Source organism: Serratia sp. HNCC26DJ244 (genome assembly GCF_057180565.1).
In genome coordinates, this window is the sequence record NZ_JBXUGO010000007.1 from 1 (window position 1) to 115,343 (window position 115,343).

The window sequence follows — 115,343 nt, forward strand, 5'->3', positions numbered from 1 at the left end:
TTGTCTGTCTCGCCTAAACTCGCCATCCTTGGCGAGTTTGCCTATGCGCCGTAGCTGCGTTCAGCGCCTTCCATGGCGTCAACCACTGTGCACTCCTCCGCACGGAGGCGTCTGTTAATTTTGTGGGAGTTTGTCTGGCAGGAACTGGTTTAACACTACTGGCCCTGGGCCTAACGGGTGGGCCTTAGGGAGGAGGTGAACAACTGCAGCAATTTAAAGGATGACGGAACTTGGGCCAACGGTGTTGGCCCGTGGTGGTTATTGGCGGTTGAGTTTTAGCATGGCTTCTAGTACTGCACCGGCGATGGCGCGTGCTTTATCGGAGACGGTGGTGTAATCCGCTTCGATACCTCGGGGGTCGATATCACCGATTTTACTGCCTGCCTGGGTTGCTAAGCCTTGCTGCAGTAGTCCCCTGACCATACCGCTAATCGGGGCGATGACGGGTGCTTCGCCACAGTGAGCGATAATCGCTCCCTCTTGTACCAGGTCACCTAAGGCTACATGGCACTGCATTAGTCCGTCAGCGGGGGCGCGGATTACCCGGCGGAGAGTATGACCACCAATATCACCGGGGATACCGGTATTGGGGTGAGCATAACCTTGATAAATCACCCGGCCGAGGTTGTGTCCGCGGTTAGTCTCAATGACTGCATCACAATCATGACCAGCATTAAATCCTGGGCCGAGGGCGATGGTAATCGGGGCCATATTGCGCTGGGTCCCCAGATTCTGCTTGGCCAGAATGGCATCCACCAGAAAACGTGGGTTGAGCTGTTTCAGACTGTGGGCCTCTTCATCCACCAGCAGCGCGATTTCACCTTGGTTGATGAAATCAAAGGCCTCATTGACATCTTTTGCCACCCGAGCGGTGACACCTTCTACGCAGGTTGAACCATCAAACATCGCCTGAGCAAAGGCGACGCTGCGGCGGATAGCTGTGGGCTGGGCGACATCCAACATCACGATTTGAAAACCAGCATGATAAAGCCGCAGGGCGACGCCGGTGGCGATATCACCAGCACCACGGATCACCACCAGCTTTTGCCGGCTTAATCTGATGTCGTCTTTCATCAGTCCGCCCGCTGCCTGATGACGTACTTGCAGCAGTTCGGCTAGAACACTGATGGCAATTTCTTCCGGGGTTTCCGCACCGATGTTGTAACCGATAGGTGCATGTAACCGGGCGAGTTCATCTTCACTGGTGCCTTGCTGTTTAAGCAACTGTGTGAAGGTCTGTACTTTACGGCGGCTGGCTAATAGCCCCAGATAGCGTACGGGGTGCTTGATCAGCACGTTCAAGGCTTCACAATCCTGATTGTTGGTGGCGATAATCACAAAGTTATCGGCGGTGATATTCATTTTGTTGATGGCATCAGGAAATGTTTCGCCATGAACCAATGTCGAGCCCGGTGGGAACAGGGCGGGCTCTAGGCTAGCGGGATAGATATCAGCGACATGAATATCAAATCCTAACGGCTTGGCGGCGTTGGCGATAGCGCGGTTAACGTGCCCAGCACCGATCAACACCAGCCGTGGACGCAAGCCATGTACATCAATATAAACCGACATCGCCCCCCCACAATCAGAACCCACCGCATCTTGCCCGGTACGCGCCATGCGACCATGGAAAACTCTGGCTTTGCGTTCTGTAATGGCTTCAATCGCTTGCTCAATCACCAAGCGCTCAATCATACCGCCACCAATAGTACCTACCGTGCGACCATCCGCCATCACCAGCATTTGTGCCGAGTGGCGCGGTGTAGAGCCCCGGCTTTCAATAATCTGGGCTAGTGCAAAGGGTCGGTTTTCTTCTTCAAGTTGCGCCGCGGTGGCGAAGATATTCATGCTGACCTCATCAATAACCTAGAAAGTAGAATTACGTTGTAAATAGTGGGTGATCGCCGGGGTTTCCTGCACTGCACCAAACCAGATGGCACTGAGGGTTGGCGCATTTTGCAATAACGCCTGCCAAGCGAGAGCGGGTTGATTATCATAATGATAAAACTGATTAATCAGCCAGATGCGTCGCGCTTGAGGCGGAGTGCCTTTGAACATGCCTTCTGGATGAGCGATCAACCTGCCGAACACTTGCAGATCCAGCCGTTCACCCGCGCCCACCCCGGTGAGGGCAGAGAAGATCTCCCAACGTTGGATCTGCTGCGGATTAGCGGGTTGGTCGATCACTTGCCCTCCGGTTAATGCAATCACACAATCACTACTAGCAGGAATGCAAGGTTCATGCCTTGCCGGGGCTTTCAGCGGTAAACCTTTCGAGCCATCGGCTTCCACCAAAATAACGTCAAACAGGTCACGCTGTTTGATCTCATCAAGCCATTCGGTAGTTGGCCCGCTAACCTTGTTATCTTGCGGCTGATATTGACAGAACCAGGCCGTGATAGCCGGCTCTCGGCTTATGGTGGGGGGCGCGCCTAATAACAGATGATGATAGTTTTCCGCAGCAGGACGATACATTTTGGTGGTGGTAGTCAACAGGACACGTTTGCCTTGTTGATAGAATGCGCGTGCCAGCCAATACAAGGAACTGGTTTTCCCCCCGGCACCAATCAGGCTTATCAACAGAGGTTCACCGTTATCGAGGCGATGATACTCCTCGGCAAATAGCGCCTTTAGATCTGGTGGCATAAGTCTCCTTTTGGCAGCGATAAAAAATAATACGCAGTAATAAAAGCTAATATGCCGTGTTTTATTTTCAATTGGCGATTTAATAATAATTATTTGTTGATGCAGTCGAGATTTTGAAAATTATTTATATTTTATCGATTGCGCTCACAAAATAGTATCGAGTTTATCTGAACAGGGCAATGAATAGGGCGCTATTTTAAACGTCAGCCAATTTGGCATGATGCGCAACAGTGAGTTAATCAGCATCATGCCAACCTGTATTACCAGGTAGCGTTGCAAGGGTGTATCAAAGTGATAGGCGAGAATGTTTTTTTGATAATTGAGGTTATCCGGTGACATTTTCAGGTTAATGGTCTGTTATCACTGATTTTCATTCTTATTTGCATCTGTGAGGCTCCTCACAAATAAAAATAACAATTAGAACTGCCTCACGAATTTAATCTAACACAAAAGTTATCAGAAAATTTGGCCTGATTGTTGCTGCATGAATGCCTAACCAAGGTCAAAAACTGCCATTCGGTTTTAACCAACTCTCATTATTCAGGCATTTCGTCACAAGGAGATTAAGTTATGGGAGATATAATGCGTCCCGTTCCGTTCCAGGCGCTGTTAACTCGTATTTTTGATGAGTACCACGAGAACCGTTCTATCTTTGGCATACCTGAGCAGCAGTTCTATCGCAAACGTGACAATCGTAAGATCAAAGTCTTCAGCGAAAGTTGTGAAACCCCCTTAGGTCCAGCCGCTGGGCCTCATACGCAATTGGCGCAGAACATCATCGTCGCCTGGCTGACCGGTGGGCGGTTTATCGAGTTAAAAACGGTACAAATCCTCGACCGCCTAGAGATTGAAAAGCCTTGTATTGATGCAGAAGATGAATGCTTTAATACCGAGTGGTCTACCGAATTTACCTTGCTTAAAGCCTATGATGAATATTTGAAAGCCTGGTTTGTCTTGCATTTGTTGGAAGAGATGTTTGATCCTCGCTCTCCAGGTGAAAGCAAATCCTTTATCTTCAATATGAGCGTAGGCTACAACCTGGAAGGGATTAAACAAGCTCCGATGCAGGACTTTATTCATAATATGATGGATTCAGCCCAACATCCGAAGTTTGCCGAGTATGAAAAGATCCTCAGCAAATGGGTGGCTAATGATGAGTTTATTAATCGCTTTGCTTTAACCTCTCAACGTAGCGCATTAAATCAGTTACCTGGCCATATCCCCGCTCGCATGGTCCATGGTGTCACACTGTCTACCATGCATGGTTGCCCGCCGAATGAAATTGAAGCCATTTGTCGCTATATGCTGGAAGAGAAACACCTCAATACCTTTGTAAAATTAAACCCAACATTGCTGGGTTACTCACGAGTCCGCTCCATTTTAGATACCTGCGGTTTTGATTATGTCGGGTTAAAAGAGGAATCTTTCGAGCACGATCTTAAACTGGAACAAGCACTGGCCATGTTGCACCGCTTGGCGGATCTCGGTAAACAGCACCAGCTGGGCTTCGGGGTCAAATTGACCAACACTTTGGGAACGATTAACCATAAAGGGGCACTACCGGGCGAAGAGATGTATATGTCTGGTCGTGCGCTATTTCCGCTTTCTATCAATGTGGCTGCAGTGCTCTCCCGTGAGTTTAACGGCGAATTGCCGATCTCCTATTCTGGCGGGGCCAGCAAGTTTAATATCCGCGATATTTTTGAAACCGGTATTCGACCCATCACCATGGCGACCGATCTGCTGAAGCCTGGCGGTTATTTGCGCCAGGTAGAGTGCATGAAAGAGCTGGATGAGTCCGAATGCTGGAATATGGCACGGATTGATGTGAACAAGCTGAATGCATTGGCAGACAAAGCGGTCAGCATGGAGTACACGCAAAAACACTGGAAGTCTAATGACAGCATTGATGCTGGCGGTCCATTGCCGATGATCGATTGCTATGTAGCGCCTTGCGTTACTGCCTGTGCGATCAAACAGGATATTCCAGAATATATTCGTTTGATGGGTGAACAGCGTTATGCCGATGCCTTGGGGGTTATCTACCAACGCAATGCGTTACCTGCTATCACCGGGCATATTTGTGATCACCAGTGCCAATATAACTGTACCCGCCTTGACTATGACAGTGCGTTAAATATTCGTGATCTGAAAAAGGTCGCCTTGGAAAAAGGGTGGGATGAGTATAAACGCCGTTGGCATAAACCTGCTGGCGTGGGCAGCAAACGTCCCGTCGCGGTGTTAGGGGCGGGCCCGGCAGGTCTGTCGGCCGGTTACTTCCTGGCGCGTGCCGGTTATCAGGTGACCTTGTTTGAGCGGGAGGCCAATGCCGGTGGTGTGGTGAAAAATATCATTCCACAGTTCCGTATTCCGGCTGAGCTGATTGAGCAAGATATCGATTTTGTTGCTGCACACGGGGTGAAGTTTGTTTATGGCTGTGACCCTGATTTGACGGTAGACAAGCTGCAACAGCAAGGTTTTGAGTATGTCTTTGTCGGTATCGGTACAGATAAAAACAGTGGCGTACAGTTGGCGGGTGATAACCGCAATGTACATAAATCATTGCCATTCCTGCGCAGTTTCAATCAAGGGCAGTTGTCCAACCTCGGCAAGCATGTTGCGGTAGTGGGGGCCGGTAACACCGCCATGGATTGTGCACGTGCTGCACTGAAAGTACCGGGCGTGGAAAAGGTCACGGTGCTTTATCGTCGTACGTTGAATGAAATGCCAGCCTATCGTGAAGAGTATCTGGAAGCGGTAGAAGATGGTGTGCAATTTATGTTCCTCACCAACCCAGAACGTTTTGATGCCGATGGGAAGTTGACGGCCAGAGTGATGATCCTCGGCAAGCCCGATGAGAAGGGGCGTTGCCGCCCGGTTGCCACCGATAAAACCGTCACCTTGCATGTTGATACCCTGATCACCGCCATTGGTGAACAAGCTGATGGCGAAGTGCTGCGCAAGCTGGGAATACCGCTGGATGCCGAGGGCTACCCACAGGTCAATATCGCCACGGGTGAAACCACTCGGTCAGATGTGTTCCTGATTGGTGATGTTCAGAGTGGCCCGTCATCCATTGTTGCGGCAATAGGTACCGCACGTAAGGCCACCGACGTGGTACTGGCTCGGGAGAATATTAAATCTCACCATGCCGACAAATATTGGTCGAATGTTGATCCTGCCGAGGTGTATCGCCGTAAAGGGGTTATTTCGGTCACGATGGTAGATAAGAGTGAGCGTGACGCTTTTGTGGCCCAGGAAGCAGAACGTTGTCTGGAATGTAATTATATTTGTAGCAAATGTGTCGATGTTTGCCCTAACCGTGCCAACGTGTCGATTGCCATTCCTGGTTTCCACGACCGCTTCCAAACACTGCATCTGGATTCTTATTGTAACGAATGCGGTAACTGTGCCCAGTTCTGTCCATGGCAGGGTAAGCCATACAAAGACAAGGTTACCGTGTTCAATTTGCCACAGGACTTTGCCAACAGCAGTAACCCGGGTTTCTTGGTGGAAGGCTCGCAGGTCAGTGTGCGTCAGGACGGTAATGTCTACCAACTGAAAATTAACAGCCACGGTCAGCTTGAACAAGCCCCCGCAGAGCTGGATGAAATGTGCCGTATTATCACCCATGTGCACAATCACCATCATTATCTGCTTGGTAAGGTGGAGGTCTAACTATGTTGATTTTAACCAATGCAACCGCAGTGCAACTTGATCCACCACTGGTTCAAGAAGGTGTTGATATCGCCATTGAAGGCGCGTTGATCAAAGAAGTGGGCGTGAGCTTGGCAGCCAAATATCCGCAGGCTGAAACGCGCAATATGCAGGGCAAATGGGTCATGCCGGGGATTGTCTGTGCCCATAACCATTTTTACTCTGGATTATCACGCGGCATCATGGCCAACATTGCACCGTGCCCAGATTTTATTTCTACCTTGAAAAACCTGTGGTGGCGCCTTGATCGGGCGCTGGATGAGGAATCGGTGTATTACAGTGGGTTAATCTGCTCACTGGAAGCGATCAAAAGTGGTTGTACGGCGGTTATCGATCACCACGCATCGCCTAATTTTATTGCAGGCTCACTGAAAACCCTGCGCAGTGGCTTTATTAAAGCTGGGTTGCGCGGTATGACTTGCTATGAGACTACCGACCGCAACGGCGGTAATCATGAGTTGCTGGCAGGGGTTGAGGAAAACGTTGCCTTTGCCAACCTGATCGATGCTGCCAAAGCGGCAGGTAAAGAGCCCTATCTGGTTGAGGCGCATATCGGTGCCCATGCGCCGTTCACGGTCTCGGATGCGGGTCTGGAGATGTTGAAGGGAGCAATACAAAGTACTGGTCGCGGGTTACATATTCATGCCGCTGAAGACCGGTACGATGTTTCTCACAGCCACGATAAATATGGCAAAGACTTGATGGCACGCCTGGCGGAATACGGGCTGATTGGGTCGAAAACCTTAGTGGCTCACGGGCTCTATTTGTCTGCTGCTGATATTGAGCTGATCAACCAGCATGATGCTTTCCTGGTGCATAACGCTCGCTCCAATATGAACAACCATGTTGGCTATAATCATCAACTGGCACAGTACCGTAACCTGGTGCTCGGTACGGATGGTATCGGGGCGGATATGTTTGAGGAGCTCAAGTTTGCGTTCTTCAAGCATCGTGATGCCGGTGGGTCATTGTGGCCAGACAGCTTTGCACGTTTCCTGTCAAACGGTAACCAACTGTTAGCCCGTAACTTTGGGGCGCAATTTGGTCGTTTGGCGGCAGGCTATAAAGCGGACCTGACGATTTGTGATTACTCATCACCCACACCATTGGTGGCACAGAACGTCCCAGGGCATCTGGCCTTTGGTATGGGTGCCAGCAGTGTTAACAGTGTGATGGTGGAAGGGCGCATGGTTTACCAAAACGGCGAGTTCCCATTTGATGTGGAACCTATCTATGCTGAGGCACGCAAGGCGGCGGCACAGTTGTGGAAACGTATGGATGCCTTGAAATAAGCCGGTTGCCGCTCGGTGAACAGCCGAGCGGCTAACCCTATAATGAGGGTGAAAAATGATTGAACAATTCTATCGTCCAGAATCGGTGCAGCAGGCTCAGGCGTTGAAGCATCAGTTTCTTGCAGACGCTATTTACTTTGCCGGGGGTAGTAAAATTAATGCCACGCCAACCAAAGCGCGGCAAAAAATCGCCATTGCACTGACACATCTGGGCCTTGACCAAGTGGATTGGCAACAGGGTGAATTGCATATTGGTGCTACCACCACCTTACAACGTTTATTCGATCATACCTTGACGCCACCGGCCCTACGCGAGGCGCTGGGTTTCGTCTATTCCCGCCATATTCGTAATCAGGCAACCCTAGGTGGCGAAATTGCTTCAGCCCCTAAAGATTCTGTACTGCTGCCAGTGTTGCTGGCGTTGAGCGCCAAAGTAGAGCTGGGTAGCGGTAAAACCTGTTCGTTGGAAGAGTATCTGGCCAGTGATAAACAGGCGTTATTGTTGGCGGTGGTGCTACCTGACCCTTATCGCCAATGTGCAACATGCAAAGTTGCCCGTTCAGCCGCTGGGTTGCCGGTGGTGACCGCAGCGGTTTCTCGCGATACACAATCTAAAGTGCGTATTGCGCTTAGTGGTGTGGTGGCACAACCGACTCGCTTACGTGATGCAGAGCAAGCAGGTTTACAAGGTCAGGCGCTGGAAAAGCGGGTGGCCGATATGGTGACGCCTCAAGCGGATGTTTGCGGCAGTGTTGCCTATAAGCGTTATATCGCCGGTGTGGTGGTGGCGGATCTGCTTGCTGAGTGCCAGTCATCAGGGGAGAAACAATAATGAATATTTGTTTTACGCTTAATGACCGCCAGCGGGAAATAGCGTGTCAACCTGGGGATAATGTACAGCAGTTACTGTTTAAACTGGGTATGCATTCAGTACGTAACAGTGATGATGGTTTCGGTTTTGCCGGGTCGGATGCCATTGTGTTTAATGGCGTGGTGGTTAATGCCTCATTGCTGATTGCCGCCCAACTGGAAGGTGCGGTTGTCACCACGGCGGAAGCCTTGGGCAGTTGGAACCAGCTTAGCCTGGTACAGCAGGCGATGGTGGATGTCGGCGTGGTCCAGTCTGGCTATAACGACCCGGCCGCCGCGTTGATCCTCACTGATCTATTAACGCGTATTACCACACCGACTCGCGATGAGATTGATGATGCATTATCGGGTTTATTCAGCCGCGATGCCGGTTATCAGCAATTTTATCAGGTGGTGGCACTGGCGGTAGCACGCCGTAATGATCCTGATTTTCAGGCCCCTTCAGCGCCAGAGTTTCGTACTGATTTGAATGTGGTTGGCAAACTTTGTCCGAAAGTTGATGCGGCAAAAATGGTGCAAGCCAAACCCTGTTATGTTGAAGACCGCGTTGCCCATGATGCCTGTATTATCAAAACATTACGTAGCCCGCACCCCCATGCACTGATCACTGATCTGGATGTCAGTGCTGCGGAAGCATTACCTGGGGTAGTGCATGTCATCACCCATCTTAACTGCCCAGATATCTATTACACCCCAGGCGGTCAGAGTGCCCCGGAACCTTCACCCCTTGACCGGCGGATGTTCGGCAGGAAACTGCGCCACGTGGGTGACCGTGTTGCTGCCGTGGTCGCAGAAAGTGAAGAGATTGCTTTAGCTGCTCTTGATTTAATCAAGGTTGAATACCAAGTCTTGCCTGCAGTGATGTCCATTGACGAGGCGATGGCACCCGGTGCGCCGCTGGTTCACGACGAACCCATTGTTTATGTCAACGGTGCTCCCGCAGATTTGGCTGAACAAAATCAGCATAGTGCGCAACGGGGTGATGAACATCTGATTATCAACTTCCCTATCGGTGCCAAACCGCATAGTAATATCGCGGCAGCAGTACATGGGCAGATTGGTAATGTGACGCAAGGGTTTGCCCAAGCGGATGTGGTGCTGGAACGCACCTATGAATCCCGGCAGGTACAGCAGTGCCCAACGGAAAAACACGTCTGTTACACCTATATGGATGGCGATCGATTGGTTATCCATGCATCTACTCAGGTGCCATGGCACTTGCGCCGTCAGGTCGCGCGTATCGTTGGTCTCAAGCAGCATAAAGTGCATGTTATCAAGGAGCGTGTCGGCGGTGGTTTCGGTTCAAAACAGGATATCCTGTTGGAAGAGGTGTGTGCCTGGGCGACCTGTGTCACCGGGCGTGCGGTCTATTTCCAATATACCCGTGAAGAAGAATTTATCAGCAATACCTCGCGCCATGTGGCTAAGGTCAAGATTAAAGTCGGTGCCACCAAAGAGGGTCGCTTAACGGCGATTGACATGAACTTCCTGGCGAATACCGGCCCTTATGGCAACCATGCTTTGACGGTGCCCAGTAATGGCCCGGCATTATCATTGCCGCTCTATCCTTGTGAGAATGTCAATTTCCAGGTGACCACCTACTACAGCAACATCTGCCCGACAGGGGCTTATCAAGGCTATGGTGCACCTAAAGGGACCTTTGCCTTGACGATGATTCTGGCTGAATTGGCAGAGAAACTGGGGCGTGATCCACTGGAGATTATTGAGCTTAACCGCGTGGTGGAAGGGCAAGAGTTGAAGATCCTCGGGGCGATTGGTGAAGGCAAAATGCCGACATCGGTACCCACCGCCGCCAGTTGTGCCCTTGAGCCTATTTTGCGCAAAGGGAAAGAGTTGATCCATTGGCATGCGCCAAAGGCAAAAAATGGCGATTGGCAAGTGGGTCGTGGTGTCGCCATTATCATGCAGAAGTCAGGTATTCCGGATATTGATCAGGCTAACTGCATGATCAAACTGGAATCAGATGGTACGTTTATCGTGCATTCTGGTGGTGCGGATATTGGTACCGGCCTGGATACGGTGGTGGGGAAACTGACGGCTGAAGTCCTGCGTTGTCCGTTTGCCGATGTGCATGTGATCTCCGGTGATACGGACCATGCTTTGTTCGATAAAGGGGCCTATGCCTCTTCCGGCACCTGTTTCTCCGGTAATGCGGCGAAAAGTGCGGCAGAGAACCTGAGGAAAAAGATCCTGTTCCATGGGGCGCAGATGTTGGGCGAACCAGAAGCCGATGTGGAATTGGTGATACCTGGGGTGGTGCGCGGCAAACGCGGTGAAGTGACATTTGCACAGATTGCCCATAAGGCTGAGACCGGCACTGGTTTTGGTACCCTGGTGGCGACAGCCAGTTATATTTCTGCTGACTTTGCTTTCCCTTATGGTGCCAACTTTGTCGAAGTGGCCGTCAACGTGCGTACCGGTGAAATCCGCTTGGATAAGTTTTATGCCTTGCTGGATTGTGGTACCCCGGTTAACCCAGAGCTGGCATTGGGCCAAATCTATGGTGCTTCTATGCGAGCCATTGGTCACAGTATGACGGAAGAGATTGTTTATGATCGCCATGGTTCACCGATAACCCGTGATTTACAGAGTTATGGTGCACCGAAAATAGGTGATATCCCGCTCGACTTCCAAGCCTTCCTGGTGCCCAGTGATGATCAGGTTGGGCCTTATGGTGCTAAATCGATTTCTGAAATTAGTGTCAATGGCGCTGCACCGGCGATTGCCATGGCGATCCATGATGCCTGTGGTGTCTGGTTACGTGAATGGCATTTTACCGCAGAAAAAGTACTACAGGGGCTGAATAAACTGTCAGCGTAATTAAATACCGCTGTCTTAATGAGGGAATGGCCGATTAATGGTCATTCCCTGAAATACCCGAATTATTGAGGATGGCAGCTAAATCCCAATAATGACCTGGCTACAAAGGTCAAGGCTATAAAGGGTTCAATATATTAGCTGAACATAATCGCTGATCTGTTATTGTCGCCATAAAGAATTATGAGTCAATTGTCAGTGTTTGAGTAATCCGTGGGAGTAATATGGCGAAGTGCAGAATGTGAAATAAATAACGCATATTTATTGAATCAGATGATCAAATTTACGTAAGGGAGTAAAGGGATGTCTGATATAACCAATGAAAAAAGTGATCTAATTTATTCACTGGAAGATAAACCACCATTTAATCAATCGATGATAAGTGCCATTGTTCATCTATTGGCCATTTTTGTACCCATGGTGACGCCGGCGTTAATTGTCGGTACGGCACTGTCATTACCCGCGGATATGACAGCTTATCTGGTTTCTATGGCGATGATTGCCTCAGGTATTGGTACCTGGCTACAAGTGAATCGCTATGGTCCTATTGGTTCGGGATTATTGTCAATCCAGTCAGTCAACTTTTCTTTTGTAACGGTGATGATTTCTCTGGGCAGTACCATGAAAGCAGATGGTCTGCATGTAGAAGCGATGATTTCCACCTTGTTAGGCATCTCGTTTGTTGGCGCATTTCTGGTGGCCGGTTCCTCGTTTATTTTGCCTTATCTTAAACGCGTGATTACTCCCACCGTCAGCGGTGTGGTGGTACTGATGATCGGTCTTAGCCTGATTAAAATGGGCATCATCGATTTCGGTGGTGGTTTTGCGGCTAAAAGTAGTGGTACTTATGGTAATTATAAAAATATCGGCATCGGCCTTTTGGTCTTAATGGTGGTGATTGGGTTTAATTGTTCACGGCATGCTTTGCTGCGGATGAGTGGTATTGCCATTGGCATCATCGTCGGTTACGTGGCAGCTCTGTTTTTGGGTATGGTGAAGTTTCCAGAGATGGAAAACCTACCGCTTATTACAGCACCTGTTCCGTTTAAATACGGTTTTTCTTTTGATCTTCATGCTTTTTTAGTTGCCAGTACGATCTATCTACTCAGTGTATTAGAAGCCGTAGGAAGTATCACTGCGACGGCGATGGTTTCTAATCGACCTGTCGCCGGTGAGGAATATACTTCGCGCCTGAGTGGTGGGGTATTGGCGGACGGTTTGGTCTCGGTGATTGCGACTATGTTGGGTTCATTGCCGCTAACGACATTTGCGCAAAATAATGGGGTGATTCAAATGACCGGCGTTGCCTCCCGCCATGTCGGTAAATTTATTGCGGTCATTCTGGTTGTGTTGGGGTTATTCCCGGTGGTAGGGCGATTTTTTACCACCATTCCATCACCTGTCCTTGGGGGTGCAATGACGCTGATGTTTTCGATGATTGCTATCGCCGGGATCCGCATCATTATTTCTAACGGTTTAGACCGCCGGGAAACCATTATTGTCGCCACCTCGTTGGGATTAGGTCTGGGGGTTTCTTACGATCCTGAAGTATTCCGCGTATTACCTGCTTCGATTTATGTTCTGGTGGAAAACCCGATTTGTGCTGGTGGGTTGACGGCGATCATTCTCAATCTGCTGATACCACTGAATGAGATTAAAAACCGTAGTGTGGAAATATCTTCATTAGAAACTGTCCCTGAAGGGGAAAATAATAATTAGTTTCATATAAAGTAAGGGATTGGAAAATGGAAAGTGAACAATCAATCAAGGCTGTACGGGGTAGTTTTCTGGATATTAGTCGCACGGTGGAATATCCAGAAGAAATAGAAGGACATCTGCGGTTTATCAAGGATGGTTTATTATTGATCCAGAATGGACGTGTGGCATGGTTTGGCACCTGGGAAGAAGGGCACCACCAAATTCCAGACAGCGTTCGGGTGCGTGATTATAGCGGTAAAATGATCGTGCCAGGCTTTATCGATACCCATATTCATTATCCGCAGTGTGAAATGGTCGGCGCTTATGGTGAGCAACTGCTGGATTGGCTGAATAAGCACACCTTCCCAGCAGAAAAGCGTTATAACGACATTGAATACTCGCGTGAAATGTCGACGTTTTTCATTAAACAGTTGCTGCGCAATGGCACCACCACCGCATTGGTTTTTGGTACGGTTCACCCTGAATCCGTTGAAGCGCTATTTGAGGCCGCCCATCACATCAATATGCGTATCATTGCCGGTAAGGTGATGATGGACCGCAATGCGCCAGATTATCTATTGGATACCCCAGAGAGCAGTTATAGCCAAACCAAAACCTTGATTGAGCGTTGGCATAAAAAGGACCGTTTGCTGTACGCCATTACACCGCGTTTTGCCCCCACCTCGTCACCAGAGCAACTTGAAATGGTGCAACGGTTACGTGAGGAATATCCAGACACCTATCTGCATACTCACTTATCGGAAAATAAAGACGAAATTGCCTGGGTAAAAGAGTTATTCCCAGAGCGCAAAAATTATCTTGATGTCTATCACCACTATGGTCTGACCGGCAGAAAAAGCGTGTTTGCGCACTGTATCCATTTGGAGGAGTCAGAGTGGGATTGCTTGCATGATACCCATTCATCTATTGCATTCTGCCCGACCTCCAACCTGTATCTGGGGAGTGGCTTGTTCAAACTCTCTCAAGCCTGGCGGAAAAAGGTCAAAGTGGGGATGGGGACCGACATTGGTGCTGGAACCACGTTCAATATGCTGCAGACCTTGAACGAAGCCTACAAAATCATGCAACTGCAGAGTTACCGTTTGTCCGCTTATGAAGCATTCTATCTGGCGACATTGGGGGGGGCTGATGCCCTGGGGCTGGCAGACACTATTGGTAATTTCAATGTCGGCAAAGAGGCAGATTTTGTGGTCCTTGAGCCGACGGCGACACCCTTGCAACAATTGCGTTACGACAATTCGAAAACATTGATGGATAAGCTATTTGTCATGATGACACTCGGGGATGATCGCTCAATATATCGCACTTATGTGGATGGCCGACTGGTATACGAGCGCACTTAAACACATGACTGGAATTGACCCGGATTGGTTTACCCCATTTATTGGTCAAGGCAAGAATACGATAAAGAGCACTGACAGGGGTAAGCCTCAATGGACCTTCAGAGGGCATAAATATGTCACAGATAGAGACAGAGCAAACAAAGAAACCCACCAGTTTAATAGATAACTATTTTAAAATTACCGCGCGGGGGAGTACGGTCCGGCAGGAAGTATTAGCCGGGTTGACCACTTTTCTGGCAATGGTGTACTCAGTGATTGTGGTACCAGGCATGTTGGGCCAGGCTGGTTTTCCACCTACGGCGGTGTTTGTGGCGACCTGCCTGGTTGCGGGTGTCGGTTCGCTGGTGATGGGGGTGTGGGCGAACCTGCCCATGGCGATTGGTTGCGCCATCTCATTAACGGCTTTTACTGCCTTCAGTCTGGTACTTAATCAGCAGATCAGCATCCCGGTGGCGCTAGGGGCGATATTTTTAATGGGCTTTTTCTTCACTGCTATTTCGGTAACCGGTATCCGTTCATGGATATTACGTAACTTACCGATAGGTATCGCCCACGGTACCGGGATTGGCATCGGGCTGTTTTTACTGCTGATCGCCGCCAATAGTGTGGGCATGGTGGTCAAGAACCCAATGGCAGGGTTACCTGTGGCGTTAGGTTCCTTTGTTTCCTTCCCGGTCATTATGTCACTGGTGGGGCTTGCATTGATTTTTGGACTGGAAAAGCAGCGTGTTCCTGGTGGGATTTTGTTGGTGATCATTGGTATTTCGCTGGTCGGTTTGGTTTTTGATCCCAACGTAAAATATCAAGGGTTGTTCGCACTACCCAGCCTGTCAGGGCCGGATGGTAAATCACTTATTTTCAGTCTGGATATTAAAGGTGCGCTGAATCCGCTGGTGTTGCCCAGTGTACTGGCACTGGTAATGACGGCGGTATTTGATGCGACGGGGACTATCCGGGCAGTTGCAGGGCAGGCCAATCTATTGGATGAAGATGGGCAGATTATCAATGGGGGCCGTGCATTAACCACCGACTCCATGAGCAGTATGTTTTCTGCGTTGGTGGGGGCTTCTCCGGCGGCAGTGTATATTGAATCGGCAGCGGGAACCGCAGCCGGGGGAAAAACCGGGGTGACGGCCGCAGTAGTAGGGGTGCTTTTCCTGCTGATGTTGTTCTTGTCACCGCTGTCTTATCTGGTACCGGTTTACGCTACCGCACCAGCCCTGATGTATGTCGGGCTGTTGATGTTAAGTAACGTCGCCAAGCTAGACTTTGATGACTCGGTGGGGGCCATGTCAGGCCTGGTCTGTGCGGTGTTTATTGTGCTGACCTGTAATATTGTTACCGGCATCATGCTGGGCTTCAGCACCCTGGTGATTGGCCGTATCTTCGCTAATGAATGGCGCAAACTGAATATCGGTACGGTTCTGATTGCGGTAGCGTTAGTGGCCTTCTATGCGGGGGGCTGGGCGATTTAATCGGCGAATGTTTAATTGGCGAGTGTTTAATCGGCAAGTGTTGTGTTGCCCCCTCACAATCAGGTGAGGGGGATTGCCCCATCAGCGTGGGGTTTCTTCATCCAACTGTTGCGCTTTTTGTACGGCTTTGATGATGCTGGTATAGCCAGTGCAACGGCATAAATTACCCGCCAGTCCGCGACGAATTTCCTGCTCGGTGAGCGGTTGTCCGCGAAAACGCTCCACCATCGAGGTACTGGTCATTACAAACCCGGGGGTACAGAAGCCACATTGTACCGCGCCGGTATCCACATAGGCTTGCTGTACCGCAGAGAGGCTGTTGCCTTTGACTTCCCCTTCAGCAGTGCGAATGGACTTGCCATCGGCCCAAAGCGCCAGATAGATGCAGGTATCGGTGGCTATATCATCGATCAGCACCGTACAGGCACCGCATTCCCCGACGCTGCACCCCTGTTTGACACTATTGAGCCCCTGTTGGCGTAGTAACTCCATCAGTGACATGCGTGGGTCAATATTAAACTGATAGGCACGACCATTAATGGTGCAATTGATCATCATAAGAGTTCTCCTCCCGCACGTTGAGCGGCCTGGGCTAGAACACGCTCAGCCAGGGTACGAATAATTTGCATACGGAATTCTTTGGCAGCACGCCATGAAGAACGGGGCTGCACATCACGTATCACTGCTTCACCTACCGCAGCCAGGGTTTGCCGGTTAAACGGTTGGCCCAGGGCGGTACGCTCGGCATGAGGGGCGCGGATAGGCGTCGGTGCGGCAACACCAAACGCCAGTTTGACCTCACTGAAACGGCCATTTTCAATTTTGCAGGCGGCAGCACAACCGATGGTGGCGATATCCATGGCGTCACGCATGGCGTATTTGTAATAGCTGGCTCCCACATTCTGATAGTGCTGAGCTTTGAATAGAAAGGCGACCGCCACTTCCCCTTGCACCAGCGCCACTTTGCCGGGGCCGGTGTGAAAGCCAAGCATCGGGGTTCGGCGTAGGCCATTAACAGTAGCGATTTCCAATTCTGCTTCCATCACCACGCAAGGTGAGGCGGAGTCTGCACTGGTGGCACCATTGCAGATATTCCCCCCCAGTGTGGCTCGGTTGCGCACTTGTGGCCCTGCAATGGTCGTGGCGGCTTCAGCCAATACCGGAACATGGCGTTGAACCAACGGCGAGTCGATGATCTGGCTGAAGGTGGTGCCGCTGCCAATGCGTAACGTGCCGTCAGGCAGTAGGGTGATGCCGTTTAACTCAGCCAGGTCATGGATATCCACCAGATGACGATACTTACCATTCATATGATGGAGCTGGATCAACACGTCGGTACCGCCAGCAATTAATCGGGCTTGCGGGTTGGTAGCCAAGTGGCGCACGGCATCGTCGATACTGGTCGCCTGATAATAATCTGCGATGTCATACATTGTTGTTCTCCTGTGGCTCGAGCAGACCCGCTTGCACGAAATGCCGATAGAGTGCTTTGGGTGTCAGGGGCAAGTCATCAATTTTCACGCCGGTTGCCATCCAGATGGCATTACGAATGGCCGGCGCCGGGGAGATCAACGGCGGTTCACCCAGAGCTTTGTGCCCATAGGCGGATTGCGGTTCATAGGTTTCAATAAATTCGCAGTCCAGGTCCGGCAGGTCGAGAATCGTTGGGAACTTGTAATCCAGTAGGTTGTTATTGCGCACGATGCCGGTTTTTTCGTCCACGATCATCTCTTCGAACAGGGTCCAACCGATCCCCATTCCCATGCCGCCATGCACTTGGCCTTCCGCTAACTGCGGGTTGAGGATCTGACCGGAGTCATGCAGGTTGATAATCTTGTTGATAGTGACTTTGCATAATGGAATATCCACGGTGAGGTCAACAAAGGTACAACCAAAAGCCGGGGGATTACTGCGGGTCTTGCACGAGACCTCGGCGATTAACTGCCCACCGACCTCCTGGTCGTAATGCGCACTCATGGAAACGTCTTGTACTGAGAACAAGACCTTTTCGGGCATCTCGCTAAACACCACATTGCCGTCAATAATATCGAGCGCCCATTCTGGCTGGCTGCTCATATAGGCGGCATGTTTCAGGATCTTGGCACGCAGTTCTGTGGCCGCCTGGCGAACGGCCGGGGCGGTGACATAACTTTGCCTTGAAGCAAAGGCACCGGGGTCGAAGGCGGTGATGTCAGTATCTTGCGTTGAGTTAACATGCAGGGTCGAGAAGGGGACGCCAATGGTTTCAGCCGCCATTTGGGCGAAAACGGTATCTGAACCCTGGCCGATTTCTGTGGCACCAACGTGCAGAATGATGGTGCCATCCTGGTTCATTAATAGGCGGGCACTGGCGATCTCCACCCCTACCGGATAAGTATTTGATGAATAGCTCAAACAGGCGACTCCCACGCCACGGCGGATCGGGCCAGTTTGATTCAGGCAGGCACTACGCCGGGCATCCCATTCAAACAGTTCCTTACCCCGTAACAGGCACTCAAGAATACCGGCACTCTTAATCTCTTTATGATTAAGTGGGTTGGTGTCCCCTTGGCGGGCGACATTTTTGATTCGCAGCTCGAGGGGGTCGATGCCCAGTTTGGCGGCTGCCTCATCAATCATGCATTCCAGCGCAAAAGTGACTTGCGGTGCGCCGTAGCCGCGCATGGCACCAGCGTTGGGCAGATTGGAATAGAAGGTGGTGGCTTTATAGCCCAAGGCAAGACGTGGGTAGAGATAGGCAATTTTATTCACCCCGGCGGAGGCAATGGAGTGCCCATGGGAGGCATAGCCACCGGTGTTAGAGAGCACGTCCAGGCTATAGGCTTGCAGTACACCGTGCTGATCGACCGCCATCTTGCCGCTGATATCAAAGGAATGGCGCGTGCGTGATGCCAGAAAACACTCCTCACGGTTCAGCTCCACTTTAACGGGGATGCCACCGAGTTTCCAGGTGAGAAATGCCGCCATCGGCTCTTCCAGGACATCCTGCTTATTACCAAAACCCCCACCGATATAGGGTTTGATCACCCGGATAGCGGACCAGGGCAGCCCCAGTGCCTGGCCGACCACACGGCGCACAATATGGGGGATCTGGGTACTGGAGACGATCACGATACGATCCATCTGGTCCATATAGGCGTATGAGGTTACCCCTTCCAAATGGCAGTGCTGCACGACATGGGTGTAGTAGTTACCGGTGACCAAAATGTCAGCGGCGGCGAAGGCGGCTTCAGGATCCCCCCCTTGCAGTGCATGTTGTTTCAGCAGGTTACTTTCCCCCCCATGCAGTAGCGGGGCATCCGCGGCTAACGCGGCTGCGGCAGTGGTCATCACCGGCAGTTCCTGATATTCAACCTCCACCAGCATAGCGGCCTTTTCAGCCGTCAATGGGTCACAGGCCACCACGATGGCCACCCCATCACCATGGTGGCGCACATGGTTAGTTAATAGCTGTTTATCGGCGACATCATGTTTATTGGCATCCAACGACCAGGCATGGCCAGCGGTTGGGAAGTGATAGGACGGGATATCTTGATAAGTGAAAATGGCTTCCACACCAGGGAGTTGCAAGGCTTTTTCGGTGTCGATGCGGGTGACCAGGCCATGGGCGATGGGGCTACGGACATACTTGGCATAGCGCATACCAGGCATAGTTAAATCATCGGTGTAGCGAGCTCGACCAGTGACTTTTGCCTCGGCATCTACACGCTTATGCGATGTTCCTAAAGACATCTTAGCCTCCTTGATGAGGGCAATGAGTTGTGATCAGAGAATACAGCAAGGAACAGGCCAAAAAGTGTCGATTAGCCAGCAGGAAGGGGATTTTGTTGATTGAGTTTGAACAATATTATCGACGATCAATTTATAGCTAAAATGATTCGATTTGTTTGATAAAACGCAGTGTGTTTTGAACAGCGTTTACGCTGGACCGCAGAGTGACGCCCTGTTTGAGCCGATTTTCTGTCAATACGCTACATGAAAATAGGTATAATTTATAAAATTCAATATATTGTATTTACAGTGACAAATTTCGGTCGCCCTACGTTTTCCATCTTATAAACTTATTGCGCTTGCGACCGAATCAGGGGCCAAAGGCGTGGCCCCTGATAACCCGCGCCTTTGCCAAATCAGTCGGTCGCTGCGCGACTCCCTTCACTACATCACTTCGCATCACGGCCGGCTGCTACAGACGTCCTTGTCTGTCTCGCCTAAAAACGCCATCCTTGGCGTTTTTGCCTATGCTTCGTGACTTCGTTCAGCGCCTTCAATGGCGTTAACCACGGCACTCTCTTCAATACTCATGCCATCTGCTGATTTTTAGTCATAGTTTGGAGGAAATGAAATTAATAGTAAGGAGCGGATTTGAACACTGCTTGCAGCGGCCTCAATAGGGGGAGCCTCATGGAAGAGGTGAGTAACCACAGCCAACACCCAAGAAATTTGAAGTATGAGAGGTATGTATCGTATGTTGCCCATTTATCAAAATGTCACTGAAATCACTTGGGTGGTTGATTAAAAAGACGAGTTATTATCATATTAATAACGGGAATTATCAGTTTGATAATGAGGTGATAGCACGTTGGCGGCAGATGCCGCCAGTGCTTGTCAGACGCTGTTGCTTGAAGCGGGGCAGATAGATAGCTATTGCTATTTAAGCCGCCAAGGTATGTTCCCTGAAGGCCACAAGCAACTCAGTGATAAACGTCAGCCGTTTCAACCGGTCGGAGAGATCAAGTGTAAACTTGAGCTTGGTGGGTCCATCCAGGCGGTAAACCGGTGGTTTGCTTTGCAGCAAGCCAATCAAATACCCGGGATCAACCTGATTCTTGTCACCAAATTCAATAAAACCACCACGCTCGTTACCTTCAATGCGCTTGATACCCAACTTGAGTGCCTGTTGCCGCATGGCGGCACTTTGTAGCAGGTTACGAGCCGCATCCGGTAGCAAGCCAAAGCGGTCAATTAACTCGACTTTTAACTCTTCCAGTTCCCCTTCATTTTTAGCGCTGGCGATGCGTTTATAAAAGGATAAGCGGGTATTGACGTCTGGAATAAAGTCATCCGGTAGCAGAGTTGGCATGCGCAGTTCAACTTCGGTTTGCTGACTGGTGAGATCTTCCAGTGACGGTTCGCGGCCATTTTTCAACGCATCAACCGCACTTTCCAACAGTTCCATATACAGTGAGAAACCGACAGTGGTCATCTGGCCGCTTTGTTCCTCCCCCAGCAACTCCCCAGCACCACGGATCTCCAGATCGTGAGTCGCCAGGGCAAAACCGGCGCCCAAATCCTCTAACGAGGCAATGGCTTCCAAGCGCTTATGTGCGTCGGTACTCATCACTTTCGGATTAGGTGTTAACAGGTAAGCATAAGCTTGATGGTGGGAGCGGCCAACACGGCCACGTAACTGATGCAGTTGCGCTAAGCCGAAGCGATCTGCCCGCTCAATGACAATGGTATTGGCGCTGGGAATATCAATCCCGGTTTCAATAATGGTGGTACACACCAAGACATTGAAGCGTTGGTGATGGAAATCGTTCATCACCCGTTCCAGATCACGTTCACGCATCTGGCCGTGGCCGATGGCGATACGTGCTTCGGGCACCAGTTCTGCCAAGCGCTGGGCTGCTTTATCGATACTGTCCACGTCGTTATGTAGGTAATAAACCTGACCACCACGCAGTACCTCACGAAGGATTGCTTCACGGACCACCAGACTGTCGTACTCACGAACAAAGGTCTTCACTGCTAAACGGCGGGCCGGTGGGGTGGCGATGATCGAAAGATCACGCATGCCACTCATGGCCATATTCAGGGTACGTGGAATCGGCGTGGCGGTGAGGGTCAGGATATCAACATCAGCCCGCATGGCTTTGATGCGCTCTTTATGGCGCACGCCAAAACGGTGTTCTTCATCGACAATCAGCAGCCCCAGATCTTTCCAGCGCAGATCACTCTGTAACAGCTTATGGGTACCGATAATGATATCCACTTTACCTTCTACGGCTTCTTGCAGGGTATGTTGCTGCTCTTTAGCACTGCGGAAGCGTGACATCATCTCAATACGGATTGGCCAGTTAGCGAAGCGATCACGGAAGTTATCGAAGTGCTGTTGTGCCAACAACGTGGTGGGGACCAGCACCGCCACCTGTTTGCCATTTTCTACCGCCAGAAAAGCGGCACGCATCGCCACTTCTGTTTTGCCAAAACCAACGTCACCGCAGACCAGACGGTCCATTGCCAGTGGTTGGCACATGTCGCTCAGCACGGCGTTGATGGCCTGCTCTTGGTCCGGTGTCGTCTCAAACGGGAAGGTTTGGCAGAACAGTTGATATTGCTCGCGATCATGTTTGAACGCAAAGCCGGATTTAGCCGCCCGCTGGGAATAAATATCGAGCAGCTCTGCCGCAACATCGCGCACCCGCTCCGCCGCTTTTTGCCGAGCACGGGACCAAACATCACTCCCCAGTTTGTGTAATGGGGCGTTATCATCAGCTCCCCCGGCGTAGCGGTTAATCAGATGCAGGGAAGAGACCGGGACATAGAGCTTATCCTCACCGGAATAAGCGAGGATCAGGTATTCCGCCTTGATGCCGCCGGCTTCCAGTGTGGTCATCCCCACATAGCGCCCAACGCCATGCTCAAGGTGGACTACCGGCTGCCCCGGGTGTAGTTCCGCCAGGTTACGGATCAGGATATCGGTGTTGATGGTACGGCGGTTATCTCGCCGACGGTTGCTGACACGTTCACCAAGCAGGTCACTTTCACAGATCATGGCTCGGTTACGTAACGTATCAATAAAACCACGCTCGGCCGCCCCCACCATCAGGTAGCTGCCGGTGGCGTTGAGCTCATCAAGGCGTTGGATCACTGGCGGATTGAGTTTGATGCGGCCCAGCAATTCTTGCAGGGTTTCACGGCGGCCTTCACTTTCAACCGAAAACACCGTACTGCCGGTAAAATGCTCAATAAAGCGGCGCAGATTATCCAGCGGTGATTTATGCTGGGCTTGAACGGCCAGATCGGGTAAGGGTTGATAACCCAAGTTACAGCACCCGGCTTTGTCAGGTAACTCTTCAGGTTTCAGAGCAATCCGTGGCCAGGCTTTTAGCTCACCAAACAGCGCATCAACTCGTAGCCACAATGTTTCTGGGGGGAGCAGGGGGCGCATTGGGTCAATTCGCCGGCCTTCATAGCGCTGATTAACATCTTGCCAGAAGCGCTCTGCGGCACTTTCCAGATCGCCAGTATTCACCACCAGTGTATTGGCTGGCAGGTAGCTGAACAGAGAAACCAGGGGTTGGCTGAAGAACAGCGGTTGCCAATATTCAATGCCCGCCGGCCAAGTGCCTTTACTGACTTGTTGATAAATATGTTCGGCATCGCGGCGGACTTCAAACTGTTCGCGCCACTGGCTACGGAAGAGCTCAATGGCATTTTTATCCGTCGGGAATTCGTGTGCGGGCAGCAGATTGATCGACTCGACTTCACTCAGCGTCCGTTGACTATCTACGTCAAAGGTGCGCAGGCTGTCGATTTCATCATCAAAAAAGTCGATGCGAAAAGGGGCATCGCTCCCCATGGGGAACAAGTCCAGCAGGGCGCCGCGAGTGGCGAATTCACCATGCTCCATCACCTGATCGACACAACGATAGCCCGCCTGCTCTAATTGGGTACGCAGCAGGTCCCTTGACAGGCGCTGGCCTTTCTTCATCACCAGGGCGTGTCCGCGCAAAAACTCATGCGGGCAAACACGCTGCATCAAGGTGTTGACGGGCAGAATAATAATGCCGCTCTCCATAGTAGGCAGATGGTATAGCCTGGAAAGACGGGAAGAGATGATCTCCTGGTGAGGTGAGAAACTGTCGTAGGGCAAGGTTTCCCAGTCGGAGAGGGTGGTCACCATCTGGTCGGTAAACTGCTGGATTTCATCACGTAGCCGCAGCGCGTTTTGCATATCTGGGGCAATGAGCAGCACCGGGCCGGAATGGCGCTCAGTGATTTCAGCACATTCAACGGCACAGGCTGAGCCGGTAAGCTGCCCAAGTTGACGCAAATCACCCGCACGAACAGGGAGTGGGTAACGGGCAGAGGATAAAGCAGAACGGCGACTATTGTCAGAAGTACTCATGCAGTTATCTTTACTTAATCAATGAAATGTCCCTGTTGTCATAAAGGCTGAGGGAAAGCGTTTCTCCCATTAAGTGCTTTTGACCTGAGGCAACGTGGATAAACTTGAATATATACTAGCCCAGAGCGCTATAAACTGACACCGCTAAAAGTAAACGCAAGAAGTTAGCTGGTAGTTATTTCACCAATCCAATTCGCTGTGTGTAATACCACTTTACTCTAAGCGTCAGGTCGGTGGGAGTGACGCGGAACGCCGACACGCCGTAAACCCGTCCTTGGGGGCTCGTATCGCGCGTCCATGCGCTCAACGGTCGGCTAACCTGCATCACTCGCACCTGTAGCAGCCACTATTTGTCTGGAATGAAAAAGAAATTGTCTGGAATGAAAAAGAGAGCCTAGGTGTGCCAGCCACAAAAATTGGCTCAAAGCGAGGGTGCTTGCGAGAATAAAACCGTGCAGGTGGTTCCATAAAGCGGGTAGAGCCTTTATTATCCTTGATTACTTTGCTTAAGCTACCGCAATAAAACGGATTTCATGTATCAACCTGTCGCGTTATTTATCGGCCTGCGCTATATGCGAGGGCGTGCCTCAGACCGCTTTGGGCGGTTTGTCTCCTGGCTATCCACCATCGGCATTACCCTGGGGGTGATGGCGCTGGTCACTGTGCTTTCGGTGATGAATGGCTTCGAAAGAGACCTCGAAAACAACATTCTAGGCTTGATGCCGCAAGCGCTGGTTACCAGCAAACAGGGCTTTATTAATCCTGAACAGTTTCCCGCCTCCTCATTACAAAGCTTGCAAGGGGTGAAACGTGTCACTCCGTTGACCACCGGTGATGTGGTGTTGCAAAGCGCGCGCAGTGTGGCGGTTGGGGTGCTGTTGGGGGTTAATCCTGATGAGGCTGATCCACTGGCCCCTTATCTAGTGACTGCTAAACAGCAGCAACTTCAGCCGGGTGAATACAACACTATTCTTGGTGAGCAGCTTGCTGAACAACTGGGGGTGAAACCGGGTGATCAACTGCGCTTGATGGTACCCAGCGCCAGCCAGTTCACCCCGATGGGGCGCATCCCAAGCCAACGCTTGTTTACGGTGATCGGCACCTTCCACGCCAATAGTGAGGTAGATGGTTACCAATTGCTGGTCAATCAGCAGGATGCTTCACGCCTGATGCGTTACCCAGCAGGCAGCGTCACGGGTTGGCGGCTGTTTCTTGAGCAACCGCTGAAGGTGGATACCCTGAGCCAACAAACGTTGCCAGAAGGTGGCGTATGGAAAGACTGGCGCGACCGTAAAGGTGAGTTGTTTCAGGCCGTCAGGATGGAAAAGAATATGATGGGGTTGCTGCTTAGCCTGATAGTGGCAGTGGCGGCCTTTAATATTATTACTTCCCTAGGGCTGCTGGTGATGGAAAAGCAGGGGGAAGTGGCTATTTTACAAACCCAAGGCCTGACACGACGCCAGATTATGGCGGTGTTTATGGTACAAGGTGCCAGTGCCGGCATTATCGGTTCACTGCTGGGTACCTTATTAGGGGTGTTGCTGGCCAGCAACTTGAATAACCTGCTGCCGATTCTGGGGGCGCTGATCGATGGTGCCTCGTTGCCAGTGCTGGTTGACCCGCTACAAGTGACCTTGATTGCCCTGGTGGCAATGACGATTTCGCTGTTATCTACGCTTTACCCTTCATGGCGCGCTGCCGCCGTACAACCTGCGGAGGCTTTACGTTATGAATAATCAACTTTTGTTGCAGTGCGACAACCTGTGTAAAACCTATCAGGAAGGCAACTTGCACACCTCGGTACTGCGCGATGTCAGCTTTGCCATGCAACCCGGTGAGATGATGGCGATTGTCGGCAGTTCCGGCTCAGGTAAAAGTACCTTATTACACCTGCTGGGTGGGTTGGATTCTCCCACTTCTGGCGAGGTGATTTATAAAGGGCAGAGCTTGAATACCCTTTCTTCTGCTGCCAAGGCTGAGCTACGTAATCGTCAACTCGGGTTTATTTATCAATTTCACCACTTACTGCCTGATTTCACCGCACTGGAAAATGCGGCAATGCCATTGCTGATTGGCGGCACCAAGCCCGCATTGGCTGAGGAAAAAGCCTTGGCAATGCTGGCAGCGGTGGGGTTGGAAAAGCGCAGTAAACATCGCCCCTCTGAACTTTCCGGTGGTGAGCGCCAGCGCGTGGCCATTGCCCGTGCTTTGGTGAATAGCCCGTCACTGGTACTAGCAGATGAACCTACTGGTAACCTGGATAAGCGCACCGCCGATAGTATTTTCGATCTGTTGGGTGAATTGAATGTGCGTCAGGGGACAGCATTTCTGGTGGTGACTCATGACCTGCAATTGGCAAAACGCTTGAGTCGTCAGTTGGAAATGGTGGATGGTCAGTTACAGGCTGAATCTGCCTTGATGGGGGCCAAGTAATGCGTGCATTGCCACTTTCATTGTTAATGGCACTGCGCTTTAGTGGTGGCCGGCGGCGTGGCGGTATGGTTTCGCTGATTTCGGTGATTTCCACTATCGGGATTGCGCTGGGGGTGGCGGTATTGATCGTTGGCCTGAGTGCCATGAACGGTTTTGAGCGTGAACTGCAGGACCGTATTCTGGCGGTGGTGCCCCATGGTGAGATCGAAGCGGTGGAGCAGCCGTTTGCCGATTGGCCCGAGGCGTTGCAGCGTATAGAACAAGTACCGGGTATTTTAGCCGCCGCGCCCTATATCAATTTCACTGGGTTGATGGAAAACGGTGCACAACTGCGTGCAGTGCAGGTCAAAGGGGTCGATCCTGCACATGAAAGCCGACTCAGTGCGCTACCCAACTTTGTACAAGGTGATGCTTGGGCTAATTTCAAAAGTGGGGAGCAGCAGGTGATCTTGGGTAAAGGGGTGGCCGAAGCCTTGGGCGTATCGGTGGGCTCCTCTGTCACGGTGATGATCCCAAACAGTGATCCGCAGATGAAACTGTTGCAGCCTAAGCGTATTCGCCTACAGGTTAGCGGTATTTTACAACTGAGCGGTCAACTTGATCACAGCTTGGCGATGGTTCCTTTGGCGGATGCCCAGCAATATCTCGATATGGGTGACAGCGTTACCGGCATTGCTATCAAGGTCAATGATGTGTTTGCGGCGAATAAGCTGGTGCGAGATGCCGGTGGCGTGACCAATAGTTACGTCTATATTAAAAGCTGGATTGGTACCTATGGCTATATGTACCGTGATATTCAAATGGTCCGTACCATCATGTATCTGGCGATGGTTCTGGTGATTGGTGTGGCCTGCTTTAACATTGTTTCCACCTTGGTGATGGCAGTAAAAGATAAAAGTAGCGATATTGCGGTGCTGCGTACCCTGGGAGCCAAAGACGGTTTTATCCGTGCCATCTTTATTTGGTATGGTCTGCTGGCTGGGTTGGTGGGTAGCCTAAGTGGCGTTGTGATTGGGGTGATTGCCTCATTGCAATTGACACCTATCATTAAAGGGTTAGAGAAGTTGCTCGGTCACTCGTTCCTGTCAGGCGATATCTACTTTATTGATTTTCTGCCCTCCGAACTGCATGGGTTAGATGTGGTCATTGTGTTGGCAACCGCGATTATCCTTAGCTTGCTGGCCAGTTGGTATCCCGCCAGACGTGCCAGTCGCATTGATCCTGCCCGCGTCTTGAGCGGCCAATAATAAAAACCTGGGGCTCGATGAAGGGCTCCATTTTTTTAGCTGGAGAGTGTGATGTACTATGGTTTCGATATGGGTGGCACCAAGATTGAACTGGGTGTATTCGATACTGATTTGCAGTGCATCTGGCAAAAACGGGTACCAACACCGCGTGAACACTATCAAGAACTGTTGGCGGTGTTACGTGATTTGACCGTTGAGGCCGATAATTTTTGTGGTTCAGCGGGTAAGGTGGGGATCGGTATTCCCGGGTTGCCAAATGAAGATGGCACGTTGTTTACCGCTAATGTCCCTGCAGCCATGGGGCAGCCATTACCTGGTGATCTGAGCCGCTTGATTGGTCGTGAGGTCAGGGTCGATAACGATGCCAACTGCTTTGCCTTGTCTGAAGCCTGGGACCCAGAGTTTCGCCGTTATCCGGTGGTACTGGGTATCATTCTGGGGACAGGTGTCGGTGGTGGTTTGATTGTTGATGGTAAAGTGCTGGCTGGGCGTAACCATATTGCCGGTGAATTTGGCCATTTCCGCTTACCGGTGGATGCGCTGGAGGTACTGGGGCGTGATATTCCTCGCGTTGCCTGTGGTTGTGGTCATGCGGGTTGCATTGAAAATTATCTGTCAGGCCGTGGATTTGAATGGATGTATGCGCATTTTTATCAGCAGCAACTGTCGGCACAACAAATTATTGCACATTATCACGCCGGTGAGCCGCAAGCGGTGGCGCATGTTGATCGATACCTAGAGGTGTTGGCTATTTGCCTGGGCAACTTGCTAACCTTTATTGATCCCCATTTAGTGGTGTTCGGTGGCGGTTTATCGAATTTTAGCGAGATTTATCAGGCATTACCTCAGCGCTTGCCGAACTATCTATTATCCGTCGCCAAATTGCCGCGCATCGAACAGGCACGTTATGGTGATGCGGGTGGCGTTAGAGGTGCGGCGTTGCTTAATCTGCGCGATGGCAATAGAGCCAGCCCCATTTAAGTTGCAGAGTCACACTCAGTGCGTTTTGAACAGCGCTGACCCGGGTATAATTTAAGGAGAGCTTATGCGTACTCATCATCAGCTGTTTCAGTTTCGTAAGAGAAAACACCTGCTACATCAACGTTTTCGTTCAAGAATTTTTCATCGCGATACCATGGCGACAGCTGAGCTGAAAAAGCCGTTTGTGGTGGTATTGACCGGGGCGGGTATCTCTGCCGAGTCCGGTATCCGTACTTTCCGGGCCGTTGATGGGTTATGGGAAGAGTACCGAGTAGAGGATGTGGCGACGCTTGATGGCTTTAAACGCGACCCTGCGTTGGTACAGGCATTTTATAATGCCCGGCGGCAACAACTTCAGCAGCCTGAAATTGCCCCTAATGCCGCACATCGGGTATTAGCCAGCCTGGAAGAGTGGCTGGGGGATAACTTTCTACTGGTGACACAGAATATCGATAATCTGCATGAGCGGGCCGGCAGCAAGCGGGTGGTGCATATGCACGGTGAACTATTGAAGGTGCGTTGCACCAGTTCTGGGCAGGTGTTTGAGTGGTCAGGAGATCTCAGTGTGGAAGAACGCTGTCACTGCTGTCAGTTCCCGGCACCGCTACGGCCACATGTGGTCTGGTTTGGGGAAATGCCACTGAAAATGGATGAAATCTACGCCGCATTAGCCAAAGCTGATTTCTTTGTGGCGATTGGTACTTCGGGTAATGTTTACCCGGCGGCGGGTTTTGTACATGAGGCGCGCCTTGGTGGGGCTTATACGATGGAGTTGAACCTGGAGCCCAGCCAGGTGGAAAGCCAGTTTGAAGAGAAACATTATGGCCCGGCCAGTGAAGTGGTGCCTTACTTTGTACACAAGTTTTTGATGGGGAAGATTGAGCGGGCAGACAAATTTTGATGGTTTTAAAATTTTGATGCTTTTAAACATTGATAGTTTTAAACATTGATGGTTTTCCTGCTCAGCGGTCAGGGAGAATATCGACTTCTTCGCCGCTTGATCACTGTCGGCAGACCAACCTTGGTGAATGCGCCAAAGTGGCTGTTCGACGGTGTGCTCTCGCTGAAAACACCTTTATCAGGTGCGCCGGTTTTGCGTGATGCAAAACCGGCGCATTGGATTAAGCTAATTTCCCCAGACTAATCTGATCTCAGCTAGCATTATCGGTGTGTGCTCCACCGTCAATAGCGACCACCGTGGCCAGCTGACGCGCCCATCGACGTGGCTTAAGAATGATAAGAAATAAGCAACACCCACTTAAAGTGAACGTTGCTTATGTGGTTTATATGCTGCTGGTTAAGTTGATATTAACCCATTATTATTGACGTTTGTGTCATATAATCATCAATAATTGATGAGTTGTAAGCTGCTGGCATCGCATACGAACTCATTACGTTGACCATAGATTCAATTTGGTCAGTGGATAAGGTGACGCCATCTTGGGTTTTTATTTGCTCTAGCGTGGCATTACCAGAATACCAGTTGCTAACAAGTATCTCATCGGTAGTACCAAGCACATTAATCAGCAGTGACTCTCCGCCATTGGATAAATCTTTGGTAAACCATAACTGGTTGGATGAAATATCCGTGAACAATAAGACATCGGTTCCGGTATCTGCATAAATATTATTATTGGATTCTTTAATGATGTCCTGACCATCCCCTTGATTGAAGACATAAGTGTCACCACCTAAGGCGCCTTGTAAAATGTCATTACCTTTTCCTCCGGCAAGAATGTTATTTCCATAGTTACCCTGTATGAAGTTATCTAAATCGTTACCGGTAATTTTTAAAGCATATGTTTCGGTAAGATTCATTATCATCATATTTTCGACATTATCCGGAATAAAATAGTCAATAGCCTTATTTGTATATAACTGTATTGTATCAAGCCCGGCATTTTTTTCTTCAAACACATAAAGCGTTGTTGCATGTATTTCATAAACATCGTTTCCATTACCACCATAAAGCATATCATCGCCTTTGGAGATGATTTTATCGTTGCCATTGCCACCGTAGAAGGTGCTACTGGCTGCATCATTGGAAAGATAATCTTCACCGTGAGTGCCGTAGACTACGTTGGTTTGTGTCAGGTAATCCTGAATAACAGTGGAGCTATTGCCTGTTGGCATGGTTTGTTGGGACATCATGCTCACTAACGCTTCAACCTGAGCAATAGACAGTGTAATTCCATCCGCGGTTTGAATTTGCTCCAGCTTGTTGTTACTGGAATACCAGCGATTAACCACTATCTGGTCACTGGTTCCAAGAACCCGTACCATCAGTGATTCATAGCCCCCGTAAGAATATTTACTAAACCAGAGTCTATCGGCATTGATATCAGTGAAACGTAAAATATCGATATCGGTGATGGGTACCGTATTGTTATCGTACTCCCAGATGGTGTCCTGACCATCGCCTAAATTAAATACATAGGTATCGCTGCCTTGATATCCCTGTAAGGTGTCTTTTCCTTTACCGCCAATTAAAAGATTATTGCCAACGTTGCCACTAATACCATTATCTAGCGCATTACCAGTGATTCCTGAGTGGATCATATAGGGGTAATTTAGACTGATGTTCTCGATATTATCCGGTGTAATAAACTGAATGGTATTTGTTGTATATATATCTACTCTATCGATTCCTCCCTGACTCTCTTCTATAATACGGTATTCATTTCCCCATATTTGATATTTATCATTTCCTGCGCCACCAATCAGGGTATCGTTACCGTTGTTGGATATTAATGTATCATTACTGGCACCACCGATAAGAATATTTGTTCCAGCACCACCGGATAGTGTGTCATCTCCATCATTACCATATAGTGTGTCATTACCTGCTCCACCGGTTAAGGTGTCATTGCCCGAACCACCATACAGTGTGGAGTTTGCTGTTCCGGTGCTGATTGAATTATTCTGCTCATTACCATAGAAAAGTTGGTCACCGGAAGGGGATCCGGTACCAGTTTGCGCCAGATAGTCATGAATAATCGTTGAGGTATTTCCTGAAGGCTTAGTCTGGCTAGCCATAATACCAACCAGAGCTTCTATCTGCGCAATGGACAGCACCACGCCATCCTGAGTTTTTATCTGTTCCAGTTTAGCATTATATGTGTACCAGCCATCAATATTAATCTCATCGGTTGTGCCTAATATTGAAACTCTTAGTCCCATATAGCTGGAGGTGCCTGACTTGGTAAACCATAACTGATTAGCTGAAATGTCGGTCAGCAGTAAAACATCGTTATCGGTTGAGGCCGTCTTGTCGTTATAGTATTCACTAATATAATCTTTACCATCGCCACTACTGAATATATAGGTATCACTTCCTTTATAACCCTGTAACAGGTCACTTCCTTTTCGACCTGTAAGGATGTTGTCACCATCGTTACCATACAAATGGTTATTTAAGCTGTTTCCCGTCAGGGTAGAGTTGTAGGTTGCAAGACTATCTAGTTGAAGCTGTTCGACATTATCCGAAAGAATATAGTTGGTAACGCCTTTGGTATAAACCATCATAACGTCGTTATAGCCACCATTCTCTTTTTCAATAACCTGAACATAATCATTGCCGTATATCTGATAATGGTCATCACCCATACCTCCGTATAGTGTGTCCTTACCGTAAGAGAGTAGGTTATCGCTGCCATCATCTCCATAGAGAATATTACTACCTTCGCCACCATGAATCCAGTCATTACCGGCACCGCCGTAAATAATGTCATTGCCGGCATTACCGTAAATCGTGTTATTCAGTTCATTGCCGTAAATAATGTCATTACCTTGAGTACCCTTAGCGTTTTCAATATTGGCGCCATAAGCAATACCAATACTGTTTTTTCCGTTATAGGCATTCATAGCTTCTTGTATTATGTTGGTTGAAATATAGACGGAACTACGAGTCCCGCCATTGAGATTCAGTTCAGCCCCGTTATTGAAAGCAGAAATATCAATAGTATCGTTACCGCCACCATCCCAAATGGTTTCAAAGAAACTTAGGCTATCAGGGGTATAGGTATAGGTTGTATCTCCAGCGTTGTAGCTGGTATTTGCACCATAAATATGCTGTAGAACCAGCATATCGTAGATACCATAAGTGTGGTTAAATGCTTGAGCGGTACGATTTCCTATTTCATCCAGAATATTCAGCCGTTCACCAGTACCATTAGCGTTTTCACCGTGATTATATGACATGACAGTATCAATTCTATTCATGTCTGAACGATAAGGATCGAAAACCCACTCACCATTTACTAATGAATGTGTATGGGCAAGCCCCATAATATGACCGAGTTCATGACCTGCTACAGTCCAATTAGAGGATATACTAGGAGATGGTCGATCCTTATACTGCAATTCTGCGTATTCAACACCATTATCGCTTACCGCTACACCTTCATAATTAGCCGAATAGGCAGGGGAGTAAACGTGGATATCTCCGGGGGTATTTATTGAGGCATCAATTTCTCTAAAATTAACATTAATAATATTGCTCATCTGCTGAAAAGCATATCTGGCATATTCTTGAGAGGTTTCTGAAATTATTCCGCCATAAAGTTCATATGTTGGTGCTCGATCCAGATGTACAAAGCTCCATGTATAGGTGTTTTCACCTTCTGAAGGAAGAAACTTTTGATTGTGAGCTAACAGAAAGTCGATATATTCATTGCCTGTTTTGCTGATTGGTGTTTTATAGATTGTCATATAACATCCTTATTGTGTTTTGTAGTGTAGTGGTCAACTAAAACTGACCACTGATTTAGAGTTTTCCCAGTATCGGTTTTCCGATTCGTTTGGGGGGTAACCCACCGTTATATTCATGCAGCCTTAGTGAAGTAGTCAACAAAAACTAGGCTTTTTTGAATAAATCAGATTTGGGGTAATCATCCCCATAGTTGTTTGTGCTGTCATCTATCATGGCGCGTGGCGTGGCTAAACAGGTTATTCAGAAGGCGTAGCAGGTACAGTATTGTACTGAGCCAACAGTCCTTTCACTTCCTGCTCGTTTTGAGGGGTTAGGCAAAAATATATTTTTTGCACCCTACCACCATTAAATGGTTTGAAAACGATGGCTTCACCATTTCCTTTGAAAAACATCAACCATGACATCAGTGGCGAAACCTTTTCGAAAACAACAGTACCTTCACTAAAGCGGAACTTTCTCCTTCCCTGCGAAAGCATTTCTGGCGTGACTTTAAGTTTCATCCAAAACATGACAATGCATACCCCAATGGTGGTACCAATAACACCACTAAGGGGTATACCACGACCGGTAAAGATAGCGAAGAGGAAAAAACCGCAAAAAACACCTACACCGGTCATCCATACGATTTTTTTACTCATTGAAAAAACACGTTCATTTGTCATTGTTTACCTTAATTCCATATCAAAGTTGACGGTTGCTCACTTTGGGCTCAATAAGCCAAGCGAAGAATACTTGAAGAATACTTGAAGAATACTTGAAGAATAGTTTCATTATCAAGGCAGGGATACAGAAAGACACCCTGTACAAAGGATTAGGGTGAGGTGTGAATTGTTTGTTATTTCAGCGGTATATCAAAAAAACAATGATAGCTGGCCTAACCGGTCGATGTCTATAACGTTCTGAAAGCACTTCAGGATGGTTAAGCCTTAACGTGAAAAGATGGCATGGTTAACTTCGCTAATCAATCCGTTGAAATATTGACCATTAATCATGTGGCAACAAAATCTCAGGGTGATAGTTGATGTAGGCCTAGCAACAATTTGCGGTTCATTCTTCCAAGCGTTTGTTGGCAACAGTAACCAATAGTTTGAAGGGCGCAGTTTTACGATAGGCGGGATAACCTTCCCCGTTGTTATTCAGATCGCACCAGCCTGCAATATGAATGGCCTAACCTATGATATTGATCATTACCTAACTTAATGATCTTGACTCAATCTGACTATTAATGACCTGTCTCAATATTTTATCCAGATCGGTTCCGCATAATGAAATAAGCAATGTTGAGGGTGGAACCATGGATAAATTACTTGATCGATTTTTTAGTTATGTCTCTTTTGATACGCAGGCTAAAGCGAATGTAAAAAATGTACCCAGTACCGATGGGCAGTTGAAATTGGCGCGGGCCTTGCAACAGGAGATGATTGCGCTCGGTTTTGAGCAGGTATCCCTTAGTGAGCATGGCTGTGTGATGGGAACATTGCCTTCTAATGTGGCCTGGTCGGTTCCGACCATCGGATTTATTTCTCATCTTGATACCGCCCCGGATTTTTCTGGCCGTAATGTGGCTCCGCAGATTGTGGAAAACTACCGTGGTGGTGATATTGCCCTGGGGATCGGCGATGAAGTGCTGTCGCCAGTGATGTTCCCAATCCTGCATCAAATGTTGGGGCAAACACTGATCACCACCGACGGTAAAACCTTGCTGGGTGCCGATGATAAAGCGGGCATTGCTGAGATCCTGACGGCCATGGTGCGCTTGACGCTGCGGAAAATTCCCCATGGTGATATTCGTATCGCCTTCACCCCGGATGAAGAAGTGGGTAAGGGAGCGCGTTTCTTCGATGTCGAGACGTTTAATGCCGAATGGGCGTATACCGTTGATGGCGGTGGAGTGGGCGAGTTGGAGTGTGAAAACTTCAATGCGGCATCGGTGACGGTGAAAATTGTTGGTAATAATGTCCACCCGGGAACCGCCAAAGGGGTGATGGTCAACGCGTTATCACTGGCAAGCCGCATTCATCAAGCCTTACCTGCGGATGAAGCACCAGAAAATACCGAAGGTTACCAAGGGTTCTACCATCTCTCTGCCATTAAGGGGAATGTAGAACGTGCCGAGATGCACTACCTGTTGCGTGATTTTGAGCGTGAAGGCTTTGAGGCACGCAAGCGCAAGATGATAGAGGTGGCGCAGCAGGTGGGGAGAGGGTTACCACGGGATTGTTATATTGAAGTGGCCATTGAGGACAGTTATTACAACATGCGTGAGCAGGTGGCTGAGCATCCTCATATTATTGCGTTGGCGCAACAGGCCATGCGTGATTGCGATATCGAGCCGGTGATAAAGCCGATTCGTGGTGGCACCGATGGAGCCCAATTGTCATTTAAAGGTTTACCTTGCCCGAACCTGTTTACTGGGGGGTATAACTTCCACGGCAAACATGAGTTTATCACGCTGGAAGGGATGGAGAAGGCGGTAGCGGTGATTATGCGTATCGCGGCGCTGACCGCCGACCGCGCCAAAAAATAGCCGCTGACAGATAGGGGGCAGTCATTGCCCCACTATCGGGTATGGGCCCATCAAGGCTCAGTCGTTAAAATACCAGTAACCACTGTTGATCAGCGCAGTCAGCAAGGAGAGGAAAGCCGGGTCGTTCAAGGCCTCTCCCAGCATGTCTGCATTAACCTCGAAGTGTTGGCAAAGTGCGTCGGCAGCTTGCAGATGCTCAGTAGTGATTAGCTCACCATTAACGAAACATTGCTCACCAATCCGCAGTACCCGCAGCCCCCCCAAGCGCTGCAAACATTCCCCTTGTTGCAGCAGGTCATAAATTTCCCCCGCCTGATAAGGGGGCTCTGGTGGTGCAATATCCAATTCATGGCGTGATTGAGAAATAAACTCCCCCAGCCAGCTTTGGAAATGTTCAGGTTGTTGAACCAGTTCCAATACCATTTGATGCAGTATCGCCGTTTCCTGTGGCAAAACTTCAGCCGGGTGCTCACGTAGTGCGATGTCCGGGTCGCTATAGCGTTGATGACCTAACTCTTGGGCCAAAACATAGTCTGCATAGCCATTGAGCAGTTCACGGCCATTGGGTGCCCGCAGCCCTACCGAGTAATTCAGGGAGTTTTCCAGTGAATAACCTTCATGGGGAAAGCCGGGTGGAATATAAAGGATATCCCCTGGCTCCATTTCGCTATCAATAATGGCGTCAAAGGGGGCAACCTGTAGCAAATCTGGGTGCGGGCAAAACTGTTTCATCAATACTTTTTCGCCAACACGCCAGCGGCGGCTGCCAGTACCTTGAATAATAAACACGTCATATTGGTCAAGGTGAGGGCCAACGCCGCCTCCCGGTACCGAAAAGGAGATCATCAGATCATCCATCCGCCAGTCTGGGAGTTTACGAAATGGCCGCATCAAGGCACTGGAAGGGGCATGCCAGTGATCAACGGCCTGCACCAGCAGCGACCAGTTATTCTCATCCAGATGGTCGTAGCTGACGAAGGGGCCATGAGCTACCTGCCAACGCCCTTCTTGGTGGCTGACCAAGCGGCTGTCCACTTCACTTTCCATCGCCAACCCGGCCAATTCATCGGGGGAGATCGGGTCGATAAAATTTTTAAAGCCGTGCTTGATAATAACGGGTCGTTTTTGCCAATAGCGTTGCAAAAAATCGTTCCAGTCCAAATCCAAGTGGTATTCCATAGTGTTATTCCAGGATAGAAGGGGGCCTAAAGCCGGCAGTTATTCAAGCTGCTGGGGCGTGCGACGGTATCAGAGAAGTTTACTCGAGTTACCGGCAGTCAGCCAATGGTGAGGCCACAATAGCTGAATTTAATCATAGTGGTGGCGCCATGCTGGCGGGCAAAAGTCACCTCCATGCAGGTATAGGCTAGATGACCAAGGTGGCGTATTCTGTTGCCATCGTTCAGGCTGGTTTTTATAGCGGTATCAATTTATGCGAATCAATCAATATGGTCAGCCGGTGGGTGATCCATTACCACAATGGCAAGCTTGTGCCAGACCAAACAATGTGGTGCTCAAGGGGCGGTTTTGCCACCTGGCACCGTTAGACTGCCAACGGGATTACTCTGCATTGTTTGCTGCCTATCAGCAGGCGCCAGATGGCTGTGACTGGACTTATTTATCAAGAGAGCGACCAGACACCCCTCAGCAGTTATTAGAACACTTGGAAAAACTGCAAGCTGACTCTTCACTGGTGAATTTAACGGTGTTTGATGTGGCAAGCCAACTGCCCGTAGGCACAGTGGCGTTTATGCGCATTGAAGAAAAAAGTGGCGTGCTGGAGATTGGCCATATCTGCTGGTCGCCATTGATGCAACAGCGCGCTATTGCTACCGAAGCGATTTACCTGATGTTGCGCCATACCTTCGATGTGTTGGGATATCGCCGCTGTGAATGGAAATGCGACAGTTTGAATGCCCCTTCAAAACGTGCAGCCCAGCGTTTTGGTTTCAACTATGAGGGGCGGTTCCTTAAGGCGATTGTTACCAAGGGCCGTAACCGGGATACCGACTGGTTTGCGTTAACGGATGACCGCTGGCCTGCAGTTCGCTCGGCCTTTGAACAGTGGCTGGATAGGCGCAATTTTGATGCCTCGGGCCAGCAGTTACAGCGGTTCCAGGAGTTTATGCCGCAGTTCTAGTCGGGCCAGATTTTCCGGTATCTAGTTTTCCTATCGCTAGTATAAATAGCGAAAAAGAGAACAGAGCGCTCAGGCTTGGATAATCCCCACAGAGTGAACCGCCTAGGGTGGCCGACCTGTGGGGGAACAGCATGCTCCGTTTCTGGTTGATTTTCTTCAGTGGTTATCAACCCGTCACTTGAGCATTGTTTGCAGAAACAGTTACTTCAACTCATCAACCATGGTAATAGCGCGGCCAATATAATTGGCTGGCGTCATGGCTTTCAGACGTGTTTTTTCCTCTTCCGGCAGGGCTAGGCTGTCGATAAAGGCCTGCATACCTGCTGCATCTACCCGTTTGCCACGGGTTAACTCTTTGAGCTTTTCATACGGCTTTTCGATGCCATAGCGGCGCATAACGGTTTGGATCGGCTCTGCTAACACTTCCCAGTTATGGTCCAGTTCATCCAGCAGGTGCGCCTGGTTGACTTCAAGTTTACTGATGCCTTTCAGCGAGGACTGATAAGCAATCAAGGCATAACCGATACCCACACCCAGGTTGCGCAGCACGGTGGAGTCGGTCAGGTCACGCTGCCAACGGGATACCGGCAATTTACTGGACAAGTGGCCCATAACCGCATTGGCCAAGCCAAGATTACCCTCGGAGTTTTCGAAGTCGATAGGGTTGACCTTATGGGGCATGGTGGAAGAACCAATCTCACCAGCAACGGTTTTTTGCTTGAAGTGATTCAGAGCAATATAACCCCAAATATCGCGGTCGAAGTCGATCAGAATCGTATTGAAACGGGCAACACAATCGAACAGCTCGGCGATATAGTCATGGGGTTCAATTTGTGTGGTATAGGGGTTCCAGTTAACGCCAAGTGAAGTGACAAACTCTTCACTGAAACGGTGCCAATCAACTTGCGGATAGGCCGCAATGTGGGCGTTGTAGTTACCCACAGCCCCATTGATTTTACCAAGGACTTCCACTTGCTCTAACTGGCGATATTGGCGTTCCATCCGGTAGGCCACATTCGCCAGTTCTTTCCCCACCGTAGAGGGTGTCGCGGGCTGACCGTGGGTACGTGACAGCAGCGGAATATCGCGGTACGCCTGTGCCAACTGCTTGATGGCATCAATGATTTTACGCCAATAGGGGAGCAACACCTCCTGACGTGCGGTTTGCAGCATCAGGGCATGTGACAGGTTGTTGATGTCTTCAGAGGTACAAGCAAAGTGGATAAACTCTGATACTGCATGCAGCGCAGGTACGGTGGCGACTTTCTCTTTCAGGAAGTATTCCACGGCTTTTACATCGTGGTTAGTGGTCCGCTCGATCGTCTTGATGCGCTGAGCATCTTCTTCACTGAATTCGGCAACGATTTTATCAAGGTAAGCGTTTGCGTCAGCGGCAAATGCAGGAACTTCGGCAATTTCAGCGCAAGCGGCCAGTTTTTGCAGCCAACGTACTTCAACTTGCACGCGGAATTTTAGTAAGCCGTACTCGCTGAAAATGGTGCGCAGTACGCTGACTTTTTCACCATAGCGTCCATCAACGGGGGAAATGGCGGTCAGTGAGGATAATTCCATCGGTAGCAACTCCTGGGAAGGTTAACAATGAGCAAGGATATCTTGTGCCTGCTTGAGCAGACGACTACGGGAAAACATTAATTGCAGGCGGCTACCGCCAACCTGTTGCCATAGCACAGCGGCACGAATACCGGCGAGCAGAATGGCACGAACTTTGGCTTGAACCTGCGTGTTCTGCAGGATAGCGGGTGAACCAGCAACCTGGATACGCGGCCCGAGTGGGGCGATAACGTCAACATAAATACCTGCCAGCGAACTAACGATGGTATCCGATCCCAGTTCAAAGTGCGCTAATTGCCGCTCTAGCTGACTTAACCGCTCGCCGAGGGTATTCATCGCTTCTTTGTTGGCGTTTAACTTGCGCTCCAGCACCATTAAGCTAAGCGTGTAGCGTGTCAACTCGGCACCCAGCCCTTTATTATTGGCATTGAGCACAGCGATTAAGGTTTCCAGGCCCATTTTCAAGTTACGCTCCTCACCACCAAATACCGCCAGTGTGGAGGGGGGATCCATCTGCAACAGGCTGTTGAGCGAGGTATGGAACGCTTCGTTGTCCATTTGCCCGTCATGTGCCAATTGCTGTACCAAACGGGCTGATTGACTGACCCCGGCCATCGCCAGTGTAATGTCGTAATAATTCTTCGCCACAACTACTCCTGTATCCGTTGTTCGATAATGCCACCGCCCAGGCAGATATCACCCAGATAAAAGACCGCCGACTGCCCTGGGGTGACGGCGGCAACGGGTTCATCGAAATGCACTTCAATACGGTCGGCATCAAGAGGGGTCACCAGACAAGGGACATCTTGCTGGCGGTAACGTGTTTTTACTGTGCATCGTAGCGGTTGCGTCAAGGGTAAACGATCAACCCAATGCAGTTGTTGTGCTACCAGGCCGGTGGACATCAGGCGTGGGTGCTCGTGCCCTTGGGCCACAATCAATATGTTGTTGGCGACGTCTTTGTCTACTACGTACCAAGGGTCTTCTGCACCATCCTTGATACCGCCAATCCCCAGCCCTTTACGTTGCCCCAGGGTGTGGTACATCAAGCCTTGGTGCTGCCCCAGGGTTTGCCCATCTACCGTGACAATGTCACCGGGTTGTGCGGGGAGATAGCGCGCCAGGAAATCACGGAATTTACGCTCACCGATAAAACAGATACCGGTTGAGTCTTTCTTCTTGGCGGTCACCAGCTCCAGTTGTTCTGCAATACGGCGCACTTGCGGCTTTTCCAGCTCACCAACCGGGAACAGGCTTTGCGCAATCTGCTCGTGACTCAGGGTATACAGGAAATAACTTTGGTCTTTGTTGCCATCAACACCGCGCAGCAGACGGCTTTTACCGTCAACATCCTGCCGACGGACATAGTGGCCGGTAGCAATATAATCTGCCCCCAGATCTTCTGCGGCAAACTCAAGGAATGCTTTAAATTTAATCTCTTTATTGCACAGGATATCGGGGTTGGGTGTGCGACCAGCCTGATACTCGGCAAGGAACAGTTCGAATACGTTATCCCAGTATTCTGCAGCGAAATTGACCGTATGCAATTCGATGCCCAGCTTGTCGCAAACCGCTTGTGCGTCGGCCAGATCGGTGGCGGCTGAGCAATACTCTTCGTTGTCGTCCTCTTCCCAGTTTTTCATAAACAGCCCAGCGACCTGATATCCCTGTTGCTGTAACAGATAAGCAGTAACGGATGAGTCGACGCCGCCGGACATCCCGACGATCACTTTTTTCTGGCTGTTGTCTGACATGGTGATCTCACGAACTGAGCAATAAAAATGAGCGCAGGATTTTACCACGTTGGGCGTCAGTGCGCACGGTCGTTATTTTAAGCCCTAGGAAGGAGCCTTACTGAGTGTGGCTTAAAAGGGCCAATTAAAGCTGGCAATAAGGGATAACGGATAACGCTCCGCTTGCTGATAACAGCGGATGCTTTCGCTTACCAGCGGCGAGCGCAGGTTATCGGCGCTAAAAATCTGCTCGGCGGTTAGCCACAGGCAGCGATCAATATCGTCGTCATGGGGGGTGGTTTCGCAGGGGGAATCTAGCTCAATCACAAAACAGAAACGCAAAAATGGCGTGCCATCTGGAGCTAGCCATTGGTGCATGCGTAGAAAAGTGTGTGGGGTGGCATGGATCCCGGTTTCTTCCCAGAGTTCACGCTCTGCAGCCTGAACCAGGGTTTCATCTGCTTCGAGATGACCGGCTGGCTGATTCCAGAGTGCTTTATTGTTAATGGTTTCTTCAACGATTAAAAATTTACCGGCGGCATGAACAACACAAGCGACTGTGACGTGTGGTTTAAACATAGATTATTTATCCTTGGTGGCTTGCAGCCTATTTTTATCGGTAAATTAATAGAATTACATCATGCATAAATGCCGCTATCACGCGTTATTTACCACAAATTTATTGTGGCTGAATCGGTTAACGCTGTGATTTTTAACTAACAATCTTTGAACTAATTAATGATAAGTGCATTATAGCAGCGTTGTTTTGAGATTGGCGCGGATTGAATATTCAAGTAGTATTGACACGTATCTTACAAAGCATTAACAAAAATTGCGTTTGAAGAAGGAGAGGTTGATGGAAAGCAAAGTTGTTGTTCCGGCAGATGGTAAAAAGATCACGGTCGACGCCCAAGGTAAATTGGTTGTTCCTAATAACCCGATCATCCCATTCATTGAAGGTGACGGTATCGGTGTAGATGTTACCCCAGCCATGATCCACGTGGTTGATGCCGCAGTTAAAAAGGCCTACCACGGTGAGCGGAAAATTTCCTGGATGGAGATCTACACCGGTGAAAAATCCACTCATGTGTACGGCAAAGATGTTTGGTTGCCAGATGAAACCCTGGATCTGATCCGTGAGTATCGTGTTGCCATCAAAGGGCCACTGACAACACCAGTGGGTGGCGGTATTCGCTCCCTGAACGTTGCTCTGCGCCAACAACTTGACCTTTACGTCTGTCTGCGCCCAGTACGTTACTATCAAGGCACGCCAAGCCCGGTAAAACAGCCTGAGCTGACGGATATGGTGATTTTCCGTGAAAATGCGGAAGACATTTATGCCGGTATTGAATGGAAAGCGGGCTCTGCCGAAGCCGATAAAGTGATTAAATTCCTGCGTGAAGAAATGGGCGTGAAGAAAATCCGTTTCCCTGAGCAATGTGGTATTGGTGTGAAGCCATGCTCAGAAGAAGGGACCAAGCGCTTGGTTCGCGCGGCGCTCGAATACGCCATTGACAATGATCGTGACTCGGTGACCTTGGTTCACAAAGGCAATATCATGAAGTTCACCGAAGGTGCCTTCAAAGATTGGGGTTACGAACTGGCTCGTGAAGAGTTCGGTGGCGAACTGATCGATGGTGGCCCATGGTTGAAGATCAAGAACCCGAAAACCGGTAAAGAGATTGTGGTCAAGGACGTTATCGCTGACGCCTTCCTGCAACAAATTCTGTTGCGCCCAGCAGAATACGACGTTATCGCTTGTATGAACCTCAATGGTGACTATATTTCTGATGCACTCGCTGCACAGGTTGGCGGTATCGGTATTGCACCGGGTGCCAACATTGGTGCTGAATGTGCATTGTTTGAAGCCACCCACGGTACTGCACCTAAGTACGCTGGTCAGGATAAAGTGAACCCAGGTTCAGTAATCCTTTCTGCTGAGATGATGCTGCGCCATATGGGCTGGTTCGAAGCGGCTGACCTAATCGTTAAGGGAATGGAAGGGGCGATTGCTGCCAAGACCGTGACCTATGACTTCGAACGCCTGATGGAAGGCGCTAAGCTGCTGAAATGCTCAGAGTTTGGCGACGCTATCGTTAAGCATATGTAAGATTGTTTCAACGCTAAATGATTACGGGAGCTTATGGCTCCCGTCTGTTTTTCACCCTTAAAAAATTCTTCTGCAAAACCCCTGCAAAACTCTTCTGCAAAACGGTATGAAAAAAGTACGGTTTAAATTGCGATTACCATCCATTCTTTACCTCGATCATCGTTATAACGGTCAGTTTGGTGCTGGGGTTTATGCCCGAATAAATCATTGTTATTCAATTTTTGCGCTCTATATAGACGCTCGTCCAGTGAGCGAATTTCGTGAAATCCGGGTGGAGTTCCTTTATCCCAAGTTAAGCCAGATAGATCCCTAATTTTTTTGAAACTACTGCTGATTGTGTTGGCTTTCACCATGGCGCCACGACGAGCCATAGCAGTATTGTTAGTGTAATGAACAAGGTGTTGGCTGACGATGTTATCTCGGCATTGCGTAATGACCTGCGCAAGGGTCATGCCAATTGCATTGCAGTGGATGGGTAACCATCCAAGCCGGTTACTACACTGAGCACGTCTATCCTGACGGCAGTAAAAACCGCCGAGCCAAATCAATCAGCTTTGCCCGTATGGATGAAGACGTGTTCCAGCAGCTGTACAAAGCCGCGCTAAACGTCCTTTGGAACTGGATATTGTTCCGCAAATTCCAGTCCATTGAAGAGGCTGAGAACATCGCTGCACAACTGCTGGAGTATGCATGATGGCAAATTTACGCAAAGAGGCCCAAGGGCGTGATTGCCAGATCCGTTTGCCAGGTGTGTGCAACTTCAATCCTGAAACCACCGTTCTTGCGCATTATCGAATGGCTGGCACCTGTGGTACCGGCATCAAACCCGATGATTCGCAAGCCGCGTGGTCATGTAACTGCTACCATGATGTGATTGATGGTCGCGTTAAATCTGAATATACACGTGAAGAATTGCGTTTGGCTCATGCTGAGGGGGTTCTGCGGACACAGGTGATTTTGAGGGGGGAGGGTAAGCTATGAGAGACATGTACGATGTTTTGTCCCGTTGGGGCGTTTGGGCCTGTGAGGATAGTAATCTTGATTACTCACCCATAGCAGCCGGGTTTAAAGGACTAATACCGCCGAAATCCAGCGGCAAAGAATCATGTTCTGATGATGATGGCCTGATGATTGATGGATGTATTGCAAGGCTGAAGAAGTACAAGCCGGAAGAGTATGACCTAGTTGTGTTGCACCATTTCTATGGTCTATCGTTACGCTACATAGCAGAAAGCGCAAGTGCTCTGATGGAACAGTCAGGAAGGAAATGCAGACAGCAGAAGGGTTTATTGGTGGGTGTTTGGCGATGTTTGATACAGGGCTGGATATTTAATAAGTGTATTAGCTCAAACCTGACCTGGCACTGTTACAGTATATAGCTATACTTAATCTGTCAGGCTGCTATTTGCCAGGATCTGACGTTACTAGCTATTTACTGCGCAATTATTGGTGAGCAGTAATTTTTATTTAACTCTAAAATTCAATTTTTTGAATGAGGAAAATAATTATTAAATCAGATTTCTATTGTTAACCCGAGCGTAACTCGGGTTTCTTGTGATTAAAAATCCAGTTGAATATCTTCAACTAAAGTTGATAATTCTTCTGAGGGAATACCTTGCTCAATGAAGTCAATCACTGTCTTATATTTTGGTGCTATGTTATATTGTTGCATTGTTGGTTTTTTAGGGTCTTTAAATTTAACAATGACATTATGATTGATCATATAAGACAAAATACTTATAGTAGCTAATTTCTTGCGAACCTCTTCTTGTTTTCGAGGGTAAAAGTTCCCTCTTTTATAAAATATTTTAAATGCTTTCAAAACATCCGTGCGAATCGACTCAAGAGAGTTTTGAGCTTCATGTTTTGTTTCTGAAATTAGATGTTTAATTAAACTTAAGTCGCAATCGTTTGAAAACATATTATCATGGAGTTTACATTTTATTCCTTCCCGTGGATCAATATTTTTAAACGACGATCGTTCAAAACGTGTATCTACGTTCATCATACATTCCCAAAAGTATTGATAATTGTTAAAATGACAATTTATTAGTTTTTTATTTCTAAAGTCGAATATGGCTTTGGCACTAGTGTTACCAAAAACATCTATAAGACATAGACCATCAATAACATTTTCTGAATCTGAGAAAAGCTTCTCTATTATTTCTGTTTTCGTTTCTGTATTAAATTGATAGTTAGGGTCAAGATTTATTATATCTAGCGTAAGTATAACTAAGGATGATATGAATAATTCAATACTTGAGAAGTTTTCTTTTTTGATGGCTTCAATATTCTCCAATAGAAAAAATAGTAAGTTGTCAGAAAATGATAATTTCTCTGAGACAGAGCGTGTGAAACTACTATCATACTTCAAATAGCCAGAGATGGTATCGATCTTCTTTTCATCAAGTGAAGTGATGTCTAATTTTTTAAAATAATTGACTATAAGTAAGGATTTAAAGTAAATATCAAAAACATCGTATCTAAAATTGAATTTATTCCCATGAAAATCTATTAAAGGGTGACCTTTGAAGTTTTCAATGATGAGGTCACTATTATTGACATTGATTTCTGATAAAACACTTTTAACATCATACACAGAAATTCCATTGGCTTTTTCAGATGCCATCCTCATAAAAAATAATATCTGTTTATCTACTGGAAATGTACCTAATTTGACAATCTCGCGCTCACATATAAGGGAGATTAAAATGTCAACGTTATGATTATTTGAAAGAAATTCACTCCTTTGTTCTATTTTACTTAATCCAGAGAATGTAGAGGATTTTACAATGCGAGCAATAATGTCCACTAAAAATGGGATGTAGTTTTTTGTATTTTCATTATTTTCATTATTTTGTATTGCAAATTTTTCGGCGATTTCTAGAGCTTTGGGTATTTTCCTTTGGTCACCATTTAACTTTTTAGTATAGAAATCCAAAACTAAATGTGAATTAAATGGGCTTATTTTAATCTCGGGAATGTTTAAGCTTCGTCGTACACCATTCCAGAAGTAGTCTCGGCAAGTAATTAAAATCTTGGTTTTGTTAAGCTCTGATGAGTACTCATCAAAAATAGATGTGATAAATTTTTCCACATCAAATTTATCACCCAATTTTGCAATTACTTCATCAATCCCGTCTAATGCAATTATTAAACTTCCATTATCGATAGAAAGCTTGAGCAATTCTCTATTAAACCTTGATGACTCTCCGTCATCAGAGTCCATCAATGCATTATAAAAATCATAAACGTCACATATTTTATTTTTAGAGCTAAATTTCCTTGATAATTCATTTATGATTTCTTTGGAATCAATAAATAAAACTCCGCTTTTATGGGTTTCATAAACAAAGTCAAGAAATTGTTTTGCGATAGTAGTCTTACCGATACCACCATGCCCACTAATAACAAAGAGAGGTTCATTTTCAGAGGTAAACCATTGTTTAACCCGTTCTAATGCAGAAACATTTTCCCCTTGTTCATTTTTGTAAAAACTGTCCACAAAATCAGACTGATCAAATTTCTCATATGGAAGGATGCAGTCCTTATATAAAAACTCATATCCAAATTCATCAATAAAATAAACATGCTGCGTTTTAAACACGCGTTTTATATTATCTTTTCTTTTGTCAATGTCTTTTATTTTCGGCTTTTCAATCAGAACGATTGCTTTATCATGATTAACCAGATGACCATTACTTTTTATGTCTGCTAATGTTTTTCCTTGATTTGCATTTTCGTGTATATATATGAATTCTTTAACACCAGACAACTCGTCAATAAGTCTATAGATTTCATATATAATATTTTCTTTCCATGACTTCGTTTTTACAGGAAAGCCCTCTGCTAAAGAGTAACTGGCATTCTTATCCATGTAAGATTGAATGGTTTTTTCAATGCTTTTATCTTTTAACTTTGGTTTTTCATTTTCTGCGTAAAAAGTATTATAATCAGCGCTCGATATAAATGTGGTAAGCTCACTTTTAATAATATCAATTTCTGAAGGTGATGCGGTTCGTACTTCATCTGATTTCTGGCCTTTGCGAATAAGCACGGAACCAGAATCTAATGTTCTAGTTTTTGTTTGCAATTCTCTTTTTAATTCTATTAGGTAAGCAGGTGGTGCAATTTCAAATATTATTAATTTATTGCCATTATCCTCGAGTTGTTCTATTGAAAAATGAAAATGATTCGGGGTTATTAAAGTTTCTAGACGCTGTAATAGATTTTTCTTAAATTCTATCAGATTTGAAAGTTGCTTTATATTGGCTGTATCAATATTGTATGATTTACCTTCGACCTCAGAATAGCCAAATATTAAGTGTCGATACTTTCCAGTATACCCCAAGTAACCGTTAAATAAAGAAACCAGATCTTTTAAAAGCTCACCCCATCTGACAGTCATTTCATCTTTTTCTGTCGTGTCGTTCCAGTACCATTCTTTCTTAAATTCTAAAATTGCGGACTCGCTTTGACCTAGCAACAACTGGAGATCTGTAATCATGACTATTCCTTCAGTATCAAATTAAAGATGTGTATGGAATTTAGCTAATCACTTGAAATCGAATACTCATGCTGTCAAGAGTATAGTTTGGTCGGCTCTCCACCTTGAGCTACCTAGTTGTCTTATCAGCGACAAGGCACTCGCGCCGCTCGCTACCCCTACAACCCCGGTTATCCCTATAGTTCTCAATACATCGATTGCATCTGGAAGCAACTGAATAATCGTGTATGCAATGCCAAGGGAGCCTGCTTCTGCTGGGTTGGGACCAAAATCTTAACTGACTTGTTCCCATCATTTGAAGGTCGTCAGCTTTAGTTATCAGCTTTGTCATTGACAGGATAGAATTACCAAGAACTTCAGCATCGATTGCATGCATTGAGAGTTCATTATCGTCAGCATCATAAAATACTTTGAACGAAGTGGTTTGTTCCATTGCAGTTCCTTGTCAAGAAAATCCGATTAAATACCTTTATAACAAAGAGATAGTAATTTTTTGGGTTTGGTGTTAATTCATGGTATATAAAATACATCCATTTCCCATAAAAATCATTAATGCGTACGCAAAAATTATTGTAATGTGATAAGAGTCGTTACTTAGTCAGCATCTTCTCGAGTTAAAGAGGCCTCACTTCAGTGGGGCTTTTTTGTATCCGCACCGCGCCGGTGCTTAAACCAAACCAAGAGCCTGTTCAGAAATGAGCCTTTGAGGATGCCAGTAGTGGTAGGCGTACCTTCTTGGGCTGGTTTCCTGGGCGACAAGGGTTCATTTCTGAAAGGAAATACGCATGAAACAAGTAACAGTGATCCCTAAATTCGATTTTAATCAGATGGTAATGACTGTTAATGGACCGGTTATTACAAACAGTCTGAAAGTTCGAATAGAAGCCCGCCGATGAGCGGTTTTTTTTATGTTCTAAATCGGCCTTGGTACACCCAAGGTATTTTTTATCTACCGCCCGGCGTTCGCTGAGCGAAGCGAACAACAGGAGGTAAACATGTCAGAGCCGATTAGTACCGGCGCGGCAACTACAGTAGTCACCAGTGTCACTTTTATCGGGTTGTTATCAGGCATGGATGCGGGAGCGGTTATTGGCGCATTTGCCGGTTCTGTTCTGTTTGTTGTCTCTGCGACGGATTACTCGCTGCCAATAAAGGCGCTGCTATCTGTGGTTTCAATGATAGTGGGCGTGCTCGGTTCGGACTTTGTTGCCTCGATTATTACCTCGGTCACGCCAGAGAATGTAACTGCGGCGCTAATTATTTTTACTCGTCATCAACTCTATTGCCCGTGGCTTATTGGCATTGCACTTGATGTTCTATAGCCGCGAAGGGTCAACATATAGGCCTTGATATCGATTGCCGCATACATGATTACCGTGGCGGATGGCTCGGTATCGAGGAGAAAAAATAACCTAAATTTGCGTTCTAACCGGGGAAGCCTGTATTGGCGCATTTAGCAAATACTGCTATCGTCAAAACGAATCGTTTGATGACAACAGGATGGTCAATGATGAAAATAAAGGCATATTTACCAAAAAAATGTTGGGTATTAGCGCGCCGATTTCTGGTGTCTGCTGTTGTAATGGTGTCGCTGCAGGGGGCTTTTGCGCAGACCCAAGCGGCGAGCAATGTTCAGGGGCAGGTGCCTAAACAGGATCAACAACCGGCGAATATGGGGCTGCGGCCAGCGGTCATGGGCCCTACCGCCGCAGTTTCAACTGGGGATCCACTGGTCACAGCAGTAGCGACACGTATCCTCCTGCAAGGGGGTAATGCTTTTGATGCGGGTGTCGCTGCATTGATCGCTGGTGGTGTGCTTGAGCAGGATCTCTACAGCCTAGGGGGCGAGGCTCTGGTGCTGGTGTACCCTGTTGCAGACGCAAAAGTGACTTCCATCGTCGGGCAGGGGTGGGCACCGAAAGCGGTGGACGTTGATTGGTATCTTTCTCGAGATAAAACGCTGCAAGGAGAAGGGCTTGACCCCGCCGTGGTTCCCGGTGCGTTGCATGCGGCGCTGACGGTATTGGAACGTTGGGGAACCATGAGTTTTGAGCAGGTATCGGCGCCCGCTATCGATTATGCGGAAAAAGGTTTCCCAATGCGCATAAGTACCGCACGTGCCATTGCCGCGCAGTCCAAACTGTTTGAACGTTGGCCAGGCAATAAAACTTATTGGTACAAAGCGGATGGCACCCCGTATAAAGTAGGTGAGACTATCACTCTGCCCGCAACGGCAAAGACCTTGCGGCGTATGGTGGAAGCAGAACGCACTGCCAAAGCGCAGGGGCGTGAAGCAGGTATTGTGGCAGCACGCGATCGCTTCTATAAAGGTGATATTGCCAAAGAGATGGTCGCTTTTCTGCGCCAGAACGATGCGCCATTTGATGAGAGTGATTTTGCCGAATTTTATGCCCGTATCGAAGAGCCCACCAGCACCACTTATCGCGGTTACACCATCTATAAGCAGGGTTTTGGCAGCCAAGGTCCGGTGCTTTTGCAAACCCTCAATATCCTTGAACAGTTTGATTTAAAAGCGATGGGGTATGGTAGTGCTGACTATCTGCACACGATCGTTGAAGCGTTGAAATTGGCCTATGCTGATCGCGATACCTATTACGCGGATCCTGCCTTTGTGAACGTTCCTGCAGAAGGATTATTATCCAAAGCCTATGCCAAGGAGCGGGCTGCACTGATTAATCCCAAACATGCTTCGACTCAATATGTCGCAGGTAATCCGCTTAAATTTGATAGCCGTGTCAAAGAGTGGCCGTATGCGGTTATCAATGTCCAGGATGTGAACCGCAAGGGGCAATCTGCGGCACTGCTGTCTGAACCGATCATGTTGGCTTCCTTGGGCCGTGATTCGGCAGGGATTTCAAAAGACACCACCCACATGGCGATCGTCGATAAAGACGGCAACCTGTTTGATGCTACACCCAGTGGTGCTTGGATACCTGGTGCGGTGATCCTTGGCGATACCGGGATTGCCATGAGCGTGCGCGGCGAACAGTTTTGGTTGGACAAGCAACACGCTAATCAGGTTCGTCCACATGCTCGGCCACGCTACACATTGACGCCCAGCCTTATCTTCAAAGATGGGAAACCCTTTATGGCGCTAGGTTCGCCGGGCGGCGATAACCAGGAGCAGACTATTCTCCAGGCGATGCTGAGTACCATAGATCGCTGGGAGGATTGGTACCCGAATCTGAACAAAGCCTTTGAGATGCCACGAGTGCAAACATCGCACCTGTACGGGTCATTCTGGCCACATGCTGCTGGGTTCAACAAGCTGGCAGTTGAGGCGACCGTGCCTGATGAGGTGTATAATGAGCTAAAAGCGCGCGGACATGATGTTAGCCGCTTGCGCACGTTTGGGATGTCAGGATGTGCAACCTCGGTGCTGATCGATCCCAATTCGGGTAACCGTTTTGCCGGGGCAGATCCACGCCGTGACTGTTATTCAATTGCTTACTAACCTGTGATACGGGTAGACGGGTGGGGTGGTCACACAGTTTTAGCCGATTCCATCAGTATTATACCCGTCACACTTCACAGGTCATTTTGAACCCGGGCAGTGCTCGAAATTCTCGCGCACTCGCTGTACGCCGCAGCTTTTGTGTGTTGTCTGGGTCCAAACTAGCTCTGCCAATAGTGCCTATTGGCAGAGGTTCTTAGCCGTTAATCCTTGCCGTTGTACGGCAAAAGTACCCTGCATCGTGCTGTCGGGGTTGAATGAGCAGCAGAGAAAAGCCTATCGCTTGGCTGATAACAAATTATCGCGATCATCCCCCCTGATGTTCACCCACCTTTATTTTTACCCCGTTGCGCAGTAGAGTAAAAATCCGATAAAAAATAAATAATTGGATATGGCTGTGACGTTATCGTTGTCCGCTTCTCATAAATCGACGCTGCTTGGTTTGCTGGCCATTGTGCTATGGAGCAGCGTGGTGGGGTTGATCCGCAGTGTCAGTGAGGGTTTGGGGCCTGTGGGGGGGGCGGCAATGATTTACAGTATTGGCACGCTATTCCTGCTGCTGTTGATGGGAATACCCAAGTTGAGTGAGTTCCCCCGTGTCTATCTGGTGGTTGGCAGTGTGTTGTTTGTGCTCTATGAAATCTGCCTATCACTCTCTTTGGGGTATGCCAGTAACCGAATGCAGGCGATTGAGTTAGGTATGATCAATTATCTGTGGCCCTGTTTTACGGTGTTAATGGCGATTGCGTTTAATGGTCAACGGGCCAAATGGTGGGTGCTGCCTGGTTTGCTGCTTTCATTAGTGGGCATTGGTTGGATCATGAGTGGTTCCGGTGGTTGGTCATTGGCGCAAATGTTGGATAACGTGCGTAGCAATCCATTAAGTTATGGTTTGTCGTTTAGCGGGGCGGTGATTTGGGCGGTCTATTGTAACGTCACCAAGAGGATTGCTCAGGGCAAAAATGGCGTGGTGTTATTTATTTCTTTGACCTCACTGGCACTCTGGGTGCTCTATCTTTTTACCGATGAAACAGCCATGCATTTTAGTTTACCGGTGACAGTGGCGTTATTGTGCGTGGGGATCGCCATGGGGGCCGGATATGCCGCATGGAATGTGGGGATCATGCATGGCAATATGACGCTGCTGGCGACCGCCTCTTATTTCACGCCGGTGCTGTCGGCGGTGTTTGCCGCTATCGTATTGAGCACATCCCTGACCCTGCATTTTTGGCAAGGTGTCATTATGGTCACGCTGGGGTCATTGATTTGCTGGCGAGCGACACGCGCGGATTAACACCTGCTGGAATAGGCCCATTTCTGGGCCTGATTACGTTTTTGTATGGCAGCCTAGGCTATTGAAATTTTACTCTTTAGCTGGGGCAGCTCAGCGACCTGCCTGTTGCTCACCCCATGCCAGCATCGTGTTGAGCAGTTGCCGTAACAGTTGCTGCAAAGGGGCGGCGCGAGTGGCATCAAAAGCAAATGGGTATTGCTCAGACATATAATTCACTTGTGCCAACTCCAACTGCACCGCATGGTGATGCTTATCTGGCTGACCATAAGCCCGTGTGATATACCCCCCTTTAAAGCGCCCGTTGAGTATATGGGTAAATTGTTGTTGCTGTTGGCAACAGTTGACCAATTGGTCACTGAGCGCCTGCGCACAACTTTCACCACTATTGGTGCCGAAATTAAGGTCAGGCAGTTTGCCGCTGAATAAACGGGGTATCACTGAAGCAATTGAGTGGGCATCAAACAACAGGGCATAGCCAAATTTAGCGGTTAAGCGTGCCAGTTCATGTTGTAACTGTAGATGATAGGGGTGCCAGAGTGCTTGCAAATAGCTCGCCCGCTCTTGGTCGTCAGGGGCGGCACCAGGGCGAAAACTTGGGCGGCCATCAAACAGCACATCAGGGAACAACCCGGTGGTGGCGGTGGTATAGAGCGGCTTATCATCTGCTGGGCGGTTAAGGTCGATCACCAAGCGGGAATAGTTGGCAATCAGAATGCTGGCGCCCATGGACCTGGTGAAATCGTATAACTGCGGTATATGCCAGTCAGTATCGGATAACGGCCGGGCATCATCACTTAGCCCTTGCTCTACCGCAGGGGTCAAGCGGGTTCCTGCGTGGGGGATGCTGATCAGCAGCGGCAGATCACCTGCCTGGAACTCAAAAGGGTCACGAAGGGTCATTGGCGGACTTCTCCTCGGAAGATGATAGTGCAAGGCAGTTGCCCGCCTAACCAGTAAGCTAGCTCAGCAGGGCGTGATAGGGGCCAATGAACAAAATCAGCCTTTTTACCGGTTTCCAGTGAGCCATGGCTCTCTCGCAGACCCAATGCCTGGGCAGCATGTAACGTAACGCCCGCCAGCGCCTCTTCTGGGGTGAGATGGAACAAAGTACAGGCCATATTGATCATTAAACGTAATGACAGGGCCGGTGATGTTCCTGGGTTTGCATCACTGGCAATAGCCATCGGTACACCGTGTTTACGGAATAACTCAACCGGTGGGCATTGAGTTTCACGCAATAGGTAATAGGCACCGGGTAACAGCACCGCCACGGTGCCGGCACGGCTCATGGCGATGGCATCCGCTTCCGTGGCATATTCAAGATGGTCGGCAGAAAGCGCCTGATAGCGCGCAGCCAAGCTACTGCCCGCTAGGGGGGAAAGCTGTTCGGCATGCAGTTTAACCGGTAGACCGGCCGCTTTTGCCGCGACAAAAACTCGCTCAACCTGCTCAGGGGAAAATGCCAGATGCTCACAAAAGGCATCTACCGCATCAGCCAACCCTGCCTCTGCCGATTGCGGGATAATGGTATCGCAAACCAGTTGGATGTAGTCATCGCTACGGCCACGGTATTCTGGCGGCAGGGCATGGGCGGCCAGACAAGTGGTTTTCACCTCAATAGCCAGCAACTCAGCTAACTGACGGGCGACGCGCAGCATTTTCAGTTCACTTTGTGGCGTTAACCCGTAGCCTGATTTGATTTCTACACAGGTTACGCCTTCTGCCAGTAACGGTTGCAGGCGGAATAGGGCCTGCTCCAGCAGTTGCGCTTCTGATGTATCGCGAGTGGCGTTGACTGTGGAAATGATACCACCGCCCTGAGCGGCTATCTCTGCATAGCTGACACCGTTCAACCGCTGTTCAAACTCACCGCTACGATCACCACCAAAGACCAAATGGGTATGGCAGTCAATCAACCCGGGGGTAATGATGCCGCCATCAAATGTCACGATATTTGATGCGGAGATCGCTGGCATTGAGGCTTGTTCACCTATCCAGACAATTTCGCCATTACGCACGGCGATAGCACCTTGGTGAATCGTGTGATATTTGCCATCACGCATGGTGACAATATCGGCACCTTGCCACAGGCTGTCGCAGTGGATCACTGACGTCATGGTATTTTTGCTCCTGCATACTTGTATAGACAATTAAAAAGTAACCTAGCGCATTCGGCTACTGGCGACAAGTGAAGGTGTGCGAATTTGTTACCAAGATGTGATTAAAGAGGAAAAAGCCGGGTGCAAGCAGCCACCCGTTGTAGCAATCAACTCTGGGTGCTAAAGCGCCCAAATAACTGGTAACGGCTGCCAGGATAGAGTAAACGCGCGGCGGTGACTGCCATTTTGCCTGACCAGGTGCGGCGGCGGATCAATAAGCCGGGTTCATTTTCCGCCAATTGCAGTAACTCCCGTTCGAGTTGCGTGGGGATCACCGCTTCAACAATATGCTCAACGGCGGTCAGGGGGGCAGATTGTGTTAGATAAGTATAGGGCGTGACCTGATCGAAATTTTGCTTGATATAGTCAGGGGCGGCCAGGGGATTGATACAGCGGTCTTCCAATTGCACCGGCACATTATCTTCATAATGCACAATTTGCGAATAGAACAATTGCTGTCCAGGCTGAAGGCCTAAGGCGGTGGCTTCTTCCTCACTGGCGGCGCGCGTGATTAACTGCATGATTTTGCTACTGTGCTGGTGGCCTCGGGCAACAATTTCATCGGCAATATTATGTACTTCCAACAAGGCGCTATGTGCTTTGGCCTCGGCAACAAAGGTACCGACACCTTGCATGCGGATCAGAAAACCTTCGCCGGTAAGCTCCCGCAATGCACGGTTGATGGTCATGCGACTTACGCCCAATTCGCATACCAGTTCGCTTTCGGAGGGAATACGTTGATGTGGCTGCCAGTGACCTGTACGGATCTGACTGACTATTGCCTGCTTGACGCGTTGATAAATAGGTGCAGGAGCATCGTTCATTGCTGCAGACAGCTGTAACAGGGTTTGTTGATCGGCCACGACGTTAACCTCGTCAAATAAAAAAATAATAACATCAGATTACAGTTGATGTTGCAGAATATATATGTATATACAAGTAAGTCTGTTTCACCAATTCAATGACATTGTTTCACATTTTTTTTACCTGCGCGCCTGTCGCGTGTACTGATTCGTAACCTCGACTTTGGAATACTGCTATGCCTGCTTATTTTGCTTCCCGTGCACTGCTTCCCTCTGGTTGGGCGCACAATGTACGGCTTGATGTTAACGCACAAGGTCAATTGACCCAAGTGATACCCAATGCTGATTCTGCTGGCGCTCATCATCTGCACGGTGCTGTGGTACCGGGTATGCCAAACTTGCATTCTCATGCTTTCCAGCGTGCGATGGCTGGGTTGGCGGAGGTTGCCGGTAAATCGCAAGACAGCTTCTGGACCTGGCGTGACCTGATGTATCGCCTGGTACAACGTGTCACCCCTGAGCAAATGGGGGTGATAGCGCGTCAACTGTATATTGAAATGCTCAAAGGTGGCTACACACAAGTGGCAGAGTTCCATTATCTTCATCACTCACCAGAAGGGAAACCTTATGCTGATGGGGGAGAAATGACCGGGCGCCTTAGCCTGGCGGCACAACAGGCTGGGATAGGGATGACGCTATTACCGGTACTTTACAGTTATGCCGGGTTTGGTGCCCAGCCTGCGCAAGCCGGGCAAAAACGCTTTATTCAGAATGTAGACAGTTATCTTCAACAGCAGCAAGTGGTTGCCCGGCAATTGGTCGACCAGCCGTTACAAAACCATGGGCTATGTTTCCATTCACTGCGAGCGGTGGAACTGCAACAGATGCAGCAGATCCTGGCTGCCAGTGCTCCATCGTTACCCGTACATATTCATATTGCCGAACAGCAAAAAGAAGTTAATGACTGCCTGGCCTGGAGTGGGCAACGTCCCGTGGCTTGGTTATTTGAACATTTGCCAGTGGATCAACGCTGGTGTCTGGTACACGCCACCCATCTGGACCGCGACGAGTTGCAACAGCTAGCGAACAGCAAAGCGGTGGCAGGTTTGTGCCTGACGACAGAGGCCAACCTGGGGGATGGTATCTTCCCTGGTGATAGCTACCTGCATCATCAGGGGCGCTGGGGTATTGGCTCAGACAGCCATGTCTCGCTCAGTGTGGTGGAGGAGTTACGTTGGTTCGAATATGGGCAGCGGTTGCGTGATCAGCGTCGTAACCGTTTGACGACGCCAGAACAGCCTTCCGTGGGTGATGTCCTTTATCAACAGGCCTTACAAGGGGGCGCGCAAGCCTGTGGTAGCAAGATTGGCAAGTTGGCAGCAGGTTACCGGGCAGACTGGCTGGTATTGGATGGGGATGATCCTTATCTGGCGGCAGCACCGGATGCGTCTATTCTGAACCGTTGGCTATTTGCTGGGGGTAGCCAGCAGATCCGTGACGTATATGTTGCTGGGAATCAGGTGATTGAGCAGTGGTGTCATGCATTACAACAGCAAAGTAGTGCTGAGTTTCTGCAAGTACTGAAAACCTTGCAGGAGGCTTAATGAATCTGCATCGCTTTTGTTTTGACCAACTCCCGGTTAGCCCATGGCGCAATGGGGGCGGTGAAACCCGTGAAATCACCAGCCAACCACCGGGTGAAACCTTATTTGATTGGCGAGTCAGTATCGCCACCATTGCACAGGATGGCCCTTTTTCGGCGTTCAACGGCATTGACCGCATCATTACCCTACTTGAGGGGGATGGGGTGCATTTGTACAGCGCAGGGCAGATTGATCACCGGTTACAGCATATCGGTGAGCCGTTTGCCTTTTCCGGGGATTGCCCATTGGAAGCTAAATTATTGGGGGGCAGCAGCCATGATTTTAATATCATGACGCGACGTGGTCAGGATTCGGCACAGGTACAGCCCATGGTAACGACTACGGTGCTGGCACCAGAGCATGCCGGAGTGCTCTATATATTGCGTGGTGAGTGGCAGTTGCCTGATGGTAGCCTGTTAACCCCCCGGCAGGGATGCTGGTGGTTGCCAGGAGAAGGCCCACAACAGTTGACAGTACAAAAGAACGGTAGCTTGGCATTGTGTGCAAAGATAATGGTGTGCAAAGATAATGGCGAGCTGAGATCATAGCGGGCAGAGATAGCGGTGATCAGGTGCCAGTAGGGCACTACCCCCTGTAGCCTGCATGACGACGGCGCAAATACCGGGTATTATTCGACGCACAGTGATAGCACAATAAGTAGGGTACAGTCATGGTGATTCCTGAGAAGTATGAACATGTAGAACGCTGGGCATTTGGTGATACTGAGCAACAGGCCGATGAACTGGCCAGATTGGTGCTTACCGGGGTAAAGACCGCCACCTGTTCCAACCTTGATGGTGAAGGTATCCCACGGCCCGGTGATATTTTTGTGGTGGTGGGGGGGAAGAATGAGCCGGTTTGTGCCATAGAACTGACCTCAGTCAATATCAGCAGTTTTGATCAGGTTGACGAAGCTCATGCTTTAGCCGAAGGGGAAGGGGACCGGACACTGGCTTATTGGCGTAACGAGCATCAACGCTTTTTTGCCGAGTACGATCTGTTCTCGCCAGATATGACGCTAATCTTGATGCACTTTAAAGTTATCGAAAAATTTTGAGTGCTCTCCCGTTGCCACTGATAAATAGAGCGGCAACGGGAACAAGAACCTTACTGATGAAAATCCAGAACGCCATCCCGTACCAGCTCCCGGGGTAAACTGTTTTTAATCCGGTTGCCTATGCGTTTCGCCAATCCCAGCGGTTGATGCTGATAGGTGAGAATACAATCGTTATTTTGTGGTGGCTGTGGCGGGTAGATATCGCGCCCTTGAAACCATTGCTGGGCTAATTCTGCATCAAGCTCAAATGCCTGCGGGTTATTGCTACCGGCTAAAGCAATGACGGCCTCATGCTGCCAACGCATTCCTTTAGAGAAGCGCTCGGCTAATTTTAGGCCGATGCGTGAAAAACGCACTTTGCCGATAAAGCTTTCCACTTCAGTAGGAAATAGCCAGACCTCGTTATCTCTCCCCCATAATCGGCTGGTTTCATCCCACACCAATCCACAAGCTTTGGCGGCTTGTATCACCGGAGCAGCATCTTTAGCCGCCAAGGGGGTGAAAGGGAATTTGCCAACTTTATAGTCGGGTTGGCTTAATGGCGCGATACTGTGGTTTTTACGTAGGCGAGCAACAAAAAAACCCTCACTGTCGTAAATCTGTGGGAAAACATGCAAAAAGCCTTCGGCGGTTAAGGCTTTTTCTGCCCCGGGGAATAAGCCCCCTAAAGGTTCAATACTGACCGCATCCCCATAGGTAGCCAATAGATGGTTGATGACTTGCTGGTTTTCTTGGGCATTCAAGGTGCAAGTGGAATAAACCATTACCCCGCCCGGGGCTAAGGCATGAAAGGCACTTTCTATCAATTCACGCTGAGTTTGGGCGATGCTGGCAACGCTTTCCGTTGACCAGTTGTTCATAGCATCGGGATCTTTGCGCACCACGCCTTCACCTGAGCAGGGGGCATCCAGCAAAATGGCATCAAAGCTTTCTGGCAATGCACGACCAAACACTCGGCCATCAAAATGCGTCAGTGCCACATTTTTGACACCACAACGGCTTACATTGGCATGTAATACTTTAACCCGGCTGGCAGAATATTCGTTGGCGACGATAATGCCCTGGTTCACCATTAATGCGGCGATTTGGGTGGTCTTGGAACCGGGGGCCGCGGCGATATCCAGTACCCGATGTGGCGGAGAACCATCAGCAAATAGGGCACTTACCGGTAACATGGAGCTGGCTTCCTGAATATAGAACAGGCCGGTTAAATGTTCAGCAGCGTTACCCAGACGCAAGGTTTCATCGATACGTTCGATCCAGAAACCTTCATGGCACCAAGGGATGGGTTGTAATTGCCAGCCATAGTCCTTTACCAATGCCTGAAAATCTGCGACGCTGATTTTCAGGGTATTGACCCGCAGGCTACGCCGCAAAGGTTGTTGGCAAATATTGATAAAGTCATCCATTGATAAATGGTCTGGCATAATGGCGCGGGTTGCGTCAAGAAAAGCAGCAGGCAAAAATGGCGTGGCAGGCTTGGCCAAGGGGAACTCTCAGGGCTAAAAAAAACCGAAGGGGCTAGTCTAGCATAGAGTGGGCTGCTGGGAATACAGTACCTATCGGATGGTCAGTGAAGGTGGTACTTCGCTAATTGTACCAATAACAAGAATAGAAATGGTTACTACATGACTCAAGAACATTTTTATACAGAATTAAAACGCGATTTGTGTGCATTATTGGCGGGCGAAACTCATTTCATTGCTGCCTTATCCAATGTCAGCGCATTGCTCAATGAACGTTTGGATAATATCAATTGGGTAGGCTTCTATCTGATGGAGGATAATCAACTGACGTTAGGCCCATTCCAGGGCAAGGTTGCCTGTGTGCGTATTCCGTTGGGTAAGGGCGTTTGTGGTACCGCCGTTACAGAAAAGCAGGTACAGCGTGTTGGGGATGTGCATGCGTTTCCAGGGCATATTGCCTGTGATGCTGCTAGCAATGCAGAGATCGTGCTGCCGTTAGAGATAAACGGTCATATCATTGGCGTTTTGGATATTGACAGTACAGTTTATCATCGCTTCGATCATCAAGACGAAATTGGCCTGAAGGCCGTGGTGGCGGGGCTTTGCGAGCAATTGGGACAGTGTGATTATGCAAAATATACCACCATAACGTTAAGTTGAGCTAAGGTTAACGTGGCATTTAGCGATGACGTCATTATAATATCGCCTGTTCATGCCCGCGGCTTGTTGGCAACCGCTCGTTGGCGACCCGTTGTAATCAGGAAATTTCATGGAAAATCAACCCAAGTTGAACACAGTCAAAGAAGTCATTGCTTTTCTTGCCGAGCGTTTCCCGCTCTGCTTTAGTGCCGAAGGTGAAGCTCGTCCACTGAAAATCGGTATTTTTCAGGATCTGGCAGAGCGTATGCAAGGGGAAGAAAACCTCAGCAAAACGCAATTACGTTCCGCTTTACGCCTGTATACCTCAAGCTGGCGTTACTTATATGGTATTAAAGTTGGCGCGCAGCGTGTTGACCTGGATGGTAACCCTTGCGGTGAACTGGAGCAGCAACATGTCGACCATGCTCGCCAACAGCTTGTTGAAGCCAAGGCGCGTGTTCAGGCACAGCGAGCTGAGAAAAATGCCAAAAAGCGTGAAACTGAGGGTGAAGCGACAGCTACTGAACCTCGTCGTCCACGTCCTGCAGGCAAAAAACCAATGGTTCGCCGTGAAAATGGCACCGCTTCAGAGAATCGTAGACCGCGTCCACAAACTGCTGGTCCACAAAGCTCTGGTTCACCAACCTCTGGTCCACAAAGAACACGCCCACAGAAAGAGCGTGAGCCTCAAGCAGTAAAAGAGGCAACCCAACCGCGTGCTGTGCCAGTTACCGATATTTCCAAGCTGCAAATCGGCCAGGGAATCAAAGTCAGGGCAGGTCAGAGTGCGATGGATGCGACAGTACTTGAGATTGCTAAAGATGGTGTGCGTGTGCAGCTCTCATCTGGCTTAGCAATGATTGTACGCGCAGAACACCTGCAGTTCTGATACGGAGGCCAACCAAGGCATGAACAAATTTTTCAGATTCACCGCCGCAGTGATGTTGTTGTGGGCGGGTGTCAGTTATGGTGCGGATACTGCCAACATTCGCATCGATCAGTTACCGCAGCTCCAGCAGGAAGTGCAGCATACTACCGTCAGTGAGCGTGTCACTTCGCGGTTTTTACGTTCTCATTATCGCCAGTTTGCTTTGGATGCGGACTTTTCAGGCAAGGTCTTTGATCGTTATCTGAATTTGTTGGATTATAGCCACAATGTGTTACTGGCTTCCGACGTGGCACAATTCGCCGATAAGCGCAGTACCTTGGGGAATGAATTAAAATCCGGCAACTTAGTGACCCCCTATGCGCTATTCAATCTAGCGCAGAAACGTCGTTTTGAGCGCTTCCAGTATGCATTATCGCTACTGGATAAGCCGATGAACTTTACGGGTAATGATACGATTGAGCTTGATCGTAGCAAGGCTGCTTGGGCGAAGGATAAAGCTGAACTGGATCGCTTGTGGGATGCCAAGGTTAAATATGATCAGTTGAGCCTCAAGCTGGCGGGTAAAACCGACCAGGAGATCCGCAATACGCTGACCAAACGTTATCAGCTTGCGATTAAGCGCCTGACGCAAACCAACAGTGACGACGTATTCTCACTGATCATGACCGCTTTCGCGCGCGAGATTGATCCCCACACTAATTACCTCTCTCCACGCAATACTGAACAGTTCAATACCGAAATGAGCCTCTCTTTGGAAGGGATCGGTGCTGTATTGCAGATGGATGATGATTATACCGTCATTAACTCCATGGTACCGGGTGGCCCTGCAGCCAAGAGCAAAGCGATTACCGTGGGTGACCGTATTGTTGGTGTTGGGCAGACCGGCAAGCCGATGGTCGATGTTATTGGATGGCGTCTGGATGATGTCGTTTCGCAGATTAAAGGGCCGAAGGGCAGCAAGGTGCGCCTGGAGATCCTGCCCGCCGGTAAGGGGACAAAAACCCGTATTGTTACATTAACCCGTGAGCGTATCCGCCTGGAAGATCGCGCGGTGAAGATGACCATCAAGACCGTTGGCAACCAGAAGGTTGCTGTGATGGATATTCCTGGCTTTTATGTCGGCCTGACTGACGATGTTAAAGTTCAATTGCAGAAAATGGCCAAACTGAATGTAGATAGCCTGATTATTGATCTGCGTTCTAATGGCGGCGGTGCACTGACCGAAGCGGTGTCGCTTTCTGGCTTGTTTATTCCAAGCGGCCCAGTGGTACAGGTACGTGATAATAACGGCAAGATCCGTGAAGATGCGGATGGCGATGATGTTATTTACTATAAAGGCCCGCTAGTGGTGCTGGTTGATCGCTTCAGTGCCTCCGCTTCTGAAATTTTTGCTGCAGCGATGCAGGATTATGGGCGTGCATTGATTGTTGGCGAACCTACCTTCGGCAAAGGTACAGTTCAGCAATATCGCTCGTTGAATCGTATTTACGATCAGATGCTGCGCCCGGAATGGCCAGCGTTGGGTTCGGTACAGTACACCATTCAGAAGTTCTATCGTGTTGATGGGGGCAGTACTCAGCGCAAAGGGGTGACCCCTGATATTCTGATGCCTACCGGCGTTGACCCGGCAGAAACCGGCGAGAGCTTTGAAGATAATGCTATGCCATGGGATAGCATCAATGCGGCCAATTATACTAAAACTGGCAATATGAAACCGCTAGAAGGCGAGTTGCTGAAAGACCATGCTCAGCGTATCGCTAAGGATGCTGATTTCCAATATATTGCCCAGGACATTGCTCGTTACAAGGCATTGAAGGAAAAACGCAATATCATCTCTCTTAATCTGGCCACCCGTGAGAAAGAGAACCATGACGATGATGCCATCCGCCTTCAGCGTATTAATGAGCGCTTGCAGCGTGAAGGTAAGAAGCCGTTGAAATCTTTGGAAGACCTACCGAAGGATTACAAAGATCCCGATCCCTATCTGGATGAAGCGGTGAGGATTGCTCTTGATCTTGCCAATTTGGAAAAACAGAAACCCTCACAACAGATGACTGGCACCAAGTAAGTCAGCGGGTATAAAACAGAAAGCGTCCTTTTAGGGCGCTTTTTTTGTCTAAATAGTCAATGAGTTGAGCGGTATCAGGGTAGCAATAGGGCGTTAGCTATAATAAGTGATGAGTATAAAATTTAACCATTTTAACGGGTGTGGGGACTAAGTTTCTCCAACGATTAATGTCTACGAAAAGATGTGTTGTGAGGTTATCTGGTTTATCACAGAGTTGGGGTGAACCGAATTTCTTAACTTTTACAACTCCCCCGCTATAATAAAAAGTGTTTATCTTTTGTAAGATTGTTGTGTGCACTCTGTATTGTAAAGTTTCGTATTTTTAGTAGGTTAATGATTCGCAACGCTTGAAACTACAACTTATGCCCATACGATTTGGCTATCTGAGATCGTTTTGTGTTAACACTAATGAGGAAGTAAACATTTTATGATGCGTATAGCTCTGTTTCTGCTCACCAACCTGGCGGTGATGTTAGTTTTCGGGTTAGTACTTAGCCTGACAGGGATTCAGTCTAGTAGCGTTCAAGGCTTGATGTTGATGGCGGGTCTGTTTGGTTTTGGTGGTGCGTTTGTTTCACTGCTGATGTCGAAATGGATGGCGCTGCGTTCCGTCGGCGGGGAAGTGATCGAACAACCGCGTAATGAAACCGAGCGTTGGCTACTGGAAACCGTCAAGCGTCAGTCACAGCAAGTAGGTATTGCCATGCCGCAGGTGGCTATTTACCATGCTCCAGACATTAATGCTTTTGCCACCGGGGCGCGTCGTAATGCCTCACTGGTGGCGGTGAGTACTGGCCTGCTGCAAAACATGAGCCGTGATGAAGCAGAAGCCGTTATCGCTCATGAAATCAGTCACGTTGCCAATGGTGATATGGTCACCATGACGTTGGTTCAGGGGGTAGTAAATACCTTTGTGATCTTTATATCGCGCTTGATTGCACAGGCGGCGGCTGGCTTCCTCGGAAACCGTGATGGTGAAGGGGAAGGTAATGGTAACCCGATGATTTATTTTGGGGTATCCATGGTGTTGGAATTGGTCTTTGGCATCTTGGCCAGCATTATCACCATGTGGTTTTCGCGCCATCGTGAGTTCCATGCTGATGCAGGGTCTGCCAAATTGGTGGGCCGTGAGAAGATGATTGCTGCGCTGCAACGATTGAAAACCAGCTATGAACCACAGGAAGCTGGCAGCATGATGGCGTTTTGCATCAATGGCAAATCCAAATCACTCAGCGAACTGTTTATGTCGCACCCACCGCTAGACAAGCGGATTGAAGCATTGCGTGCTGGGCAATATCTGAAGTAAAGATCAGATGATAACCCCATCATCCTGAGCTGCTGCAGTGCATTTCGTGTTCAGGTAAAGGCGTTTAGAAGTTTGTAGTATCTTTGCAACAACAAGCCCCGGTAATAATCCGGGGCTTGTTGTTTGTGAAGTGAGCTATTGGTTTTTATCAGCGGTGACTAAGCGTGGCTGCGTCATACGCAGGCAACTGACTAAGGCAGCCAGACTGGCAAATGATCCCGCCAGCACTAATGAGATATGCGTTCCGTTAGACGGGAACCAGTTAAACATCAATGCCACCAGCGCAGCCCCGGTGGTTTGCCCTAACAGACGAGCGGTGCCTAGCATACCACTGGCTCCACCACTGCGGTGCCGAGGCGCAGATGAGATAATAGTGTGGTTATTCGGGGATTGGAATAACCCAAACCCGGCGCCACAAAGCACCATACGCCAGATAATATCGAGGTCGGTCGGGTCGCTGGGGAGTAATGCCAGCAAAAATAACCCCAGCGCGAAGATAGCGAGGCCAATTCCCCCCAGTAAACCCGCATGAATACGCTCCACCAGTCGACCTGCAATGGGGGCCATCACGATGATGGCTAACGGCCAGGGGGTTAATAGCAACCCGGTGGCGACCTCATCACGGCCTAAGTGAGTTTGCAGAAAGAAGGGGAGTGATACCATGGCCAGCATCTGAGCGGCAAAGGAGCAGACAGAGGTGCCCATCGACAAGGCAAAAATAGGGATGCGTAACAGGTCAACCGGTAATAGTGGTGATTCTTGATGTAACTGACGGCGGACAAAGAAATAACCGATTACCAGCAGGGCGGCAACCTCTGCAGCAATCAATGGCAGGCTTTGCCCTTGAGCAAAACCACTGATACTGATGATCAATAGACCGAAGGTTAACGCATTCATCAGAGCACTGAGTAGGTCAAAACGCTGGTTGTTACTTTTCTGACTATTGGCGGGTAGAAATTTCATTCCCAAGAGTAGTGCGACGATGCCGATAGGTAAGTTAATGGCAAAAAGCCATTGCCAAGAGGCGATTGATAGGATCGCGGCGGCAACGGTAGGGCCTGCTGCTGAAGAGAAAGCAACAATCAATGAGTTGATACCGATACCTCGCCCCAGGATCCGTTGTGGATAGATGATACGGATCAATGCCGTATTGACGCTCATAATGGCTGCAGCGCCAAACCCTTGCAGCACGCGAGCGATAGTCAGGGTTAACAGCGAATCAGCAAGCGCACAGAACAAGGAAGTAATACTGAATAGCAATAACCCCGCCTGATAAACACGGCGATAACCAATCAGGTCACCCAGTGAAGCCAGAGACAGCAATGAAATGGTGATGGCCAATTGATAGGCGTTGACGATCCAGATCGAACTTGCAGGGCTAGCCTGCAGGTCGGTGGCGATAGTGGGCAAAGCCACATTGGCGATGGCACCATCAAGCACAGAAACGGTGATGCCGAGGGCAATAGCCAGGATCGCACCATAGCGTCGTGGAATGGGTAAACCGTCGGAATCGGAGTGCGTCATAGCCAGGCTGTTAATCAACTTAGAAAGTATTAACATGCTAATCATATTCGATGCTGAATGCACCCTTAGATTCTGTGCTAATTGTAAAAAAGGTGAGGAAATGGGGCTAATTGCTTCATTGCTGGCTATTTTTCGGCAACTTTCATTGCATGGGATAAATTGTTCCGCTTATACTCACTATCTTCAGATAGAGTATATTGAAACTCTTATTCAAATTTCCTAAAACAAAAGCAGCTAAGTAAGGTATTTACTATGGCTAGTATCGATCTAGACAAGCAACCAGACTCGGTTTCATCAGTATTAAAGGTGTTTGGTATCCTGCAGGCACTGGGTGATGAACGTGAGATTGGTATTACCGAGCTTTCGCAGCGGGTAATGATGTCAAAAAGCACGGTTTATCGTTTTTTACAGACCATGAAATCACTGGGATACGTATCCCAGGAAGGGGAGTCTGAGAAATATTCACTCACGATAAAACTGTTTGAACTGGGGGCTAAATCACTTCAACACGTTGATTTAATCCGCAGTGCCGATGTTCAGATGCGTGAATTATCAAAGCAAACCCGTGAAACCATCCACTTGGGTGCATTGGATGAGGACAGCATTGTTTACATCCACAAGATTGACTCAATGTATAATTTACGGATGTATTCGCGTATTGGCCGCCGTAACCCGTTACACAGTACTGCTATCGGTAAGGTGCTATTGGCATGGCGTGATCGTACAGAAGTTGCTGAGATCCTCTCCCAGATTGAATTTACGCGTAGTACCCCTTACACCATCAGTTGTGCTGCAGATTTGTTGCCATTACTGGATAAAGTGCGTGAACAGGGCTTTGGCGAGGATATTGAAGAGCAGGAAGAGGGGCTGCGCTGCATCGCGGTGCCAGTGTTTGACCGCTTTGGTGTGGTTATTGCGGGGCTGAGTATCTCGTTCCCGACGATCCGTTTCTCCGAAGACGCTAAAGATACCTATGTACAACAGTTACATACCGCAGCCCGGTTGATTTCAGTACAGATGGGCTATCGCGATTATCCATTTTAACCCATCAGCAGATGTTGGCGAGGGTGTGATGAGCGCCCTTGCTGCCAGTTCTCTTGGTTATTATTGATCTGCAATTGCCTGCTAACGAGGGTGATATCGGCTTATCTTCAAGAGAGGTTAACCGCCGCCGGGGCAGCGGTTAACGTTGTGGATGGATAAGCTATTGATGGGTTAATTCTTTCTCATCTTCGCTATCCATAATGCTTTTGTCTGTTTGTTTCATTAATTGACTGGTTACTGTTCCCGCCGTCATGGAGCCACTGACATTCAGTGCCGTTCTTCCCATATCGATCAGCGGTTCAACCGAAATCAATAAGGCTACCAGGGTAACAGGTAAGCCCATTGCAGGCAGAACGATCAGGGCAGCAAAAGTTGCCCCCCCACCCACACCAGCAACACCCGCGGAACTGATGGTAACGATGCCAACTAGCGTAGCTATCCACAGAGGGTCTAGCGGATTGATTCCCACCGTTGGTGCAACCATCACGGCCAGCATTGCCGGGTAGAGGCCTGCACAGCCGTTTTGACCGATGGTGGCACCAAAGGAGGCAGAAAAACTGGCGATTGATTCTGGTACACCCAGACGGCGAGTCTGTGCTTCCACGTTGAGCGGAATAGTGGCTGCACTTGAGCGACTGGTAAAGGCAAAAGTGAGCACTGGCCATACTTTACGAAAGAATTTCAGTGGGTTCACACCGGTAAAACTTAGCAGTAGGCCATGAACCACAAACATAATAGCCAAGCCAATGTAAGAGGCGACGACAAAACTGCCTAACTTAACGATGTCATGGAAATTGGACCCAGCAACCACTTTGGTCATCAATGCCAAGACACCGTAAGGGGTGAGCTTCATCACTAGACGCACCAACTTCATCACCCAGGCTTGCAAAGTGTCGATGGCTGCCAAGACACTAACCCCCTTGGAATGATCATCTTTAAGCAACTGTAACGATGCCACACCCAAGAAAGCGGCGAAGATAACGACACTGATGATGGATGTAGGGTTGGCTCCTGTCAGGTCAGCAAACGGATTTTTCGGTATAAATGACAAAATCAACTGTGGGACGCTAAGATCAGCCACTTTGCCGGCATAGTTGGTTTCGATAGCGGACAAACGTGCCGTTTCCTGGGCACCTTGCACCAAACCTGATGCCGTCAAACCAAACAGATTGGTGATGAACACACCCACCAATGCGGCAATCAAGGTGGTGAACAATAGGGTACCAATTGTCAGTAAACTGATGGTGCCTAAAGCAGCGGCATTATGCAGTTTTGCCACCGCACTGAGAATAGAAACGAAAACCAATGGCATGATGATCATTTGCAGCAATTGCACATAACCATTACCAACGATGTTAAACCAACTGATAGACTCTTTCAGCAGCGGATTATCTGAGCCGTAAACCAGTTGCAGCCCTAACCCAAAAACGACCCCAAGTACCAGGCCAGCCAACACTTTTTTAGCCAGACTCCATTGCTTATGGCGGGATTGTGCCAACAGCAATAGAAGGGCGGCAAAAACCATCACGTTTATTACGAGAGGTAGGTTCATCCCCATTATTTCTCCAATTATCTTTTTTGGTTGTAAAAGTGGTTACGCACAGACAGGCACCCCCATGCCTATTCAAGTTGCATGGGGCGGTTAGGTGACTCGGCCATCGTCAGGCTTTGCGCGGTTATTACCTGTGTACAATTCAACGGAACTGGCTGACAACAAGGCAAATATCGTAACAGTTTGCTAATCAACTCACTTATACCCAAGTAGAATTTGATATAACTTTTTATACAGAATCAGTGGCTTTATTGCCAGCAAAAAGGATATATAGCCAAGTTTACCTCTGTGGTACGCCATAACCCTGTGACGCGAACCACAACGGAGCTGTACCTGCCAAGGGTAATTTCACGTTGTTCAGACCCAATGGCTATAAGCGGAAATTTTTAATTTGTTGCCAATATGACCCTATAGGCATGCTGTCATTGCCTGGCCAGTAAAGGGAAAATGCCACTAGGCACAGGCACAGAACCCGTTCTAACTGGTTGCCCTTTTGGGAATTGAGTAATGGCAGGCAGAAACGCCAGCGGCAGGGCCACAGCAAGGGGACGCCCGCCGGGGTAAGGGCATCTGCTAGCAGGTGACTAAAATAACCAATAATCATGGCATGCAATACATCGGCCGGAATGAGCCAACGACCATACACATCTAATTGTAATAACAACATACCGCCGACGATAGCCAGCAGGCTATGAGTAAAACCCCGGTGACCAAAAATGCGTGCGATAGGGATCGCAATCCAGCGCAGACGCTGACCCAATAATGACTTGGGATGATCAATATCAGGTAATAATGAAGTCAACAGGGCGGCGGGAATGATGTGCCACCAGTCACCATGGGCAAGTGTGTCTGTTACCGCTGTTTTCTTGGCGAAAATGATACAAGCAACGGAGAAGATGAGGTGGCCTTCCGCGGTCATACTTTTACATCCTGTGCAATTTACTGTTAATTTATCCAGTATATTGATTTTCTGACTGTCAGGAAAGTGCTTTCAGTGTAACTATTTGTTAGTATTGCTCTTTCATACTTTAAGTGCATTCGGGTTTACAGCGAGTGTTGCCAGCAACCCAACCGCATCAATGGTGATGGGCTGAGTAAGAATGAGCACTGGCATAAGCCAGTGCTATCAGGTCAGCTAAGGTGTTCTGCGGTTAATTGTTCCAGACTTTGCAGTTGATAGTCAGCTAAGGCCCAACGGGGGTCTTGGCGATATTCTGCTGGCGGGATGACTATTGAGCGCATACGGGCTGCTTTGGTAGCAATCATGCCATTGATGGAATCTTCCAAGGTAATGCAGCATTGTGGATCACTGTTCAAACGCTCAGCGGCGATCAAATAGACTTCCGGGTGGGGCTTACTGTAAGGCAAGTATTCGGCGGAAACCAGTTGGTCAAAATAACTTTCCAGATTAAACATTTTCAACACTTGTTGCTGCATGTGTAGCGGGGAAGCAGAAGCCAGGCCAATGTTTAAATCAAGGGACCGGCAAAGCTCCAGTGATTGTTGTACCCCGGGTAACAGTGGGCGCTTTTCTTGTACCAGTTCGATGGCTCGTTCAATAATGCGCTGGGCAACTTCCTCTTGGGAAACACCTTGCCACGGCATGGCCTGATACCACATTCTGACTACTTGATCGATCCTTAACCCCAGTGTATCTGGCAAATTATGGCGATCTGACAGATCCAGACCCAATGCGCCAAAAATATCCAGTTCCGCCTGAAGCCACAATGGCTCGGAGTCGATCAGTAAACCATCCATGTCGAAGATAGCCGTTGTTATTGGTTGAAAATATGCCATTAAATATTCACTCCTACAGTGCTGGTAGATACCCATAGTTTGCATAGTTTGATGTTTTCATCACTCTACCATTTTTACTCATCGGCGGCTTGCACAGCATCAAGTGGCAGAGCAAGCCATGTGAACATCGCATATGGCCAATCTCGGTATCGCTGGATAACGACAGGTAAGAAAACGGTGGGCGAGTTTGATTAACTGCGGGTAAACTGGTAATCAAGTTTATTCAAATGTAGCCATATCCTAGGAGGGTCAATCCTCCATTGATGCAAGTTACAGCCAACAAGGTTGTCGTTTATCGGTGATGGGTATAGCTCAATGAATAGTTACGTCCTTATAAGGGGAACTCATGACGTATCAACAGGCCGGGCGCGTTGCCATACTTAAGCGTATTTTTGGATGGGTTATTTTTATCCCCGCGTTGGTTTCGACACTGATTTCTTTATTGAATTTTGTCTATCAGCATAGTGAAAAATCCGCAGGGATTAATGCCGTCATGTTGGATTTTGCGCATGTTATGGTGGATATGGCACGGCTGAACTCACCATTTTTAAATGTCTTTTGGTACAACTCGCCAGTTCCTGATGTGGCTAACAGCTTGTTTGCTGGTGCAAACCTGATGTTTATCATTATCTACTTTCTGATCTTTGTCGGTCTGGCATTGCAAGCCTCGGGTGCGCGGATGTCGCGGCAGGTGAAGTTTATCCGTGAAGGTCTTGAAGATCAGATGATTTTAGAACGTGCTAAGGGAGACGAAGGGCAGACTCGGGAACAGTTAGAAGAGAAGGTCATTTTGCCGCACCATACCATTTTTTTGCAGTATTTCCCTCTGTATATTTTACCAATAGTGATTGCGGTGGTGGCTTATTTTCTATTCAAGTTATTGGGGCAAATGGCAGGGGCGTCTTAATACCTTACAGGATAGGAAATCGGGCGCGGTGAACGCCCTGATGGTTTATGGTGTTTTTGCCTGATGGTTTATGGTGTTTTTGATTGTAACAACGCTTCCACCGCTCGTTGCGCGGTAACCAGATGCTGACCACCAAACAGGTTGCAGCGGTTAAGCAGATAGTAAAGTTGATACAGGGGTTGGCGTTCAATAAAACCGGCTTCCAAAGGCCATATGCTTTGGTAGCCATCATAAATTTGCGGGGGTAATTCAGGGTAAAGCGGTAGCATCGACAAATCACACTCCCGATCACCCCAATAGCAGGCAGGGTCAAACATAATTGGCCCATCGACAGCTTGTGCACAGTTAGCTGGCCAGAGATCGCCATGTAACAGAGAAGGTTGTGGCTGATGATGTTGTAGCCGCTGGTAGACGAGGTCAATAATGATGTCGATATCACCGAAAGTGATGCCTTTCTCTGCCGCCAATTGTAACTGCCAGCCGATGCGTTGTTCAGCGAAGAACTCACCCCAACGGCGTCGCCAGGTATTGGGTTGTGGCGTGGTGGAGAGCTCGTTATCAAAGTCGAGACCAAACTGAGGCTGTTCGCTCCATTGATGTAGACGGGCGAGTTGTTGACCTAGACAATAGGCCCCATGAGCATCGAGCATTTTTAGTGGTTGGTATTCGAGTAGTAAAAAACTGTTATTACGATCACTACCAACACCATAGACTTCGGGTACCCGCACAGTTTTACTGCGAGCCAGTAGCGTTAGCTGGTCAGCTTCTGCGCTGAATATGGGTAACATTTCACGGGTATCGCATTTTACAAACACGTCGTTATTACCAAAGCGTAGGTACCATGCCGGATGAATTTCTCCCCCAGGTAGCTCTTTCTTTTCGTGGATTTCTGCGTTACCAAGGTGTTCACTTAATAGACGGCTAACGGCTTGCCACATAGTAATCCCCTTTTGTGTTACCTGCGATTTCATTAGCTTAACGCTTTTTCTGCTGTGAAAACACGATGTGGCGCACAGCAACTCACTCTGCTGGCGTAAATATCATCATATGTTTAACAGACTATATACCATCGTCATGCCAGCGACTACAGTAGGTTGGCAACAACATGAGTCAGGGAGCGGGATAATGTTATTTACTCAAATAATAATTAACAATATCAATGTTATTAAGGGTAATCAGAGCAAAATAGGGCAAGTAAGCATAGGCACTGGCAATAATAGTACCGACTTGTAGTGGTAAGTTTTTATGTATCAATATGTAACCGCGTTATATCGTCATAATCGTCATAGTAGTCCAAGGGTATTACCTCAGATTTTAGCTTTATCAATCACCGATTCTCTTTAGTGATGCTATCAATTATCCTGTTGATTTATATATTATATTTACTTTTTTATGTGAATTTAAGACCTCAATAAGCCCTTTGTATATTGGGGGCATTGATAAAATTATTAAGAAATAGCTATTGGTATTGATGTCCTAGCTATGGCCAATTATCCATTTGGATAGGTTGAATACCTGCACGAAATGTGAGCTTTAAGATTGACTCATCAATCACCTCTTGGTATATGGGTACCCTGATAATAGAACCAAGCATCCTTAACCAGTTGTATCTATGAAGCAACTTATTACAAGGAGTGGGGGATTCTTTCTGTGAAAACAAAAATTGCCTGCCTAACGGCGATCATTTTATTGGTCGGTTGCGCTAAAACACCGCAAACAACCAGCAACATAACAAGCAGTCCCGGTGGTTGGTTGAAGCCTCCTACGCAGATGCCCAATAATCGTACAGGAACACCGGTCGCTTATAACGATTATATTCGCCAGGCGGCCAGCAATTACGGCGTGGATGAGGCGTTAATTAAGGCGATCATTAAGGTAGAATCTGGGTTTAACCCGAATGCGGTCAGTACTTCTAATGCCGTGGGGTTAATGCAACTAAAATCGTCAACTGCTGGGCGCGATGTCTATCGTTTGAAGGGGAAAAATGGGCAGCCAAGTTCACGTGAGTTGAAGGACCCGGCAGTCAATATTGATCTGGGAACAGCCTATATCAATATTATTCAAAGCCAACAACTTGCCGGGATCACCAATCCCCAAACGCTGCACTATGCCACTATTGTCTCTTATGTTAACGGTGCTGGCGCAATGTTACGTACGTTTTCGCAGGATAAACGTGTGGCAGTAAACCGCATCAATCAGATGAGTCCGGATGAATTTTACCAGCATATCCAGAAGAGACACCCGGCACCGCAAGCACAGCGTTATTTATGGAAAGTGACCACGGCTTATAAGACGATGGTAGAGTAACTACCTATTAACATAACTGGTCACGATTAAGTGGCCAGTTATGTTTTAGCAGACTGGGGAGTGACTATTGATGGACAAGATCGACCTACATATGCACTCCAGCTACAGTGATGATGCAGATTTTCCGGTTGAAACCGTTATCGCTCGCTGCCAAGCCAATGGCATCAGTACGTTAGCGATAACCGACCACAATAGCGCTTACTCGGTGCTGAAAGCCAAAACATTTGCTTCCCCCAGTCTGAATATACTCTCCGGCATTGAGATCGATTGTACCTTTGAAGGTCGTAACTTCCATCTGTTGGGATATGGGTTTACTCCCAGTGACGACTTCGTCACGATCCATAAGCATTTTAATGGTATCCAACGGGAACAGACGCCCAAAAAATTTGAAAAACTGCGTGAATTAAATTTTTATCTTGATGAGCAACGGCTGGAACAGGTCTGTGGCGGTGCAATCCCACAAGAGGAACAGATGGGGGAGGTGATCCTGGAGGATCAGCGCAATGCGGATCACCCTCTGTTATTACCTTACCGTGCCGGTGGCAGTAGGTCGGATATGCCGCTGATCAACTTCTACTGGGATTTTTTTGGTCCAGGAAAGGTGTGTTATCTTCCGGTGACTTATCCTGCAATGAGCACGATGGTGGAGGTGATCCGTCACAATGGCGGGATACCGATTTTGGCACATATTGGTGCTAACGTTAAATCCCACCATAGCCAGGTGATTGACGATGTGCTCAAGATCGGGGTGATGGGGGTGGAGGTATTCTCAAGTTATCATTCACCAGAGTTGGCGGAGCAACTGTATCAATTTACTGTTGGCCGCTCGGCATTTGTAACTTGTGGCAGTGATTTCCACGGGCGTAACAAGCCTAAAATCGAAGTTGGACAATGTGCCTATGGCCCGCAGCATCTTGCTGAAATAAAACGTTTTGTTTCTGCTGCCAGCGCATGAATTCCTTCTGTTCGGCTCGGTACAATAAAAGCGCTTAAGAACAGTAGCGTCATTATCTGATATCAACAGCTTGTTAAGCCTCTCAAAACTCTTGATAAGAACCTCATCGGAATGAACCGACGTTGCTTGTATTCGGCTAAGTTGTTCTGTGACGCGTAGACAAATTTAGTGTTATTATTCATGCTGCTTTTATTAATTATTGAAAGCCTGCCGTTAGCGGCCTACCAGGTTATGTGCCAATCTGGCAATTGTGGGCGAGATATGACATATAACTTATTAATTACTAATCAAATATCTGTACTACATGTGATCTGTCGTGAGGGTCACCACTGTAGATAAGGAATTATTAATGCCCGTTATTACTCTTCCTGACGGAAGTCAGCGTCATTATGATCATGCCGTTTCTCCAATGGATGTTGCTCGTGATATTGGTCCTGGTCTGGCCAAAGCCTGTATTGCTGGCCGCGTAAATGGTGAATTGACCGATGCCAGCGATTTGATCGAATCCGATGCTCAGTTGGCTATCATCACGATAAAAGATGATGAAGGCGTAGAAATCATGCGTCACTCTTGTGCGCATTTGCTGGGTCATGCCATCAAACAACTGTGGCCAAATACTAAAATGGCCATTGGGCCAGTGATCGATAATGGTTTTTATTATGACGTTGATCTCGACCATACTCTGACGCAGGAAGATATTGATCTGCTGGAAAAGCGGATGCATGAATTGGCTGACAAAGATTATGACGTCATCAAGAAAAAGGTGAGTTGGCAGGAAGCGCGTGACACTTTTGCTGCCCGTGGTGAAAGCTATAAAGTGGCGATTTTGGATGAGAATGTCAGCCGTGATGACCATCCGGGCCTTTATCATCATGAAGAATATATCGACATGTGCCGTGGTCCGCACGTGCCGAATATGCGCTTTTGCCACCATTTCAAACTGCAGAAGACCTCCGGGGCTTACTGGCGTGGTGACAGCAAGAACAAAATGCTGCAACGTATTTATGGTACTGCCTGGGCAGATAAAAAGCAGTTGAACGCCTATTTGCAGCGCCTGGAAGAAGCCGCTAAACGTGACCACCGCAAAATTGGTAAACAGCTCGACCTTTACCATATGCAGGAAGAAGCACCGGGTATGGTGTTCTGGCATAACGATGGCTGGACCATTTTCCGTGAGCTGGAAGCTTTTGTCCGTATGAAGCTTAAAGAGTACCAGTATCAGGAAGTGAAAGGGCCGTTTATGATGGACCGTGTCCTTTGGGAGAAAACTGGGCACTGGGAAAACTATAAAGAAGCGATGTTTACCACATCGTCAGAAAACCGTGAATATTGCATTAAACCGATGAACTGCCCGGGTCATGTGCAAATCTTTAATCAAGGGTTGAAGTCTTACCGTGATTTGCCGCTGCGTATGGGTGAGTTTGGTAGTTGCCATCGTAATGAACCATCCGGTTCGCTGCATGGCTTGATGCGTGTCCGTGGTTTCACTCAGGATGATGCTCATATCTTTTGTACCGAAGATCAGGTTCGTTCAGAGGTGAATGACTGTATCAAGATGGTCTATGATATGTACGGTACCTTCGGCTTTGAAAAAATCGCAGTGAAACTCTCTACGCGTCCAGAGAAACGTATCGGTACGGATGAGATGTGGACCCGCGCTGAGGACGATCTGGCGGCAGCGCTGACTGAAAACGGTATTCCGTTTGAGTTTCAGCCAGGTGAAGGGGCCTTTTACGGACCAAAAATTGAATTTACCTTGCATGATTGTTTGGATCGCGCATGGCAATGTGGTACCGTGCAACTCGATTTCTTCTTACCAGGCCGTTTAGGCGCATCGTATGTTGGCGAAAACAACGAACGTCTGGTTCCGGTAATGATTCACCGTGCTATCTTGGGTTCCATGGAACGTTTCATTGGTATCCTTACCGAAGAATATGCCGGTTTCTACCCAACCTGGATTGCTCCAGTGCAGGTAGTGGTGATGAATATCACCGATAGTCAGTCTGATTATGTCCAGCAATTGACAAAAAAACTGCAAGATGCAGGCATTAGAGCAAAAGCGGACTTGAGAAACGAGAAGATTGGCTTTAAAATTCGCGAACATACTTTACGTCGGGTTCCTTACATGTTGGTGTGCGGTGATAAAGAAGTCGAAACAGGCAAAGTTGCCGTTCGTACTCGCCGCGGCAAAGACCTGGGAAGCCTGGATGTGAGTGACGTTATAGACAAGCTGCAAAAAGAGATCCGCAGCCGTAGTCTTCATCAACTGGAGGAATAAAGTATTAAAGGCGGAAAACGAGTTCAACCGGCGCGTCCAAATCGGATTAACAGAGAGATTCGCGCGCAAGAAGTTCGCCTAACAGGCGTCGATGGCGAGCAGATTGGTATTGTCAGTCTGAATGAAGCTCTTGAAAAAGCTGAGGAAGCAGGTGTTGATTTAGTAGAAATCAGCCCAAATGCCGAACCGCCAGTTTGCCGAATCATGGATTACGGCAAGTTCCTTTACGAGAAGAGTAAGTCGACTAAAGAACAGAAGAAGAAACAAAAAGTTATCCAGGTGAAGGAAATCAAATTCCGTCCTGGTACCGATGATGGCGACTATCAGGTCAAACTACGCAACCTGATTCGCTTTCTGGAAGATGGCGATAAAGCCAAAATCACCCTGCGTTTCCGTGGGCGTGAAATGGCGCACCAGCAGATCGGTATGGAAGTGCTTAACCGCGTCCGTAAAGACCTGTGTGATGATATTGATCTGGCAGTGGTCGAATCCTTCCCTACGAAGATCGAAGGCCGTCAGATGATCATGGTGCTCGCACCTAAGAAGAAACAGTAAGGCTTCCAAGTAATTTAACCTGCGCAGCGCTTGCGTTGTGCAGGTTTTATTCGCCTTATTGATTCGTTGTTTAACAATGCGAAGTGGATTTAATTAACATGCCAAAGATTAAAACTGTACGTGGTGCAGCCAAGCGCTTCAAAAAAACCGGGAGCGGTGGTTTTAAGCGTAAACATGCTAACCTGCGTCATATTCTGACCAAAAAATCAACCAAGCGTAAACGTCATCTGCGTCCGAAAGGCATGGTGTCTAAGAACGATCTGGTCCTGGTAATTGCGTGCTTGCCGTACGCATAAGCCGCTTTTTTTTGAATCAAGAATAAGACTTTAGGAGAGAGCATATGGCTCGCGTAAAACGTGGTGTAATTGCACGCGCACGTCACAAGAAAATTTTAAAGCAGGCGAAAGGTTACTACGGTGCCCGTTCGCGCGTATATCGTGTTGCCTTCCAGGCAGTAATCAAAGCAGGACAGTATGCTTACCGTGACCGTCGTCAACGTAAGCGTCAATTCCGTCAGCTGTGGATTGCACGTATTAACGCAGCTGCTCGTCAGAACGGCCTGTCTTACAGCAAGTTCATTAATGGCCTGAAAAAAGCCTCTATTGAAATTGACCGTAAGATCCTGGCTGATATCGCTGTATTTGACAAAGTGGCCTTTGGCGCACTGGTTGAAAAAGCGAAAGCAGCTCTGGCGTAAGAATAAGAAGAGGGAGCTTGCTCCCTCTTTTATCCTTGTTTCAGAGAGTAAATTGACATTTGTTGGCCGTAGCATAAGACAGGCCGATTTTTATTTAACAAGGTAATGCAAGTATGCACACTGCTATGTTTCGTTTCTTTTTTTCCTTTAGCGCCTGATTACAGGGGGCTTTGCGCGTAAGAAAAGAAACGAAAAATAGCGCTCAAGCCTCCCTCATGGAGGCTTTTTTGCTTTTGGTCATAGAACATATACTCAAGTTCAATGATGTTGCAGGTAGACGGCAAACGAGCGAATCCCGATGAGCTTACATAGGTAAGTGATTCGGGTGAACGAGAGCAGCCAACAACCCTGCAGCTTCATTGGTGACGGGTATAAATTATCAGTCATGACTTAGGGCCATATCGGCCAGAGGAAGAGGAACATAATGCCACATCTCGCAGAGCTGGTTGCTAAGGCAATAGCAGCCATAGAAGATGCCCAGGATGTTGCCGCGTTGGATTTGGTACGCGTCGAATATTTAGGCAAAAAAGGTCATTTTACCTTGCAGATGCAGTCACTACGGGATGTCCCCGCAGATGAGCGCCCGGCCGCTGGTGCAGTAATTAACCAGGCTAAACAGGATGTTCAGGATGCACTGAATACACGTAAGAATGCGTTGGAATCAGCCGTATTGAATGCGCGCTTGGCCGCAGAGACCATCGATGTCTCTTTGCCTGGTCGTCGCCTAGAGAATGGTGGTTTGCATCCGGTTAGCCGCACCATTGAACGTATTGAAACCTTTTTTGGTGAGCTGGGCTTTTCAGTAGAAACTGGGCCTGAAATTGAAGATGACTATCACAACTTTGATGCCTTGAATATTCCAGGTCACCACCCGGCACGGGCCGACCATGACACCTTCTGGTTTGATGCGACACGCCTGCTGCGTACTCAGACTTCCGGTGTGCAGATCCGCACCATGAAGAACCAGCAACCGCCAATTCGTATTATTGCGCCGGGCCGTGTGTACCGCAATGACTACGATCAGACACATACGCCAATGTTCCATCAGATGGAAGGCTTGATCGTTGACAAAAATATCAGCTTTACCAATCTGAAAGGAACGCTGCACGAATTCCTTAATAACTTCTTTGAAGAACATTTGCAGATCCGCTTCCGTCCTTCTTATTTCCCGTTTACAGAACCTTCAGCGGAAGTGGATGTGATGGGGAAAAATGGCAAATGGCTGGAAGTGTTAGGTTGCGGCATGGTGCACCCGAACGTGCTACGTAATGTTGGCATCGATCCAGAGATCTATTCTGGCTTCGCCTTCGGTATGGGCATGGAGCGCTTGACTATGTTGCGTTACGGTGTCACCGATTTGCGTGCATTTTTCGAAAATGACCTGCGTTTCCTCAAACAGTTTAAGTAAGGCGGGAATATCACATGAAATTCAGTGAACTCTGGTTGCGTGAGTGGGTAAACCCAGCCATCAGCAGCGAAGCATTATCCACTCAGATCACCATGGCAGGCCTTGAGGTAGATGGCGTTGAAGCCGTTGCAGGTGTTTTTGATGGTGTGGTGGTGGGGCATGTCGTGGAGTGCGGGCAGCATCCTAATGCCGATAAACTGCGTGTCACTAAAGTGGATGTCGGGGGTGAACGCCTGCTGGATATCGTTTGTGGGGCACCTAATTGCCGTACTGGCCTTAAAGTCGCGGTGGCTACCGTGGGCGCGGTGCTGCCAGGTGATTTCAAAATCAAGGCCGCCAAGTTACGGGGCGAACCGTCTGAAGGTATGTTGTGTTCATTTTCCGAATTAGCGATCTCCGATGATCATGATGGCATCATTGAATTGCCGCAAGATGCGCCAATTGGTACGGATATTCGCGATTACTTAAAGCTGAGTGACAACGCAATCGAAATCAGTGTGACGCCAAATCGTGCGGATTGCCTGGGTATTATTGGTGTCGCGCGGGATGTTGCCGTATTGAACCAACTGCCGCTGAATGAGCCAGAGATGAGCCCGGTGGTTGCGACAATTTCTGATACGCTGCCAATCCGTGTAGAAGCGCCACAGGCGTGTCCACGTTATCTCGGTCGAGTAGTGAAGGGCATCAACGTAAAGGCACCTTCACCGCTTTGGATGCGTGAAAAACTGCGCCGTAGTGGTATTCGTTCTATTGATGCAGTGGTGGATGTTACCAACTATGTACTGATGGAGTTAGGTCAGCCGATGCACGCCTTCGATTTGAATCGCATTGAAGGTGGCATTGTGGTGCGTATGGCAAGTGCTGGGGAAACCTTGCGCCTGCTGGATGGTAACGAGGCCAAATTAAGCGCAGATACCTTAGTGATTGCCGATCATCAAAAAGCCCTGGCAATGGGCGGTATCTTTGGTGGCGAACATTCTGGTGTGAATGATGAAACGCAGGATGTATTGCTGGAGTGTGCTTTTTTCAATCCACTGGCCATTACTGGCCGAGCGCGTCGTCATGGCCTGCATACCGATGCTTCCCACCGCTATGAGCGCGGCGTGGATCCTGCATTGCAATACAAAGCCATGGAACGCGCAACAAGCTTGCTTATCGAAATCTGCGGTGGTCAGGCCGGCCCGGTGATTGATGTTACCGATGAAAACAGCTTACCAAAACGCGCCTCCATCCTGTTGCGTCGGGAAAAACTTGACCGTTTGATTGGTCATGTGGTGCCGAGCAATCAGGTGAGTGATATTTTGCGCCGTTTGGGTTGCCAGGTAACTGAGCAGGGTGATAATTGGCTGGCGGTTGCACCAAGCTGGCGCTTTGATATGGAAATCGAAGAAGACCTAGTGGAAGAAGTTGCCCGTATTTATGGCTATAACAACATTCCCGATGTGCCAGTGCGTGCCGATTTAGTCATGTCTCAGCATCGTGAATCTGATCTGGACTTGAAGCGCGTGAAAACCATGTTGGTGGATCATGGCTTCCAGGAAGCAATTACTTACAGTTTTGTTGATCCGAAAGTGCAGGCATTACTGCACCCCAATGAAGAGGTGCTGATCCTGCCAAGCCCTATTTCCGTTGATATGTCGGCAATGCGTCTCTCATTGTGGACGGGGTTGCTGTCAGCGGTGGTATATAACCAGAATCGTCAACAGACACGTGTACGCCTGTTTGAAAGCGGGTTGCGCTTTGTGCCTGATACTCATGCTGATCTGGGTATCCGTCAGGATGTCATGCTGGCAGGGGTGATCGCTGGGCATACACACGAAGAACATTGGGATCTGGCAAGAAAGCCTGTGGACTTCTATGATTTAAAAGGCGATCTGGAATCTGTATTAGAATTGACAGGTAAATTATCTGACATTCAGTTCAAATCGGAGGCCAATCCCGCATTACATCCAGGGCAGAGTGCTGCAATTTATTTGCAGGGTGAGCGCATCGGTTTCATCGGTGTAATTCACCCAGAACTTGAGCGTAAACTGGATCTTAACGGCAGAACAGTGGTATTTGAACTGGAGTGGAACAAGGTCGCGACCCGCGCTGTGCCTCAGGCGCGTGAGGTTTCCCGCTTCCCTGCAAACCGCCGTGATATTGCTGTCGTAGTGGCTGAAAACGTCGCGGCAGAAGATATTTTGGCAGAGTGCAAGAAAGTTGGCGTAAATCAGATAGTTGGCGTAAACTTGTTCGATGTGTATCGTGGCAAAGGCGTAGCAGAGGGTTACAAGAGCTTGGCTATCAGTCTGATATTGCAGGATAATGCCCGTACACTGGAAGAAGAGGAGATTGCCTCTACCGTTGCGAAATGTGTAGAGGCGCTAAAACAGCGGTTCCAAGCATCCTTGAGGGATTGAACCTATGGCGCTTACTAAAGCTGAAATGTCAGAACACCTGTTTGAAAAGCTTGGGCTTAGCAAACGGGACGCCAAAGACCTGGTAGAACTGTTCTTTGAAGAAGTCCGTCGGGCTCTGGAGAATGGGGAACAAGTGAAACTATCGGGTTTTGGTAATTTTGATTTGCGAGATAAAAACCAACGTCCAGGACGCAATCCGAAAACCGGTGAAGACATTCCGATTACGGCGCGTCGTGTGGTCACCTTCCGTCCGGGTCAGAAACTGAAAAGCCGGGTTGAGAATGCGAACCCGAAAGAGTAAGTTGGATTAAACCAAAAAGGCCGCGTTTGCGGCCTTTTTCTTATGGGAAATATGAGGACTGGGAGCTTGGCGCTATGTCTGCCAATAACACGTCTGCCAATAACATGCCAACCAATCACACGCCAAATAACACACCAACCAATCACACCTTCACTTGGTTGCAACAAAATCAGCAGCGCCGTGATAAGCGTTATTTGTTGTTATTGATGCTGGCAATGTTAGTGGTTTTTATTCTCAGCTTAAGTGCGGGAGATATCTGGATATGGCCCTCACAGTGGTTCAGTGAATCAGCCCAACTATTTGTTTGGCAGTTGCGTCTGCCACGTGCTTTAGCGGTGATGGTGGTTGGCGCGAGTCTGGCAGTAGCGGGAGCGGCGATGCAGGCAGTGTTTGAAAATCCGTTGGCAGAACCCGGTTTACTCGGTGTGGCGAATGGTGCTGGTGTGGCGTTAGTACTGGCTGTTCTGTTGGGGCATGGCTTGCTCCCCGTCATATTACTGAGTTTGAGTGCCATTGGCGGTGCGCTGACCATGACTTTTCTGCTGCTGGGTTTTGCCTTGCGCCATCGCTTGAGCAATGCCCGTTTGCTGTTGGTGGGGGTTGCGTTGGGGATGGTATGCAGCGCAGTGATGATCTGGGCGGTTTATTTTAGCTCAAGCCTTGATCTGCGCCAATTGATGTATTGGATGATGGGGGGATTTGGCGGAGTGGATTGGCGGCAGAAGTGGCTATTATTGTTGCTGTTACCCGTGCTGGTCTGGTTATGCTTGCAAGGTTCGGTGTTAAATATGATGGCACTGGGTGAGGTACAAGCCAGGCAGTTGGGTCTTTCTATTCACCTTTGGCGCAATCTTATCGTGCTGGCTATTGGTTGGCTGGTCGGTACCAGCGTGGCTTTAGCGGGCGTTATTGGTTTTGTTGGGCTGGTTATTCCGCATATTTTGCGTTTGACGGGGTTGACTAACCAACGTTTCCTGTTGCCGGGTTGCGCTATGGCCGGGGCTGGAGTGCTATTGGCTGCTGATGTGGTCGCACGTGTTGTACTTTTTTCATCCGAATTACCTATCGGTGTGGTGACCGCGACATTGGGCGCACCTGTATTTATCTGGTTGTTGATTGGGACAAAAAATGTCAGATAACTATGCCAGATAACTATGCCAGATAACTATGCCAGATAAAAATGCCAGCCAGCCAGTGGTACGGTGCAAAAGTTAACGGGAATCAACCAACAACCTCTGTTGACGTAAGGAATATCAGGAATATGCTGCAATTGAGTCAAGTAGGTGTAGCAGGGCGTTTGACCCCCTTTTCTGGGCAGATTGCCGCTGGGGTGCAACTCCATTTGGTCGGTCCAAATGGCGCAGGGAAAAGCACCTTGTTGGCACGGTTAGCGGGAATATTGCCGGGCCTAGGTGAAATCCGCTTATCAGGGGTGCCAATCGATGAGTATTCAGCCAATCAACTGGCCAGATACCGCGCTTACCTTTGCCAGCAACAACCTCCAATGGCACTGATGACGGTATTTCAATACCTCGCACTACATCAACCGACTGGATCAGATGAAAGTCATTTGGAAGAGGCGATTTGCTACCTGACACAAATCCTCAAACTTGAGGATAAGTTGCCGCGTATGCTGACACAACTTTCCGGTGGGGAATGGCAACGTGTTCGTCTGGTTGCGGTACTGCTGCAGGTTTGGCCGACGGTGAATCCGCAAAGCCAACTATTGCTACTTGATGAACCCACCAACAGCCTGGATATTGCTCAGAAAATGGCGTTGGACAGGCTGCTAGGTGAATTTTGTCATAGTGGCCGCACTGCCTTGGTGTGTGCACATGACCTTAACCATACATTACAGCAGGCAGACCAGATATGGCTGCTACATCAAGGGCGTTTGGTTGCTCAGGGCCGTGCGCGGGAAGTGATGGTACCAGCGTTATTATCCGATGTTTATGGTATTGATTTTCATCTACAGGCGTTAGGGGATCAAAATTGGTTGATAGCCAAGGCGCTGTAACTATTACTAGGCGTTGGTTATCCTTGTGCACTGAGGTCACTTAAGCGTGGGCATATATTTAAAGAATATCTGAAAAATCCGGTTAAAAAACTATTTAATATTGAATGATTCGAATTTCGTGCTACGATGGAAGCTATCAGTTAGAATTAAGTAAATAATTATTATAGCATAAAAATATTTTTCAAATTATTAGCGCTATCTATCGGTAATACAGGTAGTTAGCTCCTTTCTTGAAAATAGCCTATTCGATCTATCTGGGATCACTCTCTGATGTTTACCACTTGTTAAACATTAGAGTTTTACCGTGACTTAAAGAATTCTTGTGATGTTTGGGGTTTAATTATGGATCAATTTCTACCTTTTTCGCGTCCAGCGATTGGTGATGAAGAGATTGCGGCGGTAGAAAAGGTATTACGTTCGGGCTGGATCACTACCGGGCCGCAAAATCAGCAATTAGAAAGTGAGTTTTGCAAAACGTTTGGGTGTAAACATGCAATTGCTGTCTGCTCCGCTACTGCGGGTATGCATATCACCTTGATGGCATTAGGAATAGGGTCAGGCGATGAGGTGATTACACCTTCCCAGACCTGGGTGTCTACCATCAATATGATCGAATTGCTTGGCGCAACGCCGGTGATGATCGATGTGGATCACGATACGTTGATGGTTAGCGCTGCGGATGTTGAGTCTGCCATTACTGCACGGACTAAAGCCATTGTGCCGGTTCATTATGCGGGGGCACCACTACCGATAGCGGCGTTACGCGAAGTGGCCCAGCGCCATAATATTCCTTTGATCGAAGATGCCGCCCATGCAGTTGGGACGCGTTTCAATGGGGAGTGGGTTGGCGCACGTGGTACAGCGATTTTTTCTTTCCATGCCATCAAGAATCTGACTTGCGCTGAAGGTGGCTTGATTGCCACTGATGACGATGCGCTGGCTGAACGCTTGCGTTGTTTGAAATTTCATGGCTTGGCTGTTGATGCTTTTGACCGTCAATTGCAGGGGCGTAAACCGCAGGCCGAGGTGATTGAACCGGGTTATAAATATAACCTTTCTGATATCCATGCCGCCATTGCCGTGGTACAACTGGCTCGGTTGCCTGAGCTTAACGCGCGGCGCAAAGTGTTGGCTGAACGCTACCTCAGCGCACTGAAAGACTCCCCATTTCAGCCTTTAGGGTTGCCCGATTATCCCCATGATCATGCGTGGCATCTGTTTATGATCCGTGTTGATGCACAACGTTGTGGCATTGAGCGTGACCAATTGATGGAGTGCTTGAAAGAGTTGGGGGTTGGGACGGGTTTGCATTTCCGAGCTGCCCACACGCAAAAATATTATCGTGAACGCTATCCGGATCTCTCTTTGCCGAATACTGAGTGGAATTCAGCGTGCTTATGCACGTTACCTTTATTCCCGGATATGACAGAAGCAGATGTTGACCGCGTCGTAAATGCCTTATTTTCTATTCTGGAGTCTTCACGTGTCTCGCTTTGAACCGATTAAAAAAGTGTCGGTGGTGATCCCGGTATTTAATGAGCAGGAAAGTTTGCCTGCATTACTGGAACGCACCACCACTGCCTGTAAGCAATTGTCGCAACCGTATGAAATCATTTTGGTTGATGATGGTAGCAGTGATAACTCAGCCGAGATGTTGACCGTAGCGGCAGAGCAGCCGGATAGCTGTATTATCGCGGTATTACTCAATCGTAACTATGGTCAGCACTCTGCCATTATGGCGGGTTTTAATCAGGTCAGTGGTGATCTGGTGATCACACTGGATGCTGATCTGCAAAATCCACCAGAAGAAATTCCTCGATTGGTTAGTGTGGCAGAAGAGGGCTATGACGTCGTCGGTACGGTGCGTGCCAACCGTCAGGATTCTTGGTTCCGCAAAACGGCCTCGCGCGTGATTAATATGATGATCCAGCGAGCCACCGGTAAATCCATGGGGGATTACGGTTGCATGTTGCGGGCTTATCGTCGCCATATCATTGATGCAATGCTGCATTGCCATGAGCGCAGCACCTTTATCCCGATTCTGGCGAATACGTTTGCACGCTGTACAACAGAGATTGAAGTGAGCCATGCAGAGCGTGAGTTTGGTGACTCCAAATACAGCCTGATGAAGCTGATTAATCTCATGTATGACCTGGTGACCTGCCTGACCACCACACCACTGCGTTTGCTCAGTGTTGTCGGTAGTGTGATTGCGTTGTCCGGGTTTGTGTTGGCGATATTGTTGCTGGTACTGCGCTTGATTTTAGGGCCGGATTGGGCCGTTGGCGGTGTATTCACCCTGTTTGCCGTGCTGTTTACCTTTATTGGTGCACAGTTTATCGGTATGGGATTGCTGGGGGAGTATATCGGTCGTATTTATAACGATGTTCGTGCTCGCCCGCGTTATTTTGTTCAGAAAGTGGTCGGCGCGAAGCAGACCAAAAATACTCAGGAAGAAGAAAAATGAAAGCCATTGTATTTGCTTACCATGATATCGGTTGTGCCGGCTTAAAAGCAGTAATTGAAGCGGGCTATGATGTGCAGGCTGTTTTTACACATACCGATGACCCTGGTGAGAACAACTTCTTCTCCTCTGTAGCGCGTCAAGGGGCGGAGCTTGATCTGCCTGTCTACGCACCAGAAGATGTGAATCACCCGCTGTGGGTCGAACGTGTGCGTGAACTGCAGCCAGATATTATTTTCTCTTTCTATTACCGCAACATGCTGGGGGAGGAGATCCTCTCTCTGGCCCCGCAAGGTGGTTTTAATCTGCATGGCTCACTGTTGCCAAAATATCGTGGTCGTGCACCCATTAATTGGGCCCTATTGAACGGGGAAACGGAAACCGGGGCAACGCTACACAAGATGGTTAAGCGCCCAGATGCAGGTGATATTGTTGGTCAGCATAAAGTGACCATTACCGAAGATGACACCGCCTTGACGCTTCATAAGAAAGTGTTGGAAGCGGCTAAGGTCGTCTTGGCAGAGCAGTTGCCTAAGCTGAAGAACGGCACGGCGATCTTTACTCCGCAAAACGAAGCGCAAGCCAGTTATTTTGGTCGCCGTACTGCGGCTGACGGTGAGATCCAGTGGCATAAATCTGCCCGTGAGCTCAACAATCTGGTGCGTGCCGTAACCGAACCCTATCCAGGTGCCTTCAGCTATCTTGGGCAACGGCAGTTGATTGTCTGGCGTTCACGTGTGTTGAATATGCAACATGACAAACAACCTGGCACGGTGCTAAGCACATCACCGTTGGTTATTGCCTGTGGTGAAGGGGCGCTGGAAATCGTCGCTGGGCAAAGTGAGTCCGGTTTATACGTGCAGGGTAGCCGCTTGGCGCTGGAAATGGGCATTGTGACTGATGTCCGCTTGTCACCAAAGGCTAGTGTTACCAAGAAGCGTAGAACACGTGTACTGATCCTCGGGGTTAACGGTTTTATTGGTAATCACTTGACTGAGCGTTTGCTGCGTGAAGATCAGTATGATATTTATGGCCTGGATATCGGTTCTGATGCTATCAGCCGTTTCCTGGATAACCCACGTTTCCACTTTGTGGAAGGGGATATCAGTATTCACTCTGAGTGGATCGAATATCACATCAAGAAATGTGATGTGATATTGCCACTGGTAGCTATTGCTACGCCGATTGAGTATACCCGTAACCCGCTACGTGTTTTCGAACTTGACTTTGAAGAGAACCTGAAAATCGTCCGTGACTGCGTGAAATACAACAAACGCATCATTTTTCCATCAACATCCGAAGTTTACGGTATGTGTGATGACAAAGAGTTTGATGAGGACCATTCGCGTCTCATCGTTGGGCCGATCAACAAGCAGCGTTGGATTTACTCGGTTTCCAAGCAATTACTGGATCGCGTCATCTGGGCTTATGGTGCCAAAGAAGGGCTGAAATTCACGTTGTTCCGTCCATTTAACTGGATGGGCCCACGTTTAGATAACCTGGATGCCGCACGTATCGGTTCTTCCCGTGCGATCACTCAGTTGATCCTTAATCTGGTTGAAGGTTCACCGATTAAACTGGTGGACGGTGGTGAGCAGAAACGTTGCTTTACTGATATCAATGACGGTATTGAAGCGTTGTACCGCATTATTGAAAACCGTGATGGTCAGTGTGATGGGCAAATTATCAACATCGGCAACCCGACTAACGAAGCGAGTATTCGTGAATTGGCGGAAATGTTGTTGGCTAGCTTTAACCAGCATCCACTGCGCGGCAATTTCCCACCTTTTGCCGGGTTTAAGGATATAGAGAGCAGCGCTTATTACGGTAAAGGCTATCAGGACGTTGAACACCGTACTCCAAGCATCAAAAACGCTCGCCGTTTGCTGGACTGGCAGCCAACGATTGCCATGCAGCAAACCGTTGCCGATACGTTGGACTATTTCCTGCGTACTACGGTAACGGAAGGTAATGATGCATGAAGAAGGTTGGCCTACGCGTTGATGTAGATACCTTCAGCGGTACCCGTGATGGGGTACCGCGACTGCTGGAACTGTTTAATAAGTATGATATTCAGGCCAGTTTCTTCTTCAGTGTCGGGCCAGACAATATGGGGCGCCATTTGTGGCGCCTGCTTCGGCCTCAATTCCTGCTAAAAATGTTGCGTTCCAATGCGGCCTCGTTGTATGGCTGGGATATTCTATTGGCAGGCACTGCCTGGCCAGGGCGGATTATTGCCAAAACCCAAGGGCCGGTTATCAAACGTACCGTGGCAGCCGGTCATGAAGTGGGGCTGCATGCCTGGGATCATCAAGGCTGGCAGGCGCGTGTCGCTCGTTGGTCAGAAGCCGAATTGGCTCGTCAGATTCAGTTAGGGGTTGATGCCTTGGTTGCTTGCATGGGGCAACCGGTTAGCTGTTCTGCGGTGGCCGGGTGGCGAGCTGACCAGCGGGTGGTTGAGGTGAAACAAGAATTTGCTTTTCAATACAACAGTGATTGCCGTGGCACCCATCCGTTCCGACCATTATTAGCCAATGGGCAGCACGGGACGGTACAAATTCCCGTTACTCTCCCTACCTTTGATGAAGTGATAGGGCGCGAAGTTAGCGTGGCAGATTTTAATGATTACATTTTACGCGCCATTGAAAATGACTCTGGCGTGCCGGTGTATACCATTCATGCGGAAGTCGAGGGGATGTCGCAGTCAGCCATGTTTGAGCAGTTATTACAGCGTGCCAGACAGCAAGAGATTGAATTCTGCCCGCTCAGCAACTTATTACCACAAGATACCGCATCACTGCCGTTAGGTTGTATAACGCGTGCGCCGTTTCCTGGCCGTGAAGGTTGGCTAGGTTGTCAAACGGAAATATAGGAAAGACGTTTCAATGAAAGCGCTAAAAGGAACCTGGGCTATCATCTTAGCCATTTTTTTTGTTTTAGTTTATTTGATCCCGCTTAACGGGCGCCAACTCTGGCAGCCGGATGAAACCCGTTATGCAGAAATTAGCCGTGAAATGTTGGCAAAGGGCGATTGGGTGGTGCCCAATTTGCTTGGTTTGCGCTATTTTGAAAAACCGGTAGCAGGTTACTGGTTTAACAATATCAGTCAGTGGTTGTTTGGTGACAACAATTTTTCTGTCCGTTTTGCTTCCGTATTGAGTACTGCCCTGACCGCGCTATTGGTCTTTGCCTTAGCCTGGTTGATGTGGAAAAACGCCCGTAGAGCCTGTCTGGCAGCCCTGATTTTCTTGTCGATGTTCTTGGTTTTCGGTATCGGAACCTACAGCGTGCTTGATCCGATGATCGCATTGTGGCTTACCGCAGCGATGGTCAGTTATTATCTGGCACTGAACGCAACCACCGGCAAAGGTAAACTGGGCGGCTTTATTTTGCTGGGGCTGGCTTGTGGTATGGGCTTTATGACCAAAGGGTTTCTAGCCCTTGCGGTACCGGTAATTGCGGTTATCCCGATTGTTATCCAGCAACGGAAATTTAAAGAGCTATTCAGTTATGGTCCGATCGCTGTGGTGGTCGCGGTGCTGGTTAGTTTGCCGTGGGCATTGGCAGTGGCACAGCGTGAGCCGGATTACTGGCATTACTTTTTCTGGATAGAGCATATTCAGCGTTTTGCTGAGGAGAATGCACAGCATAAAGCGCCATTCTGGTATTACATTCCAGTTCTGATTGCCGCTGTGCTGCCTTGGGTAGCGTTATTACCAGGCTCATTATTGAAAGGTTGGCGTGAACGTGTTCGCGCTCCTGAGTTATTCTTTTTACTCAGTTGGGTAGTGATGCCGCTAATATTTTTCAGTATTGCTAAAGGCAAACTGCTGACTTATATCCTATCTTGCATGGCACCGCTGGCATTGCTGATGGCAGCTTATGCTGATGATTGTATGGCTCAATTGCGCCGTGGGGTATTCAAGGCGAATGCCATCATCAATGGGTTATTTGGTGTAGTCGGCATTCTGGCCCTGTTGGTACTGGTGTCAGGTTGGCTACCGAATGTACATTTGTTTTCTTCTGAAGAGTGGCCAAAAATTGTTTTAGGCGTGATCGCTTTTGCCAGTTGGTTGTTGTTTGCTGTCGTTTCTACCCGTGATAATGCCCGTTATTGGCCTTGGGCGGCGGCTTGCCCGGTGGTGCTGTGTTTATTAATTGGTTATAGCATTCCACAGCAAGTGATTAACTCGAAACAACCGCAAGAGTTTATTGCTGCCAATATGATTCCACTACGAGAGAGCAAGTTTGTGCTTGCTGATAACGTCGGCGTGGCTGCCAGCCTGGCTTGGGAGCTGAAACGTAGCGACGTACTGATGTTTAGTGCGAAAGGCGAGGTGGCCTACGGGCTGAGTTATCCTGATGCACGCGACCATTACGTCAGTGAGCAGGATTTCCCCCAGTGGTTGGCACAGGCGCGTAAGCAAGGGGCGGTTGCTTTGGTACTACAGCTTTCCCGTAATGAGCAGATATCATCCAGCCTACCCAAGCCCGATAGTGTGACTACGACGCACCGTCTGGCTTTGTTATGGTATGAGCAGCAACCCTGATGGCTTATTTTTTAGTGATCCTGGTCTGCCTGCTGACTTGCGCAGGGCAATTATGCCAGAAGCAGGCTGCACAGTCCTGGCAACAAGTCTCTGAACGGCGGTTGGCAGTGACTTTGCGTTGGCTGGCTGCGGCGATTGTTTTTCTGGGCCTGGGGATGTTGTTTTGGCTTAATGTGTTACAGCGTTTGCCACTCAGCTTGGCTTATCCGATGATCAGCTTTAATTTTGTGCTGGTGACGTTGGCGGCACGCTGGCTGTTTAATGAACCGACGACACCACGCCATTGGTGTGGTGTCGCATCTATCATGTTGGGGATATTACTGATGAGCCTTGATTTATGAAAGGTTACCTATGGGGGGCTGCCAGCGTCCTCTTGGTGACGTTGGCGCAGTTGCTAATGAAGTGGGGGATGACCCAGATCCCATTATTATCTCTCGCTGAAATGACCTTGTCATTTTTGCAGCAATATTGGTTGGTCTTGCTGGCAGTAGCTGGCGGGATCTTTGCCTACGCTTTGTCGATGTTATGTTGGTTCTTTGCCTTGCGTTATCTGCCGTTAAACCGGGCTTATCCGTTATTGAGCGTCAGTTATGCCTTAGTTTATTTAGGCGCGGTGCTCCTACCCTGGATTAATGAGCCAGTGACATTGTTTAAAACGCTAGGTACGTTGCTTATTCTGTTTGGCGTCTGGTTGATTAATAGCCGCAACCCAGTAGAATCTCGCCCTAAATAAACAAACACCTTTTGCTTATATTGATATCTGCTGCTTAAATAACAGCAGATATATTTCTTGCAAAATTTGCTTTTTGGTTATACACAGAGATAAATTAACCCCAAATAATCCGTTGTATATCGGGGCTCAGGGTAAGACTTGGGCAGTATAAATCCAGCAATGTATACGCTAAATAATTCGAGTTGCTTGTAGGCAGCCAGCGATGGAATCCCCAGGAGCATAGCTGACTATGTGACTGGGGTGACAGAGAGCAGCTAACACCCAAGCAACTTGAAGGATGACGAGTATATCAGTGAAGAGAACAATGCGATGCGCATATGGTTTTTATTAGCTTGTTTAATTCTTGCTGGTTGCAGTAGCCAGGCACCGCCACCGAGTGGCCGTTTATCAGACTCGATAGTGGTGGTGGCAAAACTCAATGAGCAATTGAATCAATGGCATGGTACCCCGTATCGCTATGGGGGCTTGGATCGTAATGGTGTTGATTGCTCCGGTTTTGTTTACCGTACTTTCCGTGATCGCTTTGATATGCAATTGCCGCGTTCTACCGAGCAGCAGACGGAGTTAGGAACTAAAGTTTCTCGTGATGAGCTGCTACCGGGTGACTTGGTATTTTTCAAAACTGGCAGTGGTGAGAATGGATTGCATGTGGGTATTTATGATACCGATGATCAATTTATTCATGCGTCAACCAGCAGAGGTGTGACGCGGTCGTCATTGAATAATAGCTATTGGCGTAAAGTTTACTGGCAAGCACGTCGCATTTGATGGATAGCAACTTCTGACTTATTACTGGGTAGAAGGTACGTATCCATCATCATTCAAGTTGCGCTTAAGGTTGTGTCTTTTTCTGCCACAGATCAGAAACGGCTATCTACCGCATCAGCTAGCATAGCCAGCAACCGCTCGCTATCAGACCAACTCAGGCAGGGGTCAGTGATGGACTGACCATAAGTCAATGTATGACCAGACACAACTTTTTGTGTTCCTTCCACCAGAAAACTTTCTGCCATGACCCCGGCGACTGCCATTGAGCCGGCGCGAATTTGTTGGCAGATATCTTCAGCGACATCCAATTGGCGACGGTGTAATTTCTGGCAATTGCCGTGACTGAAATCAATCACTAACTGCTCAGGGAGATCGAATTCGCGCAGACTATCACAAGCGGCAACAATATCTTCGGCATGATAATTCGGTTTTTTACCACCACGCATAATGATGTGGCCGTAAGGGTTACCGCTGGTTTGATAAATCGTCATTTGCCCCTGTTTGTCGGGTGATAGAAATAGATGCCCGGCGCGAGCGGCGCGGATGGCGTCAATGGCGATTCGGGTATTGCCATCGGTACCATTTTTAAAACCTACCGGGCAGGAGAGTGCTGAGGCCATTTCACGGTGGATCTGGCTTTCCGTGGTTCTGGCCCCGATAGCTCCCCAACTGATCAGGTCGGCAATATACTGCCCGGTCACCATATCCAAGAACTCCGTGGCGGTCGGCAGGCCAAGCTGGTTCACTTCCAGCAGCAGCTTACGGGCCATTTCAATCCCACGGTTGACCTGATAACTGCCATCCAGGTCAGGGTCGGATATCAGCCCTTTCCAGCCGATTACGGTGCGTGGTTTCTCAAAATAGGTACGCATCACGATTTCCAAGCGATCTTGATAATGCTGGCGCTGGGAATGCAGGCGATGAGCATAATCGGTTGCGGCATCCAAGTCATGGATGGAACAAGGGCCAATCACCACCAGCAAGCGTTTATCTTCACCGGTCAGGATTTTTCCGATAGCGTCACGTGACGTTGTCACGCATTGTGCGACTGAGGGTGTGATGGGTAATTTTTCAGCCAGTGATTTTGGCGTGATAAGGCTATCGATGCGCGTAGTCCGCAGTTCATCTGTTTTGTGCATGGTTTTCTCTGAAAGCTGTTCTTCGCGACGGTAGAAGTACCGGGAAGTGATGTTGCTCACAATAACCTAAAAACCGCCGAATTCAACTGTAGAGAGCAGGTTCTGCTGATTGATGCGGATAAAAACGCCACCGACAGTGTTCAAAAAAAACTACGTATCAAATAACGCCGTCGCTGTAGTAAGAGCAAAAGACGCTGTATTTTCCCTATCGCTCTAACGATATAACCCAGTTAACGTTGGGGCTTGATCGTGACTCCGGTGTGGTTTCTGAATTGTTTTATGAATGTAACGGTGCGCTTAATGCACTGCTTTCTAAGGTGATTCGATGGACCAGGGCATAGATAGTTTATCCCTCAATCCCGATACGGTGGTGCAAACCAGGGTACGTTTAGCGCAGAGAAGCTAGTTGCTGGTGCATTGAGCTCAAAAAGCCGTCACGGGATGTGGCGGCTTTTGACATTTATTGTTGGCGCTATTTATTGCTGTTCCGGCTCTTTTTCGGCATCCATTGGCGCAGTAATCGGCTCTGGTGCTTCATTAACCCAGGCGCTGATCAGGCGATAAGAGACCGCCAGAACCACCGGGCCAATAAACAGACCGATCATACCAAAGGCCAGTAAACCACCGATAACGCCGGAAAGAATCAGAATCAATGGCAAGTCGGCGCCCATGCGGATCAATGCTGGGCGCAGGACGTTGTCCAAGGTACCCACCACACAACTCCATATCAACAACACTGTCCCCCAGGTCGTATCGCCACTCCAATACAGCCAGATAATGGCAGGGATTAAGACCAATAATGGCCCCAATTGAGCAACACAAAATATAAACATCAATACTGACAGCAAGGTCGCGGCGGGAATACCGGCAATCGCTAAACCAATGCCTCCCAGCACTGATTGTACCAATGCGGTTACAACCACCCCGAGAGCCACGGCGCGGATAGCTTGCCCAGCGAGTACTACGGCGGCATCACCTCTGGCAGCACCAAGACGCACGGCAAAGTGGCGAATAGCCATACCAACCTGTTCCCCTCGGGCATACAACAAGGCACTGAATAATACCATCAACACGCAGTGCATCAGGAAACGGCCAATATGAGCTGCCTGGGTGACAAACCAGGTGGCTGTCTGACCGAGGTAAGGTTGCACTTTAGCAATCAATGCGCTGCCACCTGTATTGATTGACAGATGATAGCTGCTATATACCCGCTCCCCGATCAGCGGAATATCGCGTAACCAGGCTAATTCAGGAATATTGACTTTACTGGGGGTATTCACCCACTCCAGGAGTGGGGCGCTGTTATCCACCACACTGCTAACCAAAAGTGCAATAGGGAGAACAAACAGTAAAAGCAGTAGGATGGTCATCACCACTACGGCGAGGGAGCGGCGACCCCAGAGCATACGTTGTAGCTTAATCAACAGCGGCCAAGTGGCAATCACCACCATACTGGCCCAGGCAAAGCCAAGAATAAACGGTTGTACTACCCAAAAACTGGCAAGAATCATAATGGCGATAAACAACACACCAAAAATAATCGTGGGTAAATCGTATCGGCGTTGCAGTTGTGTCATGAATGCATTTTCATCCTGTTTCAGTTAAAACCTTTACGCTTTCATCATGGTGCATTTGCAGCAATTTTCACAGTTGGCAGAGCGCTTAACGGCAACCGCTTCTGTTGCTCTCACTTTATGATAATGTGAATGCGTTCACGAAATGGAGTATGTTAGTTTTTACTGACCATAAAAAATAGGGGTAGTTGTGAATATAGGCGTATTCCCCAATTTATTTCGTTGCCACCTGCACCCATGCAGTTGGTTATCATCATGCAATTAAAAAACAGACAGGGTCAAAAAAGCGAATGATCCCACAGATTTCTCAGTCACCCGGAATCGTTCAACGGGTAGTCGATTTTTTAGCAGCGCTAAAACAGAACGGATTCAGCGGCGATATGGCCACCAGTTATGCAGACCGCTTAACGATGGCAACGGACAACAGTATCTATCAGTTATTACCTGATGCAGTGCTGTTCCCCCGTTCAACGGCAGATGTGGCATTACTGGCGCGTTTGGCGGAGGATGAGCGTTTCAAAGCGCTGACTTTCAGCCCACGCGGCGGCGGTACCGGTACTAACGGCCAATCCCTTAACAGTGGCATTGTGGTTGATATGTCGCGCTACATGAACCGCATCCTGGAAATCAACCCAGAGCAAGGTTGGGTCCGGGTTGAAGCTGGGGTGATCAAAGACCAGCTTAATCAGTATCTGCGACCCTTCGGTTATTTTTTCTCGCCAGAATTATCCACCAGTAACCGAGCCACGCTGGGGGGGATGATCAATACCGATGCTTCCGGCCAGGGGTCACTGGTTTATGGTAAAACGTCGGATCACGTGCTGGGGTTGCGGGCAGTATTGTTGGGAGGGGAGATGATCGATACCCGCGCGATGCCCACCCCGTTGGCGGAAACCATTGCCCAGGAAGAGACACCCGAAGGGCGTATCTATAATACAGTGCTAAACCGTTGCCGTGAGCAGCGAGCCTTGATTTTAGAAAAATTCCCCAAACTTAACCGCTTCCTTACCGGCTACGATTTGCGCCATGTTTTGAGTGACGACCTGCAAACCTTCGATCTGACCCGTATTCTCACCGGGGCCGAAGGCACCTTGGCATTTATTACGGAAGCACGGCTGGATATTACCCCGCTGCCGAAGGTACGCCGTTTGGTCAACGTAAAATATGACTCTTTTGATTCCGCGCTGCGTAATGCCCCGTTTATGGTGGAAGCCAACGCCTTATCGGTAGAAACGATTGATTCTAAAGTGCTCAATTTGGCCCGTGAAGATATTGTCTGGCATTCGGTTAGTGAGTTAATCACCAATGTGGTGGATAAAGAGATGCTGGGGTTGAACATCGTCGAGTTTGCTGGCGATGATAGCTCCATTATCGATAGCCAAGTATCGTCGCTCTGTCAACGCTTGGATGAATTGATCGCTACGCAGCAGTCTGGGGTGATTGGTTATCAGATATGCGGTGACCTCAGTAGTATCGAGCGTATTTACAATATGCGCAAAAAGGCAGTAGGGCTGCTGGGAAATGCTAAAGGGCAAGCTAAACCCATCCCGTTTGCCGAAGATACTTGTGTACCTCCGCAACATCTGGCGGATTATATTAGTGAGTTCCGTCAACTACTCGACAGCCATAACCTGAGCTATGGCATGTTCGGCCATGTTGATGCGGGTGTGTTACATGTGCGCCCGGCCTTGGACATGTGTGATCCGCAGCAAGAAGTGCTCATGAAGCAGTTATCTGACCAAATAGTTGCTCTGACAGCCAAGTATGGTGGGTTGTTATGGGGGGAACATGGTAAAGGTTTCCGGGCGGAATACAGCCCGGCATTCTTTGGTGAGACGCTTTATCAAGAGTTGCGGCGCATTAAGGCGGCATTTGATCCGCTTAATCGCCTTAACCCAGGCAAGATTTGCCCACCACTGGGTGTGGATGCCCCGATGATGAAAGTGGATGCGCAGAAACGCGGCACACTGGATCGCCAGATCCCGCTGGATACCCGTCTCTCGTTCCGTGGTGCCATGGAGTGTAACGGTAATGGGTTGTGCTTCAACTTTGATGTTAACAGCCCAATGTGCCCATCAATGAAGATCACTGGCAACCGGATCCACTCACCGAAAGGGCGGGCAGCCTTGGTTCGTGAATGGTTGCGTCTGCTGGCGGAGCAGGGCTGTGACCCACTTGCCCTGGAAAAGCAGTTGCCACAACAGCGACTCAGTTTCCGCTCATTGATCGAAAAAACGCGTAACTCTTGGCAGGCGGCAAAAGGCGAGTATGACTTCTCCCATGAAGTGAAAGAAGCCATGTCAGGTTGCTTGGCTTGCAAAGCCTGTTCAACGCAATGCCCGATTAAAATCGATGTACCGAGTTTCCGCTCACGCTTTTTACAGCTCTATCACACACGTTATTTACGGCCGGTGCGTGACTATATGGTTGCTGGCGTAGAAGGCTATACCCCATTGATGGCCAAAGCGCCGAAAGTGTTTAATTTTTTCTTTAAACAACCGTGGGTGGGTGAACTGAGCCGTCGTACGATCGGTATGGTGGATTTACCGCTGCTTTCCAGCCCAACGTTGCGTCAGCAACTTGCTGGCCATGGTGCCGTCAGTACCACGCTGGAGCAGTTAGAAGCGATGAGTGAAGCACAGCGCCAACAGTATGTGCTGGTGGTGCAAGATCCCTTTACCAGCTATTACGATGCACAGGTGGTGGCTGATTTTGTTCGCCTGGTTGAGAAATTGGGCTACCAACCGGTGCTGCTGCCTTTCTCGCCAAATGGAAAAGCGCAACATATCAAAGGCTTTTTGGCGTATTTTGCCAAAACAGCACGTAAAACCGCGGATTTCCTCAACCGGGTGGCCAAATTAGGTTTGCCGATGGTGGGGGTCGACCCTGCATTGGTACTGTGCTATCGCGATGAATATCAAGAAATTCTTGGCGATAGTCGGGGGAGTTTCCAGGTACAGCTGGTACATGAGTGGCTACAACCCTTGCTGGCGGCACGTCAACCACAACCAACAGCGGAAGGGGAGGCATGGTATCTGCTTGGGCACTGTACTGAAACCACCGAGCTACCGGCGAGCGCTGGGCAATGGAGCGCCATCTTTGCCTGTTTGGGTGCCAAACTGGAAAATGTGAATGTAGGTTGTTGTGGTATGGCGGGAACCTATGGGCACGAAGCCAAAAACCAACAAAATTCGCTCGGTATCTATCAGTTATCATGGCATCAGGCGCTACAACGCTTGCCACAGCAACGCTGCCTGGCAACGGGTTACTCTTGTCGTAGTCAGGTGAAACGTATGGAAGGTAATCGGTTACGTCATCCATTACAGGCTTTGTTGGAGATAATAGTGTGAAGCTGTGGAAGCGCGAAATAACGTTGGAACAACTTAACCAGACCGGTGAAGGTTGCATGGTAGGCCATGTGGGGATCCAATTCACTCATATGGCAGAGGATTACCTGGAGGCAACTATGCCAGTAGATCACCGTACCACTCAGCCATTTGGTCTGTTACATGGTGGTGCTTCGGTGGTACTGGCGGAATCGATGGGTTCCATGGCCGGTTATTTATGCACCGAGGGGGATCAGAAGCTAGTGGGGTTGGAGATTAATGCCAATCATATTCGGGCGGTATTTAAAGGGCAGGTGCGCGGTGTTTGCCGTGCCTTGCATATTGGGCGCCGCAATCAGGTGTGGCAGATAGAAATTTTCGATGATCGTGATCGTCTATGCTGCACCTCACGCCTGACCACTGCGGTGCTGGAGTAAGGTGCTGGCGTAAATAGCAATAAAGGTGGCGAGGCTTAGGGACGAGCCGAGTCATTAAATATGGAATTTACGTAATTTGACAGTTCTGTTTTTTAGTTTCATTGCAAAAAAAACTAAAAAAGGATACTGTCACCCAATCTGAAATAATAAGTAGCTAACGAATGATTGCGCGCCAGCGAATTGCGAAATGGTTTTTATACTTAACTTGCTTAGTTGTGTTAACTTGCGTAACACAGCGAATGGCCGTATTTCATCCGTTACAACTTGCCGTTGAATCATCTAATGTAAGCGTAAACCAACATTCTATTAACAGTGATGTAGATACCACTTCCTCTGTTTCATGTAAACTTGGTGCCAAACTGCTAATGGCGGCATCACCAGTGATGTTTGAAGCAGTGATATTTGGGCTGGGAATGTTGTTCTTTATTCAGTCCCTGCTCATTGTTCCGCACTTACGGTTACGTTTCCCTCCGCCAAGAGTTATCTCTCCAACCACCCTCCGGCTACATCTTCGATTATGTGTTTTCCGAGAATAAACAAATCCTCTGTTATACGGGGTGCTTTTTACTAATAAGTGAAATTTTATTTCATTAGTATTAACTTTGCTTAAAATTATATCTTTTACCTAACATAAAGTTAAAGATATTGATTGAAGGCCATCGGCAAAATCCATGTTGAAAGATATGACTCTGTGCCAATGGTTGTAAAGTTAATAAAAGGTATAAGTATTATATCTCGGTATGAGATACCGCCCTGTGTAACTTAATAAATATAAAATTCACACAAGTGTTGTGTTAGGCATTAACCCAAGTTGATTCAAGATGCAACTAGGGGAGAGCTGAGCGAAGCACCAGACGCATAGAGCACTATGTGACTGTGCAGATAGCGTTCAGCCCATACCCAGGTGCCATGAATGACGATAGGTATCGTCTGACCAATGAACTTAAGATAAATATTTACGCACAACCTTAATTGTGTTGAGTGAAATATGTTACCGAAAATGGTTAATCATATGTTTTTTAAGAAAAATTCAAAATTGAAATTTACTCTGTTTAATATTGTTATCACTGCAATGTTACTGAATGCGCCTTCTGCCTTGGCAGAAAACAAACCTTCCCTTGCGGAAAGCAAACCTTCGATAAAAGTCACCTTGCTTGGTACAGGAACTCCAGAACCCTCTATTCAGCGCTTTGGTTCAAGTGCACTCGTAGAGGCGGGGCCGGAAAAAATGATTTTCGATGCTGGGGCTGGCACTGCCAAACGGTTATGGCAGCTAGGTATTCCTATTGGTAAAGCCGGTCCATTTTTCCTGACACATCTTCATTCCGACCATACAGTGGATATCCCTGATATTTGGTTGAATGGCTATGTTGCAACACCCTATGGTGGACGTAAGACACCATTAGAAATTTATGGACCTGAAGGTACTCAAAATATGATGATGTATTTGAGGAAAGCATTTGATTGGGATATTCGCGGCAGGGAAAATGGTCCAGGAAATCCTGTTATTGGCTTTAATGCCACAGAAATTAAAGAAGGTGTTGTTTTTAATCGAAATGGCGTCGTGGTGACTGCATTTCTTGTCGATCACGGACATTCTGACCTTACCCCGGCATTCGGTTATCGAGTAGATTATGCTGGGAAGTCAGTTGTTATCTCTGGTGATACGCGCTTTAATGAAAACTTGATAAAACATGCCAAAGGTACGGATGTTCTTATTCACGAAGTGACCGCAGGAAATAAAGAATTATTAGCTCAATCTGAGGCGGCTAGAGGTATCGTCGCACTTCATACCCCGCCGGATGATGCAGGGAGAGTATTTAGTGCTGTCAAGCCAAAGCTCGCTGTATATACCCATATTGTTCTTTTAGGTAATAGTTCCTTTCCGGCACCTAGCGCCGATGACTTGATCCCTCTTACCAGAGAGACATATAAGGGGCCGCTAGTGGTTGGAGAGGACCTAATGAGAATTAACATCGGTGATGAAGTTAGTGTTGAAAAACTGAAGCTTCCAGCCCATTAAAATGGTACGACGAGTGGCTCTCGCTTATTAGCGTAGATAAGCCAGGAAAATACTTTTCCGGTGATAAGCCCCTTGGGGTGTAAGCCGGAATTCCAGATTTTGCCGGGCTATGTGTTCGACCGTGAGCATGGGTAAAATTCCGGTGGGTAAAATACTTTACCCGTTTTTTACCCGCTAAATAGTGCGGCTATCAACGATCCATTGCGAACATTAACGAACATTGATTACACTAAGTGCTGATTTTACGGGGGTTTAACGAACTTCTGAGGATGTTGGCGAACGGTGTGATGGTGTCCCCTGCAGGAATCGAACCTGCAACTAGCCCTTAGGAGGGGCTCGTTATATCCATTTAACTAAGAGGACGCTGAGCAGAGATTATACTGTTTGATCAAGTCCTTATCTTACCGTAATTCCTCATGATTTTTCAAGTCATCCTCTGCGCGCGGTTCAGTGAGCTTTTCGGTGTTTGTTTACTCAGGGTGGCAAGAGACAGGGCAGATGCAGGCTCATATTATGTCAATGAGAATTTACAATTCGGTTCACTGTTTTCCTTGCCAAGCTAAAACAGTGATCTTTCATTAAGTTAGTTGTTGACGATTCATTGACAATACTGATGATGGTTAGTGTATAACATATTGATTTCTAGGTGACTTGTTGCCTTTGAACTTATTCTTGCTACTATTGCAATGGTATTAGTCAAATTTATTCACTGGCAAACTGCCGATAACCAGCAATAAACCGTGATAATTGTAGGGATGAGAATGAAACGTGTGTTGACTTTAATTGGTGTGCTGTTGGCTACGGTAGTGACCGGTGCCCAAGCCACTAATGTAAACGAATATCCATTACCACCGCCAGGCAGCCGTCTGATTGGTGAAAATAAGGTCTATAACGTCACTAAGGATGGCCGTTCCTTGGAAGCCATTGCTGCTGAGTTCAAAGTGGGCCTATTGGGAATGTTAGAAGCTAATCCGGGGACTGACCCTTACCTGCCAAAGCCGGGTTCGGCGTTGACTATCCCACTGCAGATGCTGTTGCCAGATACGCCGCGGGAAGGGATTGTGGTGAATCTTGCGGAACTGCGTCTTTACTATTACCCGCCAGGTGAAAACAAAGTGATTGTCTATCCGATCGGTATTGGTCAGACGGGTATGCATACACCGCTGAAGGTGACGTCAATCAGTCAGATGATTCGTAACCCTACCTGGACACCGACGCCTAATATTCGTAAGCGCTATCTTGCAGACGGTATCACGTTACCTGCTGTGGTACCGGCAGGGCCTGAAAATCCGATGGGGTTGTTTGCTATGCGTCTGTCCATGGCAGGGGGCAATTATCTGATTCACGGTACCAATGCTAATTTCGGTATTGGCATGCGTGTTAGCTCGGGTTGTATTCGTTTGCGTCCAGATGACATTGAAGCGCTGTTCAATATGGTGTCAGCAGGAACACGAGTACAGATTATCAATGAGCCAGTGAAAGCCTCTGTTGAGCCGGATGGTAAACGTTATGTAGAAGTTCATCAGCCTTTGTCGAAAGTAGAGAGTGATGATCCACAGACTATGCCAATCCTGCTTTCTAGTAGTAAGAAAGCATTTGCTGCTGATGGGCAGACAGATAGAGCAAAATTCGACAGCGCGATGGAACGGCGTTCTGGCATACCGGTGCTGGTCAGTGTAGGGCAATAGCATTTAAACAGCTTGTAGCGCCTTATAGGAGCTAATTACAGGCTTGAACCATCAATCAGTTAAGTGGGTTAAAATGCTTGGCTAATGGGTTAACAAGAAGGGGGCTGGCATCTGTCGGCCCTTTTTTGTGGCTGGTAGTGAGTGGACTAAAATGCGATATAGTGGAGCTTATAAGCAAAAAAAACGGCGCACTAAGCGCCGTTTTATTAACATAGACTATCTTACTTTTTGTAAGCGTGAGCCATGTTGTCCAGACGCTGGTTAGCGCGCGCTGCTTCGTCTTTAGCAGTTTGAACGTCAGCACGAACTGCGTTCACGTCGTTGCTCAGTTGGTCAACTTTAGAGTTCAGAGTCTGAACGTCAGAAGACAGTTGATCCAATTTAGCAGTGCTTGAGCAACCAGCCAGCATAGTAGAAGCTAAGATTACCGCGCCCAGTACCAGTTTAGTACGATTCATTATAACACCCTCTAGATTAAGTTAATCTCCATGTAGCGTCATAAGTATTACATAAACTTTTTTCGAAAGAGAATAATTTTTTTATATTTGGGCTCTTATTTTTGATCGTTCGCTCAAACTTGCACCTTTTTTTACAAAAGAGTTAAAAAAGCAAAGAAAAACAGGTGGATTTTACGGCGTAATCTTTGGTTTTGCCTGGTTAAATAATGAGCAGGTGGGTGTATTCTTAAGAACTCAGGTTCAAAAGCAGGCACGGGGTTGAAAAAATCGTGCCTGCTTGGTAATGATCAGTTACGCAGTAACATATACAGACGGGATAGATAAATCAGATATAGTGCGGAAATCAGATTGCTTAATGCAGTCAACACTATGCTGGCAACCTCACGTGTTAACGATGACTGACTGATCATAAACAGTACCAGAAATTCAGCGGCTAACCACAGCATCATTGCCGGGACGATCACTCGGGCATTGGCAAAAGCCAGTTTGCAGCTCTGCCTGAGAGAAGCAAAGATGCCAGGGCGGTCAGCAAAATAAATCACCGGAGCTAATGAGAACGAGATAGCCAGGATCAAACCCGGCACAATAAACAGCGTAATACCTAATTGGATCAGAAGGGCACAGATAAACAACATCAGCAGTAAGCCGGGTAATTGTGGCAAAGAACTCCCCATCGCTCGTAATGCACTGGTGGTATGGCCTGCAGATACCATGCCTATTAACGTGAGAACTCCCCCCACCAGTAACGCATTGCCCACCAAAGCGGAGACGAGTGCGGCAGCAGATTGTTTCAAAAACAATATTTGCTGTTCTGGCGTCATAGTTTGAACGATTTCCTGGAGCCCCATTCCTGCTGTGGCGGTTAAATCATTCTTTGTGGCATTCAACAGTTCTAACTGCTCAGCATCGGGCTTTAAAGCCTGATTAAGCAACACAGAAATAAATGCCGTCAGCAGGGCTATCAGCAAGATACCGACCACCTGGTTACGGAAAAAGTTAAAACTGTCACGGTATAACATGCTGGCCGTGATAGGCATGCGGACTCCTTGGTGTCGATAGCAAAATAAATCAGTGTGTAATTGTACCCTGTTCTGTGCTGCTGTTGCACCCCGTGAAATACTCAGCGCTGATTTCTTCTGCGATTATTGTATCAGCCACGAAAATGGCAGCGGTTTGAGCAACTGTAATTTCATATCGATCCGTTCACTGGCAAGTTATGATTTTTGATTTACATCAAAATAGGTTTTTATTTCGATTCTGTTAATTGTTGTTTTTGGTGGAAATTTACAACTCTAGGCACAAGATGTGATCTCGATTGGATCATAACTCGCTGTAAATAGGTATATTTAACCTGGATATAAACCACAAAAATGGAATGGATAATGAAAAAGACAACTCTGGTGATATTGGCTACCATGCTGACCCCGATGTTAGCAAGCGCGCATCAAGCTGGTGATTTCTTGGTCCGTGCAGGTACGGCAACCGTACGTCCGAATGCCGGCTCCGATAATGTTCTGGGGCAGGGCTCTTTCGATGTTAATAACAATACACAATTAGGGCTGACCCTTGGTTATATGGTCACCGATAACATTGGTGTTGAGCTGTTGGCTGCCACCCCTTTCCGCCATTCAGTTTCGCTCAATGGTTCCGCTGTTAATGGAACCATTGCGACAGTCGAGCATTTACCGCCGACCCTGATGGCGCAGTACTATTTTGGTGATAAGCAGGACAAACTGCGTCCTTACTTGGGTATCGGTGTCAATTACACCATGTTCTTTGATGAGAAGTTTAACGACTATGGTAACAGTGCCGGTGTGAGTAATCTGGATCTGAAAAACTCTTGGGGTGTAGCGGGGCAGGCTGGCCTGGATTACAACCTGGATGAGCACTGGATGCTGAATATGTCAGTCTGGTGGATGGATATCAAAACCGATGTACGCTTTGATGTTGCCGGGCAAAGTCAGAGTATTGACACTCGTCTCGATCCCTTTGTGTTTATGTTTGGCGCAGGTTATCGCTTTTAAATCAGTCCGTTCAGGAGGCGCTTTTGGCGCCTCCCTCTAGCCATTACTTAATGAGCATATTGTTTTTTACTAATTTGACGCCGGCTACACCACGAGTCACTTGCACAGCATGAGAAGCATCTGCTTTGGAACTGACGAAACCACTCAATTGTACCTGCCCTTTAAAGGTTTCGACGTTGATTTCCGTTGATCGAATACTTTTATTTGCCAGCAGTGCGGCCTTCACTTTGGTGGTGATTACCGTATCGTCAATATAACCACCCGTTCCTTCTGATTTTGCTGTGGGTGCGCAGGCGGCCAGCGACATGGCTAACATTGCAGCCAGACATAATGCATAAAAAGTTTTAAACAGTTTCATAAGTGACACTCCATGCCATGTGTTATTGCTATGACTGATATACACTTCATCCTTCAAGCTGCTTGGGTGTTGGCTGCATACGTTCGTACCAGTTACATGGTTATCTATGCTCCTGGAGACTCTCGGTCTGGCCGTCTACGAGCAACTCGAATTATTTGTTGTATTAGTTAATTCAATTTACTCGTGAACGGCAACTTGAATCGGGACGAGTGAATTGATGATGACCGGATAGCGTGCGTTATCCGGTCATAATAGAAGAGATTATACGCGCGTTGCCGTTTTCATTCTGCGAACAAAGTCCCCTAATTTAGCTAACATATCATCAGGTTGAGCCAGGTTCTGTTCGATGACTTTGACAATAGCGGAGCCAGAGATTGCCCCCGCGGCCCCCGCTTGTAAGGTCTCCTTAACTTGAGAAGGCTCAGAGATGCCAAACCCTTGTAATGGTGGTGGTGCGTTATATTCACGTAGCTTATTTACCAAATGGTGCAGTGGTAACTGCGCGCGACTTTCGGCTCCTGTCACCCCGGCGCGTGAAAGCAGATAGGTATAACCACGGCCATGGGAAGCAATGTTGCGCAGCAAATCATCATCAGCATTGGGTGGGCAAATATAGATGGGAGCGATGCCATGGCGGGTTGCGGCGGCACGAAAGGGTGCCGATTCTTCGAACGGCACATCAGCTACCAATACCGAGTCAACCCCGACCTCAGCGCAACGCTGGTAAAATGCATCAATACCACGATGGAATACCAGGTTGGCATACATCAGTAGGCCAATGGGGATCTGGGGATGTTTCTGGCGTATTGCCGCCAGTATTTCGAAACATTGTGTGGGTGTCACCCCAGCCTCAAAAGCACGTAGTGTGGCATTTTGAATGGTTGGGCCGTCAGCGAGAGGATCTGAGAAGGGGATCCCCAACTCCAGGGCATCGGCACCGTTTTCTATCAAGGTATCAATGATTTTTAGTGATAACGCCGGGTTTGGATCCCCCAGGGTAACAAATGGGACGAACGCACCTTCTTTATTATGTTCTAAGCGCTTGAACAGTTGCTGATATCGTTCCATCAGATTTCTCCCCGTGCTTGCAAAATATCGTGAACGGTAAATATGTCTTTGTCGCCGCGGCCAGATAGGTTAACCACCAGAATTTGCTCTTTCTCCGGGGCTTCACGCACCATTTTCAGGGCATGTGCCAGAGCATGAGAGGACTCCAGTGCCGGGATAATCCCTTCGTGGCGAGAAAGCGCTTTAAAGGCGTCCAGAGCCTCTTCATCAGTAATAGAAACGTATTCTGCGCGGCCAATACTGTTCAGATAGGCATGCTGTGGGCCGACAGAAGGAAAATCCAGCCCGGCAGAAATTGAATAGGACTCTTCGATCTGCCCTTCAGAGGTTTGCATCATCGGCGATTTCATCCCGAAGTAGATACCGATGCGGCCATGCTTCAGCGGTGCGCCATGTTGACCGGTTTCGATACCCAGACCGGCGGGTTCAACGCCAATCAGGCCAACACTGCTTTCATCAATGAAATCCGCAAACATGCCGATGGCGTTGGAGCCACCACCGACACAAGCCAGGACGGCGTCAGGTAGGCGACCTTCACGCTCCAACACTTGGCGTTTGGTTTCTTCACCAATCATACGTTGGAATTCACGGACGATGGTCGGGAAGGGGTGAGGACCGGCAGCAGTACCCAACATATAGTGAGCCTTTTCATAGGAGCCAGACCAGTCACGCAGGGCTTCATTACAGGCGTCTTTTAATGTGGCAGAACCACTGTGTACGGCGATCACTTCCGCACCCATCAAACGCATACGGAACACGTTTGGCGATTGGCGTTCAATGTCTTTGGCACCCATATAGATGCGGCATTTGAGGCCGAGCAGGGCACAGGCAAGTGCAGAGGCGACACCATGTTGACCGGCGCCGGTTTCTGCGATGATCTCGGTTTTACCCATACGCTTGGCCAACAGCGCTTGGCCCAGTACCTGGTTGGTTTTGTGCGCGCCACCATGTAGCAGATCTTCACGCTTCAGGTAGAGCTTGGTCTTAGTACCTGCAGTCAGATTTTTACACAGTGTTAGCGCAGTTGGCCGCCCCGCGTAGTTGCGTAGTAAGTCGATAAATTCTGCTTGAAACTCTGGGTCACGCTGCGCGCTGACAAAGGCTTCTTCAAGTTGTTTTAACGCCGGCATCAGAATTTGTGGTACGTATTGCCCACCAAATTCGCCAAAGTAAGGGTTAAGTAAGGCCATTATTTTTCCCGTTATTATCTATGAAAAGATCAATAGTTGCGCAAAGCCTGGAAAACTGCCGCCAGGCGTGAAGCATCTTTGATGCCGGGTTGCTGCTCAACGCCCGAATTGAAATCCAGGCCAACACTACCCAGTAATGCGGCATCCTCACAGTTATCGGCGTTTAAACCACCGGCCAGCATCACGTTATCGAGCGATTGCCCAGGCAGCAGTGACCAATCAAAACGCATTCCAGTACCGCCTGCACCATTATCCAGCAGGTAACGGTCAACATATTGTAGATTGCGGTCTGGCAAAGATGCCTTGACGCTCAGTGCTTTCCAGATCTGGCAGCTTGCGGGGAGTTGGGTTCGCAACGCGTTGATATAGTTTTGATCTTCCATACCGTGTAATTGCACGGCATGCAAACCAAGCTGTTCGGCAGTTTGTGCCACCTTCGTTATCTGCTCATCGCAGAATACACCGACATATTTCAATGGTGCACCAGTGAGCACTTCTCTTGCGCGGCCGACATCCAGATAACGCGGTGAGCGGCTGACGAAGATCAACCCACCATAGTTGGCACCGGCCTGGTAAGCAGCCGCCGCATCTTGGGGCCGGGTCAAACCGCAGACTTTATTATCACCTAAGGTAACGCGGCACACGGCACGGCGTAAGTTGTTTTCTGACATTAGTGCGCTGCCAATCAAAAAACCATCGGCATACTGGCTGAGTTCACGGATCTGCCGGTAACTGTTAATGCCGGATTCACTAATCACAGTTACCCCTGCTGGTACCTGTGGAGCCAGCAAACGGGTACGGTTCAAATCAATGGAGAGATCGCGCAGGTCACGGTTGTTGATGCCAATCACCCGAGCTTCAAGCTGTATGGCACGTTGCAGTTCGTCCTCGCTGATGACTTCAGTCAACACCCCCATATTCAGGCTATGAGCTACGGCGGCCAACTGACGATATTGTTCATCATTTAACACCGACAACATCAGGAGAATTGCATCAGCTTGGTAATAACGGGCCAGATAGATCTGATAAGGGTCGATGATAAAGTCTTTGCACAGCACCGGTTGAGTGGCTGCTTGGCTCACCAGGGGTAAAAAATCAAAGCTGCCCTGGAAATACTTTTCATCAGTCAGCACCGAGATCGCTGAGGCAAACTCCCGGTAGACCGAAGCGATAGCCACCGGGTCAAAATCCTCACGAATTAACCCCTTGGAAGGGGAGGCTTTTTTGCATTCAAGAATAAAGGCGGTTTTAGGCCCTTGCAATGCCTGATAAAAATTGCGGGTAGTGGGCACCACCTCATGTTGAAAGCTGGACAGTGGTTGCTGTTGGCTACGTGCCGCGACCCATTGCACTTTGTCACGCACAATCTTGTTAAGTACGGTTTCCTGCATTATTTATCCTCTCGCTGCCAAGGCAGTGACAAGCTGGTAAGCTTGCCCACTGTGGAGCATATCTAATGCCTGCTGCGCATTATGCCGCAGGTCTTCCTGACCGAATAATTTCAGTAACAGTGCTACGTTAGCCGCCACGGCTGCCGCATGAGCGCGCTCACCCTTACCTTGTAATAACCGGCTCAGAATATCACGGTTATCCTCAGGTGTTCCGCCCAGCAGTGCTGACAATGGGTGACTCTCTAAACCAAAAGAACTCGGCGACAATTGATAACTTTCAATTTCGCCATCACGCAGCTCAGCGACATGGGTAGTGGTATGGATTGCCACTTCATCCATGCCACCGCCATGAACCACAGCAGCACGTCGGTAACCGAGCACACGCAGCGTCTGGGCAATGGGGAGCACCAGGTCTGGGCTGTAGACACCAATTAACGCCAAAGGGGGGCGTGCTGGATTGATGAGTGGACCCAGTACGTTAAACACGGTGCGGGTTTTCAATTGCTGACGAACGGGCATCGCATGGCGAAAACCGATGTGGTATTGCGGTGCAAACAGGAAGCATACGCCAAGTTCATCCAGCGCCAAGCGTGACTGTTCTGCAGGTAAATTCAGATTGATGCCAAAGGCCGCCAGTAAATCAGAAGAACCGGAACGGCTGGAAACACTGCGGTTACCATGTTTGGCGATTTTAGCTCCGCAGGCGGCAGCGACAAAGGCACTGGCCGTAGAGATATTAATACTGTTGGTGCCATCGCCTCCGGTACCAACAATGTCAGCAAAGTCATAATCTGGTCGTGGAAAGGGGAGCGCATTGGCTAACAATGCTTGCGCGGCACCGGCAATCTCCTCTGGGCGTTCACCGCGCACTTTCATGCTGATCAGCGCAGCGGCCAATTGGCAATGTTCCAGCTCACCACGCACAATGGCGTTGAACAGTTGCTGGCTTTCCAACTGATCCATCGTCTCTGAGCGATACAGTTTTTCAAGAATAGGTTGCATAGTCATTTACCTTAATTATTTCGCCAGTACCCAGGCCAGCGTCTGCTCAAGCAAACGGGCGCCCTGGATAGTCAGAATCGATTCGGGGTGAAATTGAAAACCACATACGCGGTGTTGGTCATGGCGAACGGCCATCACCATGTCACCGAAATGGGCATTGACGGTGAGTTCGGCAGGGAGACAGCTGCCCACCAGTGAATGGTAGCGAGCTACCGGCAGTGGGTTGGGCATGCCGGCAAACATGCCTTCGCCATCATGAGTGATGGCCGACGCTTTGCCATGCAGAATTTCGCCAGCTTGACCCACATGGCCGCCATACGCCTCTACGATCGCCTGGTGCCCAAGGCAGATACCTATAATCGGCATTTTCCCAACCATACGTTGCAATAACTCTGGCATGCAGCCTGCATCGGCAGGCGTCCCCGGGCCAGGGGAAAGCAGCAACACCGGGTTTTTCATCTGTTGCAGGCGGTCAATGATGATATCTGCGGCAATCTGGTTGCGATAGACCACTACGTGGTGACCGCTGGCGCGCAATTGATCAACCAGGTTATAAGTAAAGGAGTCGACATTATCGAGCAATAAGATATCAGCCATCAGAACACCTCCTTGGCGTGATGTGCGCTGGCAATAGCACGTAACACGGCACGCGCCTTATTCCGTGTTTCGTCTGCTTCTGCCTGAGGTACTGAATCCAACACCACGCCAGCGCCGGCTTGCACGGTGGCAATACCGTCTTCAACATAGGCCGAACGGATGACGATGCAGGTATCGAGATCGCCGTGAGAGGTAAAATAGCCGACGGCACCACCGTAACTACCACGACGTGTGCCTTCTGAGGCGGCAATCAGTTGCATGGCTCTCACTTTTGGCGCACCACTCAGGGTGCCCATATTCATACAGGCCTGATAGGCATGGAGTACATCAAGGTCGCCACGCAGTTTGCCGACAACTCGAGAAACCAGATGCATGACAAAAGAGTAGCGGTCAACTTGGGTCAGGTCAGCAACATAACGGCTGCCTGGTTCACAAATACGAGCCAGATCGTTACGAGCCAGATCCACCAACATCAGGTGCTCCGCCAACTCTTTGTGGTCGGTGCGCATTTCCAGTTCAATACGACTATCGAGATCCCGATCCAGCGAGCCATCAGCACGGCGTCCACGCGGGCGCGTTCCGGCAATCGGGTAAATTTCGATCTGACGGCTGATGGCGTCGTATTTCAAAGCACTTTCCGGTGAGGCACCAAACAGGGTGAATTGGTTATCCTGCATAAAGAACATATAGGGACTTGGGTTATTTTCCTTCAGAGTCTGGTAGGCAACCAGCGGATTGGGACAAGGTAACGAGAACCGGCGCGAAGGAACCACCTGAAATATTTCACCATGGCGAATCGCCTGCTGTAGTTTGCTGACGACCGCAGCATACTCTTCATCACTTTGGTTACAGTGTAACTGCATATCCGCCAGTTTTTGCTGGGGAATAGCGAGAGGCGTCTGCTGCAGTTGCCCTTGAAGTTGTTCAAGGCGCTGCTGTAAACGTAATGTCTCTGCGGGGTCGCCGGTGAAGGCACTGGCTTGCAAACGGGCAACAGCATGTTGATGATCGAGCACCAGCAATGTTTCAGCCAAATAAAAGCAGAAATCGGGGCAGTGTTGCTCTTGACGAACCTCTGGCAGCTCTTCAAACCCGGCGACGAGGTCATAGGCGAACAACCCACCGAGCAGCATGGCTTCACGCTCATCAGCGGGAGTTTCAACCAATGTCAGTATCGCTCGCAGTGCATCAAACACTGACAGTGAACGCAGGCGAGCATCTTCATCTTGCAAGCTATCAATGGCTGGGAAGGTCAACTCACGCCCATTAGGCACCACCTTGATCTGCACCACGCGAGGGAGCGCTTGGTCCAATAGTGGCAGCAATGCAGCGCCATTGGCTGTCAAGGCTTGCAGATTGACATGACGACCCAAGGCAGTAATGCGTAATGCGCTATCAACAATCAGCAGACTCTTCAGGTTTTGCTTGCTGTCGATTTCAGCCGATTCCAATAACAACGTAGCCGGACGAGCCCCACACAACTGATGAAAAATGGCGGTAGGGTCACTCCGGTAAGCCGCCTGGGCGGTAAATAGTTGAAGCTGAGGTTTATTGTTCATCATGGGTCCAGTTAAATCTTGTCCATAAAAAAGCCCGCTACTTTCGGCGGGCTTCGGGAATTTGCAGTGTCAGATGACAGGCACGCGTTACCACTCAACCCTTGATTGAGATTGACGCCACCAACGAAGAAGAGAAGTTTGTTTAATCATTTTATTTGCTCTCTATATCTCATCTAGACAGGGTTATCACTCCGAACTCGTGTACTAGTTAACTAGTTCGCGCATGCAAAGTCAAGTGTATTTCAATCCAATTTTTAGTCATTGAATGGTGCAAATGGGTAGCGAACTCAATAAGGTGACAAAAATGGGGGATATAGAAAAAGAAAACGGCCCGTAGAGGGCCGTTGGTGATTCAGGGCTAGTTCGCTAGCCGATTATTTCTTTGACTTTTTTTCCGCTTTGGCGGCAACAGGGGCAGCAACCACAGTATCTTCTAGTGCTTCGCTGAATGCGTGGCCATAGTAGGTATCCATCAAGATTTGCTTGAGTTCAGCAATCAACGGGTAGCGTGGGTTAGCACCGGTACATTGGTCATCAAACGCATCTTCAGACAGTTTGTCGACTTTTGCCAGGAAATCAACTTCTGGTACACCAGCGTCACGGATTGAAGCAGGGATGCCCAGTTCAGTTTTAATCTCATCCAGCCACTTCAGCAGTTTTTCAATTTTCTGAGCGGTACGGTCACCAGCAGCACTTAACCCCAGATGGTCAGCGATTTCAGCGTAACGACGACGCGCTTGTGGCCGGTCATACTGGCTGAATGCAGTCTGCTTGGTTGGGTTGTCGTTTGCGTTATAACGGATAACGTTAGCGATCAACATGGCGTTAGCCAGACCGTGTGGGATATGGAACTCTGAACCCAGTTTGTGCGCCATTGAGTGACACACACCCAAGAAGGCGTTGGCAAATGCAATACCCGCGATGGTGGCAGCGTTATGCACACGTTCACGAGCAACCGGGTTCTTGGCACCGTCTCTATAGCTGGCTGGCAGATACTCTTTCAGTAATTTCAGTGCTTGCAGTGCCTGACCGTCTGAGTATTCGTTCGCCAGTACCGAAACGTAAGCTTCCAGAGCGTGAGTTACCGCATCCAAGCCACCATAGGCACACAGGGATTTAGGCATGTTCATCACCAGATTGGCATCGACAATGGCCATATCAGGGGTCAGCGCATAGTCAGCCAATGGGTATTTCTGACCGGTAGCATCATCGGTCACCACTGCAAATGGGGTGACTTCTGAACCGGTACCGGAGGTGGTGGTGACCGCGATCATCTTCGCTTTCACGCCCATTTTCGGGAATTTGTAGATACGCTTACGGATGTCCATAAAGCGCAGTGCTAAATCTTCAAAATGGGTTTCCGGATGTTCATACAGCACCCACATGATTTTGGCTGCATCCATTGGTGAACCACCACCCAGCGCGATGATGACATCGGGCTTGAAGGAGTTCATCTGCTCAGCACCTTTGCGCACGATGCTCAGCGTTGGGTCAGCTTCCACCTCAAAGAACACTTCTGTTTCAATGCCATGGGATTTCAGCACTTTGGTGATCTGATCTGCATAGCCATTATTGAACAGGTAGCGGTCGGTGACGATAAAGGCGCGTTTTGCCCCATCGCTAGCCACTTCTTCCAGCGCGATAGGCAATGAACCCCGACGGAAATAAATTGATTTAGGAAGTTTGTGCCACAACATGTTTTCTGCTCGCTTCGCTACAGTTTTCTTGTTGATCAAGTGTTTTGGACCGACGTTTTCAGAGATGGAGTTACCCCCCCATGAACCACAGCCCAGCGTTAGTGATGGCGCGAGTTTAAAGTTGTACAGGTCACCGATACCCCCTTGAGATGCTGGGGTATTCACCAGAATACGTGCGGTCTTCATTTTGTCGCCGAAGAACTCAACACGTTCGGTTTGGTTGTCTTGGTCGGTATACAGGCAGGAGGTGTGGCCGATCCCACCCATCGCGACCAGTTTTTCGGCTTTGCTGACGGCATCGGCAAAGTCTTTGGCACGGTACATAGCCAGAGTGGGTGACAGTTTTTCATGAGCAAATGGCTCAGTTTCGTCAACCACTTTGACTTCACCAATCAGGATTTTGGTATTGGCAGGGACTTTGATACCCGCCATTTCAGCGATCTTAGGTGCAGACTGACCCACGATAGCCGCATTCAGGCCACCATTTTTCAGGATAATATCTTGTACCGCTTTCAGCTCTTTACCCTGCAGCATATAGCCGCCGTGGGAAGCAAAACGCTCACGAACAGCATCATAGGCTGAATCAACGACGATAACTGACTGTTCAGAAGCACAGATAACACCGTTATCAAAGGTTTTTGACATCAGGATAGATGCCACAGCGCGTTTGATATCGGCCGTTTCATCGATGACTACCGGGGTATTACCGGCACCAACACCGATAGCAGGTTTACCTGAGCTATAAGCGGCTTTAACCATACC

At 48.6% G+C, this 115,343-nt stretch carries 87 protein-coding genes, 1 tRNA gene, 4 pseudogenes and 2 other annotated features (1 of these 94 running past the window's edge); of the genes and pseudogenes, 56 read left to right on the top strand and 36 right to left on the bottom strand.

Features of this window, described 5'->3' with window-relative positions; genetic code table 11:
* Positions 1–258: 258 nt before the first annotated feature.
* Both yqeB and yqeC read right to left on the bottom strand, forming a co-directional pair.
* Positions 259–1,848 (bottom strand): selenium-dependent molybdenum cofactor biosynthesis protein YqeB, encoded by a 1,590-nt coding sequence (yqeB, locus tag AC2A06_RS07755; RefSeq protein WP_484379907.1) that lies wholly within the window; start codon positions 1,846–1,848, stop codon positions 259–261.
* Positions 1,849–1,866: 18 nt separating this feature from the next.
* Positions 1,867–2,646, bottom strand: coding sequence for a selenium cofactor biosynthesis protein YqeC (yqeC, locus tag AC2A06_RS07760; RefSeq protein ID WP_484379908.1), 780 nt, complete (start codon positions 2,644–2,646; stop codon positions 1,867–1,869).
* A gap of 570 nt (positions 2,647–3,216) precedes the next feature.
* Here yqeC and ygfK point away from each other — a divergent pair.
* From ygfK to AC2A06_RS07795, 7 genes are all read left to right on the top strand, one after another.
* Positions 3,217–6,324: a putative selenate reductase subunit YgfK gene (ygfK, locus tag AC2A06_RS07765; protein WP_484379909.1), complete on the top strand. Its 3,108-nt coding sequence runs from the start codon at positions 3,217–3,219 to the stop codon at positions 6,322–6,324.
* Positions 6,325–6,326: 2 nt separating this feature from the next.
* On the top strand, positions 6,327–7,655 hold the full coding sequence (ssnA, locus tag AC2A06_RS07770; RefSeq protein ID WP_473197608.1) for a putative aminohydrolase SsnA: 1,329 nt from the start codon (positions 6,327–6,329) through the stop codon (positions 7,653–7,655).
* Positions 7,656–7,710: 55 nt separating this feature from the next.
* Complete coding sequence (gene ygfM, locus AC2A06_RS07775; protein WP_484379910.1) at positions 7,711–8,487, top strand: molybdopterin-dependent oxidoreductase FAD-binding subunit; 777 nt, start codon at positions 7,711–7,713, stop codon at positions 8,485–8,487.
* Positions 8,487–11,366 carry a molybdopterin-dependent oxidoreductase Mo/Fe-S-binding subunit gene (locus tag AC2A06_RS07780; protein WP_484379911.1) on the top strand — a complete coding sequence of 960 codons (2,880 nt, stop codon included), beginning with the start codon at positions 8,487–8,489 and terminating at the stop codon, positions 11,364–11,366. The genes ygfM and AC2A06_RS07780 overlap by 1 nt, the downstream gene beginning before the upstream one ends.
* Positions 11,367–11,666: 300 nt before the next feature.
* Positions 11,667–13,082 carry a nucleobase:cation symporter-2 family protein gene (locus AC2A06_RS07785; protein WP_484379912.1) on the top strand — a complete coding sequence of 472 codons (1,416 nt, stop codon included), beginning with the start codon at positions 11,667–11,669 and terminating at the stop codon, positions 13,080–13,082.
* A gap of 26 nt (positions 13,083–13,108) precedes the next feature.
* On the top strand, positions 13,109–14,425 hold the full coding sequence (guaD, locus tag AC2A06_RS07790; protein WP_484379913.1) for a guanine deaminase: 1,317 nt from the start codon (positions 13,109–13,111) through the stop codon (positions 14,423–14,425).
* A gap of 113 nt (positions 14,426–14,538) precedes the next feature.
* Positions 14,539–15,900, top strand: a complete 1,362-nt coding sequence (locus AC2A06_RS07795; RefSeq protein WP_484379914.1) for an NCS2 family permease — start codon at positions 14,539–14,541, stop codon at positions 15,898–15,900.
* An 81-nt stretch (positions 15,901–15,981) separates the two neighbouring features.
* On the opposite strand, the gene xdhC is transcribed toward AC2A06_RS07795, so the two are convergent.
* The 4 genes from xdhC to mfd all read right to left on the bottom strand — a co-directional run bounded on the left by xdhC (position 15,982) and on the right by mfd (position 24,031).
* Positions 15,982–16,458 carry a xanthine dehydrogenase iron sulfur-binding subunit XdhC gene (gene xdhC, locus AC2A06_RS07800; RefSeq protein ID WP_473197614.1) on the bottom strand — a complete coding sequence of 159 codons (477 nt, stop codon included), beginning with the start codon at positions 16,456–16,458 and terminating at the stop codon, positions 15,982–15,984.
* Entirely contained in the window at positions 16,455–17,333 is an 879-nt protein-coding gene (gene xdhB / locus AC2A06_RS07805; RefSeq protein ID WP_484379915.1) for a xanthine dehydrogenase FAD-binding subunit XdhB, read from the bottom strand. Before xdhB ends, xdhC begins: the two co-directional genes overlap by 4 nt.
* Positions 17,326–19,632, bottom strand: coding sequence for a xanthine dehydrogenase molybdenum-binding subunit XdhA (gene xdhA, locus AC2A06_RS07810; RefSeq protein ID WP_484379916.1), 2,307 nt, complete (start codon positions 19,630–19,632; stop codon positions 17,326–17,328). Before xdhA ends, xdhB begins: the two co-directional genes overlap by 8 nt.
* 919 nt (positions 19,633–20,551) lie before the next feature.
* Positions 20,552–24,031, bottom strand: a complete 3,480-nt coding sequence (gene mfd, locus AC2A06_RS07815) for a transcription-repair coupling factor (RefSeq protein ID WP_484379917.1) — start codon at positions 24,029–24,031, stop codon at positions 20,552–20,554.
* A 533-nt stretch (positions 24,032–24,564) separates the two neighbouring features.
* On the opposite strand from mfd, the gene lolC reads away from it, so the two are divergent.
* The 5 genes from lolC to cobB all read left to right on the top strand — a co-directional run bounded on the left by lolC (position 24,565) and on the right by cobB (position 29,593).
* Positions 24,565–25,767 carry a lipoprotein-releasing ABC transporter permease subunit LolC gene (gene lolC, locus AC2A06_RS07820; RefSeq protein ID WP_023491790.1) on the top strand — a complete coding sequence of 401 codons (1,203 nt, stop codon included), beginning with the start codon at positions 24,565–24,567 and terminating at the stop codon, positions 25,765–25,767.
* Positions 25,760–26,464 (top strand): lipoprotein-releasing ABC transporter ATP-binding protein LolD, encoded by a 705-nt coding sequence (gene lolD, locus AC2A06_RS07825; RefSeq protein WP_023491788.1) that lies wholly within the window; start codon positions 25,760–25,762, stop codon positions 26,462–26,464. Before lolC ends, lolD begins: the two co-directional genes overlap by 8 nt.
* Positions 26,464–27,711 carry a lipoprotein-releasing ABC transporter permease subunit LolE gene (gene lolE, locus AC2A06_RS07830; protein WP_023491786.1) on the top strand — a complete coding sequence of 416 codons (1,248 nt, stop codon included), beginning with the start codon at positions 26,464–26,466 and terminating at the stop codon, positions 27,709–27,711. Before lolD ends, lolE begins: the two co-directional genes overlap by 1 nt.
* 51 nt (positions 27,712–27,762) lie before the next feature.
* The gene (gene nagK, locus AC2A06_RS07835) at positions 27,763–28,692 is read left to right on the top strand and encodes an N-acetylglucosamine kinase (RefSeq protein ID WP_484379918.1); all 930 of its coding nucleotides are present in this window, start codon (positions 27,763–27,765) and stop codon (positions 28,690–28,692) included.
* A gap of 64 nt (positions 28,693–28,756) precedes the next feature.
* Entirely contained in the window at positions 28,757–29,593 is an 837-nt protein-coding gene (cobB, locus tag AC2A06_RS07840) for a Sir2 family NAD+-dependent deacetylase (protein WP_484379919.1), read from the top strand.
* 407 nt (positions 29,594–30,000) lie between these two features.
* On the opposite strand, the gene AC2A06_RS07845 is transcribed toward cobB, so the two are convergent.
* Together AC2A06_RS07845 and AC2A06_RS07850 are read right to left on the bottom strand one after the other, a co-directional pair.
* Positions 30,001–33,402, bottom strand: coding sequence for a calcium-binding protein (locus AC2A06_RS07845; protein ID WP_484379920.1), 3,402 nt, complete (start codon positions 33,400–33,402; stop codon positions 30,001–30,003).
* A gap of 237 nt (positions 33,403–33,639) precedes the next feature.
* Positions 33,640–34,065: a hypothetical protein gene (locus tag AC2A06_RS07850; protein ID WP_484379921.1), complete on the bottom strand. Its 426-nt coding sequence runs from the start codon at positions 34,063–34,065 to the stop codon at positions 33,640–33,642.
* Positions 34,066–34,697: 632 nt separating this feature from the next.
* Between AC2A06_RS07850 and pepT the strand changes: the two genes are divergently transcribed.
* Positions 34,698–35,930, top strand: a complete 1,233-nt coding sequence (gene pepT / locus AC2A06_RS07855; RefSeq protein ID WP_473197624.1) for a peptidase T — start codon at positions 34,698–34,700, stop codon at positions 35,928–35,930.
* A gap of 57 nt (positions 35,931–35,987) precedes the next feature.
* On the opposite strand, the gene AC2A06_RS07860 is transcribed toward pepT, so the two are convergent.
* The gene (locus AC2A06_RS07860; protein ID WP_473197625.1) at positions 35,988–37,109 is read right to left on the bottom strand and encodes a ribosomal protein uL16 3-hydroxylase; all 1,122 of its coding nucleotides are present in this window, start codon (positions 37,107–37,109) and stop codon (positions 35,988–35,990) included.
* Between the two features lie 253 nt (positions 37,110–37,362).
* Here AC2A06_RS07860 and AC2A06_RS07865 point away from each other — a divergent pair, with 253 nt between their 5' ends.
* Positions 37,363–38,070 carry a GNAT family N-acetyltransferase gene (locus tag AC2A06_RS07865; protein ID WP_484379922.1) on the top strand — a complete coding sequence of 236 codons (708 nt, stop codon included), beginning with the start codon at positions 37,363–37,365 and terminating at the stop codon, positions 38,068–38,070.
* 201 nt (positions 38,071–38,271) lie between these two features.
* Here the strand turns inward: AC2A06_RS07865 and purB are convergent, their stop codons facing one another.
* The 4 genes from purB to AC2A06_RS07885 form a co-directional block, all read right to left on the bottom strand.
* Positions 38,272–39,642: an adenylosuccinate lyase gene (gene purB / locus AC2A06_RS07870; RefSeq protein ID WP_484379923.1), complete on the bottom strand. Its 1,371-nt coding sequence runs from the start codon at positions 39,640–39,642 to the stop codon at positions 38,272–38,274.
* Positions 39,643–39,663: 21 nt separating this feature from the next.
* Positions 39,664–40,290 (bottom strand): high frequency lysogenization protein HflD, encoded by a 627-nt coding sequence (gene hflD / locus AC2A06_RS07875; RefSeq protein WP_023492469.1) that lies wholly within the window; start codon positions 40,288–40,290, stop codon positions 39,664–39,666.
* A gap of 2 nt (positions 40,291–40,292) precedes the next feature.
* Complete coding sequence (mnmA, locus tag AC2A06_RS07880) at positions 40,293–41,396, bottom strand: tRNA 2-thiouridine(34) synthase MnmA (RefSeq protein WP_484379924.1); 1,104 nt, start codon at positions 41,394–41,396, stop codon at positions 40,293–40,295.
* A gap of 111 nt (positions 41,397–41,507) precedes the next feature.
* Positions 41,508–41,954: an NUDIX hydrolase gene (locus AC2A06_RS07885; RefSeq protein WP_023492471.1), complete on the bottom strand. Its 447-nt coding sequence runs from the start codon at positions 41,952–41,954 to the stop codon at positions 41,508–41,510.
* Between the two features lie 277 nt (positions 41,955–42,231).
* Here AC2A06_RS07885 and icd point away from each other — a divergent pair, with 277 nt between their 5' ends.
* On the top strand, positions 42,232–43,485 hold the full coding sequence (gene icd / locus AC2A06_RS07890) for an NADP-dependent isocitrate dehydrogenase (protein WP_484379925.1): 1,254 nt from the start codon (positions 42,232–42,234) through the stop codon (positions 43,483–43,485).
* Positions 43,486–43,607: 122 nt separating this feature from the next.
* Here icd and AC2A06_RS07895 read toward each other — a convergent pair whose 3' ends face one another.
* Complete coding sequence (locus tag AC2A06_RS07895; protein ID WP_484379926.1) at positions 43,608–43,937, bottom strand: site-specific integrase; 330 nt, start codon at positions 43,935–43,937, stop codon at positions 43,608–43,610.
* A 20-nt stretch (positions 43,938–43,957) separates the two neighbouring features.
* On the opposite strand from AC2A06_RS07895, the pseudogene AC2A06_RS07900 reads away from it, so the two are divergent.
* From AC2A06_RS07900 to AC2A06_RS07910, 3 genes and pseudogenes are all read left to right on the top strand, one after another.
* Positions 43,958–44,179: pseudogene (locus AC2A06_RS07900) on the top strand (DUF1367 family protein); the annotation flags it as partial.
* Complete coding sequence (locus AC2A06_RS07905) at positions 44,179–44,466, top strand: DUF1364 domain-containing protein (protein WP_484379993.1); 288 nt, start codon at positions 44,179–44,181, stop codon at positions 44,464–44,466. The pseudogene AC2A06_RS07900 and the gene AC2A06_RS07905, both read left to right, overlap by 1 nt.
* A pseudogene (locus AC2A06_RS07910) lies at positions 44,463–44,818 on the top strand (antiterminator Q family protein). The gene AC2A06_RS07905 and the pseudogene AC2A06_RS07910 overlap by 4 nt, the downstream one beginning before the upstream one ends.
* A 225-nt stretch (positions 44,819–45,043) precedes the next feature.
* Here the strand turns inward: AC2A06_RS07910 and AC2A06_RS07915 are convergent.
* A complete protein-coding gene (locus tag AC2A06_RS07915; RefSeq protein ID WP_484379927.1) occupies positions 45,044–47,992 on the bottom strand; it encodes a P-loop domain-containing protein in 2,949 nt (982 codons plus the stop codon).
* Positions 47,993–48,987: 995 nt separating this feature from the next.
* Between AC2A06_RS07915 and AC2A06_RS07920 the strand changes: the two genes are divergently transcribed.
* The 3 genes from AC2A06_RS07920 to yddG all read left to right on the top strand — a co-directional run bounded on the left by AC2A06_RS07920 (position 48,988) and on the right by yddG (position 52,761).
* A complete protein-coding gene (locus AC2A06_RS07920; protein ID WP_484379928.1) occupies positions 48,988–49,314 on the top strand; it encodes a putative holin in 327 nt (108 codons plus the stop codon).
* 185 nt (positions 49,315–49,499) lie between these two features.
* Positions 49,500–51,467 (top strand): gamma-glutamyltransferase family protein, encoded by a 1,968-nt coding sequence (locus tag AC2A06_RS07925; RefSeq protein ID WP_484379929.1) that lies wholly within the window; start codon positions 49,500–49,502, stop codon positions 51,465–51,467.
* Between the two features lie 397 nt (positions 51,468–51,864).
* Positions 51,865–52,761 carry an aromatic amino acid DMT transporter YddG gene (gene yddG, locus AC2A06_RS07930; protein ID WP_484379930.1) on the top strand — a complete coding sequence of 299 codons (897 nt, stop codon included), beginning with the start codon at positions 51,865–51,867 and terminating at the stop codon, positions 52,759–52,761.
* Between the two features lie 90 nt (positions 52,762–52,851).
* Here the strand turns inward: yddG and hutG are convergent, their stop codons facing one another.
* The 3 genes from hutG to hutC form a co-directional block, all read right to left on the bottom strand.
* Positions 52,852–53,661, bottom strand: coding sequence for an N-formylglutamate deformylase (gene hutG, locus AC2A06_RS07935; protein ID WP_484379931.1), 810 nt, complete (start codon positions 53,659–53,661; stop codon positions 52,852–52,854).
* Positions 53,658–54,878 carry an imidazolonepropionase gene (gene hutI, locus AC2A06_RS07940; RefSeq protein ID WP_484379932.1) on the bottom strand — a complete coding sequence of 407 codons (1,221 nt, stop codon included), beginning with the start codon at positions 54,876–54,878 and terminating at the stop codon, positions 53,658–53,660. Before hutI ends, hutG begins: the two co-directional genes overlap by 4 nt.
* A gap of 149 nt (positions 54,879–55,027) precedes the next feature.
* Positions 55,028–55,783: a histidine utilization transcriptional repressor HutC gene (gene hutC / locus AC2A06_RS07945; RefSeq protein WP_023489675.1), complete on the bottom strand. Its 756-nt coding sequence runs from the start codon at positions 55,781–55,783 to the stop codon at positions 55,028–55,030.
* 176 nt (positions 55,784–55,959) lie between these two features.
* On the opposite strand from hutC, the gene AC2A06_RS07950 reads away from it, so the two are divergent.
* The 3 genes from AC2A06_RS07950 to AC2A06_RS07960 all read left to right on the top strand — a co-directional run bounded on the left by AC2A06_RS07950 (position 55,960) and on the right by AC2A06_RS07960 (position 58,423).
* Positions 55,960–57,327 carry a formimidoylglutamate deiminase gene (locus AC2A06_RS07950; RefSeq protein WP_484379933.1) on the top strand — a complete coding sequence of 456 codons (1,368 nt, stop codon included), beginning with the start codon at positions 55,960–55,962 and terminating at the stop codon, positions 57,325–57,327.
* The gene (locus AC2A06_RS07955; protein WP_484379934.1) at positions 57,327–57,914 is read left to right on the top strand and encodes a HutD/Ves family protein; all 588 of its coding nucleotides are present in this window, start codon (positions 57,327–57,329) and stop codon (positions 57,912–57,914) included. The genes AC2A06_RS07950 and AC2A06_RS07955 overlap by 1 nt, the downstream gene beginning before the upstream one ends.
* A gap of 122 nt (positions 57,915–58,036) precedes the next feature.
* Entirely contained in the window at positions 58,037–58,423 is a 387-nt protein-coding gene (locus AC2A06_RS07960; RefSeq protein ID WP_484379935.1) for an ASCH domain-containing protein, read from the top strand.
* Between the two features lie 50 nt (positions 58,424–58,473).
* Here the strand turns inward: AC2A06_RS07960 and rsmF are convergent, their stop codons facing one another.
* Positions 58,474–59,910, bottom strand: coding sequence for a 16S rRNA (cytosine(1407)-C(5))-methyltransferase RsmF (gene rsmF / locus AC2A06_RS07965; protein ID WP_484379936.1), 1,437 nt, complete (start codon positions 59,908–59,910; stop codon positions 58,474–58,476).
* Between the two features lie 141 nt (positions 59,911–60,051).
* Here rsmF and AC2A06_RS07970 point away from each other — a divergent pair, with 141 nt between their 5' ends.
* The 4 genes from AC2A06_RS07970 (at position 60,052) to htpX (ending at position 64,791) form a co-directional block, all read left to right on the top strand.
* The gene (locus AC2A06_RS07970; protein ID WP_484379937.1) at positions 60,052–60,549 is read left to right on the top strand and encodes a GAF domain-containing protein; all 498 of its coding nucleotides are present in this window, start codon (positions 60,052–60,054) and stop codon (positions 60,547–60,549) included.
* Between the two features lie 109 nt (positions 60,550–60,658).
* A complete protein-coding gene (proQ, locus tag AC2A06_RS07975) occupies positions 60,659–61,417 on the top strand; it encodes an RNA chaperone ProQ (protein WP_473197640.1) in 759 nt (252 codons plus the stop codon).
* 19 nt (positions 61,418–61,436) lie between these two features.
* The gene (prc, locus tag AC2A06_RS07980; RefSeq protein ID WP_484379938.1) at positions 61,437–63,485 is read left to right on the top strand and encodes a carboxy terminal-processing peptidase; all 2,049 of its coding nucleotides are present in this window, start codon (positions 61,437–61,439) and stop codon (positions 63,483–63,485) included.
* Positions 63,486–63,912: 427 nt separating this feature from the next.
* Complete coding sequence (htpX, locus tag AC2A06_RS07985) at positions 63,913–64,791, top strand: protease HtpX (RefSeq protein WP_023489683.1); 879 nt, start codon at positions 63,913–63,915, stop codon at positions 64,789–64,791.
* Positions 64,792–64,926: 135 nt separating this feature from the next.
* Here the strand turns inward: htpX and AC2A06_RS07990 are convergent, their stop codons facing one another.
* Positions 64,927–66,315 (bottom strand): MFS transporter, encoded by a 1,389-nt coding sequence (locus AC2A06_RS07990; RefSeq protein WP_484379994.1) that lies wholly within the window; start codon positions 66,313–66,315, stop codon positions 64,927–64,929.
* A gap of 252 nt (positions 66,316–66,567) precedes the next feature.
* Between AC2A06_RS07990 and kdgR the strand changes: the two genes are divergently transcribed.
* A complete protein-coding gene (gene kdgR, locus AC2A06_RS07995; RefSeq protein ID WP_473197642.1) occupies positions 66,568–67,359 on the top strand; it encodes a DNA-binding transcriptional regulator KdgR in 792 nt (263 codons plus the stop codon).
* Between the two features lie 160 nt (positions 67,360–67,519).
* Here the strand turns inward: kdgR and AC2A06_RS08000 are convergent, their stop codons facing one another.
* From AC2A06_RS08000 to hxpB, 3 genes are all read right to left on the bottom strand, one after another.
* The gene (locus AC2A06_RS08000) at positions 67,520–68,911 is read right to left on the bottom strand and encodes an L-cystine transporter (RefSeq protein WP_484379939.1); all 1,392 of its coding nucleotides are present in this window, start codon (positions 68,909–68,911) and stop codon (positions 67,520–67,522) included.
* 370 nt (positions 68,912–69,281) lie between these two features.
* A complete protein-coding gene (locus AC2A06_RS08005) occupies positions 69,282–69,830 on the bottom strand; it encodes a metal-dependent hydrolase (RefSeq protein ID WP_023489304.1) in 549 nt (182 codons plus the stop codon).
* Positions 69,831–70,042: 212 nt separating this feature from the next.
* Positions 70,043–70,708: a hexitol phosphatase HxpB gene (gene hxpB, locus AC2A06_RS08010; RefSeq protein WP_484379940.1), complete on the bottom strand. Its 666-nt coding sequence runs from the start codon at positions 70,706–70,708 to the stop codon at positions 70,043–70,045.
* Positions 70,709–71,054: 346 nt separating this feature from the next.
* Here hxpB and AC2A06_RS08015 point away from each other — a divergent pair, with 346 nt between their 5' ends.
* On the top strand, positions 71,055–71,615 hold the full coding sequence (locus AC2A06_RS08015) for a YniB family protein (protein WP_484379941.1): 561 nt from the start codon (positions 71,055–71,057) through the stop codon (positions 71,613–71,615).
* A 68-nt stretch (positions 71,616–71,683) separates the two neighbouring features.
* Here AC2A06_RS08015 and AC2A06_RS08020 read toward each other — a convergent pair whose 3' ends face one another.
* On the bottom strand, positions 71,684–72,553 hold the full coding sequence (locus AC2A06_RS08020; RefSeq protein WP_484379942.1) for a fructosamine kinase family protein: 870 nt from the start codon (positions 72,551–72,553) through the stop codon (positions 71,684–71,686).
* A 712-nt stretch (positions 72,554–73,265) separates the two neighbouring features.
* Between AC2A06_RS08020 and AC2A06_RS08025 the strand changes: the two genes are divergently transcribed.
* The 19 genes from AC2A06_RS08025 to AC2A06_RS08115 all read left to right on the top strand — a co-directional run bounded on the left by AC2A06_RS08025 (position 73,266) and on the right by AC2A06_RS08115 (position 93,050).
* Positions 73,266–73,922 (top strand): transglycosylase SLT domain-containing protein, encoded by a 657-nt coding sequence (locus AC2A06_RS08025; RefSeq protein WP_484379943.1) that lies wholly within the window; start codon positions 73,266–73,268, stop codon positions 73,920–73,922.
* A gap of 70 nt (positions 73,923–73,992) precedes the next feature.
* Positions 73,993–74,877, top strand: a complete 885-nt coding sequence (locus AC2A06_RS08030) for a PHP domain-containing protein (RefSeq protein WP_023490326.1) — start codon at positions 73,993–73,995, stop codon at positions 74,875–74,877.
* Between the two features lie 349 nt (positions 74,878–75,226).
* Positions 75,227–77,155, top strand: coding sequence for a threonine--tRNA ligase (thrS, locus tag AC2A06_RS08035; RefSeq protein ID WP_023490325.1), 1,929 nt, complete (start codon positions 75,227–75,229; stop codon positions 77,153–77,155).
* Between the two features lie 3 nt (positions 77,156–77,158).
* Positions 77,159–77,710 (top strand): translation initiation factor IF-3, encoded by a 552-nt coding sequence (gene infC / locus AC2A06_RS08040; RefSeq protein WP_072011676.1) that lies wholly within the window; start codon positions 77,159–77,161, stop codon positions 77,708–77,710.
* 98 nt (positions 77,711–77,808) lie between these two features.
* Entirely contained in the window at positions 77,809–78,006 is a 198-nt protein-coding gene (rpmI, locus tag AC2A06_RS08045) for a 50S ribosomal protein L35 (RefSeq protein ID WP_023490323.1), read from the top strand.
* Positions 78,007–78,050: 44 nt separating this feature from the next.
* Positions 78,051–78,407 carry a 50S ribosomal protein L20 gene (gene rplT / locus AC2A06_RS08050; RefSeq protein ID WP_004963673.1) on the top strand — a complete coding sequence of 119 codons (357 nt, stop codon included), beginning with the start codon at positions 78,051–78,053 and terminating at the stop codon, positions 78,405–78,407.
* 107 nt (positions 78,408–78,514) lie between these two features.
* Positions 78,515–78,639: a sequence feature (Phe leader region), on the top strand.
* Between the two features lie 192 nt (positions 78,640–78,831).
* Positions 78,832–79,815, top strand: a complete 984-nt coding sequence (gene pheS / locus AC2A06_RS08055; RefSeq protein WP_023490322.1) for a phenylalanine--tRNA ligase subunit alpha — start codon at positions 78,832–78,834, stop codon at positions 79,813–79,815.
* Positions 79,816–79,829: 14 nt separating this feature from the next.
* Positions 79,830–82,217, top strand: coding sequence for a phenylalanine--tRNA ligase subunit beta (gene pheT, locus AC2A06_RS08060; protein WP_484379944.1), 2,388 nt, complete (start codon positions 79,830–79,832; stop codon positions 82,215–82,217).
* Positions 82,218–82,221: 4 nt separating this feature from the next.
* Positions 82,222–82,518 carry an integration host factor subunit alpha gene (ihfA, locus tag AC2A06_RS08065; RefSeq protein WP_023490320.1) on the top strand — a complete coding sequence of 99 codons (297 nt, stop codon included), beginning with the start codon at positions 82,222–82,224 and terminating at the stop codon, positions 82,516–82,518.
* Between the two features lie 104 nt (positions 82,519–82,622).
* Positions 82,623–83,657 carry a vitamin B12 ABC transporter permease BtuC gene (gene btuC, locus AC2A06_RS08070; protein ID WP_484379995.1) on the top strand — a complete coding sequence of 345 codons (1,035 nt, stop codon included), beginning with the start codon at positions 82,623–82,625 and terminating at the stop codon, positions 83,655–83,657.
* Between the two features lie 122 nt (positions 83,658–83,779).
* Complete coding sequence (gene btuD, locus AC2A06_RS08075; protein WP_484379945.1) at positions 83,780–84,535, top strand: vitamin B12 ABC transporter ATP-binding protein BtuD; 756 nt, start codon at positions 83,780–83,782, stop codon at positions 84,533–84,535.
* A 342-nt stretch (positions 84,536–84,877) separates the two neighbouring features.
* The gene (gene arnB, locus AC2A06_RS08080) at positions 84,878–86,032 is read left to right on the top strand and encodes a UDP-4-amino-4-deoxy-L-arabinose aminotransferase (protein ID WP_484379946.1); all 1,155 of its coding nucleotides are present in this window, start codon (positions 84,878–84,880) and stop codon (positions 86,030–86,032) included.
* On the top strand, positions 86,019–87,002 hold the full coding sequence (gene arnC / locus AC2A06_RS08085) for an undecaprenyl-phosphate 4-deoxy-4-formamido-L-arabinose transferase (RefSeq protein WP_484379947.1): 984 nt from the start codon (positions 86,019–86,021) through the stop codon (positions 87,000–87,002). The genes arnB and arnC overlap by 14 nt, the downstream gene beginning before the upstream one ends.
* Positions 86,999–88,981, top strand: a complete 1,983-nt coding sequence (gene arnA / locus AC2A06_RS08090) for a bifunctional UDP-4-amino-4-deoxy-L-arabinose formyltransferase/UDP-glucuronic acid oxidase ArnA (protein ID WP_484379948.1) — start codon at positions 86,999–87,001, stop codon at positions 88,979–88,981. Before arnC ends, arnA begins: the two co-directional genes overlap by 4 nt.
* Positions 88,978–89,871 (top strand): 4-deoxy-4-formamido-L-arabinose-phosphoundecaprenol deformylase, encoded by an 894-nt coding sequence (gene arnD, locus AC2A06_RS08095; RefSeq protein WP_484379949.1) that lies wholly within the window; start codon positions 88,978–88,980, stop codon positions 89,869–89,871. Before arnA ends, arnD begins: the two co-directional genes overlap by 4 nt.
* 13 nt (positions 89,872–89,884) lie before the next feature.
* On the top strand, positions 89,885–91,549 hold the full coding sequence (arnT, locus tag AC2A06_RS08100; protein WP_484379950.1) for a lipid IV(A) 4-amino-4-deoxy-L-arabinosyltransferase: 1,665 nt from the start codon (positions 89,885–89,887) through the stop codon (positions 91,547–91,549).
* On the top strand, positions 91,549–91,890 hold the full coding sequence (gene arnE / locus AC2A06_RS08105; protein ID WP_484379951.1) for a 4-amino-4-deoxy-L-arabinose-phosphoundecaprenol flippase subunit ArnE: 342 nt from the start codon (positions 91,549–91,551) through the stop codon (positions 91,888–91,890). Before arnT ends, arnE begins: the two co-directional genes overlap by 1 nt.
* Entirely contained in the window at positions 91,887–92,282 is a 396-nt protein-coding gene (arnF, locus tag AC2A06_RS08110) for a 4-amino-4-deoxy-L-arabinose-phosphoundecaprenol flippase subunit ArnF (protein WP_484379952.1), read from the top strand. The genes arnE and arnF overlap by 4 nt, the downstream gene beginning before the upstream one ends.
* Before the next feature lie 309 nt (positions 92,283–92,591).
* Complete coding sequence (locus AC2A06_RS08115) at positions 92,592–93,050, top strand: NlpC/P60 family protein (protein WP_484379953.1); 459 nt, start codon at positions 92,592–92,594, stop codon at positions 93,048–93,050.
* Between the two features lie 92 nt (positions 93,051–93,142).
* On the opposite strand, the gene AC2A06_RS08120 is transcribed toward AC2A06_RS08115, so the two are convergent.
* A complete protein-coding gene (locus tag AC2A06_RS08120) occupies positions 93,143–94,189 on the bottom strand; it encodes a 3-deoxy-7-phosphoheptulonate synthase (protein ID WP_484379996.1) in 1,047 nt (348 codons plus the stop codon).
* A gap of 200 nt (positions 94,190–94,389) precedes the next feature.
* Between AC2A06_RS08120 and AC2A06_RS08125 the strand changes: the two are divergent.
* Positions 94,390–94,595, top strand: a pseudogene (locus AC2A06_RS08125) (putative PEP-binding protein); the annotation flags it as partial.
* A 70-nt stretch (positions 94,596–94,665) separates the two neighbouring features.
* On the opposite strand, the gene ydiK reads toward AC2A06_RS08125, so the two are convergent.
* A complete protein-coding gene (gene ydiK / locus AC2A06_RS08130) occupies positions 94,666–95,766 on the bottom strand; it encodes an AI-2E family transporter YdiK (protein ID WP_484379954.1) in 1,101 nt (366 codons plus the stop codon).
* 287 nt (positions 95,767–96,053) lie between these two features.
* On the opposite strand from ydiK, the gene ydiJ reads away from it, so the two are divergent.
* The 4 genes from ydiJ (at position 96,054) to AC2A06_RS08150 (ending at position 101,549) form a co-directional block, all read left to right on the top strand.
* Positions 96,054–99,113 carry a D-2-hydroxyglutarate dehydrogenase YdiJ gene (gene ydiJ, locus AC2A06_RS08135; RefSeq protein ID WP_484379955.1) on the top strand — a complete coding sequence of 1,020 codons (3,060 nt, stop codon included), beginning with the start codon at positions 96,054–96,056 and terminating at the stop codon, positions 99,111–99,113.
* Entirely contained in the window at positions 99,110–99,526 is a 417-nt protein-coding gene (menI, locus tag AC2A06_RS08140; protein WP_023490298.1) for a 1,4-dihydroxy-2-naphthoyl-CoA hydrolase, read from the top strand. The genes ydiJ and menI overlap by 4 nt, the downstream gene beginning before the upstream one ends.
* A gap of 161 nt (positions 99,527–99,687) precedes the next feature.
* Complete coding sequence (locus AC2A06_RS08145; RefSeq protein ID WP_484379956.1) at positions 99,688–100,062, top strand: copper resistance protein; 375 nt, start codon at positions 99,688–99,690, stop codon at positions 100,060–100,062.
* A gap of 452 nt (positions 100,063–100,514) precedes the next feature.
* On the top strand, positions 100,515–101,549 hold the full coding sequence (locus tag AC2A06_RS08150) for an MBL fold metallo-hydrolase (protein WP_484379957.1): 1,035 nt from the start codon (positions 100,515–100,517) through the stop codon (positions 101,547–101,549).
* Between the two features lie 288 nt (positions 101,550–101,837).
* On the opposite strand, the gene AC2A06_RS08155 is transcribed toward AC2A06_RS08150, so the two are convergent.
* Positions 101,838–101,912: transfer RNA gene (locus tag AC2A06_RS08155), tRNA-Arg, on the bottom strand.
* A 398-nt stretch (positions 101,913–102,310) separates the two neighbouring features.
* Between AC2A06_RS08155 and AC2A06_RS08160 the strand changes: the two genes are divergently transcribed.
* Positions 102,311–103,237, top strand: a complete 927-nt coding sequence (locus AC2A06_RS08160; protein WP_023490005.1) for a L,D-transpeptidase family protein — start codon at positions 102,311–102,313, stop codon at positions 103,235–103,237.
* A gap of 221 nt (positions 103,238–103,458) precedes the next feature.
* On the opposite strand, the gene AC2A06_RS08165 is transcribed toward AC2A06_RS08160, so the two are convergent.
* On the bottom strand, positions 103,459–103,695 hold the full coding sequence (locus AC2A06_RS08165) for a major outer membrane lipoprotein (RefSeq protein WP_484379958.1): 237 nt from the start codon (positions 103,693–103,695) through the stop codon (positions 103,459–103,461).
* Positions 103,696–103,982: 287 nt separating this feature from the next.
* Entirely contained in the window at positions 103,983–104,732 is a 750-nt protein-coding gene (locus tag AC2A06_RS08170; protein WP_484379959.1) for a YciC family protein, read from the bottom strand.
* Between the two features lie 345 nt (positions 104,733–105,077).
* On the opposite strand from AC2A06_RS08170, the gene ompW reads away from it, so the two are divergent.
* Positions 105,078–105,719, top strand: coding sequence for an outer membrane protein OmpW (gene ompW / locus AC2A06_RS08175; protein ID WP_023490002.1), 642 nt, complete (start codon positions 105,078–105,080; stop codon positions 105,717–105,719).
* 43 nt (positions 105,720–105,762) lie between these two features.
* On the opposite strand, the gene AC2A06_RS08180 is transcribed toward ompW, so the two are convergent.
* The 7 genes and pseudogenes from AC2A06_RS08180 to adhE form a co-directional block, all read right to left on the bottom strand.
* Positions 105,763–106,077: a BON domain-containing protein gene (locus tag AC2A06_RS08180; RefSeq protein ID WP_484379960.1), complete on the bottom strand. Its 315-nt coding sequence runs from the start codon at positions 106,075–106,077 to the stop codon at positions 105,763–105,765.
* Positions 106,078–106,338: 261 nt separating this feature from the next.
* Positions 106,339–107,145 carry a tryptophan synthase subunit alpha gene (trpA, locus tag AC2A06_RS08185; protein WP_484379961.1) on the bottom strand — a complete coding sequence of 269 codons (807 nt, stop codon included), beginning with the start codon at positions 107,143–107,145 and terminating at the stop codon, positions 106,339–106,341.
* On the bottom strand, positions 107,145–108,338 hold the full coding sequence (trpB, locus tag AC2A06_RS08190; protein ID WP_484379997.1) for a tryptophan synthase subunit beta: 1,194 nt from the start codon (positions 108,336–108,338) through the stop codon (positions 107,145–107,147). Before trpB ends, trpA begins: the two co-directional genes overlap by 1 nt.
* A gap of 26 nt (positions 108,339–108,364) precedes the next feature.
* On the bottom strand, positions 108,365–109,726 hold the full coding sequence (gene trpCF / locus AC2A06_RS08195; RefSeq protein ID WP_484379962.1) for a bifunctional indole-3-glycerol-phosphate synthase TrpC/phosphoribosylanthranilate isomerase TrpF: 1,362 nt from the start codon (positions 109,724–109,726) through the stop codon (positions 108,365–108,367).
* Positions 109,727–109,729: 3 nt separating this feature from the next.
* A pseudogene (gene trpD / locus AC2A06_RS08200) lies at positions 109,730–111,325 on the bottom strand (bifunctional anthranilate synthase glutamate amidotransferase component TrpG/anthranilate phosphoribosyltransferase TrpD).
* On the bottom strand, positions 111,325–112,887 hold the full coding sequence (locus AC2A06_RS08205) for an anthranilate synthase component 1 (RefSeq protein WP_484379963.1): 1,563 nt from the start codon (positions 112,885–112,887) through the stop codon (positions 111,325–111,327). Before AC2A06_RS08205 ends, trpD begins: the two are co-directional and overlap by 1 nt.
* Before the next feature lie 21 nt (positions 112,888–112,908).
* Positions 112,909–113,013, bottom strand: a sequence feature (Trp leader region).
* A gap of 245 nt (positions 113,014–113,258) precedes the next feature.
* Positions 113,259–115,343, bottom strand: partial view of a bifunctional acetaldehyde-CoA/alcohol dehydrogenase gene (gene adhE / locus AC2A06_RS08210; protein ID WP_484379964.1) — the 3' portion only. 588 nt of this gene lie beyond the right edge of the window; the window shows 2,085 of its 2,673 coding nt (coding positions 589–2,673); its start codon lies beyond the right edge, outside the window; its stop codon occupies positions 113,259–113,261.

Bases quoted from the DNA above. Each gene is read 5' to 3' on its own strand.
- yqeB (WP_484379907.1), bottom strand. From the start codon at position 1,848: ATGAATATCTTCGCCACCGCGGCGCAACTTGAAGAAGAAAACCGACCC.
- yqeC (WP_484379908.1), bottom strand. From the start codon at position 2,646: ATGCCACCAGATCTAAAGGCGCTATTTGCCGAGGAGTATCATCGCCTC.
- ygfK (WP_484379909.1), top strand. From the start codon at position 3,217: ATGGGAGATATAATGCGTCCCGTTCCGTTCCAGGCGCTGTTAACTCGT.
- ssnA (WP_473197608.1), top strand. From the start codon at position 6,327: ATGTTGATTTTAACCAATGCAACCGCAGTGCAACTTGATCCACCACTG.
- ygfM (WP_484379910.1), top strand. From the start codon at position 7,711: ATGATTGAACAATTCTATCGTCCAGAATCGGTGCAGCAGGCTCAGGCG.
- AC2A06_RS07780 (WP_484379911.1), top strand. From the start codon at position 8,487: ATGAATATTTGTTTTACGCTTAATGACCGCCAGCGGGAAATAGCGTGT.
- AC2A06_RS07785 (WP_484379912.1), top strand. From the start codon at position 11,667: ATGTCTGATATAACCAATGAAAAAAGTGATCTAATTTATTCACTGGAA.
- guaD (WP_484379913.1), top strand. From the start codon at position 13,109: ATGGAAAGTGAACAATCAATCAAGGCTGTACGGGGTAGTTTTCTGGAT.
- AC2A06_RS07795 (WP_484379914.1), top strand. From the start codon at position 14,539: ATGTCACAGATAGAGACAGAGCAAACAAAGAAACCCACCAGTTTAATA.
- xdhC (WP_473197614.1), bottom strand. From the start codon at position 16,458: ATGATGATCAATTGCACCATTAATGGTCGTGCCTATCAGTTTAATATT.
- xdhB (WP_484379915.1), bottom strand. From the start codon at position 17,333: ATGTATGACATCGCAGATTATTATCAGGCGACCAGTATCGACGATGCC.
- xdhA (WP_484379916.1), bottom strand. From the start codon at position 19,632: ATGTCTTTAGGAACATCGCATAAGCGTGTAGATGCCGAGGCAAAAGTC.
- mfd (WP_484379917.1), bottom strand. From the start codon at position 24,031: ATGAGTACTTCTGACAATAGTCGCCGTTCTGCTTTATCCTCTGCCCGT.
- lolC (WP_023491790.1), top strand. From the start codon at position 24,565: ATGTATCAACCTGTCGCGTTATTTATCGGCCTGCGCTATATGCGAGGG.
- lolD (WP_023491788.1), top strand. From the start codon at position 25,760: ATGAATAATCAACTTTTGTTGCAGTGCGACAACCTGTGTAAAACCTAT.
- lolE (WP_023491786.1), top strand. From the start codon at position 26,464: ATGCGTGCATTGCCACTTTCATTGTTAATGGCACTGCGCTTTAGTGGT.
- nagK (WP_484379918.1), top strand. From the start codon at position 27,763: ATGTACTATGGTTTCGATATGGGTGGCACCAAGATTGAACTGGGTGTA.
- cobB (WP_484379919.1), top strand. From the start codon at position 28,757: ATGCGTACTCATCATCAGCTGTTTCAGTTTCGTAAGAGAAAACACCTG.
- AC2A06_RS07845 (WP_484379920.1), bottom strand. From the start codon at position 33,402: ATGACAATCTATAAAACACCAATCAGCAAAACAGGCAATGAATATATC.
- AC2A06_RS07850 (WP_484379921.1), bottom strand. From the start codon at position 34,065: ATGACAAATGAACGTGTTTTTTCAATGAGTAAAAAAATCGTATGGATG.
- pepT (WP_473197624.1), top strand. From the start codon at position 34,698: ATGGATAAATTACTTGATCGATTTTTTAGTTATGTCTCTTTTGATACG.
- AC2A06_RS07860 (WP_473197625.1), bottom strand. From the start codon at position 37,109: ATGGAATACCACTTGGATTTGGACTGGAACGATTTTTTGCAACGCTAT.
- AC2A06_RS07865 (WP_484379922.1), top strand. From the start codon at position 37,363: ATGCGAATCAATCAATATGGTCAGCCGGTGGGTGATCCATTACCACAA.
- purB (WP_484379923.1), bottom strand. From the start codon at position 39,642: ATGGAATTATCCTCACTGACCGCCATTTCCCCCGTTGATGGACGCTAT.
- mnmA (WP_484379924.1), bottom strand. From the start codon at position 41,396: ATGTCAGACAACAGCCAGAAAAAAGTGATCGTCGGGATGTCCGGCGGC.
- AC2A06_RS07885 (WP_023492471.1), bottom strand. From the start codon at position 41,954: ATGTTTAAACCACACGTCACAGTCGCTTGTGTTGTTCATGCCGCCGGT.
- icd (WP_484379925.1), top strand. From the start codon at position 42,232: ATGGAAAGCAAAGTTGTTGTTCCGGCAGATGGTAAAAAGATCACGGTC.
- AC2A06_RS07895 (WP_484379926.1), bottom strand. From the start codon at position 43,937: ATGACCCTTGCGCAGGTCATTACGCAATGCCGAGATAACATCGTCAGC.
- AC2A06_RS07905 (WP_484379993.1), top strand. From the start codon at position 44,179: ATGGCAAATTTACGCAAAGAGGCCCAAGGGCGTGATTGCCAGATCCGT.
- AC2A06_RS07915 (WP_484379927.1), bottom strand. From the start codon at position 47,992: ATGATTACAGATCTCCAGTTGTTGCTAGGTCAAAGCGAGTCCGCAATT.
- AC2A06_RS07920 (WP_484379928.1), top strand. From the start codon at position 48,988: ATGTCAGAGCCGATTAGTACCGGCGCGGCAACTACAGTAGTCACCAGT.
- AC2A06_RS07925 (WP_484379929.1), top strand. From the start codon at position 49,500: ATGATGAAAATAAAGGCATATTTACCAAAAAAATGTTGGGTATTAGCG.
- hutG (WP_484379931.1), bottom strand. From the start codon at position 53,661: ATGACCCTTCGTGACCCTTTTGAGTTCCAGGCAGGTGATCTGCCGCTG.
- hutI (WP_484379932.1), bottom strand. From the start codon at position 54,878: ATGACGTCAGTGATCCACTGCGACAGCCTGTGGCAAGGTGCCGATATT.
- AC2A06_RS07950 (WP_484379933.1), top strand. From the start codon at position 55,960: ATGCCTGCTTATTTTGCTTCCCGTGCACTGCTTCCCTCTGGTTGGGCG.
- AC2A06_RS07955 (WP_484379934.1), top strand. From the start codon at position 57,327: ATGAATCTGCATCGCTTTTGTTTTGACCAACTCCCGGTTAGCCCATGG.
- AC2A06_RS07960 (WP_484379935.1), top strand. From the start codon at position 58,037: ATGGTGATTCCTGAGAAGTATGAACATGTAGAACGCTGGGCATTTGGT.
- AC2A06_RS07970 (WP_484379937.1), top strand. From the start codon at position 60,052: ATGACTCAAGAACATTTTTATACAGAATTAAAACGCGATTTGTGTGCA.
- proQ (WP_473197640.1), top strand. From the start codon at position 60,659: ATGGAAAATCAACCCAAGTTGAACACAGTCAAAGAAGTCATTGCTTTT.
- prc (WP_484379938.1), top strand. From the start codon at position 61,437: ATGAACAAATTTTTCAGATTCACCGCCGCAGTGATGTTGTTGTGGGCG.
- htpX (WP_023489683.1), top strand. From the start codon at position 63,913: ATGATGCGTATAGCTCTGTTTCTGCTCACCAACCTGGCGGTGATGTTA.
- AC2A06_RS07990 (WP_484379994.1), bottom strand. From the start codon at position 66,315: ATGACGCACTCCGATTCCGACGGTTTACCCATTCCACGACGCTATGGT.
- kdgR (WP_473197642.1), top strand. From the start codon at position 66,568: ATGGCTAGTATCGATCTAGACAAGCAACCAGACTCGGTTTCATCAGTA.
- AC2A06_RS08000 (WP_484379939.1), bottom strand. From the start codon at position 68,911: ATGAACCTACCTCTCGTAATAAACGTGATGGTTTTTGCCGCCCTTCTA.
- AC2A06_RS08005 (WP_023489304.1), bottom strand. From the start codon at position 69,830: ATGACCGCGGAAGGCCACCTCATCTTCTCCGTTGCTTGTATCATTTTC.
- hxpB (WP_484379940.1), bottom strand. From the start codon at position 70,708: ATGGCATATTTTCAACCAATAACAACGGCTATCTTCGACATGGATGGT.
- AC2A06_RS08015 (WP_484379941.1), top strand. From the start codon at position 71,055: ATGACGTATCAACAGGCCGGGCGCGTTGCCATACTTAAGCGTATTTTT.
- AC2A06_RS08020 (WP_484379942.1), bottom strand. From the start codon at position 72,553: ATGTGGCAAGCCGTTAGCCGTCTATTAAGTGAACACCTTGGTAACGCA.
- AC2A06_RS08030 (WP_023490326.1), top strand. From the start codon at position 73,993: ATGGACAAGATCGACCTACATATGCACTCCAGCTACAGTGATGATGCA.
- thrS (WP_023490325.1), top strand. From the start codon at position 75,227: ATGCCCGTTATTACTCTTCCTGACGGAAGTCAGCGTCATTATGATCAT.
- rpmI (WP_023490323.1), top strand. From the start codon at position 77,809: ATGCCAAAGATTAAAACTGTACGTGGTGCAGCCAAGCGCTTCAAAAAA.
- rplT (WP_004963673.1), top strand. From the start codon at position 78,051: ATGGCTCGCGTAAAACGTGGTGTAATTGCACGCGCACGTCACAAGAAA.
- pheS (WP_023490322.1), top strand. From the start codon at position 78,832: ATGCCACATCTCGCAGAGCTGGTTGCTAAGGCAATAGCAGCCATAGAA.
- pheT (WP_484379944.1), top strand. From the start codon at position 79,830: ATGAAATTCAGTGAACTCTGGTTGCGTGAGTGGGTAAACCCAGCCATC.
- ihfA (WP_023490320.1), top strand. From the start codon at position 82,222: ATGGCGCTTACTAAAGCTGAAATGTCAGAACACCTGTTTGAAAAGCTT.
- btuC (WP_484379995.1), top strand. From the start codon at position 82,623: ATGCCAACCAATCACACGCCAAATAACACACCAACCAATCACACCTTC.
- btuD (WP_484379945.1), top strand. From the start codon at position 83,780: ATGCTGCAATTGAGTCAAGTAGGTGTAGCAGGGCGTTTGACCCCCTTT.
- arnB (WP_484379946.1), top strand. From the start codon at position 84,878: ATGGATCAATTTCTACCTTTTTCGCGTCCAGCGATTGGTGATGAAGAG.
- arnA (WP_484379948.1), top strand. From the start codon at position 86,999: ATGAAAGCCATTGTATTTGCTTACCATGATATCGGTTGTGCCGGCTTA.
- arnD (WP_484379949.1), top strand. From the start codon at position 88,978: ATGAAGAAGGTTGGCCTACGCGTTGATGTAGATACCTTCAGCGGTACC.
- arnT (WP_484379950.1), top strand. From the start codon at position 89,885: ATGAAAGCGCTAAAAGGAACCTGGGCTATCATCTTAGCCATTTTTTTT.
- arnE (WP_484379951.1), top strand. From the start codon at position 91,549: ATGGCTTATTTTTTAGTGATCCTGGTCTGCCTGCTGACTTGCGCAGGG.
- arnF (WP_484379952.1), top strand. From the start codon at position 91,887: ATGAAAGGTTACCTATGGGGGGCTGCCAGCGTCCTCTTGGTGACGTTG.
- AC2A06_RS08115 (WP_484379953.1), top strand. From the start codon at position 92,592: ATGCGCATATGGTTTTTATTAGCTTGTTTAATTCTTGCTGGTTGCAGT.
- AC2A06_RS08120 (WP_484379996.1), bottom strand. From the start codon at position 94,189: ATGCACAAAACAGATGAACTGCGGACTACGCGCATCGATAGCCTTATC.
- ydiK (WP_484379954.1), bottom strand. From the start codon at position 95,766: ATGACACAACTGCAACGCCGATACGATTTACCCACGATTATTTTTGGT.
- ydiJ (WP_484379955.1), top strand. From the start codon at position 96,054: ATGATCCCACAGATTTCTCAGTCACCCGGAATCGTTCAACGGGTAGTC.
- AC2A06_RS08145 (WP_484379956.1), top strand. From the start codon at position 99,688: ATGATTGCGCGCCAGCGAATTGCGAAATGGTTTTTATACTTAACTTGC.
- AC2A06_RS08150 (WP_484379957.1), top strand. From the start codon at position 100,515: ATGTTACCGAAAATGGTTAATCATATGTTTTTTAAGAAAAATTCAAAA.
- AC2A06_RS08160 (WP_023490005.1), top strand. From the start codon at position 102,311: ATGAAACGTGTGTTGACTTTAATTGGTGTGCTGTTGGCTACGGTAGTG.
- AC2A06_RS08165 (WP_484379958.1), bottom strand. From the start codon at position 103,695: ATGAATCGTACTAAACTGGTACTGGGCGCGGTAATCTTAGCTTCTACT.
- AC2A06_RS08170 (WP_484379959.1), bottom strand. From the start codon at position 104,732: ATGCCTATCACGGCCAGCATGTTATACCGTGACAGTTTTAACTTTTTC.
- ompW (WP_023490002.1), top strand. From the start codon at position 105,078: ATGAAAAAGACAACTCTGGTGATATTGGCTACCATGCTGACCCCGATG.
- AC2A06_RS08180 (WP_484379960.1), bottom strand. From the start codon at position 106,077: ATGAAACTGTTTAAAACTTTTTATGCATTATGTCTGGCTGCAATGTTA.
- trpA (WP_484379961.1), bottom strand. From the start codon at position 107,145: ATGGAACGATATCAGCAACTGTTCAAGCGCTTAGAACATAATAAAGAA.
- trpCF (WP_484379962.1), bottom strand. From the start codon at position 109,726: ATGCAGGAAACCGTACTTAACAAGATTGTGCGTGACAAAGTGCAATGG.
- AC2A06_RS08205 (WP_484379963.1), bottom strand. From the start codon at position 112,887: ATGATGAACAATAAACCTCAGCTTCAACTATTTACCGCCCAGGCGGCT.